General features: G+C 59.4%; 102 protein-coding genes and 1 tRNA gene (2 of these 103 only partly in view). 59 read left to right on the top strand and 44 right to left on the bottom strand.

The features are described 5' to 3' along the window. Positions 1–147, bottom strand: the beginning of a protein-coding gene (locus tag LAO20_01455) for a chorismate mutase (GenBank protein MBZ5530072.1). It extends 177 nt beyond the left edge of the window; the window shows 147 of its 324 coding nt (coding positions 1–147); its start codon is at positions 145–147; its stop codon lies beyond the left edge, outside the window. Between the two features lie 256 nt (positions 148–403). Between LAO20_01455 and LAO20_01450 the strand changes: the two genes are divergently transcribed. Together LAO20_01450 and LAO20_01445 are read left to right on the top strand one after the other, a co-directional pair. Then, positions 404–1,900 (top strand): aminotransferase class V-fold PLP-dependent enzyme, encoded by a 1,497-nt coding sequence (locus LAO20_01450; protein MBZ5530071.1) that lies wholly within the window; start codon positions 404–406, stop codon positions 1,898–1,900. Between the two features lie 122 nt (positions 1,901–2,022). Continuing rightward, a complete protein-coding gene (locus LAO20_01445) occupies positions 2,023–2,820 on the top strand; it encodes a hypothetical protein (protein ID MBZ5530070.1) in 798 nt (265 codons plus the stop codon). A 180-nt stretch (positions 2,821–3,000) separates the two neighbouring features. On the opposite strand, the gene LAO20_01440 is transcribed toward LAO20_01445, so the two are convergent. The 7 genes from LAO20_01440 to LAO20_01410 all read right to left on the bottom strand — a co-directional run bounded on the left by LAO20_01440 (position 3,001) and on the right by LAO20_01410 (position 11,913). Further along, a complete protein-coding gene (locus LAO20_01440; GenBank protein ID MBZ5530069.1) occupies positions 3,001–3,639 on the bottom strand; it encodes a hypothetical protein in 639 nt (212 codons plus the stop codon). Between the two features lie 177 nt (positions 3,640–3,816). Next, the gene (locus LAO20_01435) at positions 3,817–4,173 is read right to left on the bottom strand and encodes a hypothetical protein (GenBank protein MBZ5530068.1); all 357 of its coding nucleotides are present in this window, start codon (positions 4,171–4,173) and stop codon (positions 3,817–3,819) included. Between the two features lie 116 nt (positions 4,174–4,289). Further along, on the bottom strand, positions 4,290–6,500 hold the full coding sequence (locus LAO20_01430) for a transglycosylase domain-containing protein (protein ID MBZ5530067.1): 2,211 nt from the start codon (positions 6,498–6,500) through the stop codon (positions 4,290–4,292). Positions 6,501–7,282: 782 nt separating this feature from the next. Beyond that, complete coding sequence (locus LAO20_01425; protein ID MBZ5530066.1) at positions 7,283–8,326, bottom strand: hypothetical protein; 1,044 nt, start codon at positions 8,324–8,326, stop codon at positions 7,283–7,285. Between the two features lie 106 nt (positions 8,327–8,432). Then, positions 8,433–9,542 carry a lactonase family protein gene (locus tag LAO20_01420; protein MBZ5530065.1) on the bottom strand — a complete coding sequence of 370 codons (1,110 nt, stop codon included), beginning with the start codon at positions 9,540–9,542 and terminating at the stop codon, positions 8,433–8,435. Positions 9,543–9,853: 311 nt separating this feature from the next. Continuing rightward, on the bottom strand, positions 9,854–11,350 hold the full coding sequence (locus LAO20_01415) for a tetratricopeptide repeat protein (GenBank protein MBZ5530064.1): 1,497 nt from the start codon (positions 11,348–11,350) through the stop codon (positions 9,854–9,856). Positions 11,351–11,466: 116 nt separating this feature from the next. Then, complete coding sequence (locus LAO20_01410; GenBank protein MBZ5530063.1) at positions 11,467–11,913, bottom strand: hypothetical protein; 447 nt, start codon at positions 11,911–11,913, stop codon at positions 11,467–11,469. A gap of 165 nt (positions 11,914–12,078) precedes the next feature. On the opposite strand from LAO20_01410, the gene LAO20_01405 reads away from it, so the two are divergent. Then, complete coding sequence (locus LAO20_01405) at positions 12,079–12,693, top strand: hypothetical protein (protein ID MBZ5530062.1); 615 nt, start codon at positions 12,079–12,081, stop codon at positions 12,691–12,693. A 138-nt stretch (positions 12,694–12,831) separates the two neighbouring features. On the opposite strand, the gene LAO20_01400 is transcribed toward LAO20_01405, so the two are convergent. The 3 genes from LAO20_01400 to LAO20_01390 form a co-directional block, all read right to left on the bottom strand. Next, entirely contained in the window at positions 12,832–13,971 is a 1,140-nt protein-coding gene (locus LAO20_01400; GenBank protein MBZ5530061.1) for a c-type cytochrome, read from the bottom strand. Positions 13,972–14,098: 127 nt separating this feature from the next. Next, positions 14,099–14,716 (bottom strand): peptide deformylase, encoded by a 618-nt coding sequence (gene def, locus LAO20_01395; GenBank protein ID MBZ5530060.1) that lies wholly within the window; start codon positions 14,714–14,716, stop codon positions 14,099–14,101. A 317-nt stretch (positions 14,717–15,033) separates the two neighbouring features. Further along, positions 15,034–15,696: a trimeric intracellular cation channel family protein gene (locus LAO20_01390; protein MBZ5530059.1), complete on the bottom strand. Its 663-nt coding sequence runs from the start codon at positions 15,694–15,696 to the stop codon at positions 15,034–15,036. 131 nt (positions 15,697–15,827) lie between these two features. Between LAO20_01390 and LAO20_01385 the strand changes: the two genes are divergently transcribed. The 5 genes from LAO20_01385 (at position 15,828) to LAO20_01365 (ending at position 21,591) form a co-directional block, all read left to right on the top strand. Continuing rightward, a complete protein-coding gene (locus LAO20_01385; protein MBZ5530058.1) occupies positions 15,828–16,190 on the top strand; it encodes a hypothetical protein in 363 nt (120 codons plus the stop codon). Between the two features lie 218 nt (positions 16,191–16,408). Next, the gene (locus tag LAO20_01380; GenBank protein ID MBZ5530057.1) at positions 16,409–16,900 is read left to right on the top strand and encodes a hypothetical protein; all 492 of its coding nucleotides are present in this window, start codon (positions 16,409–16,411) and stop codon (positions 16,898–16,900) included. Positions 16,901–17,028: 128 nt separating this feature from the next. Then, complete coding sequence (locus tag LAO20_01375; GenBank protein MBZ5530056.1) at positions 17,029–17,949, top strand: MBL fold metallo-hydrolase; 921 nt, start codon at positions 17,029–17,031, stop codon at positions 17,947–17,949. A 260-nt stretch (positions 17,950–18,209) separates the two neighbouring features. Next, positions 18,210–19,892: a hypothetical protein gene (locus LAO20_01370; protein ID MBZ5530055.1), complete on the top strand. Its 1,683-nt coding sequence runs from the start codon at positions 18,210–18,212 to the stop codon at positions 19,890–19,892. Positions 19,893–20,061: 169 nt separating this feature from the next. Beyond that, on the top strand, positions 20,062–21,591 hold the full coding sequence (locus tag LAO20_01365) for a hypothetical protein (GenBank protein ID MBZ5530054.1): 1,530 nt from the start codon (positions 20,062–20,064) through the stop codon (positions 21,589–21,591). 105 nt (positions 21,592–21,696) lie between these two features. On the opposite strand, the gene LAO20_01360 is transcribed toward LAO20_01365, so the two are convergent. The 3 genes from LAO20_01360 to LAO20_01350 all read right to left on the bottom strand — a co-directional run bounded on the left by LAO20_01360 (position 21,697) and on the right by LAO20_01350 (position 24,113). After that, entirely contained in the window at positions 21,697–22,209 is a 513-nt protein-coding gene (locus tag LAO20_01360; protein MBZ5530053.1) for a hypothetical protein, read from the bottom strand. A gap of 105 nt (positions 22,210–22,314) precedes the next feature. Further along, the gene (locus LAO20_01355; GenBank protein ID MBZ5530052.1) at positions 22,315–22,545 is read right to left on the bottom strand and encodes an energy transducer TonB; all 231 of its coding nucleotides are present in this window, start codon (positions 22,543–22,545) and stop codon (positions 22,315–22,317) included. Between the two features lie 302 nt (positions 22,546–22,847). After that, a complete protein-coding gene (locus tag LAO20_01350; GenBank protein ID MBZ5530051.1) occupies positions 22,848–24,113 on the bottom strand; it encodes an MFS transporter in 1,266 nt (421 codons plus the stop codon). 499 nt (positions 24,114–24,612) lie between these two features. On the opposite strand from LAO20_01350, the gene LAO20_01345 reads away from it, so the two are divergent. Further along, positions 24,613–24,888, top strand: coding sequence for a hypothetical protein (locus LAO20_01345; protein MBZ5530050.1), 276 nt, complete (start codon positions 24,613–24,615; stop codon positions 24,886–24,888). A gap of 134 nt (positions 24,889–25,022) precedes the next feature. Here LAO20_01345 and LAO20_01340 read toward each other — a convergent pair whose 3' ends face one another. The 3 genes from LAO20_01340 to LAO20_01330 all read right to left on the bottom strand — a co-directional run bounded on the left by LAO20_01340 (position 25,023) and on the right by LAO20_01330 (position 27,588). After that, positions 25,023–26,717, bottom strand: a complete 1,695-nt coding sequence (locus tag LAO20_01340; GenBank protein ID MBZ5530049.1) for an OmpA family protein — start codon at positions 26,715–26,717, stop codon at positions 25,023–25,025. A 311-nt stretch (positions 26,718–27,028) separates the two neighbouring features. After that, positions 27,029–27,307 carry a hypothetical protein gene (locus LAO20_01335; GenBank protein MBZ5530048.1) on the bottom strand — a complete coding sequence of 93 codons (279 nt, stop codon included), beginning with the start codon at positions 27,305–27,307 and terminating at the stop codon, positions 27,029–27,031. Continuing rightward, positions 27,304–27,588 carry a hypothetical protein gene (locus tag LAO20_01330; GenBank protein ID MBZ5530047.1) on the bottom strand — a complete coding sequence of 95 codons (285 nt, stop codon included), beginning with the start codon at positions 27,586–27,588 and terminating at the stop codon, positions 27,304–27,306. The genes LAO20_01335 and LAO20_01330 overlap by 4 nt, the downstream gene beginning before the upstream one ends. A gap of 107 nt (positions 27,589–27,695) precedes the next feature. On the opposite strand from LAO20_01330, the gene LAO20_01325 reads away from it, so the two are divergent. The 7 genes from LAO20_01325 to LAO20_01295 all read left to right on the top strand — a co-directional run bounded on the left by LAO20_01325 (position 27,696) and on the right by LAO20_01295 (position 35,201). Next, positions 27,696–27,920: a helix-turn-helix transcriptional regulator gene (locus LAO20_01325; protein MBZ5530046.1), complete on the top strand. Its 225-nt coding sequence runs from the start codon at positions 27,696–27,698 to the stop codon at positions 27,918–27,920. Between the two features lie 422 nt (positions 27,921–28,342). Then, positions 28,343–29,815, top strand: coding sequence for an AAA family ATPase (locus tag LAO20_01320; GenBank protein MBZ5530045.1), 1,473 nt, complete (start codon positions 28,343–28,345; stop codon positions 29,813–29,815). 23 nt (positions 29,816–29,838) lie between these two features. Further along, complete coding sequence (locus LAO20_01315) at positions 29,839–31,290, top strand: hypothetical protein (GenBank protein ID MBZ5530044.1); 1,452 nt, start codon at positions 29,839–29,841, stop codon at positions 31,288–31,290. A 61-nt stretch (positions 31,291–31,351) separates the two neighbouring features. Beyond that, complete coding sequence (locus tag LAO20_01310) at positions 31,352–31,669, top strand: hypothetical protein (GenBank protein ID MBZ5530043.1); 318 nt, start codon at positions 31,352–31,354, stop codon at positions 31,667–31,669. Positions 31,670–32,937: 1,268 nt separating this feature from the next. Continuing rightward, a complete protein-coding gene (locus LAO20_01305; GenBank protein MBZ5530042.1) occupies positions 32,938–33,621 on the top strand; it encodes a hypothetical protein in 684 nt (227 codons plus the stop codon). A 120-nt stretch (positions 33,622–33,741) separates the two neighbouring features. Then, positions 33,742–34,473: a hypothetical protein gene (locus LAO20_01300; GenBank protein MBZ5530041.1), complete on the top strand. Its 732-nt coding sequence runs from the start codon at positions 33,742–33,744 to the stop codon at positions 34,471–34,473. A gap of 179 nt (positions 34,474–34,652) precedes the next feature. Then, positions 34,653–35,201 (top strand): DUF2911 domain-containing protein, encoded by a 549-nt coding sequence (locus LAO20_01295; protein ID MBZ5530040.1) that lies wholly within the window; start codon positions 34,653–34,655, stop codon positions 35,199–35,201. An 85-nt stretch (positions 35,202–35,286) separates the two neighbouring features. Here LAO20_01295 and LAO20_01290 read toward each other — a convergent pair whose 3' ends face one another. Beyond that, positions 35,287–35,820: a prepilin-type N-terminal cleavage/methylation domain-containing protein gene (locus LAO20_01290; GenBank protein MBZ5530039.1), complete on the bottom strand. Its 534-nt coding sequence runs from the start codon at positions 35,818–35,820 to the stop codon at positions 35,287–35,289. Positions 35,821–36,198: 378 nt separating this feature from the next. Here LAO20_01290 and LAO20_01285 point away from each other — a divergent pair, with 378 nt between their 5' ends. Next, positions 36,199–36,543 (top strand): PadR family transcriptional regulator, encoded by a 345-nt coding sequence (locus LAO20_01285; GenBank protein MBZ5530038.1) that lies wholly within the window; start codon positions 36,199–36,201, stop codon positions 36,541–36,543. A 63-nt stretch (positions 36,544–36,606) separates the two neighbouring features. Here the strand turns inward: LAO20_01285 and LAO20_01280 are convergent, their stop codons facing one another. Further along, positions 36,607–39,201, bottom strand: a complete 2,595-nt coding sequence (locus LAO20_01280; protein MBZ5530037.1) for a PAS domain-containing protein — start codon at positions 39,199–39,201, stop codon at positions 36,607–36,609. A 673-nt stretch (positions 39,202–39,874) separates the two neighbouring features. On the opposite strand from LAO20_01280, the gene ada reads away from it, so the two are divergent. From ada to LAO20_01250, 6 genes are all read left to right on the top strand, one after another. Next, a complete protein-coding gene (gene ada, locus LAO20_01275) occupies positions 39,875–40,951 on the top strand; it encodes a bifunctional DNA-binding transcriptional regulator/O6-methylguanine-DNA methyltransferase Ada (protein MBZ5530036.1) in 1,077 nt (358 codons plus the stop codon). 118 nt (positions 40,952–41,069) lie between these two features. Next, positions 41,070–42,170: a hypothetical protein gene (locus tag LAO20_01270; protein MBZ5530035.1), complete on the top strand. Its 1,101-nt coding sequence runs from the start codon at positions 41,070–41,072 to the stop codon at positions 42,168–42,170. A gap of 150 nt (positions 42,171–42,320) precedes the next feature. Further along, positions 42,321–43,580: an HD domain-containing protein gene (locus LAO20_01265; GenBank protein ID MBZ5530034.1), complete on the top strand. Its 1,260-nt coding sequence runs from the start codon at positions 42,321–42,323 to the stop codon at positions 43,578–43,580. Positions 43,581–43,653: 73 nt separating this feature from the next. Further along, complete coding sequence (locus tag LAO20_01260; protein ID MBZ5530033.1) at positions 43,654–45,870, top strand: DUF1800 domain-containing protein; 2,217 nt, start codon at positions 43,654–43,656, stop codon at positions 45,868–45,870. Between the two features lie 4 nt (positions 45,871–45,874). After that, positions 45,875–47,119 (top strand): DUF1501 domain-containing protein, encoded by a 1,245-nt coding sequence (locus tag LAO20_01255; protein ID MBZ5530032.1) that lies wholly within the window; start codon positions 45,875–45,877, stop codon positions 47,117–47,119. A gap of 117 nt (positions 47,120–47,236) precedes the next feature. Further along, positions 47,237–47,719 carry a DinB family protein gene (locus tag LAO20_01250; GenBank protein MBZ5530031.1) on the top strand — a complete coding sequence of 161 codons (483 nt, stop codon included), beginning with the start codon at positions 47,237–47,239 and terminating at the stop codon, positions 47,717–47,719. A gap of 110 nt (positions 47,720–47,829) precedes the next feature. Here LAO20_01250 and LAO20_01245 read toward each other — a convergent pair whose 3' ends face one another. Together LAO20_01245 and LAO20_01240 are read right to left on the bottom strand one after the other, a co-directional pair. Then, the gene (locus LAO20_01245; protein ID MBZ5530030.1) at positions 47,830–49,122 is read right to left on the bottom strand and encodes a DUF4147 domain-containing protein; all 1,293 of its coding nucleotides are present in this window, start codon (positions 49,120–49,122) and stop codon (positions 47,830–47,832) included. Positions 49,123–49,139: 17 nt separating this feature from the next. Then, entirely contained in the window at positions 49,140–49,778 is a 639-nt protein-coding gene (locus tag LAO20_01240; protein ID MBZ5530029.1) for an alpha/beta hydrolase, read from the bottom strand. 268 nt (positions 49,779–50,046) lie between these two features. Between LAO20_01240 and LAO20_01235 the strand changes: the two genes are divergently transcribed. From LAO20_01235 to LAO20_01225, 3 genes are all read left to right on the top strand, one after another. Then, positions 50,047–51,141, top strand: coding sequence for an MBL fold metallo-hydrolase (locus LAO20_01235; GenBank protein ID MBZ5530028.1), 1,095 nt, complete (start codon positions 50,047–50,049; stop codon positions 51,139–51,141). Between the two features lie 69 nt (positions 51,142–51,210). Continuing rightward, positions 51,211–52,206: a M20/M25/M40 family metallo-hydrolase gene (locus LAO20_01230; protein MBZ5530027.1), complete on the top strand. Its 996-nt coding sequence runs from the start codon at positions 51,211–51,213 to the stop codon at positions 52,204–52,206. Positions 52,207–52,290: 84 nt separating this feature from the next. After that, entirely contained in the window at positions 52,291–53,022 is a 732-nt protein-coding gene (locus LAO20_01225; protein MBZ5530026.1) for an iron-containing redox enzyme family protein, read from the top strand. A gap of 103 nt (positions 53,023–53,125) precedes the next feature. Here the strand turns inward: LAO20_01225 and LAO20_01220 are convergent, their stop codons facing one another. The 3 genes from LAO20_01220 to LAO20_01210 form a co-directional block, all read right to left on the bottom strand. Continuing rightward, entirely contained in the window at positions 53,126–53,638 is a 513-nt protein-coding gene (locus LAO20_01220) for a GNAT family N-acetyltransferase (protein ID MBZ5530025.1), read from the bottom strand. 128 nt (positions 53,639–53,766) lie between these two features. Further along, positions 53,767–54,102, bottom strand: coding sequence for a hypothetical protein (locus tag LAO20_01215; protein MBZ5530024.1), 336 nt, complete (start codon positions 54,100–54,102; stop codon positions 53,767–53,769). Positions 54,103–54,498: 396 nt separating this feature from the next. Continuing rightward, a complete protein-coding gene (locus LAO20_01210) occupies positions 54,499–55,536 on the bottom strand; it encodes an ROK family protein (GenBank protein MBZ5530023.1) in 1,038 nt (345 codons plus the stop codon). A gap of 78 nt (positions 55,537–55,614) precedes the next feature. Between LAO20_01210 and LAO20_01205 the strand changes: the two genes are divergently transcribed. After that, positions 55,615–56,397, top strand: coding sequence for an SDR family oxidoreductase (locus tag LAO20_01205; protein MBZ5530022.1), 783 nt, complete (start codon positions 55,615–55,617; stop codon positions 56,395–56,397). 36 nt (positions 56,398–56,433) lie between these two features. On the opposite strand, the gene mutM is transcribed toward LAO20_01205, so the two are convergent. Then, on the bottom strand, positions 56,434–57,297 hold the full coding sequence (gene mutM / locus LAO20_01200) for a bifunctional DNA-formamidopyrimidine glycosylase/DNA-(apurinic or apyrimidinic site) lyase (protein ID MBZ5530021.1): 864 nt from the start codon (positions 57,295–57,297) through the stop codon (positions 56,434–56,436). Positions 57,298–57,492: 195 nt separating this feature from the next. Between mutM and LAO20_01195 the strand changes: the two genes are divergently transcribed. After that, positions 57,493–58,539 (top strand): AI-2E family transporter, encoded by a 1,047-nt coding sequence (locus tag LAO20_01195; GenBank protein MBZ5530020.1) that lies wholly within the window; start codon positions 57,493–57,495, stop codon positions 58,537–58,539. A gap of 58 nt (positions 58,540–58,597) precedes the next feature. Here LAO20_01195 and LAO20_01190 read toward each other — a convergent pair whose 3' ends face one another. Further along, positions 58,598–59,518 (bottom strand): tetratricopeptide repeat protein, encoded by a 921-nt coding sequence (locus LAO20_01190; GenBank protein MBZ5530019.1) that lies wholly within the window; start codon positions 59,516–59,518, stop codon positions 58,598–58,600. A gap of 133 nt (positions 59,519–59,651) precedes the next feature. Between LAO20_01190 and LAO20_01185 the strand changes: the two genes are divergently transcribed. Then, a complete protein-coding gene (locus tag LAO20_01185) occupies positions 59,652–60,017 on the top strand; it encodes a hypothetical protein (GenBank protein ID MBZ5530018.1) in 366 nt (121 codons plus the stop codon). A 29-nt stretch (positions 60,018–60,046) separates the two neighbouring features. Here the strand turns inward: LAO20_01185 and LAO20_01180 are convergent. Together LAO20_01180 and LAO20_01175 are read right to left on the bottom strand one after the other, a co-directional pair. Then, positions 60,047–60,122, bottom strand: a tRNA-Thr gene (locus LAO20_01180). 146 nt (positions 60,123–60,268) lie between these two features. Then, positions 60,269–62,386: a prolyl oligopeptidase family serine peptidase gene (locus LAO20_01175; GenBank protein MBZ5530017.1), complete on the bottom strand. Its 2,118-nt coding sequence runs from the start codon at positions 62,384–62,386 to the stop codon at positions 60,269–60,271. A gap of 681 nt (positions 62,387–63,067) precedes the next feature. On the opposite strand from LAO20_01175, the gene LAO20_01170 reads away from it, so the two are divergent. The 12 genes from LAO20_01170 to LAO20_01115 all read left to right on the top strand — a co-directional run bounded on the left by LAO20_01170 (position 63,068) and on the right by LAO20_01115 (position 79,245). Continuing rightward, positions 63,068–63,433 carry a metalloregulator ArsR/SmtB family transcription factor gene (locus LAO20_01170; GenBank protein ID MBZ5530016.1) on the top strand — a complete coding sequence of 122 codons (366 nt, stop codon included), beginning with the start codon at positions 63,068–63,070 and terminating at the stop codon, positions 63,431–63,433. Between the two features lie 61 nt (positions 63,434–63,494). Further along, positions 63,495–63,953, top strand: coding sequence for an SRPBCC domain-containing protein (locus tag LAO20_01165; protein ID MBZ5530015.1), 459 nt, complete (start codon positions 63,495–63,497; stop codon positions 63,951–63,953). Between the two features lie 175 nt (positions 63,954–64,128). Continuing rightward, positions 64,129–64,617: a hypothetical protein gene (locus LAO20_01160; protein ID MBZ5530014.1), complete on the top strand. Its 489-nt coding sequence runs from the start codon at positions 64,129–64,131 to the stop codon at positions 64,615–64,617. A 141-nt stretch (positions 64,618–64,758) separates the two neighbouring features. After that, a complete protein-coding gene (locus LAO20_01155) occupies positions 64,759–65,082 on the top strand; it encodes a hypothetical protein (GenBank protein MBZ5530013.1) in 324 nt (107 codons plus the stop codon). Then, positions 65,079–65,591, top strand: a complete 513-nt coding sequence (locus LAO20_01150; protein ID MBZ5530012.1) for a GNAT family N-acetyltransferase — start codon at positions 65,079–65,081, stop codon at positions 65,589–65,591. Before LAO20_01155 ends, LAO20_01150 begins: the two co-directional genes overlap by 4 nt. Positions 65,592–65,641: 50 nt before the next feature. Next, positions 65,642–65,827: a hypothetical protein gene (locus LAO20_01145; GenBank protein MBZ5530011.1), complete on the top strand. Its 186-nt coding sequence runs from the start codon at positions 65,642–65,644 to the stop codon at positions 65,825–65,827. Positions 65,828–66,910: 1,083 nt separating this feature from the next. Beyond that, a complete protein-coding gene (locus LAO20_01140) occupies positions 66,911–74,407 on the top strand; it encodes a DUF11 domain-containing protein (GenBank protein ID MBZ5530010.1) in 7,497 nt (2,498 codons plus the stop codon). Between the two features lie 42 nt (positions 74,408–74,449). Beyond that, positions 74,450–74,956: a tail fiber protein gene (locus LAO20_01135; protein ID MBZ5530009.1), complete on the top strand. Its 507-nt coding sequence runs from the start codon at positions 74,450–74,452 to the stop codon at positions 74,954–74,956. Between the two features lie 39 nt (positions 74,957–74,995). Beyond that, on the top strand, positions 74,996–75,496 hold the full coding sequence (locus tag LAO20_01130) for a tail fiber protein (GenBank protein ID MBZ5530008.1): 501 nt from the start codon (positions 74,996–74,998) through the stop codon (positions 75,494–75,496). A 19-nt stretch (positions 75,497–75,515) separates the two neighbouring features. Beyond that, the gene (locus LAO20_01125; protein MBZ5530007.1) at positions 75,516–76,040 is read left to right on the top strand and encodes a tail fiber protein; all 525 of its coding nucleotides are present in this window, start codon (positions 75,516–75,518) and stop codon (positions 76,038–76,040) included. A 308-nt stretch (positions 76,041–76,348) separates the two neighbouring features. Further along, the gene (locus LAO20_01120; GenBank protein MBZ5530006.1) at positions 76,349–77,905 is read left to right on the top strand and encodes an SAM-dependent methyltransferase; all 1,557 of its coding nucleotides are present in this window, start codon (positions 76,349–76,351) and stop codon (positions 77,903–77,905) included. A gap of 44 nt (positions 77,906–77,949) precedes the next feature. Next, positions 77,950–79,245 carry an MFS transporter gene (locus LAO20_01115; GenBank protein ID MBZ5530005.1) on the top strand — a complete coding sequence of 432 codons (1,296 nt, stop codon included), beginning with the start codon at positions 77,950–77,952 and terminating at the stop codon, positions 79,243–79,245. Between the two features lie 340 nt (positions 79,246–79,585). Here LAO20_01115 and aspS read toward each other — a convergent pair whose 3' ends face one another. Next, complete coding sequence (gene aspS / locus LAO20_01110) at positions 79,586–81,331, bottom strand: aspartate--tRNA ligase (GenBank protein MBZ5530004.1); 1,746 nt, start codon at positions 81,329–81,331, stop codon at positions 79,586–79,588. A 278-nt stretch (positions 81,332–81,609) separates the two neighbouring features. Between aspS and LAO20_01105 the strand changes: the two genes are divergently transcribed. Together LAO20_01105 and LAO20_01100 are read left to right on the top strand one after the other, a co-directional pair. After that, positions 81,610–82,140: a MerR family DNA-binding transcriptional regulator gene (locus LAO20_01105; protein ID MBZ5530003.1), complete on the top strand. Its 531-nt coding sequence runs from the start codon at positions 81,610–81,612 to the stop codon at positions 82,138–82,140. A 128-nt stretch (positions 82,141–82,268) separates the two neighbouring features. Continuing rightward, complete coding sequence (locus tag LAO20_01100; protein MBZ5530002.1) at positions 82,269–82,727, top strand: hypothetical protein; 459 nt, start codon at positions 82,269–82,271, stop codon at positions 82,725–82,727. A gap of 196 nt (positions 82,728–82,923) precedes the next feature. Here LAO20_01100 and hisS read toward each other — a convergent pair whose 3' ends face one another. The 3 genes from hisS to LAO20_01085 all read right to left on the bottom strand — a co-directional run bounded on the left by hisS (position 82,924) and on the right by LAO20_01085 (position 85,458). Then, a complete protein-coding gene (hisS, locus tag LAO20_01095; GenBank protein ID MBZ5530001.1) occupies positions 82,924–84,219 on the bottom strand; it encodes a histidine--tRNA ligase in 1,296 nt (431 codons plus the stop codon). A gap of 42 nt (positions 84,220–84,261) precedes the next feature. Further along, complete coding sequence (locus LAO20_01090; protein MBZ5530000.1) at positions 84,262–84,792, bottom strand: gamma carbonic anhydrase family protein; 531 nt, start codon at positions 84,790–84,792, stop codon at positions 84,262–84,264. A gap of 372 nt (positions 84,793–85,164) precedes the next feature. After that, positions 85,165–85,458, bottom strand: coding sequence for a hypothetical protein (locus LAO20_01085; protein ID MBZ5529999.1), 294 nt, complete (start codon positions 85,456–85,458; stop codon positions 85,165–85,167). A gap of 298 nt (positions 85,459–85,756) precedes the next feature. Between LAO20_01085 and guaB the strand changes: the two genes are divergently transcribed. Both guaB and LAO20_01075 read left to right on the top strand, forming a co-directional pair. After that, positions 85,757–87,259, top strand: coding sequence for an IMP dehydrogenase (gene guaB, locus LAO20_01080; protein ID MBZ5529998.1), 1,503 nt, complete (start codon positions 85,757–85,759; stop codon positions 87,257–87,259). Continuing rightward, entirely contained in the window at positions 87,231–87,755 is a 525-nt protein-coding gene (locus LAO20_01075; protein ID MBZ5529997.1) for a VanZ family protein, read from the top strand. Before guaB ends, LAO20_01075 begins: the two co-directional genes overlap by 29 nt. A gap of 135 nt (positions 87,756–87,890) precedes the next feature. Here LAO20_01075 and LAO20_01070 read toward each other — a convergent pair whose 3' ends face one another. Next, positions 87,891–89,102, bottom strand: a complete 1,212-nt coding sequence (locus tag LAO20_01070) for an MFS transporter (protein MBZ5529996.1) — start codon at positions 89,100–89,102, stop codon at positions 87,891–87,893. Between the two features lie 319 nt (positions 89,103–89,421). On the opposite strand from LAO20_01070, the gene LAO20_01065 reads away from it, so the two are divergent. After that, on the top strand, positions 89,422–89,925 hold the full coding sequence (locus LAO20_01065; protein MBZ5529995.1) for a hypothetical protein: 504 nt from the start codon (positions 89,422–89,424) through the stop codon (positions 89,923–89,925). 22 nt (positions 89,926–89,947) lie between these two features. Here the strand turns inward: LAO20_01065 and LAO20_01060 are convergent, their stop codons facing one another. Continuing rightward, positions 89,948–91,777 carry a hypothetical protein gene (locus LAO20_01060; protein ID MBZ5529994.1) on the bottom strand — a complete coding sequence of 610 codons (1,830 nt, stop codon included), beginning with the start codon at positions 91,775–91,777 and terminating at the stop codon, positions 89,948–89,950. Positions 91,778–92,090: 313 nt separating this feature from the next. Between LAO20_01060 and dinB the strand changes: the two genes are divergently transcribed. Next, a complete protein-coding gene (gene dinB / locus LAO20_01055) occupies positions 92,091–93,323 on the top strand; it encodes a DNA polymerase IV (protein ID MBZ5529993.1) in 1,233 nt (410 codons plus the stop codon). A gap of 295 nt (positions 93,324–93,618) precedes the next feature. Further along, a complete protein-coding gene (locus tag LAO20_01050) occupies positions 93,619–96,234 on the top strand; it encodes a PAS domain S-box protein (GenBank protein MBZ5529992.1) in 2,616 nt (871 codons plus the stop codon). A 12-nt stretch (positions 96,235–96,246) separates the two neighbouring features. On the opposite strand, the gene LAO20_01045 is transcribed toward LAO20_01050, so the two are convergent. Together LAO20_01045 and LAO20_01040 are read right to left on the bottom strand one after the other, a co-directional pair. Further along, positions 96,247–99,408, bottom strand: a complete 3,162-nt coding sequence (locus LAO20_01045; GenBank protein ID MBZ5529991.1) for a multidrug efflux RND transporter permease subunit — start codon at positions 99,406–99,408, stop codon at positions 96,247–96,249. Between the two features lie 216 nt (positions 99,409–99,624). After that, positions 99,625–100,710, bottom strand: a complete 1,086-nt coding sequence (locus tag LAO20_01040; protein ID MBZ5529990.1) for an efflux RND transporter periplasmic adaptor subunit — start codon at positions 100,708–100,710, stop codon at positions 99,625–99,627. A gap of 302 nt (positions 100,711–101,012) precedes the next feature. Between LAO20_01040 and LAO20_01035 the strand changes: the two genes are divergently transcribed. Beyond that, positions 101,013–101,561 (top strand): hypothetical protein, encoded by a 549-nt coding sequence (locus tag LAO20_01035; protein MBZ5529989.1) that lies wholly within the window; start codon positions 101,013–101,015, stop codon positions 101,559–101,561. A 409-nt stretch (positions 101,562–101,970) separates the two neighbouring features. On the opposite strand, the gene LAO20_01030 is transcribed toward LAO20_01035, so the two are convergent. The 3 genes from LAO20_01030 to LAO20_01020 form a co-directional block, all read right to left on the bottom strand. Then, entirely contained in the window at positions 101,971–102,654 is a 684-nt protein-coding gene (locus LAO20_01030) for a TetR family transcriptional regulator (GenBank protein MBZ5529988.1), read from the bottom strand. Between the two features lie 8 nt (positions 102,655–102,662). Beyond that, complete coding sequence (locus LAO20_01025) at positions 102,663–103,109, bottom strand: DCC1-like thiol-disulfide oxidoreductase family protein (protein ID MBZ5529987.1); 447 nt, start codon at positions 103,107–103,109, stop codon at positions 102,663–102,665. A 91-nt stretch (positions 103,110–103,200) separates the two neighbouring features. Next, entirely contained in the window at positions 103,201–103,647 is a 447-nt protein-coding gene (locus tag LAO20_01020; protein MBZ5529986.1) for a hypothetical protein, read from the bottom strand. 164 nt (positions 103,648–103,811) lie between these two features. Between LAO20_01020 and LAO20_01015 the strand changes: the two genes are divergently transcribed. The 3 genes from LAO20_01015 (at position 103,812) to LAO20_01005 (ending at position 105,851) form a co-directional block, all read left to right on the top strand. After that, positions 103,812–104,054 carry a hypothetical protein gene (locus tag LAO20_01015; GenBank protein MBZ5529985.1) on the top strand — a complete coding sequence of 81 codons (243 nt, stop codon included), beginning with the start codon at positions 103,812–103,814 and terminating at the stop codon, positions 104,052–104,054. Then, complete coding sequence (locus tag LAO20_01010; GenBank protein ID MBZ5529984.1) at positions 104,051–104,479, top strand: type II toxin-antitoxin system VapC family toxin; 429 nt, start codon at positions 104,051–104,053, stop codon at positions 104,477–104,479. The genes LAO20_01015 and LAO20_01010 overlap by 4 nt, the downstream gene beginning before the upstream one ends. A gap of 142 nt (positions 104,480–104,621) precedes the next feature. Then, positions 104,622–105,851, top strand: coding sequence for a VWA domain-containing protein (locus LAO20_01005; protein MBZ5529983.1), 1,230 nt, complete (start codon positions 104,622–104,624; stop codon positions 105,849–105,851). A 57-nt stretch (positions 105,852–105,908) separates the two neighbouring features. Here LAO20_01005 and LAO20_01000 read toward each other — a convergent pair whose 3' ends face one another. After that, positions 105,909–106,208 (bottom strand): hypothetical protein, encoded by a 300-nt coding sequence (locus tag LAO20_01000; protein ID MBZ5529982.1) that lies wholly within the window; start codon positions 106,206–106,208, stop codon positions 105,909–105,911. A 154-nt stretch (positions 106,209–106,362) separates the two neighbouring features. Between LAO20_01000 and LAO20_00995 the strand changes: the two genes are divergently transcribed. Next, positions 106,363–107,430, top strand: coding sequence for an NADH:flavin oxidoreductase/NADH oxidase (locus LAO20_00995; GenBank protein ID MBZ5529981.1), 1,068 nt, complete (start codon positions 106,363–106,365; stop codon positions 107,428–107,430). Between the two features lie 40 nt (positions 107,431–107,470). Here LAO20_00995 and LAO20_00990 read toward each other — a convergent pair whose 3' ends face one another. Then, on the bottom strand, positions 107,471–108,391 hold the full coding sequence (locus LAO20_00990) for a hypothetical protein (protein MBZ5529980.1): 921 nt from the start codon (positions 108,389–108,391) through the stop codon (positions 107,471–107,473). 153 nt (positions 108,392–108,544) lie between these two features. Between LAO20_00990 and LAO20_00985 the strand changes: the two genes are divergently transcribed. From LAO20_00985 to LAO20_00960, 6 genes are all read left to right on the top strand, one after another. Further along, a complete protein-coding gene (locus LAO20_00985; GenBank protein MBZ5529979.1) occupies positions 108,545–108,991 on the top strand; it encodes a hypothetical protein in 447 nt (148 codons plus the stop codon). An 803-nt stretch (positions 108,992–109,794) separates the two neighbouring features. Further along, positions 109,795–110,772, top strand: a complete 978-nt coding sequence (locus tag LAO20_00980) for a metallophosphoesterase (protein ID MBZ5529978.1) — start codon at positions 109,795–109,797, stop codon at positions 110,770–110,772. Positions 110,773–110,889: 117 nt separating this feature from the next. Further along, positions 110,890–111,225 carry a cupredoxin family copper-binding protein gene (locus LAO20_00975; protein ID MBZ5529977.1) on the top strand — a complete coding sequence of 112 codons (336 nt, stop codon included), beginning with the start codon at positions 110,890–110,892 and terminating at the stop codon, positions 111,223–111,225. Between the two features lie 3 nt (positions 111,226–111,228). Further along, a complete protein-coding gene (locus tag LAO20_00970; GenBank protein MBZ5529976.1) occupies positions 111,229–111,678 on the top strand; it encodes a DUF2231 domain-containing protein in 450 nt (149 codons plus the stop codon). 100 nt (positions 111,679–111,778) lie between these two features. Beyond that, positions 111,779–112,357, top strand: a complete 579-nt coding sequence (locus tag LAO20_00965) for a sigma-70 family RNA polymerase sigma factor (protein ID MBZ5529975.1) — start codon at positions 111,779–111,781, stop codon at positions 112,355–112,357. Then, positions 112,354–113,088: a zf-HC2 domain-containing protein gene (locus LAO20_00960; GenBank protein ID MBZ5529974.1), complete on the top strand. Its 735-nt coding sequence runs from the start codon at positions 112,354–112,356 to the stop codon at positions 113,086–113,088. The genes LAO20_00965 and LAO20_00960 overlap by 4 nt, the downstream gene beginning before the upstream one ends. A gap of 35 nt (positions 113,089–113,123) precedes the next feature. Here LAO20_00960 and LAO20_00955 read toward each other — a convergent pair whose 3' ends face one another. The 3 genes from LAO20_00955 to LAO20_00945 form a co-directional block, all read right to left on the bottom strand. Further along, positions 113,124–113,651: a nuclear transport factor 2 family protein gene (locus LAO20_00955; protein ID MBZ5529973.1), complete on the bottom strand. Its 528-nt coding sequence runs from the start codon at positions 113,649–113,651 to the stop codon at positions 113,124–113,126. A gap of 117 nt (positions 113,652–113,768) precedes the next feature. Beyond that, entirely contained in the window at positions 113,769–114,761 is a 993-nt protein-coding gene (locus LAO20_00950; GenBank protein ID MBZ5529972.1) for an EXORDIUM family protein, read from the bottom strand. Between the two features lie 330 nt (positions 114,762–115,091). Beyond that, positions 115,092–115,343, bottom strand: partial view of an EXORDIUM family protein gene (locus LAO20_00945; protein MBZ5529971.1) — the end only. 702 nt of this gene lie beyond the right edge of the window; only the last 252 of its 954 coding nucleotides appear in the window; its start codon lies off the right edge, out of view — the gene reads right to left on this strand; it ends in the stop codon at positions 115,092–115,094.

The following is a 115,343-nucleotide window of genomic DNA, read 5'->3' as shown; positions in this document are numbered from 1 at the left end:
CAGGCCGGACGCCACTTTGACGACGGCGATTTCGCAGGCGATGGCCGCGCGCTGGTTGAGAAGACGCAACAGCTCGGTATCCAGCGCGTCAATCTGGCGTCGCCAGCCGGCAAGCGTGTTGTCCCCCGCGCTAATTTGTTGGCCCATGTCTGAAGCTCCCTAAAAGCAAAAACCGCGATCCTTTTTGGGGAGTCGCGGCTTGCGGTGATTATGATGACTGGACTTGCTTTACGTCTTGCTTGCCAGCACACCAACCGCGTCGCCGCCACTCGTAAAGGAGTAGCGGTAAGTAAACGCGAAAGTAAATCGGCTGGCGTGCATGTCAGGGTGGATAGTAGTCTAGGTCTTTCCGCAGAGTCAAGGAAGTTAAAGAAATTAATCCGAAAGTAACGTTGGTTCCCCAATGACCATGAACAAAAACACTGATTCCACGCGGGTTCCCGCAAGCGCCCCGGCCGGAGGCGAGCCGGCCAACTACATTGACGATTTTCGCCGTGCTGGCCACGAAACGGTGGACTGGATCGCCGCCTATCTAAGCAGCCTGGGCGAGCGGCCGGTGCTGGCCGTGACCAAGCCGGGCGAATTGTTTGACGCGCTGCCGGCGTCGGCGCCGCAGCAGGGCGAATCGTTTGACGCCATCCTCGCCGACTTCGACAAACTCATCATGCCCGCGGTGACGCAGTGGAACCACCCGCGCTTCTTCGCCTACTTTGCCTGCACCGGGACCACGCCGGCCGTCCTGGGTGAAATGCTGGCGGCCGCGCTCAACACCAACGGCCTGCACTGGAAGACCTCTCCCGCGGTGGCCGAACTGGAGCAGAAGACGCTGGACTGGTTGCGGCAATGGCTTGGGCTTGGCGGCGACGCTTCCACAGACTCCGCCAGTGCGACCGCCGGTGGCGGTTCGCCGAACCCCTGGTTCGGCATAATTTACGACACGGCCTCCACCAGCAGCATGCACGCCATTGTCTGCGCGCGGGAAATGGTGGCGCCGGAAGCGCGCTTCCACGGCAGCAAAGGCGACCTGGTGCTGTACACGTCAGACCAGGCGCATTCGTCCATTGAGAAGGGCGCGATTGCCGTGGGCATCGGGCAGAAAAACGTGCGCAAGGTCCCCAGCGACAAAGAATTCCGCATGAAGGCCGATGCCCTGGCGGCGATGGTCGCCGAAGACAAAGCGGCGGGCAAGCGGCCGTTCTGCGTGGTCGCCACCGTGGGCACAACGTCCACCACCAGCATTGATCCCGTGCCGCAGATCGTGGAGATCGCGGAAAAGTACGGCATGTGGGTGCACGTGGACGCGGCTTACGCCGGCGCCGTCGCGGTGCTGCCGGAACACCGGCACATTTTGGCCGGGGCGGCTCGCGCGCACTCGCTGGTGTTCAACGCCCATAAGTGGCTGCTCACGCCCATTGACCTGAGCGCGTTTTACACCCGCCGGCCGGATATTTTGCGGCAGGCGTTTTCGCTCACGCCCGAATACCTCAAAACGCAGGACGACCCGCGCGCCCACAACCTGATGGACTACGGCGTCCCGCTGGGACACCGCTTCCGCGCGCTCAAGCTGTGGTTTGTCCTGCGCTACTTTGGCCGCGATCGCATTGAAGCCATGCTGCGCCAGCACATCGCCTGGGCCCAGCAACTCGCCCTGCTGGTGGACGCCGACCCGCGTTTTGAACGCGTCGCGCCGGTGCCGTTTTCGGTGGTGTGCTTCCGCTATCGCGGCAGCGACGAACAAAATAAGCTGATCATGGAGAAGGTCAACGCTTCCGGACGCGTCTTCATCGCGGGCACAGTGCTGAACGGACAACAGGTGATCCGGCTGGCGATCGGGAATCTGCATACCAAGTGGCAGGACGTGGCGGAAGCGTGGGAGCTGGTGAAGAAGGCGGCGGAGTAAGCCCAAAAATCTCACCACGGAGGCGCGGAGACACGGAAACACGGAAACGCGGAGACTGAGGCATAGAGGAAACAATGAAAGGTAGCCACCCGCCGTCAACTTCGGGAGGTAATGGAACTAGTATGACTGATCAGAATAAAGACGGTAGTACACTAAAGAGAACTTTTGACCTGCTTGCTAGCGCAGCAGTCGTATTTACGTTGCTTTTTATTGCGCTTCAATGGCGTGAAATGAAAGAGGGTGGAAAGGACACTCATGAGCTAGCCGTTCAGGCTAAGGCTCAAGCTGATGCCGCTAAAGCTCAGGCTGATAAGATGGCGGATTCCGTCAGAAAAACAGACGACCTTATTAAAGAGAGTACCGAACAAACCAGGGCTACGAACAGGCTCGCAACAGAAGCAAAACGGTCTGCGGACATTGCCAGGCGATCCGCCGACATCTCTAGTCAGAGCTTGGAAACAGCCCGACTTGCAATGCGAGTGGAACAGCGAGCCTGGGTTGGGCCTATGCTCACCGAGATTGCTCCAGAACCCCTTGAACCAAATAAGTTCATTGAGATTGGGGTCACCATCTCTAATACCGGAAAAACCCCAGCGTACAAGGTTACCGGTTATGCTATGTATGATTTCGTTGCCAACGGTGCAAAGCCCAATCTTTCTACGATTCGCCAAAGCTCTGAGGAGATCAGCAAGGGCACACTGTTTCCTGGAGCCACGGCCCATTTTCTTAAAACTACTCATCCGGTGCAACCAAGTGATGATGTGCTTAACGGGCGGAGCACAATCTATGTCTTCGGCATCATCACGTACGTTGACATCTTCAACCGCAACCACTGGACCCACTTTTGCTTTTGGTACGCGCCCTGGGAAAAACGATTCCTGACTTGCGACACCTACAACGATACCGACGATAGTAAGTAGCCGGGAGAAAGAAGCACCTCGTGCCCAGAGGATTAATCCGCGCCTACAGGCGGGGAGACTGGCACAGAAAAGAACGAAGGTCTCACCAATGAGTCGTCATGACCGCACGAGAAGGATGGGGCACCCCCGCGTATGGTGAGGGACAAAAATCAGGGGGAAAGATGGGCCTCCCGCCGCAGGCTAAATCCTTTTACCAGACTTTCTGGTGAAGAGACTTTCGTCTCCCGGGTCATAAATGAAATCAAACTCACACTTCCATTGTTGGGCGCTAGATTCGTAAGTCACTACCATCGGGACCTTTATGAAGGAATCGCTCAGCCCTCGATTGTGGGTTTTTTTGTATACCCATCCATTCGCTAGCATCTGCTTCTCATTGTCGCCATTTCCAAAAAAATACACATATTCGGTTTGTATGCTTGAGCGCCCATTCCAGCGACCTAGGGCAAGATGCTGCTTCCCCGGTGCGATTTCATTGATGAGGTCGAACGAGAGTTGTTGATGAAGGTCAACGGGCTCTACCTGAACATTGTAGAGATAGGTGCCGCTACGATTCTCAACGAGGATGTCTTTTTCAGTACGACCAGTCAGCGAACTAGCCGCCGTTTGATCTGTGGGCCAACCCCAAACAAGAGCCACATCAGGCTGCTGAATTTGCGCTGCCTCATCAAGTCTCGCTTGGCGCTCGTCATTCCAGACCAAAAAAGCAGACCAGAAAAATAAACCCAGTCCTGCAATAATGCTGGCGGAGATTACCCATGAGTTACTCTTTTGGTATACAAGCGAATAGAGTCCAAGAAATGTAAATACGGCGCAACTCATAAGAGTCCACCATTTCTTGAACATGGCCCTCGAAAACAGTCGTAGGCTGTCCATCGGCTCAAGGATTTCATAATTAACCACCTTGCGTAAAGGTGATAATCGTCCACAATAGTATGGACACCCGACGAAGGATTTTGATTTTGTAGCAGAGAATGAGTAGTAGCCTGATTGTTTCGCCTACCTTGCTGACAAGTTGACCATCCATTCGATAAACTCATCAATGGACTTCTGAGTTCCGAGCCAGAAAGGTGCGACATGGCGAAATTTCAAGTGTTTGGAGTTGGGGGAAGTACGATGGGAGACCCGATCGAGGGCGACGAGCTGGTACATCAGCTTGGCCAGGAGGATGTCCAGATTTGGAAGAAGAATCGCGCTGGTGACTCTGAGTTGATTGCGGTGCTGCGTCTTGAAAAGAGTTTCATAATAAAAAAGATCAGCGATTGAGGGCGGGTGGCCCAGGCTTTCTGCCGGGCCTCCAATGGTTTGGCGCGGTCTTGAGAATGCGTGGATCGTGAGAACGCCCTGACGCTGCATGGTACAGGGTAGATTCCCGGGGTCCTTCGACTGCGCGACGCCTAGCTGCGCAGCGTCGCTCCGCTCAGGATGACACAGCTTTAAGGGTCGCAATGACAAGTCACGTTGTGTCCAACTCACCTTGGCGGCTTAGCGACGCTGCCCGCCGCGTGCCACCAGGTCTGGTCGGCAAGTTCGTGGGTGGCGGCCAGGGAAGCGCTTGGCAAATGAGTCGCTCCGGGCGCCTGCAACGCAACCGGCTCTTCCGTCGGAGGGCGCTGCAGATAGGCGCTGATCCTGTCTTCCATGTCGGGCGGGAACGCGGGCGGCGGTCCGATGAGTTTTTCCCGGTACACGCCGAGCATGATTTGCCGGAAGACCGGCAAGGCAACGCGGGTGCCGGTTTCGTTGAGACCGAGGGAGTGATTGTCATCAAAGCCGATGCGGACGGCGACGGTGATTCCGTCAGGACCAAAAGTGGACCCGACGAACGACGCATCTCTGAAGTTGTTGGTGGTCCCTGTCTTGCCCATCACGGCGATGGGAAAGCGGTTGGAGTCAAGAGAGTGGGCCGTACCCGTGGGCATGCGCACCACGCCGCGCAGACCTTCTTGAATCAGGGAGAGCGCTCCATCGTCCACAGACACGGGCCGTACGTCGGGGGCGTCGGCAATTTCACCGCCCGATTCGCGGACAACCTGCCGGATGATATGAGGGCTTGCCCGATTGCCCGACGCGATGGTGCGATATGCATTGGCCAGTTCAACCAGAGTTACCTCAGAGGCGCCTAAGGAAGTGGTCAAGTAGGCGCGCAGAGGCGTCTTGATCCCCAGGGTGCGTGCCGTCTCCTGAACACTCTCGATGCCAATCTGCTCGGTAATCCAAATGGCAACCGAATTCCTGGATTCGGCGAGCGCCTCGCGGACGGGGATCATGCCTTTGAAGCGGCCGTCGTAGTTGGAGATGGATTTTGTGGCCAGCTTATTGCCGTCGGCGATGATGATGGGTTCGTCGGGAACCATGGTTTCAAGGGTGAACGGGCCGTGCTGAAAAGCAGCGAGATAGACAATCGGCTTCATGGCCGACCCCGGCTGCCGCAGCGATTGCGTGGCGCGATTGAAATCAGTGTAAGAAGCAACGTGCTGGTTGTAAAACTTGCGCCCACCGGCTTCGGCGAGAATGCTGGCGTCACTGTTTTTCAGAACCACGACCGACCCTTGAATGATGCCTTTGGCTTTTGGGTGACGCTTCTCATAGGCCGCAAGGCCATCCTCCAGCGCCTGGCTGACAATGCGCTGGATGCGCGCGTCCGCCGTGGTGTAAACCTGGATTCTGCCCTGGAAGAGGTCTTCGACGGTTACTTTCCAATGGCGAGACTGGATTTCATCAAGCGCGCTATCCAGCACCGCCGCCGCGTGCAGCGCATTGTCTTCCCGCATTCCGTCAGGACGGGCCGTCACCCATTCGATGGGATGTTGCTCTTTCATGCGAGCGGCGTCTGGAGACAGGGACCCGTGCTTCACCATGAGCTCCAGGATCTGATTTCTGCGATGCCGGACGCGCGCTGCGTTTTCGGCGCTGGGCGCGTAAGCGCGAGGGGATTTGGGAATCCCCGCCAGCAGAGCTGCGTCGCCGGCATCGTCCACGGTGAAGCTGCTGAGGGGCCGTCCAAAATAGTACTCGGCCGCAGTCGCAAACCCGTACTGGCCGTTTCCCATGTAAATGAAGCTGGCATAGCGGGCGAGAATTTCTTCCTTTGCCCGGCGTTTCGAGCCAAAGCGCCTGGCCATCTCTTCTTCCACCCATACCGAAAGTCGCATCTCCTCGATTTTCCGGTCCAGCTTCTTGGCGCTGCGCGCGCCGATCAGGTAAGACAGCGCGCCCGGCCGCAACTGATTGCTGTTTTCTTTGTCGGTAAGATCACGCAGAAAATAGCCGCGCACGATCTGCTGCGTAATGGTCGAACCACCCTGCGGAAACATGGTCAGGTTGTCAGCTTTGTCCCGCCCTGCCCGTAGCATGCGCTTTAGAGCAGTGCCGAACCTGACCTTTCCCACGACCCGGGGCATGGCGGAGTAGTCCACCCCACTATGCGAGAAAAAGTTTTTGTCCTCAGCCGCGAGAATTGCGTCTCGAACAACGGTTGGGATTTCCTGATACCGCGTAATGCGCCGGCGCTCTCTAGACATCTCCGCCAGGGGCTGGCCGTTGAGGTCATAGATGTGGCCAATGGTTGAAAACTCAAATCCGGCGAATTGCTCAATCTGGGGCAGATTGGTTCGATCGAAATAGATGTAATGGACTGTGACCGCGAAGACAACCGCGGCCGTAACGGCTGTGCAAACCACCAAGACGGTAACTGTAATCAGGAGCGTGCGGGCCGCAAGAGGAAGGCCACAAAGATATTGGTGCAGCGAACGTAAGCGGGTCAGCCAAATTCGGGGAGGCACTGCAAGGGCTTTCAAGACCCGCAACACCGGTTGCAGAAAGAACCGTTCTAGGAACGCGCGTCCGTGAAGATTCATGACTGCGCCCAGAAGGCTCCTCGGCAAACACTGCGCGCCAGCAAATTGGAGATCCGGGTGGAGCTTAGAATCGCGGGAGTGTCTCCCGAGGAAACCTTCCCTTCTATTAATAAGATGCTTCTAAAGCCGCGGGCATCGCTGCTGCTGACTACTTTCTGTGAAAGCAGGGCCGGCGAACCAGGCTGTTCCGGGTCGGTCGCCAATCGTTTCTTGGCAAGTCGTTTCTTGGCACAGCAGTGCAACGGCTACTCTTTTCCCCTTGAATAACGCGATCTCGCGTCGGAGTTGTGATTTGCGGGCCCCGTTGCATTGATCGCGAGACTGATCGGACTTTTGGACTGCCTTGGCGTCCACCTTCAGCTTATCCATTGGGAACGCGGCGGTCTGGTCAAAAGGGATCATGCCGGAGGGAAGTCCAGAATCTCACCGTAGAGGACGCAGAGGTCGCAAAGGAAGAACACAGCCGGGGCGGCAGGAAGAAAATGCCAATATCGCCGAAATTGCCAAAATTTGGTAATTGAAAAGCAAAACCGGAATCTCACCGCAGAGAACGCAGAGGACGCAGAGGAAGAACACAGCCGAGGGCGGCTGTGCCACACGGGCAATCAGCCCCTTCTTCCCGCCAAATACAAGAAGTAGCACAGTGAGAGGAACGACGCTTCCAGGCAGACGAACATGGTCAGAAAGCCGGCGCTGATGCGCAGCAGGATGCGGTTGTCGAATCCCCACTCGTTCACCGGAGCGCGCATTTGCAGGGCTTTGTGCATGTCGCGCGAGACCATGACGAAGTAACGCAGAACAAGGAACGCGAAGCCGGCCCAGAACACGGTCCAAAAGACCGGGCCCAGGGATTCAAACGTGTCGCCCAGGCCGTAGGCGGCGCCGCTCAGGGCCAGATGCAGGAAGGCGAGAAACACCAGGTTGGGCCACAGGCCTTGTGCGGTGGCGAAGTAGAGAAAGTAGTCGCCGGCGCGGCGCGACTGGCGGTTCTTAGGGTAGTCCTTTTGCACGCCGCTCAGGACCAGGCCTGCGGCCATCATGATGGCCAGGGAGAAAACCAGCGGCGTGCCGGAATACGCGATGGTGCTGGCGGACTGCACGGCGAGCAAGTCGTTCTCCTGGGCGGCGGCGCGCTGCCGGTACTGGGCGACGGATGCGCGTCCTTGGTCCAATGAGTTGTTGAGTTCCTGCAGGGCCTGCTCGCGGGTGATGGGCGTCTCCGCCATGTGCAGCTTGAAGACGTTCTTGCCGGAGTTGGAAATCCGCTTGATCTCGGCCTGCGTGGCTTCCATGATTTCCGTCTGCCGCTTGACTTCTTTTTGTGTCTGCGCGCGCAAGGCCACGATCTGGTCTTCCAGCTTGCCGCTCTGCCGGGTGGAATACCAGTTGAAGCAGGAGACCACGAAGGCCACCAGCACCAGGCCTTGCAGGGCGAACATGCGGGGATTGGCCCATCCGCTGATCGGAACCACGCCGGCATAGGGCATCAGCTCAGCGTTCTGGTCAATGACGTTCTTCTGTTTCCAGAAAGGGATAGGGCCGGGCTGCTGGTTCCACTGCTGGCGGAACTGCTCGGCGGGAGAGATCTCCACTTCGGCGAAAACTTCTTCTGTCTGGAATTCAGCCAGCATAGCAGCAAGGTTTAGCATGTTATCAATTAGGCAACAAGCACCAGGAGTGCATAGGCGCGCAGTGCCCTGGCGGACTGGGAGACCGCGTCTTTTCGTGCCCAGGTGTTTCCTTGAGTGCGGCGGCTTACTCGCTGACCGACGTCATCCAGGTAGGCGATACCGCCACGTTGAACGGCGAGCCCGGGACGGCGGACAGCTTGCCGCCCGCGCCAATCAGAAACGCTGCCACGTCATTGGTGGTTTGGTCGGCGACGTAGAGGAAGCTGCCGGTGCTGGTCATGAATCCGGGGCCGCGGCCGCCGGTGGCAAAGGGCGATCCGGTGATCTGGCCCAGCGCGCCGGAGGCGGAGTCAATCACGAAGACAGAAACGTCATTCGATCCGAAGTTGGCCGCAAACAGGAATGCGCCTTGCGGGTCAGCAAGAACTGCGCCAGGTTGCAGTCCGGCAGGAAAGGGCGAACCGGTAATCGCCGTGAGCGTGCCGTTGCTCTGAATGGCGAATCCCAGCACGGCGTTGTGCGCCGGATCGGCGGCATAGAGGAAGCGGCCGCTGGGTTCAACGGTCAGAAATATCGGCGTGGCTCCGGCGCCCACGCTCACCGGCGATCCCACGGCGGACAACGATCCCTGGCTGCCCTGCGCGTTGCTGATGGAAAAAATGGAAACCGTTCCCGCCGCGGGGTTGGATACGTAAAGGAAATTTCCCTTGGGAGAAATAGCAATGGATTGCGGCGATGCCGGCACGGAAAACGGCGATCCGGTAGCCAGACCCAGATTGCCCGAGCCGGGATCAATGGTAAACCCGGAAATGGTCCCCGAAGTCTGGTTCACCACGTACAGAAAAGGGTCGGTGGGAGAAACTGCAGCCGCGATCGGGCCGTTGCCGGCATTGAAGATGTTGGGCGGCGTCGGCGGAGGGACCACGGTGGTTGTCGCGGGCACGGTCAGCTCGCCGTTGCCGGTGTTCACGTCCAGCAGGGTCACGTTGTTGCCGGCGAAATTAGTGATGTAGGCAAAATCGCCCGGCGGGTGGATCACGATGGAACTCGGCTGCGAACCGGTAGCAAAATTCGGCGTACCCATGGGGCTGATGGAGCCGTCGCCATGCTGAATGAACCCGAACACCTGGTTGGTGCCCTGTCCGGTGACGTAGATAAATTGCTTGCTGCCTTTGATGCACCCGGTGAGACTGGCCAGGGTAATGAATAAAGCCGCTAAGATCCTCGCCTTCATGCTTGCTCCTGAACCTGCTGGTATGAAAAGAGACGTGCCTGAAAGGATACATGAAACCGGCCTGCGTGTGATACGCAGTGGGCAACGAAGGCCGCAAGGTATCGCAACCAAGGCCACGATACGTTCGGACGTTTTTCTGGCATATCCCACATTGCCAGAACGCTGGCCCGGCGCAATATTGCGTTGCTGCCTGCCGATCTGGGCTGCCATTGCTGCGGTGAAACGCAGCATGGGTTGGTGACGCGAACAAACAACAAGGCCCGCTCTACGCGCAGCGGGCCTTGGGTTCCTTTAAGTTTTGGGTCTTGACGCTACTGTCTGCCTCCGATGCGGGCCGGCTTGTGCTCGGCGACGGTCTTGGCTTCTTGTTGCCGGCGAAATTCCGGCACCACCAGCGCCTGCTCAATCACCGGAATGTTGAACGATGCCAGCCTGGCTGCCAGGCGTCCGGAGTTCTCTTTTTGGCCGGTTTTTTCATACGCCGTGACCAACCCCCGCATGGAGATGGGATTCACAGCATCTTCTTCCAGGTGAGAAACCGCCTCAGCGAAGTTTTCTTGCGCCAGGGAAGCCGCGCCGGCCGCGCCGTGGTAGGCCACCTGGATCAGGTCATCGCCGCCGTTGGCTGCCGCCAGATCATCCAGTTGCTGCAGGGTGGCTTTGGCGACTTCAGCGTGGCCGTCATGCAACGCCCGTTCCACGCGCGTGCGCATCACGGACGCCAGTTCCTGGTTGAGCAGCGACTGCGGCACCTGGTGTTCGCCGCGCAGCGTCTTCTCGGCCTGCGTGAGAAACTCCATGGCATCGTCGCCGTCTTTCTGGTAAAGGGCCATGCTGCGGTAAGCTTCAGCCTCCAGGTTGGCGAAATCCTTTTCGTGCGCCTGGCGGGCCACTTCGCGGAAGGCTTTGTCGGCGCCTGTGCGGTCGTTGTCACGAACGTAAGTCGCCGCCCACTGCAGTCCCCACGTCACTTTTTGCACCGGCGAGCCGGCGGTGATGGCCAGCATGTACGCGGCGCGCGCTTTGGGCTGGTCGCCCATGAGCGCGTAGGTGTCGCCCAGCCCCAGTTCCGACTCGTGGAACGTGGGATCAATGGCCAGCGACATGCGATAGTGCTTCAGGGCCTCATCAAACCGGCCGGCCATGCGCGAGATCTCCGCGAAAGAATCCTGCGGGTTGGGCTCGTTGGGCACCAGTTCGGCGTAGTGCTTGATATCGGCGAAGGCTTTTTCGTAGTTGCCGGACTTGGCGTAGCAGTAGGCCACTTCATTCCAGGCATCGGCGAACTTGGGATCAATCTGGATCACGCGCTCGAACATCTGGATGGCGCGCGGCGACTGGTTCTGGTTGATCGCCAGCCACCATCCCGCCAGCCACGCCAGGTGCTTGTCGCGCGGGTACATCTGCAGAGCTTCATTCATGGCCTGGATCGCCGGCACCCAGTGCGCCTGGGTGGCATTGGCCAGCCAGTCCACGATGTATTGCTCTTCCATGTTCGCGGAAGGCCGCGTGTCCAGCGCCTTCTGGAGCTCGGCCATCTGCTCGGCGGGGTCCTGCGAAAAGAAGGTGAGCATGATGTGCCCCAGCGCGAAGTTGGGATCGGCCTTCACCGCTTTGCGCAGGTTGTCCAGGCCGTCCTGGACGTGCAGCATCTCCATTTTTTCCAGGCCTTTCTCAAAATAGGCGTGGGCTTGGGGCGACTTGGTGGAGATCTTCATGCCTGACACTTCGTCATGGGCCAGTGCCGCCAGCCCGCTCAACATGAAGAATATGGCTGTGATTGCCGCGCGAAACTTGCTCAACTTCATGACTGCTTACCTTTTTCTTCCGCCGGAAGCTTCCGGCAAAAATTGTTTTGGTCGTTCTCTAAATCTTTGGGCCCCGGAATCCCGACTTCGCGTGCTTGAAACTCAATCTCCCGACTTCAATTTCCTTTGAGGGAGTAACCCTGTTCCAGCGGCAGCTTGCCATCCACTTTTAAGACGTTCACGTGGCCGTTGATGGAGTACACGTCCACCAGCCCCACGGCGCCGGGAATGGTTTCCACCGTCCGCAACAGCTCTTCTTCAGTTTTGGCAATGATGACGCCGCTGTGGTGTGCCGCCAGCAGCGCGCGAAATTCATCGGGCTGCATGCGATAGATCTTTTCAATGGCGGTGCGCATTTCCGGAGTGGAAGGGTCGCGCAGGACCAGGATCACGTTCTTTCCGTCCGGCCATTTGATCTTGTCGAATTTGAAGACCTTGGCCAGGTCGGCCGCGGTGATCCCGCCCACGGTGTTGGACTTGTCCACTATCACCGCGATTTGCTTGGCTTCACACCATCCGCCCAGGCACAGGCTCAGCAGCATTAAGGTACACAAACGCCGCATAACGTACTCCTTACCCGGTGAACGTTACTTTTGTTAGGCTGGCCGGGCAAGTTACGGCGGTAATAGGTGCTTTGTTTATAATGGCTTAAGCCTTGGATCGGCCTCTTCCGAACGCGGCAGTTCCACTGGGCCGTGGCAATGCTGGCAGTCTCAGGACTTTGCTGCATGGACAAACAGCTGCTTCGCCGCCTGCATGACGTGAAATACCGGGAAATCTCCGAACTTGTAGACCGGAAGATCACTATCTCAAGCACAGCCGCGATTGCTCAGGACGTCGCTGCCGCAGCGCAGCCGTACTTACCATCATGCGGAAAGCTGGAATTGCGTTCAGAGAACATGCTGGCCGTCTTGGCGAAGTACAAGATGCTGGACCTTAGTTTTGCCACCACGATCCCTTTGCTTTCCCAGGCGGACAGGGTCAGCCGCCAGACGCTGGTCAACTTGGGGTTTGTGCCAAGCAGAGAAGAGCCAGCGGCGACTGAAGATGCAGACGATGAAGATCCGACATGCATGACGGATCTGGTTCAGGATACTCAAGCAGGCCATGAATGGCTGAAAGTGTTTCTCGACCTATGGCCCGCTAGAAAAGCGGTGACCGAGTTTATGGAAGCAGTTAAGAAAGCACAACGGAATCCCGTCCCCGGTCAAGATGCCTTCTCGGTTGCGTTTGAACAACTCCTACGCGAAGTTGAAGGCTTGTTCCCAGCGCAATTTAGAATTCGAGATGCTTGCATTACCAACTCAGACTTCGTGTGGTTTCACAAGCACTTCTATATGTAGGTCGGGTTCCTGGCTGCAATCACGACCTTATTCTTACCTTCGCGTTGATTCGCGGCGTGCGTTTTGCCCCGCTGCTCTGCGCTTCCGTGGTGAAAATCGGCGTCCATCTGCCGCAAAATCTGCGGTCCGCCACTACCGCTATTTAGCCGCGGGCTTCTCCTCCGCCGGCGCCGCAGGCTTGGCAAACTTGGCGTCGTCAATGGGCACGTTCTGCTGCACTTCGCTCATCTGAATCGTGAACCTGCCCGAAGGACGCGCAATCGTCCATTGAAAGGGAATCTTCAACCCGCCTTCCGTGCGATAGTCGGCATAGTCCACCTGCGTGGGATTGCGTCCCAGCGGAGTCTCGGCATAGCGGACGGTGCGCAGCAGCAGTCCCGATTCCTTGTCAAAGAAGAAGCGCAGCGGTGGCTTTCCCTCTTTGAATCCGACGACCTGATAGACGTTATGGCCGCCAACCTTTTCCGGGGTTGAAAGCAAGCGGAACTGGGTAAACATCTTTTTGATTTCCAGCGGCAGGTAAAAGGTGGCGTCAAAGCTGACCGCGTCATTCTCTTGCGCGGTCATGTCGCGCGGAGGCCGCCCTCCAGGATTTCCCAGCCAGCCGGCATGGCCGTCAAAGGCCGTGATGTTGTGGCCGTTCGGCGTTTGTACCGTGGAAATTCGTTTGTTCGGGGCCTTGGACAGCACCTCCACCGGAAACTGCTGCCCGCCAAAGCTGACCGTCCCCTTCTGCACGCGGCTGGTAATTTTCTGCAGCGCCTCAGCGCCGCCCACGGCTTCGATGTACTGATCAAGGATCTTGTCGGCCGCGCCCTCCCGCGGAGTCGCGATCAGCGAGTCGAGCGGCGATCGCTTAGGCTCCTGCTCCGCGATGACCGGCACTCCCACGGGTTTCTCTGCTCCGCGATGGCACGAGTAACACGTCACCTCGTGCTGGCCCTTGAAGTTGTCGCGATTGATGGCCATCTGCATCTCGATCATCTTGCGCGCCGTCAGCTTGGATTTCTTGTCGTCTTTCTCGAAGGCGTCGCGTACGTGGCAGAATTCGCATTCCACGCCCAGCGAGCTGGCGATGAACTGCATCGTGGGCTGCCACTGGTCGGCCGGAACGCCTTTCAACACCTGAATGTTCTTGAAGACCTGCTCCGCGGTCTTGGGCGTTTCTCCCGTGGCGGGCGCAGCCGGGTTTTGTGCGCTTGCTTGTGGAACGTGGAGCGTCAGGCCACCCATGATGACAAGCGTGGCGTACAACATGTTGACGAAGGCCCTGTGCATGGAGTGTTCCTTAAGGAGATTTTGACGTGGAAGTGTAAATGATTTTGTGCGCAGACCCCAACGGCGGCCTGGTTGCTGCGCCCCAAGGTCCCTGCGTGGCTCCGCGCCTGCCGAGGTGAAAGCCGAGCTATCCGCGCTCATCCGCGTGAATCCGCGGGAAAGCCTTCAACTCGGCTTTGATCTCTTCCATGGTCTTCGCCAGCCAAAGCTTTTTGTAGTTGTCCACGGTCATCAGCGTGCGCGGGTACATGCGGTCCACAAAGACCGTCCCCTGGAGATGGTCAATTTCATGCTGCAAAATGCGCGCGTGCCAGCCGCTGGCTTCAATCACCTGGGGCTGGCCTTTTTCGTCCAGGCACTCCACGCGGACCTTCCGCGCGCGCGGGACCATGGCCATCAGGTTGGTCAGGCTCAGGCAGCCTTCAAAGAATTCAATGCGTTCGTCGCCCAGCAGCGTGAGCTTGGGATTGATGATCACGTGGAAGGGAATCGCTTCGCGCTCGCGGGCGGCGCGCTGTTCCGGCGTCCAGTCTTTGGTGTAGTCGGGGAGGTCTTCAATCACCGCCAGTTGCAGGTTGCGGCCGATCTGCGGCGCCGCCAGCCCCACGCCCGGCGCGGCATGCATGGTCTCTTTCATGTGCGCGATCAGCTCGCGGACCTCTTTGCTGCGGATTTCATTGGGACGAAGCGCCCGCGCCTTTTGCCGCAACACCGGCTCGCCCACCTGCACGATAGGAACTAGCACGAATCACCCTGAGAGTGGAATTGATCTTGAAGAAAGACATTGTACAGGGAAGAATCGGGAAATCGGGACATCGGGAAATCGGGACATCGGAAAACCGAAACCTAAGAACAAGACCTTTGAAACACGGAGGAACGGAGGAAGCGGAGGTTTAGGAGGCTGTGTCAGGGGTGGTTTACGAGGGGAGCGTTTGTGCGGTGCACGGCTCAGTGGATTGAATCGCGTAAAAACCCGAGCGCCGGAGGCGCGAAATGAGTTAGCCCAGGCCGGAAGGCCTGGGTGAGATGATTTCGATTGACGAGCCCCGTAGGCGGCGACACTCATTCCTCGCCGCGCACCTGGCGCGTCTGCCAGTGAAAGCGCAGCGCCAGCAGCCGCAACCCAAAACCGCTCATCGCGCCAACAATAGTGGAAGTCTCGCGGCTGAAATGCAAAGAATCAAACACCAGGAACATAGCTGCGCCGAATCCGGCGGCAATGGCGTAGAGTTCGCCGCGTTCGAAGATTTTCGGCGTGCGTCCGCTGAGCACGTCGCGGATGCAGCCTCCGCCCACCGCGGTGACGCCGCCCAGCAGCAACGCTGACAGCCATCCCAGCCCGGCGTTCAAAGCGCGCGTGCTGCCGGCCACGGCGAACAAGCCCAACCCCGCCGCGTCAATAATAAGGATCACGCGCTCGGTGTTCTTGCCAATACGCGAAGCAAATACCATGCCCACCACCGCTCCGGCGAGCGCGGTCATCAGGTAGCGGGGATCGGCAAATGCCAGCGGCGGACCTTGCTGCAGAATCAAGTCGCGGGTGATGCCGCCGCCCAGCGCCGACGCCAGGGACAATCCGGTGACGCCCACCAGATCGTACTTGTAGCGCATGTCGCGGATGGCCATGAGCGCGCCGCCCAGCGCTCCGGCAAAGACGCCCAGAAAATCAATGAGCGAAAAAAGCCGGTCTATCGGCAGCTTGTCGATGGGCAGAGGCAGAGACATGGGAAGCTCAACCTATAATCCAATTCTGCCCGCGGAGCAAGGCGTCAGGGAGCCGCTGCGCGCGCCGGAAATCCGGGCCATACCCTTCGGTAATCTTCAAGCGTGCCACTGCGCGGTGGCATCATCTCTGCATGCCGCAATTTCCCCAATCGCACACCAAGACACGTTCTCCTCGGGTACGCATTCCCAACCAAGGCTCCATCCGCTTCAACCTGGGCGAGCATTCCGTTCAGGCCGTGCTGCACCGGCTGTCCCTGACCGGAGGCCTGGCCGAGTTTAACGGCAAGCTGGGCGACGTGACCATCGCGGAAGCCCGGCTGAATACTCCGGCCGGCGTGTTCAGCGGGCTGGTGGAATTCCTGCGTCCGCAGAAGAACATGGGACCGGCGGCGCGGGCGTTCCGCTTCATTGCCCTGGGTGACGCGGACTACAAACGCCTCAACGCGACCCTGCAGCTCATGCGCAGCAAAGGCTACGCCGTAGAGGCGCGCTAGGGACGACTTTTGGTTGCCCGTGAAAGAAACCTCTTAAGCAGATGAGGGCGCTTCTTTGTAGTGGAATATTCAAGTCGCAGGCCATCGGCCCGGCATCCCTTGAGCGGTTTTTGTTGTCTCATCATCAGCTATTCAACGCGATTTTCATGGTCTGGGGAAAGCGGCTCGCCAGCCGGCCTGGATTTTATCGGTTGAAAACTTGAAGAGGAGACTCCACCATGAAACCGATCCGCAAAATACTATTGCTTACAGCGTGCTTGACCGCGTTTGCGGCCTTCGCCCAGCAAAGCCCACCTCCGCAGAGCTCGCCGCAGCCGAGCCCGTCCCCGTCACCGCAGAGTTCGCCGCAGCCGAGCCCGTCGCCGCAGAGCGGAGCCGATGCCGTCGCGCCGCGGCCCGCGCTTCCTGAGGCAGATGTCCAAGCCCAGACCTTGCAAGAAAAGTTGGCGCTGGACGATGGCCAGAAAGCCAAGATCAAGGCCAATCTGGAAGACCAACATGCGCAAAGGCTGGCGGTGATGAAAGACGAATCTCTTTCCCCGGAAGACCGCACCATCAAGATGCGCAGCATCCACGCCGATGCGCTGGCAAAAATTCGTGACGCCCTCAATGACGATCAAAAGAAGAAATTTGACGCCATGCAACAGGAGATGAAGGACCGCGCGCGCCCTGTTCCGCCCAAGCCTGCCGGCGAAAGCGCTCCCAAATAGCGCTCGGGGCATTTCCGGCGTGGCCGCGAATGCCGTCTTCTTCCCCGGCGCCGGGCTCATAGGTGTTCTTCCGCAGCTTCTCCGCCGTGCTCTATAATCCGCGCAGCTTTATTTGATGGAGCGCCAGGATGAAATCCGCCATCGCCCTTCTTCTTTTTTCCATGCTCGGCGTTTATCTAGGAGCGCAGTTGCCCGAGTGGTGCCGCGACCTGCCTCGTCCGGCGTACAAAAAGCTGGAGCGCGTTACGGTCGGCGACGCGTGGTTTGAGGTATATCGCGTACAGCCGGGCGTGTTCGCCATCTACGAGCCGCATCAGTCGGAAGAAGTTATCTCGTATCTCATCCTGGGCGAAAAAAAGGCCGTGCTGTTTGACACCGGCATGGGCATCAGCGACATCAAGCGAGTCACTGCGGAACTTACGCCGCTGCCGGTGAGCGTGGTGAACTCGCACACCCACAATGACCACGTGGGCGGCAACTGGCTCTTTAGCGATGTGTACGGCATGGACACGGCGTTCACTCGCAACAGCGCCAAGGGTTCGCGGGACGACGCGCAGGCGGAAATCGCGCCCGGCGAAATCTGCGGTAATCTTCCTGCAGGTTTTGATGCGGCGGCCTACGCGACCAAGCCGTTTCACATTACCCACTGGCTGCACGACGGCGACAAGATTGACCTCGGAGGACGCGTGCTGCAGATCGTCGCTACGCCGGGCCACACCCCGGACGCCATTTCGTTGTTGGACGAAAAGCACGGCCTGCTGTTCACCGGCGATACGTATTATCCCGGGCCAATTTTTCTTTATCGTCCGGAGACGGACCTGGATGCCTATGAGGCTAGCATCAAGAAGATGATTGCGCTGGGTTCCGGGGTGAAGACGCCCAAATTGAAATTGCTTCTGCCCGCGCACAACGTTCCGGTGGCCTCGCCCGCCGACCTGAGCCGGGTATTGACGGCGTTTCGCGAAGTGCGCGCAGGGAAGGTGAAGGCTTCACCGCATGGCGACAAGAAAGAATTCAAGTTTGAGGGGTTTTCGTTTTTGATGAAGTAAATACCCTTACCGGGAGTTTGCTTTTGTTTGTGTCGCCCCTCCGGGGCTCTGGTTCTACACGACGCTTACCCAGGCCTTCCGGCCTGGGCTAACTCATTTCGCGCCTCCGGCGCTAGACGATTCGCCATGCACGGATTCTCGCGCTTTCGGCGGCACGATTTGGAAATGCTGATGTCGCGAACCCGCACCGTCCAAGTCCGCTAGTGCATCCTTGGAGAAAACTTCTGCTACCGTATACTCTGGATTGCCACCGGAGACCCATGATGAGAATCACGCCCAACTTCGCCAAGCGCTTTGCTGCTTCGCTGTTTGCACTCGCCCTCTTCTTTTCTCTTCTACCGCAGCACGCTGCGGCCGCGGACACGCGCTTCAAGATCACTCTGCCTGCGGCGCACAAGCCGGTCACGGGAAGAGTGTTTGTGATCGTCTCCCGGATTGACAATCCTGAGCCGCGTTTGCAAGTGGGTTCCTGGCGGTCGCGCGCGGAGCTTCTGGGTCGCGATGCCGACCTGGGCCCGGGACAGTTCGCCACCATGGACGCGCTCACCCTGGGCTTTCCTCTCAAGTCCGTGCGCGAGCTTCCCGCCGGCGACTACTACGTGCAGGCGCTGTTCAACGTATACACGCGCTTCACCCGGTCGGACGGCCACAACATCTTCGCCCACATGGACCAGTGGGAGGGCCAGCATTTCAACCAGTCTCCGGGGAACCTTTACAGTGACGTGCGCCGTTTCCATCTTGATCCGCTCAGCGGCTATGAGATCCAGTTGTCGCTGGACCACGCGATTGCCGCCGAGCCCATGCCCGCGGACACGCAGTACGTGAAGCACCTCAAGATCCAGAGCAAGCTGCTCACGCAGTTCTGGGGACAGCCGATTTACCTGGGCGCCACCGTCCTGTTGCCGGAAGGATATGACGCGCACCCCAGCGCGCACTATCCCGTGCTGTACGAGCAGGGGCATTTCAATCTGCGTCCGCCGCTGGGTTTCAGCACGGAGCCTCCGCCAGCCAACGCTCCGGTGCGGGAGAACCGACTGTCCGGCATGGAGCTTTACGAACGATGGAAGGGCGCGAACTTCCCGCGCATGATCGCCGTGACCTTCCAGCATCCCACGGTTTATTTTGACGATTCGTACGCGGTGAACTCGGCCAACAACGGCCCCTACGGCGACGCCATCATGACTGAGCTGATTCCGTACGTGGAAGAGCATTTCCGCATCATTCGCCAGCCGTACGCGCGAGTGCTCACCGGCGGCTCCACCGGCGGATGGGAGTCCCTGGCGCTGCAGGTCTATCATCCGGAATTTTTCGGCGGCACATGGACCGGCTATCCCGACCCGGTGGATTTCTCGCGCTACGGAATTGTTGACGTCTATAACGACGTGAGCGCCTTCCTGGCTCCGGGCTACGACGCGCCGGTGCCCGAGCGTCCCATGTCGCGCACGCCGGAAGGCCAGACTGACGTTACCATCCGCCAGATGAGCCAGCTTGAAGACGTGATGGGCAGCCACGGCCGCAGCGGCGAGCAGTTTGAAGCCTGGGAAGCCGTGTACGGCCCGGTTGGCGCGGATGGCTACCCCAAGCCGCTGTGGGACAAGCAAACGGGCAAGATTGACACGCAAGTCGCGCTCTACATGCGCGACCATGGCTACGATCTGCGCTATTACCTGGAGCAGAATTGGGCCACGATCGGGCCCAAGCTGGTGGGCAAGATCCACGTCTTCTGCGGTGACATGGACCATTTCTACCTGAACCTGGCGGTCTATCGCCTGGAAAGTTTTCTCAAGAGCGCCAACCCGCCGTACGGGGGATCATTCGAGTACGGACGTCCCATGAAAGGCCATGGCTGGACTCCGCTCAACCAGGCGGAAATGCTGCGGGTGATGGCCAATCACATTTCGAGCAACGCCCCGGCGGGCGCGGACAATTCGTGGAAGTACTAGAAGAGCAACTAGCAACTAGCAATTGGCAATTAGCAAACCCGGAACAAACCTGAGCCTTTATCAATTTTCAGCAGGCTGTGTACCAAAGAGTCGCTTCCGTGGTCCCGATGCGCGGGCGTTGCTTGTGTCACCTCACCGTGCTATGGTCGGAGGCTGTTGGAGGTGCGGGATGATCAGGACCGCCGCGACTGCGCTCATCGCTTTCTCTCTATGCGCTCTACCGGCCTGCGCCCAGGAACACCAGCATGCTGCGCCGGAAAAGCTGGGTAAGGTGTCGTTTACCACCACATGTGACGCGCGGGTGCAGGCCAGCTTCAATCGCGCGGTCGCCCTGTTGCACTCGTTTGCTTATGCGCCGGCGGCTGAGGCCTTTCAGAAGGTTGCCGATGAAGACCCCGGCTGCGCCATGGCCCACTGGGGCGCAGCCATGAGTTATTACCACCAACTCTGGGAGCCGGCATTGCCGGGCGATGCCCTGCAGAAGGGCCGGGCGGAGCTGGAACTGGCGAAGAAGACCGCCAAGCCCAGCGCGCGAGAGCAGGAGTACCTGGCCGCTGCCGGCTTGGTATTCAACGACGCTGAGGGACCGTATCCAGTGCGCGCCGGGAAATATCGTGATGCCATGGCGACGCTGGCGAAAAAATATCCCCAAGACACTGAGGCCCAGATTTTCTACGCTCTGGCGCTGCTGTCCACCGCTTCTCCGCAGGACAAGACGCACTCCAACCAGAAAGCCGCAGGCGCGATTCTTGAGCCTCTGTACAAACAATACCCGCAGCATCCGGGGCTGGCCCACTACATCATTCACGCGTATGACAACGCGGAACTCGCCGCCCGGGGAGAAAAGGCCGCACGGGAGTATGCGCTGATTGCTCCGTCGGCGCCTCACGCCTTGCATATGCCGTCGCACATCTTTACCCGGCTGGGCATGTGGAACGATTCCATCCGCATGAACCAGGCGGCGCGCACCGCGGCGCACCAGCAGGGAGACATCGGCGAAGAACTGCACGCCATGGACTACCTGGTGTACGCATGGCTCCAGGAAAACCGGGAGGCCGATGCGGCAGCACTCCTGCAGGAACTCAAAGCCATGGGGCCGTTCAAGGCCAGCGAAGCCAAAGTGTTCTACGCAGCCACCGCGATGCCCATCCGCTACGCCGTGGAACGCAAGCAATGGAAAGACGCCGTGCAGTGCACTGCCCCCGAGGGCGCACCGCCGCACGTGATTGCGCTGGCTGCATGGGCCCGCGCGCTGGGACACGCTCGTGCGGGAGAGGCTGACGCCGCCAAAGCAGAAGCGGAAATTGTGCGGAAGATGGCCGAGAAGCTTCGCGACGCCGGCAATCTGTATTGGGCAGGCCAGGTCCAGATCCAAGCGCATGAAGCCAGCGCGTGGATAGCCTGGGCTGAACATAAACCGGAAGACGCTCTGAAGTTCATGAGAAGCGCCGCCGACGAAGAAGACGCCGTGGAAAAGCTCCCGGTGACGCCGGGCCCGGTGGCGCCGGCCCGAGAACAGCTTGGAGACATGCTCTTGTTGGCCGGGCAGCCTGCTGCGGCTCTCACCGAATACGAGAAGTCGCTGAAGGGTTCACCCGGAAGACGCGGCGCGCTACAGGGCGCGATGAAAAGCTCACACGACGCGGGCTTGTCGTCCAAGACTGCGTACTATCAGGCGTTATTGCAAAAGCAGAATTGATTGCCGCCAGGAAGTCCCGTATGCCGTGTAGCCATTGTTGGGCGCAGGATTGAACGCTTGCGGGCTCGCCAGATCAGGACTGGAAAACCGCATCCCCCCCGTGCGCTAATCGTCATAGCACGGCCCTGGTTTTTTATCCTTGAGGTTTGCCGGGCAAGCCTTCCAGACAATGAAGCCTGACTCCTCCGCCGGATCGACAATCAGATAACGCAGCCAAATGGCGTCTTTCACCTGAATTGATCTCAGGTGTTCATTAAACGGAGGGTAGTCGGTTCCAACCCACCACCAACCATGGAGAAAGGCCCTCTCCCCCACCTCAGAAAATCGCCATCGGTGCCCGTGACACTCGAATTCGAGGTCGAGCGCGTCGCGTCTAGGAAGATTCTCGGCTTGCTTGGGAATGTCGAATCCTGATTTGAAAGAACCACTAAAAAGAACGCGACCGTCTTCTCTGGCAACCATGCGGAATTGCTTACACTTGACAGCCGTCTTTCCGATTGCGAAACGCACCTCCACGCGATGAGGCCCCGGGTCAGGAAGGGGTGGGCCGATCACGGGCGGGGGTTGTTGCGCCCAGGCATTCGACAGCAACGTGACCAGGAGAATCAGCATTGTCATTGAACGATATATCTGCATGCAGAATCATCTCACTGAGAGCTCTATTTCTCCGGAAAGGCCGACAGTGGCACCTGCGCGTAGACTCAGGTCCTGATCGCAACAGTCTCACGGATTGAAATCAAATTTGAGCACCACGGTTGAGGCCTGGGGTTCGGGTTCGAACACCCACTTCTGCGCGGCCTCCACGGCAGCCTGCGCCAGTACAGGACCGCCGCCCAGCACCTTTACCTCTTTGACCTTTCCATCGGGCGCAACCAGCACTTGGACGCGCACCGTCCCGCGGATGTTGAGCCGCTTTGCCAACTCTGGGTACTCCGGCTGCACTCTCTTTTTCACTTTGCGGGTGGCTTCCTGAGCGGACACAGATGGGCAACAAGTGGCAGTCAAAACTGCCAACAGCAGAGCGAACCAAAACGCGGACCTGACCCTGCGCACATCGCCTGCGCGACAAAGGGAAGAGACTTTCACCGTCAATCTCCTTGAGCCTGTTGTTCGGGGCGTGCGGTCGAACCGGAAGCCGAACGCAGGCGGCACAATGGCCACAGCTTATTCGGGAAGAATTAGAGATTCAAAGTACGAAGGTAATCAGAAGAGCGGAATTGTATCGCGAAGGTAAACGCGGCGGAGGCATCGCGACTTCAGTCTAAGGCCGCTGACGCGCGTTCCGTTGCAGTCTGCGCCAAGTGGGACCTTCCGCGCATCATGAAGTAGCCCGCGGCGGTGACCAGCGCCATGGCGCCGGCGGACGCCAAAAACAATGGGCGGATCCCCAGCTTCTGCGCCAGAAATCCGGAGATCAGCAAGCCCATCACCTGGCCGATCCACATCAGAGACATGAAGCTGCCGCTCACGCGGGCCACCATGGTGGGAGGCGTTTCCTGCTGCGACATGGTCTGCGCCGGAATCAGAACGAAGGCGATGGCAAAGCCCACCAGAAACATGCTGGCGGCCGCCATGGGAATATTGCTGAAGCCGCCCAGCAACGCCGCTCCGGCCCCCAGAACGAAAAGCCCGCTCAACACTACGTTGACGCGGGAAACAGTGCGGCTGACGCGCGGCAGGACCATCCCGCCCATGATCAGCCCGATGCCCACCATGGAACTGCATACGCCAAAGGTGAACGGCCCGGCATGCAGCATGTCGCGGATAAAGATGGAGATGAGCGGGCTGAACGAGCTGAGTACGAACGTGGCCACGGCCATCGCCAGAAAGACAAATGACAGCCCGGCGTGGGTGAAGATGAACTTGTTGCCGTCGAGAAAGTCGCGGGTAAGCGACGCCAGAGTTTTTTCGCCGTCCGCCCGCGCCGGCCGCACGATGGCCAGCGTGGAAATCATGATGGCGGAAAAAGCAAAGCTCGCCGTGTCCAGATAAAAGCAGGCTTTTTCGCCCAGCGTGGAGATCACGCTGCCTGCCACCAGCGGCGAGGCCAGGCGCACGACGAAAAACGCGTTGGTCATGAGCCCGTTGGCGGCGAGCAGGCCTTCCGCCGGCACCAGGACGCGCAGAGTGACCGATTGCGCCGGCGAGAAAAAGCTGGAGACCGCGCTGATGGCAAAAAAGATGGCGCAGATCTGCCGCACGTCAGTGACGAACAGCAGCATCAGGATCAGCACGGCGCGCACCACGTCACTGATGATCATCACCCGCTTGACGTTCCAGTGGTCCACAAACACGCCGGCCACCGGACTGAGCACCGCCAGCGGCAACACATACGCAATGGTCACCGACGTGACTTGCACCGCTGTGCCGTGCAGCTTAAAGGTGATCAAGCTGATCACGCCGAACAGCGCCAGGAAGTCGCCGAAGATGCTGACAAATTGGGCCATCCACAGGATGCGGAACGGCTTGTGCTGCAGAATCGTCTTTTGCGTGAACGCGGGAGTGGTGGCTGAAGCGGACATGGGGGAATCAGTCTCCGGGAGATAGACTAAATCAAAACAAAAGCTTGTGGCCGGCAGCGTGAACGCAGTTGCGCGCGATGCATCGTGGGACGACGGGAAGTTTTGTCCTCGCGATGCGGAGTTTGCTCAGTCCGAGAGCGGCCATCGTCGCAACAACCTGTACGCTTTCCAGCGCGCGCAGGAATCTGGTGATGTTTTAAGTCGGTCGAGTGGACCTTCCGCGTCTGCGGCCATTGGTCAGTGCGCAGCGGGTTTCACTATTGGAGTTCCTAATCAGTAATTCCTAAGACTCGCTGTAAGCTATTGAAAAATAAACGTCAAACATATTCCACTTTTGTACTTGCCGGGAAAAAGGAGTAGAGTATTATCAGTTCCCGGATTCTGAATTAACAAAGAACCCTTAATGCACACGATTCCAGCAGCCTCCCTCCTGTTGGTCATGGCAACGGACGCCGCACTTCGGCTTCGCTGCGATTGGCTTGAACAGGCTGGATACAAAGTGAGCCCCGCATGCAGCCTGAAGGAAGTTGAGCAGGCCTGCCATAGCCACGCGTTTGATATCGTGCTGGTCGCGGACGTGGTGGAACCCAGAATGAAAAAGGCCATCGGCCTCACCGTGCGGCATTTCTGTCCGGATGCCTCCATTCTGCAGATGGGACGCATTCGCCCGGACATTGACGGCGCCTGCTTCGTCACCGGCGACTCCCACGCCGACGTGCTGCAGTCGGTACAGAAGATCCTGCGCCGTGACGACATTCCTCCTGCTGCGCTGTAAGAAATTTCTTTCAGCGCTCCGGCAAATTCGATTTCTAAAGATAAAGAGGAGCCACGCGGCTCCTCTTTTGGTTGGTGCTCATATTCTCGGCCAAGAGCCAAAGGCTAACGGCTAATGGCTAAGGGCTGACTTGGCTACCTCTGCTGATTCGCCGCCGTGGCTTTCGTCCCGATGGCTTCTCCTGACAGCACCAGTTCCACGCGACGATTCTGCTGCCGGCCTTCCGGCGTGTCATTGCTCGCTACCGGACTGGTCTTGCCGAAGCCGCGCGAGGTAATCGTGTTGTCGGCGATGCCTTGCTGGACCAGATAATTGCGCACCGCTTCCGCGCGATGTTCCGAGAGCGTCTGGTTGTATTCGTCGCCGCCCACGCTGTCAGTGTGGCCTTCCACTTCCAGGTGCAGCCCCGGATGCGCCAGCACAATGCCGGAAACTTTTGCCAGACGCTCGCGCGCTCCGGGCAGCAGTTCAAAGCTGCCGGTCTTGAACAGGACGTCACTCATGTTGGCGATGAGACCGCGCGCGGTGTCGCGCGTGGCCAGCACGGCGTTCAACTGCTGCAAGAGCTGCGCGCGAAGATCGGCCTTCTCGCGTTCGGCTTGCGCGCGCAGACGATCAGCTTCTTCGGCGGCTTTGCGCGCCTTGTCGGCTTCAACCGCCAACTGCTGTTGCTGGGCGACGGCCTGTGCCTTGGCGGTCTCGGCCTGGGCCTTGGCGGCTTCCGCTTCCTGGCGGGCCTGGTCGGCTTCCTGCTTCATGCGGACAGCTTCCGCAGTGGCGGCTTCCGCCTGCTTCCGCGCCTGCTCGGCCTGGGCCTTGGCGTTCTCGGCGTCCACGCGGCGCTGGGCTTCCGCTTGCGCGTTCAAGCGGGCCTGGGCTTCGCGTTCTTCGGCGGCGCGCTTCTCGGCAGCGGCTTTGGCGTTGGCTTCTTCTTCGGCTTTCTGTTTTACGGCCATCACGCGGGCTTCTTCCGCGGTGCTCACGGTTTCGCGCGCCAGGGTTTCAATCGTCCCCTTGTCCCGCTTCTGGACGTAAGCTTCTTCGGCGGCGCGCAACTGGCCGTCGGCTTTGGCCAGGATGGACGCCGCGTACTTCTCGGCGGCGGCGATGCGCGCAATGCGCACGGCGTTGCGGGCCTCAAACAGCGCGCGCGGGGTCTTGCGATCAATGCCGAAAATCGCGTCCTGAATGTGGGTGTTTACTGACGAGTAGGTTCCGCGTCCCAGCAGCTCATAACGGGCCTCAATATTTTCCTGGCGTCCGCCGGCGGGGACAATGTTTTCCATCACCACCATGTTGCCCGGCTGGTTCACGGCAAAGTACGGTTCGGCGGTCACGATCAGGCCGAAGGTCGACATGTCGGTGATGGCTTTCAGCTTGCTGTTGTTGTGGTCAATGACCAGCTCGCCCAGGTTCACGGCGCGCCCCTGGGGCGAGACCGCCCACATCACCAGCGTCAGATACTCCAGGCCGAACTTGGTGGGGTCGTCCAGGTTCTCAAACTTGGCGTCAATTTCAATGCTGCTTTTTTTGCCGGTGACCCTGGCTTCGCCCGTGGCGTTGGCCATCAGGTCCGTGCCGTGGAATTCCACTTTGACGGTGTCCGTGCGCAGGCGATAGTTGACGGCCTTGGTGGTGCGGGAGACCACTTGCGGCTGCTGCGCCTGCGTCGCGCCCAGCGACTGTATCTGCGCGGCGGCGCCCGCCGGCATCAGCATGGCGACAGCGGCTGCCACGGCAGCGCAGATGTACGCGATTCGGGCGTACCCAGTTTGGGCTTTCCCGCTTTGGGCTTTCCCAGTTAGGACCAGGGGATTTCTCATCTTCATTCTAGGTGCCTCTCATTTATGTTGCTTCGCAAACCGCTTCGCGATTTTGCGTCGCCAACCTTTTTCAGCTTTTTGTCAGCGATTCCTGATTTTTACAGGGATTGGTGTCCTCTAACTCTACGGGCACTCGCAGGTTATTGAAAAGACGCACTTAGTACAAGGGGTAAATGGTACTTTGGTGCAAGGGGGAAGAGTTCCTTGCGCCGCAGGCCCGTCGCGCAGCGCGAAGCGCGTAGCGACCAAAGAGAAGACCAGCGAAGCGGAGCGCGTCAGAAGAATCTGAGCGCCAAGTGCGAATCCGCGGCCCAGGCTTACCTCCCCACGCTGCGGACAGCCGGCCAGCGTTTGATCACCCGCTGCTCCCCGTTCTTCCAGGCAAAGTACTCGGTCCGCACCGTCAGGCCGGGCGCCAGGTCAAAGTGCAGGCAGGTGCGGTCCTGAAACCAGACGGTCACCGACTGACTGTCCATGTCGGCCCACAGCTCCACCGAGTCCACCTTCTTGCCCTTCACTTGCGGGAAGAGGAAACATTCCCTCGGCGCAGGTCTCTTTCTCGCGGTCTTTTTCTTCTTTGCCGATTGACTTCTCATGGCCGCAACTGCCTTCCTTCCCCGCCGGTCTCTGTCTGGTAATACTTTGCCGCCGACGCGAGCGCCAATTGCAGGTCTACGTTGTTGCGGTCGCACCAGTGGGCGATGTCCGCCAAAAGGTCAGTGATGATCAGAGAAGGGTCCTCGTCATCCCCTACTTTGTCTCCGACTGTTCCCGTTCGCTGACCGTAGGCCAGCAAGGCCACCTCTGCCCAGGACGCCCGTTCAGCGTTGGTTGTGCCTTCGTCGGCGGTTGCGTCGTTGGGAATTGGGTCTGTCATGACGTTATCGGTTCCGATGTTGCAACCGTGTTGCCCAACGCAAATAAGGGCTCAGGCTATTTGTTCAATATATTGAACACCGTTTCTGCTAAATCTGCAACCTAGACATGGATGCCGCGAAAACGGTTCAACGAAAACTTCGGGAGGCGCAGGGGGTGCTGACCCACCGCGCTTTCGCGAAGAGGCTCGGCATTTCGGTCGGCTCGCTTGCTCGCCTCAGAAACTCTCCGCAAAACGTGACGCTGTACACGATTGAAAAAATCAGTCGTGCTCTGGGCGTTACGCCATCCCAGTTCTTGGACGACGGCGACGCTCATCATCGGAGAAAGTAACTGCCAATTCTTAACAGTTAGTTTAGGATGAAAACCACGAGCTAATTGAGAGGTGCCTGATGTTTTCTAGACGCTCAGCTTACCTGGTCGCCGAGCTCTGGGCCGGCGTTTTGCAAAATCAATTTCTCTTCTATGATCCGCGCCTAGCCGCCGAATATATTAGTAGGATCGGGGGTAGCTATGGGGATGAATTCCCGAAGTTCGTCGGCATGTCTCCCCATCAATACTTTGATCTTATCGTCAGGTGGGTCGTGGAACGAAGCGGCCCAGGCTACGGCTGCGATAGTTACGACGGGTTTGAGTTTATTGTTACGCGAGTTTCATTGAACGAGATAGGTCCAGTCGGGGCCGCTGCGGAACTCGATTGGCCTTTGCCAAAGGGAAAGAGACTGCCTCCACCCCAGCAACGGGGTATTTAGCGTATGAGCCTAGGACAGATTGTCGAAATCATCCACTCCAGTGAACTGCAGGAGTGGAAAAAGCGAAACGAAGACGCTCTGAAAGCTCAGTTCGGCGGCCCCCAAGGACGGTATCCAGCGGCTGCGGCGAAGGCAGTCCAGCTGAGAGCGCCGGACATGAAAGGTGATTCTGGGGTTCCATTCTCCGCTTATATCCACCCGAGCAACCCGACATCGGGGCCTTACGGAGGATTCTCTTTTGTTATTTTCCCGTCCTCGAACGAGCCCGCCCTTCTTGGTCTGGTAGTCGGAACCCAGGGGCTTGCCCCTGATGAGGCTATTCTAGGACGCCCAGGGCATGCAAGGAAAGCGCAAGCAATTGGTGCGTGGCTAAACCGAGAGTTCGGAAAAGGTGAGCAGATCGCTTGGACGAAACAAGATCCCACTCGTACGGATATCACGGTGCCCGATCATATTCAAAGGAATTGGCCGGGTTCGAAAGATGCCTTCAACACTTATGGCAACGTGATGTACGCGCTTTTTCGGCCAACCAGTGACCGAAGCGTGACGCTCAAGGCAGTGGCCGCTTTTCTTGATTTGATGTTCGAAGAACGAGGAATTCGGCCTAACGCGCCGCAGCGTGAAGACAGTGAGAAGATTCGTTCAAGGTGGTTTAACCACCTGATGCCGCAAGTCGATTCTAAAGAAGTTAAGGCATTGCTTGAGCAAAAGCGTTTTGTAGTCATCCAAGGTCCACCGGGCACGGGGAAGACGACAATGGCGCTAGATATGCTCGCGGATGAGTATAAGGGCGCGGGCCGCACAATCCAGCTGCATCCAAATACGACATATGAGACCTTCATTGGCGGATTGTCTCCCGATCACTCAGATCAAGTGCGGGGGCTGCAATTTCGGCCCAAACGCGGCTTTCTTATGCAAGCCGCTGCCGACGCGCTAAAAATCCAGCCTAAGCCCTACCTGCTCAATATTGACGAGATTAACCGCGCAGATTTGAGCAAGATACTCGGTGAGGCTATCTATTTGCTAGAAGCCAACGACATTCGAAAACGGGAAATAAGTCTGCCGTATAATTTCGAAAAGCCTTTTGATGAGAAGTTCAGCATTCCTGACAACCTGTACATTCTCGGCACAATGAATAGCGCCGATCGTAGCATTGCGATCGTGGACGTAGCCATTCGCCGAAGGTTTGCGTTCGTCTCGCTCTGGCCGCAGATGAGCGTGGTTGCAAAGAACGGTTGCGGACTGATGCAGCATGCATTCCGAGAATTGATTGCCATTTTCGTTGAGTACGCTCAGGACGATGCGTTCAATCTGGTTCCGGGACACTCGTATTTCCTCGAGAAAGATGAGTCAAAGGCGCCTGTAAGCCTAAAAGTGAGCCTTGCACCCTTATTGGAAGAGTATCTTGCACAAGGGTACGTGGGCGGGTTTAGTGAGCAGATCCGGAGCTACTTGCAATGGGTCCACAGCCTATAAGAAGAAAATCTAGAGATCTACGGGTGAGCCAGTCACTGATCGGCCTGCCGCTTCGCGGCCATCCGTTCATTCGTTTGGAAGACAATTCTAGTTTTTCCACTTCGGCCGTTGACCTATTTCAGTTGAAGCATCGCGATCCCCGCAATTCCTTGAGTGAAGCCGCACGACTCGCGGAACAACTAATCAAACAGAATCACTCCGTTCTCTCACTGGCTGAAATTCAGGTTGATCGAGAGTTCAATGGCCGAGATGTGATGATTAGGTTGCATTCAGGAAACACGATAGGCGCAATTCCACTTATCTCCCCCACAAGCGGAAAAGCTGATTACGGCGTCATCGTGAACCCTCGGTTTCCCTGGGACGGAATCGGGCCCATGCTTGCCCAGATGGGCTGGAGAATCGCGCCAACACCGCTCAAGCTTGAACCCTTCAAAGGTTCGGAAAGAAGTATTCCGCGCTGGGTCCTCTCTTCCATGATCCTCGCAAGGATCAAAGCCCTGCTCAAGTGCGTGAATCGACGATTTGAAATCGTCAGTGAAATTCAAAACGCTCCTCGCGGGCAAGTTCGTTGGACCGAATACGCGGTTCGTTCCTTGCCGACAGGTGCGTTCCTCGCAGTACCTTGTACATTCCCCGATTTGCGGCAGGAGCGCCAGCTCCTCGGGGCAATTCGATATTGCATTGAGCGCATCATCGATGACCTTCAGTCCCAAACTGAACACGGTGCTTTTGTGAATCTGCTAATTGATGTCGCTCAACAACTACTCTTCTTAGTACGGGATGTGCCGGTGTTTATTCCATCCCCAACTCAGATGGCAATCTGGGTGCGCAAACCGCTGAAGACAGAGTTTTATGTTGAAGGGCTGCAAGCGCTCCAGTGGACAATCGAGAAGCGCGGCCTTGCAGGCAGCAGTAAGCTTGAAGGCATTCCATGGGTCATGGCGATGGAAAGATTTTTTGAGGCTTGGATCGAGACCGTGTTTCACGCCGTCGCACGAAATACCGGCGCAGCTGTAAAGGTTGGGCGTTTAAGGCAGACAACTCGAGCGATTTCCTGGGATCCGCCATATCTGGGATCGCAAAAATCTTTGATTCCTGATTTGTGGCTGCAATGGGGCGATATGACGTTAGTGCTTGACGCAAAATACAAGCGCCATTTCGAAGAGATGCAGTTTCGTTCCTGGACTGCAATGGAAGGGGAGTGGAAAGAGCAACATCGCAATGACTTGCTGCAAGTATTGGCTTACGCCAACTTAGCCGAATCGCGGACGATCGTGTCTTGCTTGATCTATCCTTGTTCTGTGGGAACATGGACTCGCTTGAAAGGCTCCGGAAAGCTTTTTCATAAAGCCGAGATCACTGTAGGCGCAAGAATTCTCCGTCTCTGGATGACCGCCGCACCTATGACAGCGGATGTGGCTGGGGTCGCGGAACCCATCATCAAAGAACTTATGCCCATTCTGCGAGGCACATGATTGGCGGTTCCTGTGATTTACTTCACGTAGCCTGGCTGCTCATGCGGCCTCACTGACTTGCATGTTGGGCATCTGCTACGGCAATTTCAAAACCGCGGATAATGGGTCTTTTTTACATATTGGCGGTCAAAGCTTTTGGCATTTATTGTCCGGCGACCCCGAACTATATGTTGATGTGATCGAGCCGCTTGGACATGAGGCCGAGAAACAGTCCAATTTGTTTAATGAACAGAAAGGCAAGATATACAATCGGCTGACCCTCGAATTCACTCAGAAGTACTGTGACAAGTCAGGTGCTATTGACTGGGCCAAGCTTGTTCGCTTTGTAAGCAAGAACCTTCCCTCCGAAAGCAGCGGATCTAAACCGAAGAAAGCCTAGTCGTCGCGCTCCGCCTGCGGCTCCGCTCCGGCCTGCGGCAGCGAGGAACGGATTTCTTTCGTTGCTTACCCAGCACTTACCGCCTCAGCGCATAACGCGCCTCGGCGCCGTGCTGGGCTAACTTCGCGACGCGCCTACGGCGCTGACCGTGGGTGTTCGGCGGCCATTTGTGGCCCGCGGGGTTCTGGCCTGCGGCAGCGCGGAAGGAACCTTTAGTCGTTGCTTTCCCGCCGTTGAAACGGCTCGTTTCGCCTTCGGCTCAGGCAGGCTTGAAAGCCTGCCCTACACATCTACCAGCCGTCCCCTGCGGGGACTGGCTTGAGAGAGTGCCCAACCGCCGCGGCCGAGGGCGGCCACGCTCCACAATCTTTAGAAGGAAACCCAGCGGTCCGCGAAGGACCAGCGGCCCACAATCGCTGAAGAGACCACAAGATGTGGGGATGGTCTAAGGTGTGGCAACCCTACATCTTGTTATTCGCCTGGATTTCCCTTCTATGCGGCACTTTTTCCTTGCCTTGAAAGCCATCCTGTGGTAGCATAAGTCATTTTGGTGCAATGAGTTAGGAGTATATGGTGAGAGGTTGACGAGTTAGTGAATGGAGCGGATATCGCCGGGGATGATTGGAGCTAAGTCCTTATTTTCCGGGGATGAAGGTGCCCCCGGAGGGGGCACATCGCCGGAATCGCACGTGATCGCCGACATCGCCGTGATCGGAAAGGCAGAAACACTTGAACCACAAAGGACACGAAGGAGCACAAAGGCGCGTCACCAGGAATTCTGTCGTTGCGAGCGGGAATGCCATGGTCGCGAAGGAGTCCGTCGTGGTTAAGAGAGCAAGGGGAGATCGAGAGTGCAAAAGTTAACAATGGTCACGCGGAAGTCCAGCACCGGCGCCGCAGGTCACCGTTGTCCCAATACGCTTCTAAGTTGCCCGTCGGTAACGCGCACATTCCTGGCCGCCGGGCTATCCTTAGTTCAGCGATTGTGCCCTCGAACGTCCGCAGAAGCCCTCGTCGGACAGAATTCACCCTCAATGATTTTTGATGATTCGCGCTTTGATGATTCGTGTTTTGAGTCTCGCGTTTTGATGTCTTGCACTTTGGCGATGCGATTTCTGATAAGTCGCCGTTTTGATGAATCGTGTATCAACGGTTCGCGCATTGATGTTTGGTGTTTGATGATTCAGGTTTTAACGACTCGAGTTTGATGAGTCGCCGATTTGATAGCTCGTATTACTTGCACGCCCTTATCGCGTAAGGAGTTTGTGATGAAGATTCTGCGGGTTGTGTTACCGATGGTCGCCATGCTGGCGCTGAGTTTGCCTCCGGCTGGATGGGCGCAGAACAGAGGCTCAGCGGCAGCGCGGCCGGACCTGATGTCCACGCTGCTGGAGCTGGACCGCACGGCCGCCGCGACCAACAGCGACATCAGCCACTTGCAAATTGAGAAATGGAAAGGCGGCTGGAGGACGGGTTTCACCACCAGCACCGCGCACAAGAACCTGGCCGCGCAGGACGCCGCGTCATTGCAGCGCAATTTGAAGGGCGCGCTGCCGGACCTGATTCGTGACGCGATGAATTCCCGCGGCGGGATGTACGCGACTTTCAAAGTCTACGAGGACGTGAGCCTGGTCTGCGAGACGCTGGACACGCTGGCCAACAAGGCGCACGAATATGGCAAGCAGGATGAGTACGCGCCGCTGGCCACCGACTACAACAACCTGATCCGCTTGCGCCGCACGCTCTCGTCGTACATCCAGCAGAAAGCCGCCGCGGCCGACGGCGGAGTCACGTATTCCAGCTTCACCTCCGCGGTGTCCACCGATGGCCTGGGGATGCCGAAGAAAATCATCATTGATGACGGCGTGCCGGACAAGCAGCAGAAGAAGTCGGTGGCCGCCGCCAAGAAGAAAAAGTCGTCGTCGGGAATGCAGTTCAGCAATAGCCAGTAATGATCACCGCTGTGGCGTGCGCGACAGCGCGCTGCGGCGGGCAACCGGGGTCCGCGCCATGCAAGTCTGATGTTGAGTTTTGAAGTCCAAGTCCAAATACCACCACCAGGAGCGTAATCCGTGAAAAAAATCTTGGCTGCAGTCGTCGTCCTCATGTTCGGTCTCAGCATGGCCGCACCGTCCTTCGCACAGTCATCCAAAGACGCGCAGTTGCACGTTGTGAAGTCGGATTCCAAAGCGCCGGATTCCAAAACAAAAGACGCGTCGGCGGCGACTGCGTCTGCATCGTCGTCCTCGACGACGTCCAAGCATGTAGACCTTACGTCCATGCTGACCGACGCGGAGTCCGCGGTATCGGCCACCAACACGGATCTGGCCAACCTGCGTACGGACAAGTGGGCGTCCGGCTGGAAGACCGGCTTCATCAAGAAGAGTTCGCACAAACAGCAAGCCAACCAGACCGCGGACATGCTCAAGCAGCAGGCCGGCGCGTTGCCGGCGATGATCAGCGAAGTGCGCGCGCAGCACGGCAGCGTGGGCTCCACCTTTAAGCTCTACAACAACGTCACGCTGGTCTGCGAAAACCTGGACATCCTGGCGGAAGCCACGCAAAATTACGGCAAGAAGGAAGAGTACAACCGCCTGTCCGCCGACTACGCCAACCTGCTCCGCATTCGCAGCAGCTTGTCGTCTTACGTAGAACAGCGCGCCGCGGTGGTTGATCCGCGCGGCAACGCGCCCGTCGTGGCGAGCGCGCCCGCAAGGAAAGACGACTCGGCGCCGCCCAAGAAAATAGTCGCCAAGAGCAAGAAGAAGAAGCCCGTGCACGCGGCTCAGTACACCAACCAGTAATCGAACGCCAGATTCAGAAGATCAGGCTCCTGCGCTCAACGGCTTCTTTGCCGAAGAGCGTTGGGGCCTGAATGTTTGCGGAGGCTCTTCGTCACGATAGATTTGTCCGTTCACCGTTCTGCGCGCGATAATGATCTGCGCAGAAAAATCGGGAAAGGACATTCACAACTCACATGAACATGCGGAACAGGATCTTTACAGGTGGAACGGCGGTCGCGGTCGCCGCGCTGGTGGTCGGTTTGACGACTGCCGGCGTCGCACAGCAGGACAAGAGCAAGCGGCCCAGTCCTCCGGCAACGGCCGATGTCACGCTCAAGAGCAAGAAGATCACGGTGGATTACAGCCGTCCATCGCTGCGGGGAAGAAAGCTGGGAACCGACCTGGCGCCTTACGGCTACGTCTGGCGGGTTGGCGCCAATGAAGCCACCACGCTGACAACCGCGACGAACCTGGACATCGGCGGCGTGAAGGTCCCGGCCGGCACGTACACGCTCTACGCATTGCCCGCGGAAAGCGGATGGAAGCTGATCATCAATAAGCAGACCGGACAATGGGGCACCGAGTACCACCAGGAACAAGATCTGGCCCGCGTGGACATGAAGACGTCGGCGCTGCCGCAACTGGTGGAGCAGTTCACCATTTCCTTCAACAAGAAGGGCGACGACACCGCCAGCCTGCAACTCGATTGGGAAAACACCCGCGTATCGGTGACGGTGAAAGCTGAGTAGACTCTCGCTTACGTCTCAATTGCTAGGCGAGCAGGCACATTGATTCGCCAGCCGAAGAAGAAGGAATCGAACTTTTGCGGAGGTCTTAGTCGCAGGTGCCGCTGGTGCCCACGGTGAAGGTCCCAGAGCCGCTTCCAGAACCGGAGACGGTCTTGGAGATCAGTCCTGTCTGGTTGGAGGAGAAAGTGCACCGGCCCGACGCGCTGCTGCTCTCCGGCGAGGCGGTCAAGGTGTAGGCGCGGGTGGGTGTGTTGCCATCGCCCGTCAGCACAAAGATGTAGCCGCTCTTGAGCCCGCTGGCCAGGGCATCGTCCATGATGATGCAGGAATTGGTCGGCCCCGCGTTGGAGCAGTCAGTCCCGTTCGGCCCCAGCACGGCCAGGCTCGGCGCGAACCCTTCCTCGGGAAACTCGGTGGAATACAAGGTCTCCGCGGTCTGTATGGTCTTCATGGAGGCCACCGCCGCGGCTTCATTGGCTTTCATGCGGGACTGAATCAGGCTGGGAATCGCTATGGCAGCAATCACCAGAATCACCATGACCACCACCAGCGCCTCAACCAGGGAAAATCCTCGCTGGGCGCTTGCGCCTGGGGACAGCGACTTTTTTGTGTTTACCATGGGCCTAGTTACCAAAGTAACCTGCAAGGCACTAGCATACTCTAAAAGTGTTCCTGTGTTCCTACATTAATTTCTCTCATCTTTGGGTTGATCACCGCCGTAAAACTGTCGTCTAAGTCATTTAAATTCAATATTTTTATGGTTTCGCCGTAGGCCGGGAAGGGGTCTTGGTCATCGCGACCGGCCCCAGCCCCCAGACTGGGCCAATTTGCGCCTCGGAGGTACTCTGTCCATGATCTTCGGCGGAGCCATAGCACGGCTTAATCCAACAGGCACATGGTGATCCCGCGCCTTCCTGTTGACAATCAACAGATAGCAACTTAGTCTTCTATTTGGTTGATCGTAAGTGCTGTTTGATCCGGCACTTCAGGAGCGCCGATGAGCGACCCCAAAGCTGACGTCATGCAAGGCACGCTGGACCTGATGGTGCTCAAGACCCTGGACGGCCTTGGCACCATGCACGGCTACGGCATCGCGCGGCGCATTGAGCAGGTGTCAGAAGATATGCTGCACCTCAACCAGGGAACGCTCTATCCCGCGCTGCTGCGCCTGCAGCAAAAAGGCTGGATCACTTCCAAGTGGGGCGTTTCTGAGAACAATCGCAAGGCCCGCTTCTATGCCATCACCGCTGCGGGAAAGAAGCAGCTCGCGGTGGAAGCCCGCAACTGGGAGCGCATCTCCCGCGTCATGGGACGCCTGCTCCACGGTCTGCAGGAAGCCTGACCGCCTCCGCGGGGAACGCCTGCGCGAATCCGTGTGGCCGATAGCTGATGAGTTGGGCGGCTGTTACGCCGCTGAGGACTTGTTGCCTGACGCCACTTCGTTCTGCACCACCGCATCGCTTCCCGTGCTTTCCTGCGTCGCGGGCGGCTGTGCGGCGGGAGCTTCTTTCGCGGCGAAGGGTAGGAAGATCGCAAACGTGGTCCCGTGATGGCCCTCACTAATGCTGCTGCGGACGCGAATCTTGCCTCCGTGCTTGTGCACGATCCCCTGGCTCACCCACAGTCCCAGTCCGGTGCCTTTGCTTTCTTTGGTGGTGAAGAACGGTTCAAAGATCCTGGGCAGGTTCTCCGGCGCGATACCTGGACCGTTGTCGCTCACCGTGATCCTTACGCCACGCTTTTCTTCGCGGTCATGCGCCTCGCGCACGCGAACAAAGATTTTTCCGGCCTCGGGCAGCGCTTCCAGCGCGTTGAGCACCAGGTTGGAGAACACCTGCCGCAGTTCGCCGGGGAAGGCCGCCAGTTGTCCCACATCCTCATAAAGCGTCAAGACGTTTGTCCCATGCTTCTGGATCTTGGTGCCGTACGCGGAGAGCACTTCTTCCATGACTTGCGGAACGTAGATGGGCACGGGCGACGACGGTTCGCGATAAAAGCCCAGCGTCTGCCGCGTGATGTGGACCACGCGCGCCAGTTCGGCTTCCGCCGTGCGGACGTATTCCAGCGCGTTCTGCGGCATGCCCGCGCTGATGCGCAGGATGTACAGCGCGTTGGTCACCGCCGCCAGCGGATTGTTGATTTCGTGCGCGATGCTGGCCGCCAGACGTCCGGTGGCCGCCAGCTTTTCTGAACGGCGCAGCGCCTCTTCCGCCAGCTTGCGCGAGGTGATATCCATGGCCACACCCAGCATCCGCACTGGCGTATTGCCGATCATCATGGTGCGGCCGCGGGTCTCCAGCCAGTGGACGCTCTTGTCCGCGTACACCACGCGATATTGCACTTCATAGTCGCCGTTCCGCGCCGTGGCTTCGGTAATCGCATGATGTACCTGCTGCCGGTCCTCAGGATGAATGCACTCCATCCAACTGGCGTACTTGCCGTCAAAATTTCCCGGCTCCACGCCGTGCAGGCGGGAGATTTTGTCCGACCAAGCCAGCGCTTCGGTGTGGAGGTCCCACTCCCATATGCCGATGCCCACGTACTGCTGCGCCAGTTCCATGTTTTCTTTGCTGCGCTCCAGCGCTTCCTGCGTCCGTTTGATTTCCGCGATCTGCTCCTGCGCTTCGCGATACAGCCGCACGTTGTCAGTGGCCACGGACGCCATGTGCGCCAGCTGCACCAGGATTGCCTCATCGTCTTCCGTGAACTCGCCGTTCATCTTCTCAAACAGCTGGATCAATCCCAGGTTACGGCCATCACGGGTGAGCAGGGGAGCGGCCAGCCAGCCATGCCGTGTGGCTTCTTCATTCTTCATCATGGCGCGCCACGGGCGGGTCCCGCCGCCGCTGGAGTCCAGCCGCACCGGCTTGTTGAGACTGCACGCCAGGATGAAATTCTCTGAGCTTTCCTGCGGAAACTTGAAGGCCGGTTCGCCTTCCGCCACGGACACGCACGTGAGACTCTGGTTCCACGCGCCTTTGGCCAGCAGCGTGGTAAAAGCCTGGCGCGCGCCGATGATGGTCCGCGCCTGGTCGGTGATGGCTTGCAGCACGGAATCCATGGTGAGCGCGGAATTGATCTGCACAGATGCTTCCGCCAGCGACCGCAGCACGGCGGTGCGATGCTGCTCGGCCGCCAGCGTGTCCAGCGAATCGCGATACAAGCGCGCGTTGTCCAGCGCGTTGGCCGCCTGGCGGGCGTAGAGTTCCACTAGTCGTGACTGCCGGTCGCTGGGCGCGTAGGGATGTCGGAAGAACGTGACCACCATGCCCAGCGGTTCGCCCCGCGCGTTCATGATGGGCATGCTGAACACCGCACGGAACCCGACTTCCTTGGCGGCTTCCATGAACGGAAAATGTGTCCCGGGTTTTTCAATGTCTTCAATCAGCACGCGGCGCTCCGGCGAAAAGAACGACGCCGGCAGCTCGCCGAAGAGCTTGATCTGCTCAGCCGCGAAACCCGTGTAGGTTTCCACCCGCAGCACTTTGCTCTTGCGCTCCGGCAGCACCAGCAGCAGAGCCAGATCGGTCTTTTGCAGCGACGCCACCGATACCAGCACGTCATTCAGCAGGCGCTGCAATTCCAGGCTGCTGGAGAGCCGCACGCTGAGATCGTGAAAGCGCCGCAGGTCAGTGCGTTGCGATTCCAGCTCGTCGCGTAGGCGGGCCAGGTCGGTGCTGAGGCGTCCGGCGAGCATTTCCGCGGCCGACCATTTCTCTCGCGCGTAGCCCACCACCAGCGCCACGGTCACCATCAGCACGGACCAGAATCCGATGTTCGTATGCTGGGTGCTGGGCAGATACAGGCGCGCGAACAGGTTCATGGCAGCCACGTTCAGCGTGGCGGCCACGAAAGCCATGCGCATTCCGCCGATCGCCGCAGCCAGCACCGCGGCGGCAGTAAAGAACGCTCCCAACCCAGGATGGAAATAGGCTTGCGTGTAGCTGGTGAAGGTCCACGCGGCAGCAGGCAGAAGGAGGGCGATGATCCAAGAGACCACACGAAGGCGAGGCGTCGGGGAGGGAGGCAGTCGCGTTTCTCCTGTGCAAACTTACGTATGAAAGCGCTTGTCGGTTAAGTCTCCCGGCGAGAATACCACGCTGGCCACCCATGCCGGTCCTGCCAGTAGGTCTAGTTCGCATGGACAGTGCTGTGTACTGTCCGGATTTCACAAACGGCCCTTTTTCTTCATCCCGACCGTAGGGAGGGATCCCTATGACTACGATCCACCTCACGGATGACCCAAGTAGAAGATCTCGCCGTACCACGTCACGCCCACGGTCCTGACTCCCTCTCTGTTCTTGTCATGTTGAGCGAGTCCGCGTCCGCTGCAGGCGGGCAAGGGCGACTCGAAACATCCCGAGAATGCTTCGGACGTACATGCGGCCACAGGGCGTTTCCTCGATGCTCGTCACCCGCCAAGTTTCTTGGCCGATATCGACTCTACATTGGTCCGGTTTTCCGCGCGTCTCCCCGGTAAAGTTCTTTGTTTTCGCCCGACTGCAAAACTGCTCATCCTCCGCTTCCTCCTTTCCTCCGTGTTTCATGGTTTTGCGTGTCTCCGTGCCTCCGTGGTGAGATTTTCGCTAAAATCACATTGCGCACTTTGACAGCAATCCCCGGATAGCTCTCCTCCGCCGGCGTCCCTACACTCAGGTCTCACGGAGGAAGAAATGCAAATTGTGATCAGCGCAAACGATAAATGGACGCAAGTCCTGGCCCGCGACCTCAAGGCTGACGGCCAGTTCGTCTATGCCGTCAGGTCCACCGGCGTGTTCTGCCGGCCGTCGTGCCCCAGCCGCCGCCCGCGGCGCGAGATGGTGGAATTCTTTGAATCGCCCGCCGACGCCCAGCAGGCCGGCTATCGCGCCTGCCGCCGCTGCACGCCCACTGGCCGCAACGCGCAAATCGAAAAGATTGAAGCCGCTTGCCGCTATATAGATGAGGCCCTGGCCCAGAATGGCGACACCGCGCTGGGTCTCAGCGACCTGGCCCGCCGCGTGGGCCTAAGCCCGTTCCATTTCCAGCGGCTCTTCAAGCGGACCGTGGGCATCAGCCCGCGCCAGTATCAGCAGGCGCGCCGTGCGGGAAAATTCCGCAGCGCTCTGCACACGGAAGCCCGCATCACTGACGCCATCTATGAAGCCGGCTACAGTTCCAGCAGCCGCGCCTACGAGTCCGCGCCCGCGCAACTCGGCATGACTCCTTCGGCCTTCCGGCGCAAGGGCGAAGGCGTGAAGATATTCTTCTCCGTGGCGCCTACGAGCCTGGGCAAGCTACTCATCGCCACCACGGAGCGCGGTGTCTGCGCCGTGCGCTTCGGCCAGAGCGAAGCCGCACTGACGCGCGAGCTGAAAAGCGAATTTGCCGCCGCGGAAATTCACCGCGACGACCGCCGGCTCGCAGCCGTCGCCGGACAGGTGCAGCAACTGCTGCGCGGAACGTCTATTGCGCACAGCATCGTTGCGCAAAGCATCCCCCTGGACGTTCAGGGCACGGCGTTTCAGCAGATCGTGTGGCAAGCGCTGCGCCAGATTCCGCGCGGTGAGACCCGCAGTTACACGGAGGTTGCCAAGATCATCGGCAAGCCGCGCGCGGTGCGCGCCGTGGCCAGCGCCTGCGCGCAGAATCCGGTTGCGTTGGTAGTACCGTGCCATCGTGTTGTGCAGAAATCCGGCAGTCTTGCGGGCTATCGCTGGGGCATGAAGCGCAAGGCGGCGCTGCTGGAGATGGAGGGCCGCAAAGCTTAGTCTTCGGTAACCCAACCGTGCAATGTCCAACGGCACCATGGGCTCCTAATATTCCTTTGCTACCATCCTCCTAGATGGGTCCGCGCCGGGCGATTTCGGCTGTTGACGAGGTGTACTGTTGAAACTTAGCAGCATACTGGTAGTCCTTTTGGGATGTTGCCTGTCCCCGTGCGCATCTTCTGCCCAGGACGCGCCCTCTGATCTGGGCGCTGCCGCGCGCGCCGCGCGCGAGAATAACGACCGGCGCCCCAAAGCCAAAATCCATCTAGACGATGAGCGGTTCAATCGCTCCCCGGTCACGCCTGCCTCACAGGTTCCGGCCGGCAAGGGCCGGTTGATTGTGCCTGATCCTTGCCAGTTGTTTACCGCAAGGGATGTTGACGATCTGCTGGGAGGCAAAACGTCCAACGGAGTTGCCCGCGATGGGGATGATGATTCCAGATACTGTGTCTACGGGTTTGACCGGCGCAGCGCACTGGTAGTCATAAATCTGTTTCCTGCGAAGTCTGGGAAACGGGACCTCTGGGAAGAGCGTTGCAACGCCGCCCCAGATCGAAAACCCGCACCTGGCGTCGGTGACCAGGCATTTTGGCGCTCTAACGGCTTTTTGTGTGTCCACCGAGGCCCATGGTTGTTGGAAACTCAAATCCGCGACCTGCCTTTCGTCCCCGGTCAAGCCGTACGGCCGGACCCTTTGGAGTTGGAAAAGCGAGTGGCCTTGAAAATTATTTCTCAACTGCCCTCTGAAGTCGCCATGGCTCCGCCGCCACCAGAGCCCAAGGTGTTTCCGCCCGCATGTGAGTTGTTTACAGCTTACGACTACAGAATGGTTACTGGAGTCGAGCCCTCAGGTCCTTTGCAGCAATATGATTCCTACTGTTCGCATGGCCCCTTGCTCGCGCTCAAGTTCGTCACTGCGTCGCCCGCCCGGCTCAAAGATGCAGTGGAAAACTCAAAGACCGTGGGTCTCATTCAACTTGCCATGGTGGGGGAGAGCGGCCACGAAGTCTCCGGTGTTGGCGAGAGTGCTGTTCTGACAAAATGGCAGGGAGATGCCCCGGAGGCAAACTATACGCTGCAAGTGGTGTACAAGAATGTCGGGTTTAGCGTGTCAACGTCGAGCGATGCTACCGATGAGTCGCTGCCTCTCAACCTATTGAAAGGCGCGGCCTCCAGGGTCATCGGCCGCCTGCAGCAGATGGATCTCTCCGTCTATTAGCTGCCAGCTGCAAGCCAAGTCTTTTGCCTTAACCTGTTTACCACTCCGATACTCGGGCTTTGTGAGAGTCTCCTAAGCTGTTAGGCTGAGATTGCTCTGGAGTTCGCGCCACACAATTTGGCCGACCCCTTCGTTACAAGCAGACCTCCTTTGCTCGCCTCCCAGGTCTTGGCCGAACTGGGACCCGTCCTGACGGGCGAGCGAGACCTTGCCACGACCGCCGCCGCCGCCCTGGAAGTTGTCATGGCCGCTGTCCGCGCCAGTTCCGGCGCGCTCTTTCGTTTCCAGGAAAAGCCGGCCATGCTGAGTTCCATTGCGGCTTCCGGTTTTGCCGTGTTTCCCCAGACCGCGGTGTTCCCGCTCATGCCCAAGCACGTCCACGCGCTCATCAACACGCCCACACCGCAAAGGATCGGCCGCGAGCGCAGCGACGTTTTCCTGAGTTCCACCGGCAACATTTCCAGCGTGTGGTTCCGCTGCATTGCGCCGCTGCGGGTGCGCGGCAAACTGATCGGCGCGCTGCTCTTGGGTGAGCGCGAAGGCGGAGCGGAATACACCGCAGAGACCTTGAAGCAGGTTGGCGACCTGGCGCCGTTCATCGCGCTGGCCATTTACAACCACCAGCTCTTGATGTCGCTGGAAGAGCGCACTGCGGACAACCTGAAGCTGATCGCTTCCGTGCACTCGTTCTGGGACGACGCGCTGGCCGGCTTCGCCGCCACCATTGATATCAAGTCCAAGGAAATGCACGGCCACTCGCTCCGCGTGGGACGCTACTCGGCGGGCATCGCCGAAGGGATCGGCCTGAACGCGACTGAAGTCGGAGAGATGCGCGCTTCCGGCTACCTGCATGACATCGGCAAGGTCACCGTGGACAAACACATTTTCACCAAGCCCAGCGCGCTGGATTCCGGCGAGTTCCAGGAGATGGCTGACCATACGATAGTCGGGCATCGCATTGTGTCCACCGTGCAGTTCCCCTGGCCGCATGTGCCCGAGGTTGTGCGCTCGCACCACGAACGCGCTGACGGCTCCGGCTATCCCGACCGCCTGCGCAATGAAGACATGTCCATGCCGGTGAAGATCGTCGCCGTGGCGGACACCTTTGACGCCATGCTCAGTGAGCGCCCTTACCGCAAGCGGATGACGCTGGGCGAAGCCGCCGCGCAACTGAGCTGGCTGGCCCCATCCAAGCTTGATCCAGACGTGGTGCAAGGCCTGCTGGTGCAGCTGCGCCGCGACGCCGTGGCCTTGCTCTCGCCGCCGCGCCCCTGGGCCTCGCCGCAGGACCGCGCGCGCAAACCGTTTCTCGATCCCAGTATCGCCTGCAACATTTCTCCCACCGACATTGATCACCTGGTGTCCGAGCTGAACCATCGCACCAACCGCGGAAGGACGTTCCTTACGTAATCGCGGCGGGGCACAACTTTCCCGCGATTTCGGGTTACTATCCTCTGGGAAAACCTGTGCCTCTGGAGTTTCTATGCCCTTCATGCGTAAGGCATTGCCCCTGCTGAGTATGGTTATGGTGGTCTCCGCCGTTCTGCTGGTGGCGGCAGACAAGAAAGCCAAGGACCAGCCTGCCTCACCGCAGATGGACGATGAAAAGAAGATCGTCCATGCGCTGAATCGTCTCACCTTCGGCATACGTCCCGGCGACGTGGAGCGCGTCCGCGCCATGGGCCTGGATAAATGGCTCGACGAGCAACTTCATCCCGACAAGATCAGTGACGCCTCTCTGGATTCCCGCCTGGCTCCGCTGCGCACGCTCAAGATGAGCACGCGCGAGATGGTTGAAAACTTTCCTCCGCCGCAAGTGGTCAAGGCCGTGGAAAACGGACGTATGGGTTTGCCGCGCGATCCCGCCAAACGCGCCATCTACCAGGCGCAGGTCATGAGGCGCGAAGAACGGCAGGAAAGAAAGCAGTCCGCCGCCGGTGGTGCTGGTGAAAGTCCAGCGGCCAGCGCGCCCGGCAAGACCCCTGTGAGCGGCGCTAATAAAGATGTCGCAGCCGAAATGGAAATGCAAGAAGGCATGAAGCCCGCCGGCGACGATTCGTCGCTCACGCCCGAGCAGCGCAAAGCCCACCAGAAGCAGAAAGAAGACGCCATGTACGCCGATCTGGGCATGGCTCCCGCGCCCGCGAAATCGGATTCGGGAATGACGAAATCCAATGCTGATCCAAAGCCCAGCGTCGCACAGAAGCAAAAAGAAAACGCGATGTATGCGGACGTTGTCAATTCTGCGTCGAACGACCGTCTGATGCAGATGGCGCCTGACGACCGCTACCATGCCATCCTCCAGATGACGCCGGAAGCCCGCATGGACATGGCGGATTCGTATCGCGGTGGCAAGGTTTTCAAGCTGGTTGAAGGCATGAGCCCCCAGCAGCAGGAGACGATTGAAGCCATCGTGAATCCGCAACTGGTGGTGGGCGGCGAACTGTCCCAAGGCAAGCTGTTGCGCGCCATCTACAGCGAACGCCAGCTGGACGAAGTCATGACCGACTTCTGGTACAACCACTTCAACGTCTTCATCGGCAAAGGCCCGGACCGTTACATGATCACCGCCTACGAGCGCGATGTAATTCGTCCGCGTGCGCTGGGCAAGTTTAAGGACCTGCTGGTGGCCACCGCCCAGAGCCCGGCCATGCTCTTCTATCTGGACAACTGGCAGTCCGTGGGCCCCAACTCTGAGCTGGCCGTCTACGGCCCCGGTGGGATGCGCCGGGCTCGCCGTCGCGGGCCCTTTGCTCCATTCCCGCGTCCCCAACAGAACAAGAACCGGCCCAGCGGCTTGAATGAAAATTACGCGCGCGAAATCATGGAACTGCACACGCTCGGCGTGGACGGCGGCTACACCCAGCAAGACGTCACCGAGCTGGCCAAAGTCCTGACCGGCTGGAGCATTGAAAAGCCCCAGCAAGGCGGCGGGTTCAAGTTCAACGAACGCGCCCACGAACCCGGCAACAAGTTGGTGCTGGGCCGCAGGATCAGCGAAGGCGGCGAGAAAGAAGGCATGGAAATGCTGGACGTGCTGGCCCATCATCCCGCCACCGCCAAATTTATTTCCCGCAAGCTGGCCATGCGCTTTGTGTCTGACAATCCGCCGCAGAGCCTGGTGGACCGCATGGCGGACGCCTTCCTGAAGAAAGATGGCGACATCAAGGAAGTCCTGCGCACCATGTTCAAGTCGCCGGAATTCTGGGCTGCCGACGCCTACCGCGCCAAAGTGAAAACGCCGCTGGAGTTCGTGGCCTCCGCCGCGCGCGCTTCCGGCGCTGACGTGCAGAACGCGCTGCCCATGGTCCAGTTCCTCAACCGCATGGGGATGCAGCTTTACGGAATGCAACCGCCCACCGGCTATTCCATGAAGGGCGACGCCTGGGTGAACTCTTCCGCGCTGCTCAACCGCATGAACTTTGCCTTGGCGCTGGGCACCGGCAAGCTGCCGGGGACCGCGTTGGACCCGCAAACCTTATTGCGCGGACCAACGCCAACCGACGCTGACGCGGCGCTGGCCTTGCTGGAAAAAGGCATTTTGTCTGGCGACGTTTCGCCGCAAACGCACGCCGTGATACAGAAACAGTTGAACGATCCTCAGGTCACGCAGCGCAAATTGGACGATCCCAACCGCGCACCCAACACCGGCGCTATCGCCGGGCTGATCATGGGCTCGCCGGAATTCCAGAGAAGGTAACGATATGTCCATCACTCGCAGAGTTTTTCTGAAGAACGGCGCACTGGCCATCGTCGGCGCCAGCGTGGTCCCCAGCTTTCTTACGCGCGCTGTCTACGCCGCGGAAACCGCCGCTCCGGGCAAAAAACGTCTCGTCGTTCTTTTTCAGCGCGGCGCCGCCGACGGGCTGAACATCGTCGTCCCGCACGCCGAGCAGGCGTATTACGCCATGCGTCCGACCATCGCCATCCCGCGCCAGAGCGTGATTGACCTGGACGGCTCCTTCGGCCTGCATCCTTCCATGTCCGCGTTCAAACCGCTGTGGGACCAGAAACACCTGGCCATCGTCCACGCGGCCGGCTCGCCGGACAACACGCGCTCCCACTTTGACGCGCAGGACTACATGGAATCCGGCACGCCCGGCATCAAGTCCACCGAAGACGGCTGGCTGAATCGCGCGCTTGCCGGATTGAATGAACCGTCGGCGACTCCCTTCCGCGCCGTGGCCATGGGCGGCGCGCTGCCGCGCACGCTGGCCGGACCGGTGCCCGCCGTCGCCATGAGTGACATTCGCAGCTTCGCCGTGGGCGGACGCGGACGTGGCGCGGAAGTCGCCAGCAATACTTTTGAAGCCATGTATGAGCAGTCCGTGGATTCGGTTCTCCACGGCACCGGCAACGAGACGTTTGAAGCCGTCAAGATGCTCAAGTCCACGGACCCGGAGAAATACACGCCGGCCGCAGGCGCCGACTACCCGCGCGGGCGCTTTGGTGACAGCCTTCGCCAGGTGGCGCAATTGGTCAAAGCCAACCTAGGCGTGGAAGTTGCCTTTGCCGACATCGGCGGCTGGGACCATCACGTGAATGAAGGCAGCGTGCAAGGCCAGATCGCCAACCTCACGCGCGAATTCTCGCAAGCCATCGCCGCGTTCTGGATTGACCTGGGCAATCTCGCCGAAGACACCGTGATCGTGACCATGTCAGAGTTCGGGCGCACCGCGCGGGAAAACGGCAACCGCGGTACCGACCACGGCCACGCCAACGTCATCTTTGTGTTGGGCGGCCCGGTCAAAGGCGGAAAAGTTTACGGACGCTGGCCGGGCCTGCAGCCAGGGCAACTTTATGAAGGCCGCGACTTGGCCGTGACCACCGACTTCCGCCAGGTGCTGAGCGAAGCGTTGAGCCGGCATCTGGGCGCCGGCAACCTGGACAAAGTTTTTCCCGGCTTTGGGAAGTCCGGGCCGAAAGATTTTCTCGGTTACCTGGGATAGTCGCCTTTTTTCCCGAGCGGAGCGAGGGAACCCCATCGCATCCGAATCGCTGTTGAAGCACTGGCTTCAGCCTCTGTAGGCCGGGGTCCCCACCAAGCCCGGTGTTGGCTTGGTGCCGTGCGCTATGCTATCCCCATGAAGCTGGACCATTCCTCGCAAATTCTGCGCTGTGAAGCTCAACTGAAAGACTTTCTTGCCGTGGTCATCGCCGACGGCCATGGCAACTTGACCCAGCGATCCAATCCCGACAAGTGGTCAGCGCATGAGAACCTGGCCCACCTGGGCCGCTACCATGAAATCTTTCTCGAGCGGCTCCACCGCATCCTGGCGGAACCCAACCCGGCTTTCGCCCGCTACCGCGCCGAAGACGATTCCGCCTGGGACGCTTGGCGGCAATTACCCACCAGCGAAGTCTTGGAACAGATGCAGTCTTCGCGGGCAAAACTGATTGCCGAACTGAAGCAGCTTAGCGGTGATTCCTTCGCCCGCACCGGAGTGCATCCTAAGTTCGGCAAGCTGACGCTGGCGCAGTGGGTTGAGTTTTTCCTGGTGCATGAAGCGCATCATCTGTATGTGGTGTTTGCGCAAGTGCGGAGTTAGGGCAGCAAGGGTGAGTAATTGGGTAATTTGGTAAATGGGTAATTGGCAGTTGAATCTTAATCGGCACTTGCAATTACCAAATTACAAAACTACCCAATTACTAAATTCGGTCAGTAGGCCAGCAGTATCCGCAGGTCCCGCACATTGTTCCCCGTCGGCCCAGTCTGGATCGCATCGCCCAATTTCTCGAAAAGCGGAAATGAATTGAACTGGCTGAGGGTCTGTGCCACATCGAGCCCTGCAGCGCGAGCGCGCTCCAGGGTTGTGCCGTCGGCCACGGCGCCGGCCGCCAGGCTGTTGCCATCAATGCCGTCCGTGCCCGCGCTTAGCACACAGATATTTTCTCCCGCAATTTTTTGCGCGCAGTAGAGAGCGAAGTGCTGGTTCCGTCCGCCAACGCTGGCGTCTCCGGTAACTTTCACGGTCACCTCGCCGCCGGAAACGATACAGGCCTTGCCGCCGTCGCGTCGCAGCGTGCGCAAGCGGTCCAGCAGGTAATCCGCGGCCCGGGCAAAATCCCAGTCATCGCAGGAGTGATCAATTTGCACAGTAAATCCGTGCCTGGCCGCGGCTTCGGCGGCCGCCTTCTCCGCCGTCTCATTGGACAGCACCTTCCACCAGCGTGAGCGCGCAAAGGCCGCATCATCTTTCTTGGGCGTCTCCTCCAGCGCGCGGCGCTCAAACAGTTCGCGGACGGAAGCGGGGAACTCCGGCAGCATGTTGTACTCGCTCACGATGCGGTAGCAGTCGTCGCGGGTCGAACCGTCCGGCATGGTCGGCCCGGAGGCGAGCGAATCCAGCGCGTGCTCCGGAACGTCAGAAACCAGAATCGAAACCAGTTGCGCGCCCTGGGCGGCGCGGGCCATGCGTCCGCCTTTGGTGGCGGAAAGATGTTTGCGCACGGCGTTGATCTGGGCAATCGGCGCGCCGGAAAAAACAAGGGTTTTGTATGTCGCAATGAGATCGGCGAGCGAGATCTCGTCGTCCACCGGCTTCTCCACCGCAGATGAGCCGCCTCCGCTGATCAAGAAGATGGCCAGCGACTGCGCGTTCAACGAGCCCAGAGATTTCAAGATCGCCTCGGCGGCGCGCACCGATTCTGCATTGGGCTGCGGATGGCCGCCGGCAAAGTAGCGGTAGCCGGGGAGCTGGTGAGGATGCTGGTTGGGGTCAGCGATGATGCCTTGCACGCCCGGCACAACCTGCTGGGCAAGAAGCTCAGCCATGCAATGCGCCGCTTTGCCGAAAGAAATTGCCAGCACGCGCGAGTAAGACTTCAGGTCGTACAGATCTTCGCAGACGCGCAACACGCCGCGTTCGTAGTGGATGTGCCGGTCAAAGGCTTTGCTGATGCTGGCTTCGGCCAGCGCGTGCAGGAATATGTCCCGCGCCAAAGAACGCATGCTGTGCGCTGCGGACGTCACGCGGCGTCCACCGGCGCGAAGTAGCTCGTGGTCCAGGCGCGAATCGCCGTCTGCATCTCCGGCAGATGGCCTTCAAAGAAATGGTCGGCGCCTTCCACCAGGACGAGTTCTTTGGGCTCGGGTACTTGCTCGACTACCTGCCGAAGAATTTCCTGCGGGCTGTACTGGTCGAGCGCTCCGCTGACGAACAGCTTGGGCTTGGTGCAGTCCTGGAGAAACTCGTAGTTGTACGAGCGGCCTTCCACCGCGACCGGCGTGCCCAGAGAAATCAAGCCTACTATGTCATCGTCGCTGCGCGCACAGGCGGCACGCAGTCCCGCAGCCGCGCCAAAAGAGAATCCGCAGAAGATGATGGGCAAGCGAGTTTCCGCATGCAGCCAGTCGAGCGCCGCGGACGCGTCGTCCGCTTCGCCGCGGCCGTGGTCATGCCGGCCTTCACTCAGGCCGGCGCCGCGAAAGTTGAACCGCAGCACTGGAAAGCCGAATCCGTTCAGCACCTTCATGGCGTGGTACACCACTTTGTTATGCATGGTGCCCCCATATAAAGGATGTGGATGGCAAACCAGCGCGGCGTGGCCGGCTCCAGGGCGGCCTTCGTTGAACAGCGCTTCCAGCCGGCCCGCTGGACCGGGCATGAAGAATGATTTGACTCCGCTGGGCACAGTACTTTTTTACACTCTGCCAAGTGGAAACTCCAAGCCTCGAGTGCGCCTACATCTGAAATCCCGAACGCAGTGAGGGATCTTTTTGATCTTGTGGAATCGCCGAGAAGAACATTCAGCAAGACGATAGGGATTCCTCACTTCGTTCGGAACATCAGAGGAAGCAGCGCTGCTGCTTACATCTCACGTGCACGCTCGTCTATTACCTGCTCGCCCAAGTTTCCGCAAAGTTGGAGGACGTGTGCTTCGAAAGCTGGGTCTATGTGTGTTGTGGCTGACGGCGTGCTGCGCCGCGGCTGACTACGGCAAAGTCACCAGGCACAAAGTCGCTGACGGCGTGTACCTCTTCACCACCACGCCGTATGCCGACGTGGGCTTTTGTGGAAATTCTGTCGCCATCATCACCAGCGACGGCGTACTGGTCTTCGACACAGGGGCCACGCCGGAGACCGCGCAGACCATTCTTGCGGAGATCCGCAAGCTGACGGACAAGCCTGTCCGCTATCTGGTCAACTCGCACTGGCACTGGGACCACTGGGGCGGCAATCAGGTTTTTCTTGAGGCGAATCCGGCGCTGCAGATCATCAGCCACGAGAAGAACCTGGAAATGATGGCCACCGTGGAACCGCGCTGGAACGAGCACGGCCTGAAAGAAGATCTGCCGAATTTTCTCGACGGTTTTGAAAAGCAGATCGCCTCGATCAAGGCCAAAGGCGCCACGGAAGAACGCATCAAGGCCGCCGAACAACGCCTGGCGGTGGACCGCAATTTTCTTAAGCAGAAGCAATCACTGCGCAAGACCTTGCCCAACGCGACCTTCTCCGACGCGCTCACGCTGCACATGGGTGGACGCGAAATTCGCGTGCTGCACGCGCGGGCCATTACGCCCGGCGATACTTACATCTTCTTGCCCGACGCAAAAATCCTGATCACCGGCGACATCATGCTGGATCCGTACCCGTACGCCATCGGCGGGACCTATCCCGCGGAGTGGCTGGCCACGCTGAAGCAATTCGCCGCGCTCAAACCGGCGTGGACCGTCCCCGGCCACGGCCAGGCGCAGGAAGGCGACCAGTTCATTGCCCGCAACATCCGTTTGTTCGAAGATGTGATGGCCAAAGTGAAAGATGCCAAGATCAAAGGCATGACGGCGGACCAGACCGCCGAAGCGCTAGGTAAGCAAAGCGCCGACTTCGCCGCGATAGTCGGCGTAAAAGACGCCGCCGGCGTCGAGGCCTTCAATAGCTATTTCCTTGACGTCTTCGTCAAGCGTGCTTACCGCGAACTTGACGGTCCGTTGGGTGATCTGCCTGACGGTTTGCCGCCAGCAAACTGAGTTTTTCCGCCGTGAAAGACGCTGAAGTCCGCCGGAGACTGGCGAAGGATTTATCCTTGTAACCAGCCAATGGACCCCATCAAGCTGACCCGCAAGCTCGTTGACGTTGAATCCACCACCGGCCATGAAGGCGCGGTGGGCGCTGAACTCTACGACGAGCTTGGCCGGTTCGGCTACACCACGCACAAAATGCCGGTGGAGCACGAGCGCTTCAACGTGATCGCCACACTGGATGGCGTTGCGCCGCAAGTTGTCTTCTCCACCCACATGGATACGGTGCCGCCGTTCATTCCATCGTCAGAGGACCATGACAACATTTACGGGCGCGGCGCTTGCGACGCCAAGGGAATCATCGCCGCGCAGATCGCCGCGTGCCAGCGTTTGCGGCAGGAAGGCGCGCCGGTCGGAATGCTGTTTGTGGTGGGCGAAGAGCGGGACAGCCTGGGCGCCAAGGTCGCCAACCAGAATTCTCCCGGCAGCCGCTTCCTCATCAATGGCGAGCCCACGGAAAACAAGGTTGCCGTAGCGTCCAAGGGCGCGCTGCGCGTGGAGTTGACGGCCAAGGGCCGCATGGCGCATTCGGCGTACCCTGAGCTGGGCGAATCGGCGATTGAAAAGCTGCTCACCGCGCTGGATCGCTTGCGCGCGATGAAGCTGCCGGAGAACCCTGAAGTCGGGCCGTGCACGCTGAACATTGGTTTGCTGGAAGGCGGCCGCGCGCCCAATGTAATTTCCGATCACGCCCGCGCCCAGCTTCTTTACCGCCTGGTTGGGCCATCGGAAGGGCTGCGGAAGCAAATTACCGACGCCGTCGCCGGCCTGGCTGCGGCCGAGTTCGTACTGGAGATTCCTTTCGCCAAGCTGCGCACCGTCGCCGGCATTGAAAGTATGGTGGCGGCCTTCACCACGGACATCCCTTTCCTGAGCAACTGGGGCGCGCCGGTTTTGCTGGGGCCTGGTTCGATTCATGTCGCCCACACCGAGCGCGAATATATTTCCAAAAAACAACTGCATGAAGCGGTAGATCTCTACTGTTCGGTGGCCCGGCAACTCCTGCGCTCATAAGACGCGCCGGCGCGGACTGCCGTTGAAGTCTCAGCCGGTCTTCACGTATAGTGCTAGGTCGCCATCTTGAACGAGAGAGAAGAAATGAATCCCCCAAACGTTAATACGCACGCTTTCCAAAAAGAACTTGATTCCCGCATCGCCAAGCATGATCTGCTGTGCCATCCCTTTTACCAGGCTTGGACCCAAGGCCGGCTCACGCGTGATGACCTGCGTTCTTACGCCGTGCAATATTTCCATCAGGTAGCTGCGTTTCCCGAATATCTGGAGATGTTTGAAAGCCGTCTGGCGGCCGGCTCGCCGCTGGCGGAAGCCGTGGCCCGCAACCGCGCGGAAGAAGAAGGCGCGGATTCAGACGACGGCCGCGCGCACGCCGAGCTGTGGCTGGATTTTGTCGAAGGCATGGGCGCGGAGCGTTCCGCTCTGGCCAGCAGCGAACCGCTGCCGGAAATGCAGGAACTGATGGACACCTTCCAGAGCATTGCGCGCGAAGGCTCGCCGGCGGAAGCGCTGGCGGCGTTTTATGCTTACGAATCCCAGGTGCCGCGCATTGCCGCGGAAAAAGCGCGCGGGCTGAAAGAAATGTACGGCGCCGACCAGCGGACCTGCGGCTACTTCACCGTGCACCAGACCGCCGACGTATACCACGCGCAGGTGTGGAGCCAGCAGCTCGAAAAGCAACTGCAAGTCGCGGCCACAGAGCTTCAAGAAAAAGCTCAGCAAGAAAAAGCGCTGGATTCCGCCGAAAGGATTGCTCAAGCCTTGTGGCGCGCGCTGGACGGCATCGAACGCGAACGCATGGCTCGCGCCGCCTAGCCAACGCAACTCTTATCTGGAATTTGCCCGGATAATCAGGCAGGCTGCGGTCGTCCGCCGCAGAACTTTGTTCGCACGCGTCTGCTTGCTTTTCTATCTTCTATTATTTCTCCAAACGCAGCGGACGCTCTGACCACGCCACGTCCCAATAGCGACCAAACTTGCGCCCAACGTCGTGGAATACGCCCACCGGTTGGAACCTGAAACGTTTATGCAGCGCGGCGGACGCCGCGTTGGGCAGGGTGTATCCGGCGACGATGAGGCGAACGTCTTCTCCCGCCAAGGCCTCAAAGAGCGCCGCATACAAGCGGCTGCCCAGACCTTTGCTGATCGCGTCTGGACTGCAGTAGATGGTGGTTTCCACCGTGGGGTCGTAGGCGGCCTTGGCGCGAAAACGCGTGGTCCCGGCATAGCCCATCACTGCGCCGTCTTCCTCCGCCACCATCAACCGGTGGCGTCCGGTGGGTGCGAACTGCGCGAACCATGCGACGCGGCTTTCTACCGCGTGCGGCTCCAGATCAAACGTAACCGGTGTGTTCACTACGTAGTGGTTGTAAATCTCCGTGAGGCGGGGAAGGTCAGTCCTGGTAGCGGGACGGATGAGGACCTCAGCCATGGCAGGTTCGGCTCCTTTAAGTAGTAATGATGATACCGGAGGTGACCGACGGCACAGGCCAATGCAAAAAGCGCACCCCATGGCGAGGTGCGCTTGCTATCGTTACGGCGCGGCGCGCCGAGAGCTGGTCAATATTGGCCGTAGATCAGCACGTCCACAGCGCCTTGCGTGTTGGCTGGTCCAATGCCGTCCATGGCCACATTCAGTTTGGTTCCCGGGACGTCATACACGCGCGTGGTCTGCGCGTGCGGATGCAGCAGCACGGTGTCCAGGAAGGCCACCAGTTCATTGCCTTCCATGATGGTCAGGCGGACCAGGACGCTGCAGGTGGAGCCGATGCGCTCATCGCATACCAAACGGATCTTGTCAAAGCGGCTGACTTCCACCGTGCCCAGTTCCTTGGTTTCGCCGCCGCGTACTGATTCGGCGCCCGGTTTGGTCCGGAAGGTCAGAATATTTTCCAGTTCATGGATGGGAGTGATTTTTGGTGCAGTTGCCATGAGAGTACTCCATTTCTTGCGCGCCAGAGCGGCGCTGTTCGGAAGGTGGGGACCGCAACGGCTTCTTGGAGAAAAGCCGCTGGCTACTTCGTTGTATTGAATCGCGACTGCCGACGGTGGCTGGGGCTGGACCGCTTGCGGCAGCCGGTTACTGCTTGACTGCTTCTTCTGACGGCAAAAGTATACGCCCCTCCGGGATGGCGAAAGCAAGTCCGCGAAGCGGGTTTTGCGAAAATATTTCCGCCCGCTGGTCACCCAGCCTAAGTGACTAAGTATCCATTACGACAACTTGCGCCGGGGATGATTGGCCCACGAGCCCGGCTTGCGCGGCGAGTGGCTTGCATCAGGCGCAGAACAGGCTCATAAGGATTCGGTCTCGCCGGCGGTTTGGAGCGTAGCGACAGGTAAACGTCCCGCGCCGATGAGTCCGGCATCGCCGCCCAACAATGCGCGAGCGATCATTGTTTTCCCCGTAGATGGTTCCGCGTGAGGCCCAGCCTTTACCACCTGTTCCGCCGGCGACGGCGCGGTTGCCCGATAAATGTAAGAATATTTCCGCACCGCATCGAACATGGCCGGGGCAAACGCGTCCCATGACGCCGCCACGCCTCCGCCGATCACATAGATGGGCAAGTTGAAGATGTTGATCAAGTCCGCCACGGCGATGCCCAGCGCGGTCCCCATGCGGCGAAAGATTTGTTGTGACGCAGCGTCGCCGGCCATGGCAAGTTCATAAACGCTGACGGAACCGAAATTAGCGTCCTTGATGGCTTGTGCCAGGCGCGGGGCCTGCCCTCCGGCCGCGGCTTCGGCCGCCATGCGCTTGATCGCCTTCGACGACGCGTATTGCTCCAGGCATCCGCGGCCGCCGCATCCGCAGGGCGCGCCATCCGGTTCAATGTTGGTGTGGCCCAGTTCGGCGGCCATCCCCAGCATGCCGTGCCAGATTCTGCCGTTGAGCACCAGGCCTCCGCCCACGCCCGTGCCCAGGGTGATCATGCACGCGCTGTCGTGGCCCGCGGCGGCGCCCAGCCAATGTTCGCCCAGCGCGGCCACGTTGGCGTCATTTTCCAGAAAAACTTTCGTCCCCAAGCGGCGCTCAATCTCGTGTTGCACCGGATAGTCTTCCCATCCAGGAAGATTGGGCGATTGCCGCAGCATGCCGGTGTGCAGATCGATGATGCCCGGCACGCCAATCCCGATTCCCAACAGCCGGCTCGACTTGAACTTGGCGGTCACGGCCTGAATGGCCCGGCACATTTCGTCAATCACCTGGTCGCGGCCCAGAACGACGGCGGTTCCGGCGGTGACCCTGTCCAGGATTTTTCCGTCCTGGTCCACGGCGGCGATGCGCAGGTTCGTCCCGCCCAGATCAACGCCAATAGCATAGCTGCCCATGCGGAATAGTGGCCTCCGTTCGCAAAATGGTGCTTCCGGCATTTGAAGGATACCGCAGGAACGGATTATCTTCTTGTCATGCAAATTGCAGGCAAAGTGATTGTTGTAACCGGCGGGGCCAACGGAATTGGCCGCGCCCTGTGCCACCGGTTCGCGCAGGAAGGCGCCAAGGCGGTCATTGTCTCGGACATTGACGTGCAGGGCGCGCGCCAGGTGGCGGATGAGATCAAGTCGGTGGCGATTCCGGCGAACGTGGGCAAAGAAAGCGAAATGGCGCAGCTGGTGGAAACCGCCACGCGCCAATTCGGCCAGGTGGATATTTTCTGCTCCAACGCGGGCATTGGCGTGGCCGGCGGCGAAGAAGCGCCGGACGCTGACTGGCAGCGCAGCTGGGACGTGAACCTGATGTCCCACGTCTACGCGGCGCGTGCCGTTCTGCCGCAGATGCTGGCTCGCAAAGAAGGCTATTTGCTGCAGACGGTTTCCGCCGCCGGATTGCTGACGCAGATAGGCTCGGCGCCGTATGCCGTTACCAAACACGCCGCGCTCAGTTTTGCCGAGTGGCTCAGCATCACCTACGGCGACCAGGGCATCCGCGTGTCCGCGCTGTGTCCGCAGGGCGTCCGCACCAACATGCTGCGCCGCGCCGAATTTGCCGGCGGAGCGTTCCTGCTGGATACGGCGATTGAGCCGGAACAGGTGGCCGCCGACGTGGTGGCCGGCATCGCGGCAGAGAAGTTCCTCATCCTTCCGCATCCCGAAGTGGCGAAATATTTCCAGAACAAGGCCAACGACTACGACCGCTGGATCCGCGGCCTGCGCAAGCTGCAGGCCAGCACGCAGATTTTGGGGAAGAAGTAAAGGAGGTGCTAGCTGCTAGCGGCTAGTAGCTAGCCGCTACTTCTGGCACCGCGGACAATAGTGCGTCCCTCGGCCCGCCACCACAATCTTTTTGATGGGCGTCTTGCACACCAGGCAAGGCTGGCCTTCGCGGCCGTAGGCGCGATGCTGTAGTTGGAAGAATCCCTCTTCGCCGTCGGCGTCCACGTAGTCGGAAATAGACGACCCGCCCGCCGCGATGGCTTCTTTTAGTACTTCCTGAAGTCCGGCGTGCAACCTGCCCAGTTCCGCGCGCGCCAGCGTATTGGCGCGACGGCGAGGCCGGACTCCGGCGCGAAACAAACCTTCATCGGCGTAAATGTTACCGACCCCGTGCAGCAGCTTCTGGTTCAGCAACGCCGCTTTGATGAAAGCCGAGCTCTTGTGGAAGAGGCGCGCGAACTCTTCGTCGCTGATGGTGAGCGGCTCGGCGCCAGGCCCGCGGAATCCCTGACGGCCACCTTTGCCGTCGTGCTCCAACAGGCGGCGGACTTCCAGCCGTCCAAAGCGCCGCGGATCAACAAACCGCAACTCGCGTCCTGACCTGAGCCTGGCCACCAAATGCGTGTGTTTGACTGTTTCCGAGTCCGGCGTGGCCACCAGCATGCGTCCGGTCATCCCCAGGTGGACGATCCATTGGGCTTTGGACGAGTGCGCTTTGAGCAGGCTTTTCCCGTGGTCCGATAGCAGATGAAAGACAATGTGTTTGCCCACGCGATGCACTCGTTCGATCATCGCGCCTTCCAGCACGCGCACAATCTCCGCCGGCCGCGACTTCAGCGGTTCTTTCTTGCTGCCCACCCAGACGGACTCAAGGCGGTCGCCGGCCACCCGCTTGTGCAGGCCGTTGGCGATGGTTTCGACCTCAGGTAATTCCGGCATATGTCATTCATTATCGCAAGAGCGCCGGTTTGGGATTGTGGTGCGTCGTTCAAGGGCGTTCCCGTCACTGAGAAAAGAGTAGGCGATCAAACCGCGCCTCAAGTAAGCTGGAGGGGATTTCCCTGCGATGTAATTCAATTTCAGTCGCGAAGGTGGGGCCTTCTGAGACCTTTTGATAAACGCACGGCGCAAGCCTTGTTCACGGCGCTGGTGTTCGCCCTGGGGCTGCTGTTTCTTTATGTCGCATGGCGCGCGCTGCTGGCTTTTCTTTTTGCCATCTTTTTCGCGTACCTGCTGGAAGCGCCCGTGGCGCGGCTGCAGAGACTTCTGCGTGGTTCGCGTCCCGCGGCCGTGGCCGTTGTCTATCTGTTTTTTGTCGCGCTGGTGGTCTTTGTGGCTGCCATGGCCGGGCCGCCGGTGGCCAAAGAAGCGCAACAGCTGCGGCAGCAAGCCCCGCAAATGGCGCAGAACATCACATCCGGGCAAATCGTCCAGCAGGTTGGCGCGCAACACGGCTGGAGCCAGGAGACACAGGAGCGCGTCCGGGATTTCGTGATGGGCTTTTTCCGGGACCACCGGCAGGAAATTGTCTCCGCGGCGCAGAGCCTGGTGGTCAGCGCCGTCAGCACCATCCAGGACATGTGGTGGCTGCTGCTGGTGCCCATTCTAGCCATCTTCTTTCTCCTGGACGGCGATAAGTTTGCCCGGATGATCGTGGAGTCGGTGGAAGACGTGCGCAACCGCCAACTGGTATCTGCCACGGTGGACGCCATGAATTCCATGCTGGGCGCGTTCATCCGCGCACAAATCACGCTGGCTGTTTTGGCCATGGTGGTGATCAGCTTTGTGTTGTGGGCCATGCGCGTCCCTTACGCTCTTGCGCTGGGGCCGGCGGCCGGCGCGCTGGAGTTTATCCCCGTGGTGGGGCCGCTCATCGGCATTCTGGTGGTGATGTCCGTGGCCTTCATGGCGGGCTACGGCCATCTTTTCTGGCTGCTGGTGTTTCTAGTGGTGTGGCGCGGCATTCAGGACTACGTGACTTCGCCGCGCATCATGGGCACCACGCTGGAGTTGCATCCGCTGGCCGTGTTGTTCGGGATTTTTGCCGGCGGCGAAGTTGCCGGCGTGATCGGCGTGTTTCTTTCCATCCCGGTCATGGCCACGTTCCGGATTCTGTGGCACACCTGGCAGACGCATCGCGGCACGCTAAAATCGCCTGGAGGGGCGGAGTCGCCTTCCTGAAGCTCTTCCAATAAATTTGACAGGGGTCTCTCGATTCGCTTCGAGAAGGAACGCCAGGCTACTTCTTTTTCTCCACCATTTTCAGCGTGTCGGCGGCCAGGATTTTTTTGATCTGGTTGCGGGCATGCATGGCCCAGGGGCCCATGGCGTCGAGCTTGGCGTAGGCTTCCCAGTGCTGCAGGGCTTTGCGCGGCTGCCTGGCTTTTTCAAAGGCCAGCGCCAGGTTGTAGTGGGCGTCAGCGTACGTCGGCGCCAGAGTAATGGCCGACTGGTACGCGCGGACGGCGTCGGGCAGGCGCCCGGTTTCATCCAGCACATTGCCTAGGTCGAAGTACGCCAGCGCGTAGCGCGGATCTACTTCGATGGCTTTGCGATAATAGCGCTCCGCCAGCACGTAGTCATGGCGGTTGTAACAAAGCGTGCCCAGGTTGATGTACGCCGCGGCATGCGTGGGGTCTAGAGCCACGCACTTTTTGTAGGCGTCCATGGCTTCGTCCTGGGTCTTGGGGTCTTCTTCCAGGGCCACGCCGCGGGAAAAGAAATCGCTGGCGGATTCCGCCGTGCGGATGGCGTGGATCTTGGGCGACTCCAGCACAGCGCGGTCAGTAAAGTCCATCACAAACTGCCCGGCCAGCGGTTCCACCGCGGCCCCGCTGTGGCGATAGACAACGCGTGATCGCCGCGTAAACGTGCCGGCTTCCAGCAATGGATTCTCCATGCCCGCCACCTGTTGCTGCATGGCGCGCAGAGAATCGCGAATCATCGCCGGACGCACCTTCTTGGCGCGCAGGTCGCCCAGCTTCTTGATTTGCAGGAGATCAAAAAAGGAATAGAACTCTTTGACGGGGAATAACCCGCCTTTCTCCCAGCCGACAAGCTGGCGCGCCGTGATGCGAAGAATCCTGAGGACGTCCTCTCGACTGTATCGTTCCACTTTGCCCTTGGAAGTACTTCGTATCTTCAAAGAGATACAGACCATTATGCGAGAGCCAAAAGCAAAATAGCAAGGGCAAACAAGTATTAAGTTGTGGAAAACAAAGGTAGTAACCCGCTGGGGGTAAGAGCCCAACAGGGCTCGTGAAGGGCAGTTCTCACTCCCGTGCTACGCTCAAATGCCGTTTCGCGCCTCTTCGTTCACGAACATGACGATCGCCGCTTGCATCTTCGCCATCGCATTCCTGCTCGCGCTCTCTAGCGACCGGTTGATCGCCGTTGTTCAGCGCCGGCGCGACGCAGCATCCGTGCTGCGAACCCAAGAAATCATCACGTCTCTTTTGTGGGCGACCATGGGCGGCGCCGTTTTGGCGATGATTGTTATCCAGATGCTCGCAGGAGTATTCCAAGGGGTCCGCATTCCCATGATTGACCGCGCGCAGCATCCTTTTTGGTTTTGGACTATCGCCGGCGGATTGTTTGTTGCGTCCTTCGCAATGGTGATTTGGAACCTGCGCGACTTTGTCCGGGCGCTCAAGTCGTAAGCGGTTTGCCGCGAGGCGGCAGTAAATGATGGAGCCGACGATCGGACTTGAACCGATGACCTGTCGATTACGAATCGACTGCTCTACCAACTGAGCTACGTCGGCCTGCTCTTATTTTATGAGACATTGCGTGGGCCGTAAAGCGCGGCGTCTCTTCACGTCGCTGCCGGCAACCCGCTTGCGATCCACATCCGCTGATCAGCGTCATCAGCGTTGATCAGCGGTAAGCTTTTTGGCTTTCGCTCTCCCCATTACTTCCCCGCGGCCACGCCGAGCTGCCAGAAGAGAAAGTTCAGTTCGTCCGTGGTGTTTTCCACTTGTTTGCCCGCGGGAGTTCCGCCGGAGTGGCCGGCTGCGGTGTCATAGTGCAGCAGAATCGGTTTCTCTGAGCCGGCGGCCTGCATCAGCGCCGTCATTTTGCGGGCGTGCAGCGGGGCCACGCGCGTGTCCGAGTCGCCGGTCAGGAACAGGATCGCCGGATATTTTGTCCCCGGCTTCACATGGTGGTAAGGAGAGTAGGCATAGATCCACTTGAACTGCTGCGGATCGTCCGACGAGCCGTATTCCGGCACCCAGTACTTGGCCACCAGGAATTTCTGGTAGCGCACCATGTCCAGCAGCGGATAGCCGCAGATGACGGCGCCAAACAGTTCCGGACGCTGCGTGACCGCCGCGCCCATCAGCAGTCCGCCGTTGCTGTTGCCGCGAATCGCCAGCCGCGCCGGCGACGTGTACTTGTTCTGGATCAGCCATTCCGCCGCGGCGAAAAAGTCGTCAAAAACGTTTTGTTTTTTCTCCAGCATGCCGGCGTGGTGCCAGGCTTCGCCAAATTCTCCGCCGCCGCGCATGTTGGCCACCGCGTACACCCCGCCGCTGGAGATCCATGCGGCGGCAAAAGGGTTGAAGCTGGGCGTGGAACTCAGGTTGAACCCGCCGTAACCGGTGAGCAGCGTGGGATTGGAGCCATCCAGCTTCACGCCTTTGGCGTGCGCCAGGAACATGGGAATCTTGGTGCCGTCTTTGGACGTGTACCAGACCTGTTTGACTTCATATTTGTCGGCGTCAATCGGCACCTGCTGCTGCGACCACGTTGACTGCTTCCCGCTGGCAACGTCGTAGCGGTAGACCGTAGGCGGCACATAGTATGACGCGAAGGAGAAAAACGCTTCCTTGCTGTCCCACCGTCCGCCCAGGCCGGAGATGGAGCCCTGGGTAGGCAGCGTAATTTCCCGCACCAGCTTGCCTTTAACGTCAAACAGCTTCACCCGTCCCACCACGTCGTGCGCGGTGTGTACGGCCAGCATGCCGCCCACCAAGGAGAGGCCGTCCATCACGTCGCCGCTCTCCGGAATTACCTCGCGCCAATGTTCCGGCGCAGGGTTCTTCAAGTCCACTTCCATGATGCGCCACTTGGGAGCATTCCAGTTGGTGCGGACAAACATCCGTCCGTCCTCAATCTGGCCGAAGGACGCGGCTTTCAAATCTGTTGCCACCGGGACGACCGGTCCCTTCTTGGACACGTCGGCAAAGTAGATCTCCGTCTTCTCCGCGGCCGAGCCGTATAGGACAGTGATGGTCAAGTAGCGGCCATCGTCCGAGAGGCCGCTGCCAACGATTTTTTCCGGACCATAACCTTTGCCGAACACCTCCACGTCCGTTGCGCTGTCAGCGCCCATCTTGTGGAAGTAAACCCGCGGGCCTTCCGCGGTGAGACGCGTCAGATACACGCCGCTCTTGTCGGGCAGAATGCTGAAGCCGGAGTAGCGCGCTTTGGGAAAGTTGTCCGGCACTTCCTTGTGCGCGTCCACGTCGAAGAGATGGGGCTCAACTTCATCGGCGCCGCCGTGGCGTATCACGTAAGCCAGCATCTTGCCGTCCTGGGACACATCGAACAAGTTGACCGTGACGGTGTGGTCCGGGCTCATGGGCAGCGGGTCCACCAGCACCTGGTCTTTGCCGTCAAGCCCCTGGCGCATGTACAGCACGGCTTGGTCCTGGTCGGCCTGGCGCTTGGAGAAGAAGTAGCGGCCGTTGCGGACCGTGGGTGAGCTCATGAAATCAATCTTCACCAGCGCGCTCACCCGCTGCTTCAGCTGCTCGCGGCCGGGTAGCTTGGGGATGATGGAATCGGTGTAAGCGTTCTGCGCGTCAATCCAGGCCCGCGTCTCCGGACTGTTCTGGTCTTCCAGCCAGCGATAGGGATCGGTGATCTCCACGCCGTGCAGGGTTTCCTTTACGTCGTCCGTGGCGGTCTTGGGGGGCGCCGGCAGCGCGGGGTTGGCGACAGTGGGAGCCTGAAGCGCGACAACGCGGTCGGCGAATCCGATCAGGAGGATAAGGGCAAACAGGGCAAAGATTTTTTTACGCATCACTGATCCTTTCAGCAGTGCCAGGGAGAAGCTGGGCTTGTGGGGCGATTCTATTCTGGCATTCTTACCACGGTCAACGATTGGGCAGCGTGGCAAATTCGGACTTTTCTGTTCGCTTTCATAACTACCCAATTACCTACTTACCCATTTACCAAATCTCTGCCCCACCCATCCCCGTTCATCCCCGAAAAATATAGACTTAGACGATTCATCCCCGGCGATACTTTTGGGTTTTCCGATCCCGGCGATTCGTGCGATCCCGGCGATCTTGTACCCCACCCCCCATGGCCTTCGATTAGGATTCCAAAGGGGTTAGCTCTTGTCATCCCAGGGAGCCAGCCTTCAAATCGCCTCCAAACGGGGTCAAATTCGCGTCAAATCAGGCCCAATCCAGGGTCCGTTGGCTGTCTGCCAAATACCAAGAACCAAACACCAAAGACCGAATTCTATAATTTACCATATATTCGCCTCTTAATCAATGGCGAAATGGGACGATGACCTATTCTTTGGCCTGTTTCCTTTCCGAGAGGTGTGGAGCGCAGCCGCCCTCGGCTGCGTTGTCCCTCATCGGAACTTCAGATAGAACATTCTTCGCGCGTCTGAACCTTCGTCCAACTGCATCTATTAGTCCCCCAAATACCTCTTGACATACCCAATCCAGTAACCGTATGGTTACACATAATGAGAAACCAATCGGTTACATATTCCGGCCACCTGGAAGACGCGGACGCCTTCCGCGCCGTGGCCGACCCCACGCGCCGCGCGGTGCTTGACCTGCTTCGCCGGGGCAGCTTGCCGGCCGGCGATATTGCCCGCAACTTCCCGGTGTCGCGCCCGGCCATCTCCAAGCACCTGCGCGTGCTGCGCGCGGCCGAACTGGTGCGCGAAGAGCGCGTCGGACGGCAGCGCATGTACCGCCTGAACGCCGGCCCGCTGCGCAACATTGACGGATGGCTGGAACGCTATCGCCAGTTCTGGCAAGCCAATCTGGCCAACTTGAAAAAGTTTGCGGAAGCCCAGGAAAAGAAAAAGCCCAAGCTGCAATAGCTCCAAGCAGCGGTAATGAGAAATCAACGAAGCCCCGGGCGGGCTGAAAGAAGGAAGAAGAATGGTCAACATCAGCACCACCGACGACGCCATCATCGGCGATATTGAGATCGCAGCCAAACCGGAAACCGTATTTTCCGCGCTTGCCGATCCCGCGCAAGCCTCGCAATGGTGGGGTGACAGCAAATACTACAAGGCCGACCAGTGGGAGATTGATCTGAAAGTCGGCGGCAAGTGGCACAGCCGGGGCAAGTCAGCGAACGGGGAAGCTTTTGAAGTGCAAGGCACGTATCTCAAGATCGATCCTCCGCGGCTGCTCGAGTACACTTGGCTGTCCAGTTTTGGCGGGAACGCGACCAGCGTGGTCCGCTGGGAGTTGCGGCCTTCGTCCGTGGGGACCCGGCTCACCATGACGCACAGCGGTTTGAAGGAGCATCCGCAGATGAAGGCCATGTACAGTGGCGGATGGCCGGGCGTGATCGGCTGGCTCAAAGACTACGTCGAGAAGAAAGCGGCCTAGTCTGATGCGCCGGGCGTGCAGGTCACGAATTGAAGTTTAGCTTCACGATTCGCGCGGCCAGTGCCGCAAAATAATCTGCGCGGTGGCTTCGCGCAGCAAAAATCGTGCGGATGAGAGCCGCGCAATAATCTGCGCGGCAATTCCGCGCAACACTAATAAAAGAGGAGAGGACACTATGAAAGTTCGTTCGTTAATCGCCCTGGCAGTGCTCTTTGCGTTTTCCATTCCCATGTGGAGCGCGTCCAACGCCGCGTCAGGATTTGATTCGCTCAAGGGCCTGGCCGGGACCTGGGAAGGCAAAGGGCCTGACGGCAAGCCCATGCAGATTACCTTGCGGCTGATCTCGGAAGGTTCCGCCCTGATGGAGGAGATTCCGCATGACAGCATGGTCACCATCTATCACCTCGACAATGACCGCTTGCTGATGACCCACTACTGCGCCGCGCACAACCAGCCACGCATGCAAGCCGAGGTTTCAGCGGACGGCAAGACCATCACTTTCAATTTTCTGGACGCCACCAACCTGGCCAGCCCCAGCGACGGTCACATGCACAAGATGGTGCTCACCATCCAGGACAAAGACCATTTCTCCGAGCAATGGTCTTTCCGCAAAGATGGTAAAGACGTGATGCACGATGCATTTCAATACACCCGCAAGCAGTAAGGAAGCGACAGCCGGGCCGTCGTCGAGCGATGAGCGCGATGGCCCGGTGCTCTCCGAAACGTTGGCGGTGCGGCCTGCGTTGGTGTTTGGTCATCTCAGCCCTTGATGTTACGAATGTCCGTGTTATAAATATTCCCATCCATGGCCGACAATCTTGACCGCCTCAACGCCAAGGTTTTTCGCGAGCAGTTGAACACCTCTTTCAAAGTCCACATCGGCCATTCCGAGCCGCTGATGGTTGAGCTCATTGAAGTGAATGAGCGTTCCAGCGGGCCTCCGGTTGAATTGTTTTCGCTGATCTTCCAAGGGCCCAATTCGCCACGGCTGGCGCAGCACATCCACAGCCTGGAGCATGAGAAGCTGGGCGCGTTCCAAATTTTCCTGACGCCCGTGGGCGCGGACCAGAACGGCACGCAGTATGAATCGGTGTTCCACCGGCTGAACCGGAACAAAGCCCAGCCATGATCCAGGACGCAGGCGCTCTGTCTTCGCGCATCACGCTGCGGCCCGTCGCCGTCGCCGACGACGCGTTTCTTTACTCCGTCTATGCCAGCACGCGCGCGGAAGAGATGACGCGCGTTCCCTGGACGCCGGAGCAGAAAGAAGCCTTTCTGCGCATGCAGTTCACCGCGCAGAAACAGCACTACGCGGCGGAGTTCCCGCACGCGCAGCATGATCTTATTTTGTTGGATGACTCGCCGGTGGGCAGGCTCTATCTGGCGCGCAACGCGGACGCCCTTCACATTCTGGACATTACAGTTTCGCCGGAGCGTCGCAATACAGGGATTGGCTCAGCGATGCTCGGCCGCATCCAGAACGATGCTTCCAGCAAAGCCCTGCCAGTCACCATCTACGTCGAGAACTTCAATCCTTCTCTGCGGCTTTTCTTCCGCCTCGGGTTCCAACCTGCTGAAGAGAAGGGCTTCCACTATCTGATGAAGTGGACGCGGGGGCAGCCATCGCTGGCGCCATAGCCTGTCCTGAAGCCTGTCCTGAAGCCTGTCCTGGTGCCGAGCCGGGATTCGTGCCCATAGCCGGCGAATTCACCGACACGGAAGGACTCACCGCCGGACTCACCACCCGCACCGGTACAGCCACGGGCATCGGCGCGTTCAAGCGGTTGACCACCGCGCTGAACTCTCCCTTGCTCGAACCTTCTGGCACGATGAACATCACAAATTCGCCCAGCGTGGCATGGTTGAAGGTGTAAGTATCTTGCGGCAAGGGGTCAGGCGACGTCGTCGCGAACCGCAGCATGAAACCCGTGGTGCCGACGACGGGAACCAACTTGTTCCGCGTCACAAAAGTCTTGGGGTCGGGCGCGGGCGGGCCGGGCAAGTCGCTCACTGCAAGAAGTTGCAGCCAGACCGGCGATGCGCCGGGCAAAGCAACCTTGAAATTTGAGCCCACGGCGCTGGTGAACAGATCGCGGTCCAGACCAGCCAGGGCAGCATACGGATCACCCGTGACCGTACCACCCTGCTGTGCAGGAGTTTGCGCAGGGGCTTGTCCGGGGACGGTTTCCCCGGGAATTGTCCGGCGCTGTCCGATCCCTTCCAGCGGGATTGCGGCGCAAGCCGCGGCTGTTAATGCGCTTTTCCAAAGAAAGATCCGTCGAGAAACTGACAAGGCTTCACCTCTATGTCTTGATGAAACTGCTCTTGGGGGGGACCGAAAATTCCCAAATCGGGAAACCTGGACTTTCTTAAGTTATTTCTAACAGGACTTGTGACCAAAGGGAAGGTGACTTTTGTCACAAAATTTGCGTCCGCGAACGTCTTTTTAAGGGCTTCTCACCCTGAGACGGCCGCTTCCCACGGTCCCCACGTTTCTTGGTGAAATGTTTTGCCGTGCACGTGACTTCTTAGCGGCCCAAGATCGCACCACGCCGCAAGCCCTGGAGAGCGAATCAAGCTGGTCGTTAGTGATTCTGGAGGTACAAAAATACGGTAGTAACTTATTCCAGGCCTTTGACCTTGACAAAAAGAATGTACCGGACGCAAAGTACATAACTGACACATCAGTTGTCTCGGTCCCCCGCCCCCAATAACCGTGCAAGACACGATTCTTGGAAGATGACAGAAAGACTCCTTTGACCTCCGGGAAGGAACCTCAATGTCGTTTCCAATGCGTTTTGCATGACGTTCCCCGGCTCCCGGAGTGAATCAGATTTAGAGGAGTTACCTGCTTGACTAGACGGACTCTGCCTGCCTTCGTCCTTTCTTTTGCTGTTTGTTGCGTAATCTTGAGCCTGGTGTTTTTGGCGGCTGGTTTTCCCTTAACGGGAATGAGTGTGAGCGCCGCTCCTCTGCAGACCACTCCTGCGCCCGGCCCCAAGATCTGGCTGGGAGACAACCAGGCCGCTCCGGTGAAGCCGGTTGGGCCGAGCCTTGCCCAGAGCGTCGCTGCGGGACAGGCGCAACCCCTCTCCATGGCCACGGCGGACGTGGATGGAGACGGCGTGGCTGACATGATCGCCGGCTTCAGCGCGCCCGGCGGCGGAGCCATCGTCATTCATCGCGGCAACGTGGACGCTTTCGCTCCGCAGAGCAACGCTTCGTTCCTGGCCATCGGCCGCGGGCAGTTTCCCGCGCCGTTTTTGCCTGACACCCAGATCGTCAGCATTCCCGTCCGGCCTGATTTCATGGCGCTGGGCAGCTTCACGCCCGGCGGACAACAGGACCTGGTGGTAGCTTCCCTCGGCGGCAGCAACTTGTACGTTTTCCCCGGCGACGGACGCGGCAACTTCGGCGCCCCGCAAACCCTCGCGCTCACCGGCGGCGTCACCGCCATGGCGTCTGAAAACCTGGTACGTGGACAGCCTTACTCCAATCTGGTCGTCGGCGTCTCTACTCCGCAGAGTTCTTCTTTGCAGATCTTCTCCGGTTCTGAAAAAGGTTTGGGACCGCTGTCCGCCTTTGCCCTGGACGCCGCCGCCAGCAACATCGTATTTGGCGACTTTGGCGATTCCCATACCGACGCGGCTTTTCTCTCCGGCGGCAACGCCTTCATTCTTCATTCTTCGAATTTCCAGATCGAAGCTCTCTCTCTGCCCGTGAACGCCAGCGCCATGGCCCTGGGCTCGTTTATTTTTGACCGCACCGGCGGATTGCAGATCGCTCTGCTGACCTCGGACGGCAGCCTGCACATTGCCGCGCACACTGAATTTGATCCTCGCCCGCTCACCGCGCAAGAGCATCAGGCGCGCCTGCAGGCCGGGCGGCGCGGGTATGGCAATCCGCTGGACCCGCCGCGCACTCTTCCCATGAACGGTTTCAGGATCGTGGAGAGCATTGCCTCGGCCGCGCCCTTTACGCCCGGACAGCCTCCGGTCCTGTTCCGCACGCGCATCTCTGATCACGGCGCTGACGATGTGATGGTGCTCAACCCCTCCATGGGACAGATGGCCGTGATCTCGCATCCTGACGTGGCGGCCGGCGCCACCACTTTTCTTCCCGCACAGATTTCCACGCGGCCGTATGCCGGCTCGCCCGTAGCGGCGCTGCCCATGCGCACCAATATTGACGGACGCCCCGGCGTCGTCGCGTTGCACGCCGGCCAGCTCGCTCCGGCCGTGATGATGCCGCTGCCCGATCCAACGTTCTTCGTCAATCGCACCGACGATCCAATACCTGGAACCGTTGCCACCACCTGCAATAACGTCAGCAATGTAGATGTGTCTTCGTCTTGCAGCGTGCGTGAAGCCATCCTCAAGGCCAACGCCACCGCCGGCACGGACACCATTACCATCGCGGCGGGCACTTATACGCTCTCTCTCGCCAGACCCAGCCCCGTCACATACGACGGCAAATCGGGAACCTTGGAAGTTCTGGACTCGGTCAACATCGTCGGCGCAGGTCAGGGCACAACGATCATTCGTGCAGGCACAACCAATACCAACGGCGTTGACATGTTGCTGGCTGTCAACGAAGACATAGCTGTGCTTACAAATGCCAGCGCCAGCATCTCCAACCTCACTCTGCAATTTGGCAGGAACCGCGGAAGCGTTGCCGGCTTTGACGGCGATGGCGGCTGCATGGAGTTCGACACCGGTGGCGCCGGGACTGCCAACCTGACGCTGACAAACGTAACATTCAGCGACTGCAGTACCACCGATGGCAACGGTGCTGGAATTGCGATCTTCAATGCTTCTTCCGGCGCAACCGGCGGCCCCGGATTGGCAACCATTACCAACAGTATTTTCCAGAACGGCTCAGTAGCGGAAGTTAACACAAATGCAGCCGGCAGCGGCGGCGGTATCTGGGTGGCTGATCTTGCTCGGATGTCTCTGAGCAACAGCCAGATCATCAACAACAACGCCAACCAGATCAACGGCACAGGCCGCGGCGTTGGCGGCGGGCTCTTTATCTTTTCTGCTGGCGCCAATTCAAGACAAACTGTACTCCATAGCAACACCATCACCGGCAACAACGCGTCCGGTGACGGCGGCGGAATTTGGGACACTTCGAACCTCTTGATTGACAACGGCGGTTCCCCGGCCAGCCTTACCGTCATCTCCGGCAACACCGCCGGCGGAAACGGCGGCGGCATCCACTACCACGCGGTCAGCCCGGACGTGATGACGCTGACCAAGGTCACCATCACCGGCAACACCGCTACCGGCAATGGTGGCGGCATTGATTCTGGCGAGCCAACACTGGCGCACGCCTTTACCATGAGCTTCAGCCGCCTGGCTGGCAATACCGCGGCGACTGCCAAGAACCTGAACAATAACCACTCCACCGCCACCGTGACCAACAACTGGTGGGGCACCAATACTCCGGCCGCGACTATCAATACGATCAACAGCGGCGTCACCACGTTTGATCCGTTCATCGTACTGACGCACACCGCCTCGCCGAGTACCATTCGCATCAACCAGAGCACCACGCTCACCGGCGACATGAGCAAAGACAATCATGGCGTCGGTACAGCCCTGGCTGGAAATCTGGATGTTATCGTCGGTCTGCCGATCACTTTCAACAATCCAATTCTGGGAACCATTCCTCAAGCCCAGCCGGAAACTCTAGGCAACCCCGTGCCCACGGCCACGGCCACTTTCAATGCGGGCGGGACCAGCGGCAACGGGCACGCCGACGCCACCGTTGACCAGGCCACGGTTACCGCCAACATCATCATTCTTGAGCCGCTGCAGATCACCAAGAGCTTCAACCCCACCACGGTTGCGGTGGGTGTTTCCAGCACGCTCAGCTTCGCCGTCAACAATCCGAACGTGATCGCCGTGGACGCCAGCTTTACCGATACTTTCCCAGCCAACCTGGTGGTTGCGGCCACACCCGGCGCCACCAACACCTGCGGCGGCACGTTTACGGCCGTCGCCGGCGCGGGCAGCGTAAGCTTCTCCAACGCGGCGTTGCCTGTGGGCTCCTGCACCATCACGGTGAACGTATCCAGCGCGGTTGATAGCGTCTACAACAACAGCGTCACCATCAATTCCACGGCGGCCGGCACCGGCGCGCAATCTACATCTTCCGCCAGCCTCACGGTCATCAATCCGCCGACCATCACCAAAGCTTTCGGCGCCGCGACCATTCCGCTGAACGGCTCCACCAGCCTGACTTTCACGCTCAGCAGCACGAACGCGAATTTGACGTTGAACGGCGTCGCTTTTACTGACAACTTGCCTGCAGGCTTGGTCGTCGCCACGCCCAGCAATTTGACCAGCACTTGCAGCGGCACGGCCACGGCAGTGGACGGATCTTCTTCCGTCAGCTTGTCGGGCGCCAGCCTGGCTCCCGGCGCAAGCTGCACCGTCTCTTTGAACGTGACCGGCACCACCGCTGGAGTGAAGAACAACAGCGTTCAGGTCAGCTCCACCAACGCTGGAACCGGGAACACGTCCAACGCTTCCATCACGGTGGTGGCTCCGCCGGTGATCATCAAAGCTTTTGGCGCGGCCAGCATTCCGCTGAACGGCTCCACCAGCCTGACCTTCACCATCCAGAACAACAACACCACGGTTTCGCTCACCGGCGTCGGCTTCAGTGACACGTTGCCCGCGGGCCTGGTGGTCTCCACGCCCAACGGCCTGACCGGCTCTTGCGGTGGCGGGACGATCACCGCCACGCAGGGGACCAACGTCATCAGCTTGACCGGAGCAACTCTGGCAGCGAGCACTTCATGCACGTTCTCGGTCAACGTGACCGGCACGGCTGCCGGCACGCAGAACAACACCACCGGCAACGTCACTTCCACGGAAGGCGGCACCGGCGGAACGGCCTCGGCCAGCATCAACGTGGTAGCGCCTCCGTCCATCGCCAAGGCCTTTGGCGCGACGACGATTCCGCTGAACGGCACCACCTCGCTGACCTTCACCATCACTAACCCTGCGGCCAATGCGGTTGCCGAAACCGGAGTCGCGTTCACTGATACGCTGCCCACCGGCCTGGTCGTGGCCACGCCTAACGGCTTGAGCAACACTTGCGGCGGCACTGCCACCGCGGTCGCCAGTTCAACCAGCATCTCGCTCACCGGCGGCACCATCGCCGTCAACGCGAACTGCACCGTGGTGGTGAACATTACCGGCACGGCGTCAGGACAGTACACCAACACCAGCGGCGCGGTGACCTCCACCAATGGCGGCACCGGCAACACGGCTACCGCCAACCTGACAGTCGCTACGCCGCCGACCATCACCAAGGCCTTTGGCGCGGCCAGCATTCCGTTGAACGGTTCAACTTCGCTGACCTTCACCATCAATAATCCGAACACCGGCCTGGCGCTGACCGGGGTAGCGTTTACTGACAATCTGCCAGCTGGCCTGGTCGTGGCCACGCCCAACGCGCTCAACAACACTTGCGGCGGCACAGCCACTGCGGTAGCGGGCTCGGGCAGCATCAGCCTCTCCGGCGGGACTCTGGCCTCCAGCGCGTCGTGCACGGTCTCAGTGAACGTTACCGGCGTCACGGCGGGCATCAAGAACAACAGCGTCCAGGTGACATCCACGGAAGGCGGAACGGGAAATACGTCCAACGCTTCCATCACCGTGGCGGGACCGCCGGTGATCATCAAGGCATTCGGCGCGGCCAGCATTCCGCTGAACGGCTCCACCAGCCTGACCTTCACCATTCAGAACAACAACACCACGACTACACTCACTGGCGTCGGCTTTAGCGACACGCTGCCCGCAGGCCTGGTCGTCTCCACGCCCAACGGTCTGACCGGCTCTTGCGGCGGCGGGACCATTACCGCCACGCAGGCGACCAACGTCATCAGCTTGACCGGAGCAACGCTGGCGCAAAGCACGTCGTGCACCTTCTCCGTCAATGTGACCGGCACGGCGGCGGGCACGCAGAACAACACCACCGGCAACGTCACTTCCACGGAAGGCGGCACCGGCGGAACGGCCTCAGCCAGCATCAACGTGGTAGCGCCGCCGTCCATCGCCAAGGCCTTCGGCGCCACCGGAATTCCGCTGAACGGCACCACGTCATTGACCTTCACCATCACCAATCCTGCGGCCAACGCAGTTGCTGAGGCTGGAGTCGCGTTCACCGACACGCTGCCCACCGGCCTGGTAGTGGCCACGCCCAACGGCTTGACCAACACTTGCGGCGGCACAGCCACGGCGGTCGCCGGATCAACCAGCATCTCGCTCACCGGCGGCACCATCGCTGCCAGCAGCAATTGCACGGTCACCGTGAACATCACGGGTACCGCCGCTGGGACGTTCGTCAACACCTCCGGCGCTGTGAGCTCCACCAACGGTGGGACCGGTAACACGGCGACGGCAACTCTGACCGTAGCCACGCCGCCGACCATCACCAAGTCGTTTGGCGCAGCCAGCATTCCGCTGAACGGGACCACGTCGCTGAGCTTCACCATTAACAACCCCAACACCGGCACCACGCTGACCGGGGTCGCGTTTACTGACAATCTTCCTGCCGGCATGGTAGTGGCGACGCCCAACGCGTTGACCAGCACCTGCGGCGGCACAGCTACCGCAGTCGCGGGCTCGGGTTCTGTCAGCTTGTCCGGCGGCACTCTGGCGTCCAGCGCGTCTTGCACGCTCAGCGTCAACGTGACCGGCACCACGGGCGGCGTGAAGAACAACAGCGTCCAGGTCACAGCCACGGAAAGCGGCCCGGGTAACACGTCCAACGCCAGCATCACCGTGACTTCACCGCCGGTCATCATCAAGGCCTTCGGCGCGGCCAGCATTCCGCTGAACGGCTCCACCAGCCTGACCTTCACCATTCAGAACAACAACACCACCAGTTCATTGACCGGCGTAGGCTTCAGTGACACTCTGCCCGCGGGCCTGGTGGTCGCCACGCCCAACGGTCTGACCGGCTCTTGCGGTGGCGGGACCATCACCGCCACGCAGGCCACCAGCGTCATCAGCCTGACCGGAGCAACGCTGGCCGCCAGCACGTCATGCACTTTCAGCGTGAATGTGACCGGCACAACGGCAGGGACCAAGAACAACACCACCGGCAACGTGACCTCCGTTGAGGGCGGCACCGGCGGTACTGCTTCCGCCAGCATCGCTGTGGTAGCGCCTCCATCTATCGCCAAGGCATTCAACCCCACGGCTATTGCCGTCAACGGCGTTTCCACCTTGACCTTCACCATCACCAACCCAGCCGCCAACACCGTGGCTGAGGCGGGTGTAGCGTTTACCGATACTCTGCCGGCAGGCATGGTTGTGGCCACGCCGAATGGGCTGACCAACACCTGCGGCGGGACGGCAACGGCCACCGCGGGCTCGGGCAGCGTCTCGCTGACCGGAGGCACCGTGGCTGCGGCCAGCACTTGCGCGCTTGCAGTGAATGTGACCGCCAGTGCGACGGGAAGCTTCGTCAACACCAGCGGCGCCGTGAGTTCCACGAACGGCGGCACCGGCAACACGGCGACGGCAACCCTCACGGTACAGCCGGCTGATCTCACTATCACCAAGACCCACACCGGCACGTTTACCCGCGGACAAACCGGGGCCGTCTGGACCATCACGGTCACGAACTCCGGCGCTGGACCGACCGTAGGCACCGTGACGGTCGTGGACACGCTACCCGCCATCACTAACCCGCCTGTGCCGACGGCCATCAGCGGCACGGGATGGACTTGCACCCTGGGCACCCTGACCTGTACGCGCTCTGACGTTTTGGCGCCGGGCGCCAGCTACCCGGCCATCTCGCTGACCGTGAATATTCCCATCAACATCCGGAACAACTTCACCAACACCGCCACAGTCTCCGGCGGCGGCGAAACCAATACCGGCAACAACACAGCCACCGATTCCATCAGCCTGGGACCGCCGATCATCATCAACCCACATGCGGGCACCACCATGGCTCTTCCGGCTGGGGCATCGGGCACGATTGGCTTTGATGTAACTGACGACGATCCCACTTTGGGTACGGTGGGCTTCACCTGCGCCGGACTGCCCGTCGGCGCGGCGTGCATGTTCAATCCAGCGGGAACCATCGCGAGCACCACCCTGGTGACCATGACCATCACCACCTCGGGACGGTCGTCCGGCATCGTGGTCCAGAGCAGGAACACGCCCTGGCGACCCACGGCCCCGTTCTACTCCTTGCTGCTCCCGGCCATGGGATTTGCCTTTGTGACTCTGGGCGCAAAGAAGGACAGGCGGCGGGCGCTGCGCGGCTTGGCGATCTTTGCTGTAATGGCGTTCCTCATCGTGTTGGCGGGTTGTGGCGGCGGTCCGCATGGAATCGTCACTCCCGCAGGGACCTACCAGATAACCGTAACCGCGGTCACGCCGACCGTGCAGGCCAACACCAACATTACGCTGACCGTGCAGTAGTCGGCACGCGGCAGACTGAAGTACCGATAGGAGCAGAAAAACATGTCAAGTCCGTTTATCGGCGAAATCCGGATGTTTGGCGGAAACTTCGCCCCTGCAGGCTGGGCGTTCTGCGATGGGTCCCTCATTCCCATCTCAGAGAACGATGCCCTCTTCAACCTGATTGGCACCACGTATGGCGGCGATGGAGTCAACACCTTTGCCCTGCCTGACCTGCGCAGCCGCATCCCCGTCCACGTTGGACCGGGCTTTGCTCTGGGGCAGAGCGGCGGTGTGGAAACCGTCACCTTGACCACCAGCCAGATTCCCGCGCATTCCCACGTGCCCCAGGCCAATGCCGCGGCGGGAACACAGGTCGGCCCGCAAAACAACGTATGGGCCTCTACCAGTCCCAGCTTGAACCAGTACTCCAACGTTGCCCCCACCTTGACCATGGACCCGGGAGCCATGGGCCCGTCCGGCGGTTCGCAACCGCACGACAATATGGTGCCTTTCCTGGCCATCAACTTTATTCTCTCGTTGTTTGGGATCTTTCCGTCGCAGGTGTAAGCCGTTTACCACCAAGCTTAAGAGCTAGAGGAGAAGAACATGTCAGAGCCATATCTGGGCGAAGTGAAAGTCATCAGTTGGAATTTCCCTCCCAAGGGCTGGGCCTTCTGCAACGGGCAATTGCTGCCTATCAATCAGAACCAGGCTTTGTTTTCCATCCTGGGAACCACCTACGGCGGCGACGGCCGGGTCAACTTTGCCCTTCCCAACCTGCAGGGCCGCATGCCGGTCCACACGGGCGGGGGCATTACCCTGGGCGAACTCGGCGGTGAAACCGCGCATACCCTCAACATTTCCGAGCTGCCTGCTCATAGCCACGCGCCGGTGGGCAGCAACACCAATCCGCCTACCTCGCCCAGCGCTGCGGGAAACTTGTGGTCGGCGAACAATGCCAAACCGTTTGCCCCCACGCCCACGGTCGCGATGAATCCTGCGTGCATCCTGCCCACGGGAGGCAGCCAGCCGCATGAGAATATGTCGCCGTACCTGGTGCTGAATTTCATCATCGCGCTGCAGGGGATTTTCCCCAGCCAGAACTAGCAAGGGAGAAAGGATTGCCATGTCAAATCAATTTGTAGCTGAAATCAGGATTTTCGCAGGAAACTTTGCTCCCACCGGCTGGGCTTTGTGCAACGGCCAGCTCATGCCCATCAGCCAGAACACGGCCTTGTTCTCGCTTCTGGGCACCACCTATGGCGGCGACGGCAAGAGCAACTTTGCTCTGCCCAACCTCCAGGGCACGGCACCCATGCAGCAAGGCCAGGGGCCGGGCCTGAGCTTGCGCGACCTGGGTGAGGTCGGCGGCGAACAGAACGTCACTTTGCTGCAAACCGAAATGCCCGCGCACGCGCACGGTGTCCAGGCCGCTGCCGGGACCGGCTTGGCCGATCCCACCAACAACGTCTGGGCCTCGGGAGCAAAAGGCTTCGGCAGCGTCTATTCGCCTTCTTCGCCCAGCAACGTTTCCATGACCCCGGCTGCCACCTCCATCGCCGGCGGCAATCTGCCGCACAACAACATGATGCCGTATCTCTGCCTGACTTTCATCATCGCGCTCCAGGGCATTTTCCCGCCGCGCACTTGATGCCAGGCATTGCTTCAAGCAATACCAGCGGGGCTGGGCAGTGGGTCAGTTTATTTGAAAACTGACCCACTCGCCTGTATCAGCGTCTAGCGATTCGCTTGTGAATCGCGGGCCTTTAGGCAGACGTTCATCGCGCCAGCGATGAACCCTTATCAAACTGACCCACTACCACACTCTGAGGCCCTTGCTGTTGTTTGCGCTACTATTGACCCATTCACGAAATGCCTCGCCACGAGACACAAGCGTCTGTCCAGGTTGCGCCGGCCGCAGCGGCGCCGCCCCCACACGGGGTTGTCCTGGAAACCGGCGTGCCTCTGTCGCAGTCGGTGATTTGGCGGCTGCAGCGCGACTTCTACGCCCAGCGTGGTCTCAAAGCCTGGACGGAGGACATGGTCCCCAGCTACATCACCAACAATCCCTTCATCGCTGAAATTTATGCCGGGATTGTCGCAGGCTTTCTTGACGATTGCATGCAATCGGCTCAGGGCGAACCGCTTTCCGCGGAGCATCCGCTGCGGATTATGGAACTCGGCGCGGGGACAGGCAGGTTCTCCTATCTTTTCTTGCGCAAGGTCACCGCCCTGTTGCGCGCAAAGAACGTCGCGCCCGAACTCTTGCGTTACCGTATGAGCGACTGCTCGGAAAGCCTGATCGCGGAGTGGCGCGCCAACCGCTACCTGGGAGAATTCGTTGACTCTGGGATCCTGGAGTTTGAACTGCTCCCTGCCGGAGTAGAAAGCCAATCCCCAAGCGCCGGCGGAAATGCTTCCCCATCAGCCAAGGCAGCCAGCGGACCGCTAGTGGTGATCGCCAACTACGTTTTCGATAGTCTTCCCCAGGACGCTTTCATCATCGAAGAGGGAAAGATCTCTGAAGCGCTGGTGACCACGACCGGTGGGAGCGAGGCCGGTGGCGTCCAGCCGCTTGGCAACCTGCAATTCTCCTTTGCGAATGCCTCTGTATCGCCAGAACGCTACGCTGACAAATCATGGAATGAAATGCTGGAGCAGTATCGCCTCCGTCTGCCTGCCGCCACCGTGCTGTTTCCCTGCGCCGCGCTCGCGCTGTTGCAACAACTCGGCCAATCCAGTGACGGCAGAATGCTGCTGCTGGCGGCCGACAAGGGCATCACGCATGAAGAAGATCTCGCGCTCTGCCAGGGCCCGCCCGCGCTGGAGTTTCACGCCTCCAATCATTGCTTTTCCCAGATCGTCAATTTCGACGCGATCGCAAAATACTTTGCATGCATCGGAGGACTCGCTCTGGTCCCGACGAAGCATTTCACCGGCCTGAGTATCTGTGCCTTCCTCGGGCGACGGCCGGGCGACGAGTTGCCCTCCACCCGAAAAGCTTACGAGGCGAATCTTGCCGCGTTCGGCCCCGATGATCTGTTCGCGTTGATGACCTGGCTGAACGCGCACCTGGAAGAAGTCTCAGTCTCGCAGGCCCTGTCTCTTCTGCGCCTGACGCGCTGGGACACCACGGCCTTCCTTCGTTTGTTTCCGGTGATCGTGCGGCAGTTTCGCAACGTCACGGGCGAGCGCACCGACCTTCGCGACGCCGTCCTGAACACCTGGGCCAACCACTATCCCGTAACTCCCGCCGAAAACGTGCTGGCCTTCAACTGCGGCGTTATTTTGCTGGAACTGCGCTACTTCGAAGATGCGCTGGCCATGTTCAAAACTTCGGAACAGTTCTTTGGACGCTCGGCCGCCACCAGCTACAACCTGGGTCTGTGCGCCATGGGACTGGGCCGCGCGGACCAAGCCCTGGCATTCCTGACCGCCGCCTGCACACAAGACCCCGCGTTCGAGCCCGCCCGAAATTTGCGGCTCAAGTTGGAGCAGGAACAAGCCCAGCGCTGATTGACTGCGGCCCCTGCTGTTCCAGTCTGTTAGTATTTCCGCCCATGGCCACCAAAGCGGCGGAAGCGCCATCCAGCTCGGGCATCGCGATCAAATCTCTGATCGTGCTGATACTGGTCAACATCGTCAATTTCTATGACCGCCACGTTCCCGGCGCGCTCGCCGAGCCCATCCGCAAAGAGTTTGGCCTTACCGACACTCAGATTGGCTGGATTGGTACGGCGTTCACGCTTCTGTACGCCGTGGTGGGCCTGCCGCTGGGCCGCTTGGCCGATAAAGGCAGCCGCAAGAAGCTGCTGGCAGCCGGCATTGTAGTCTGGGGCGCGCTCACTGGCATGGCTGCCTGGGCCGCAAGTCTGGGCATGCTGGTAGTTTCGCGGCTCGGCGTGGCGGTGGGCGAGGCCACTTGCGCGCCCACGGCCACCAGTTGGATCGGCGACCTTTTTCCTCCTGAGCGCCGCGCCAAACCGCTGGCGCTGTTCATGCTCGGTGTTCCCGTCGGCGGCGCCTTGAGTTTTTTCTTCAGCGGACCAATCGCGCAGGCATTCGGATGGCGGCGGGCAATGGTGTTTGCCGCGCTTCCGGCGTTGCTGCTGGCGCCTCTGGTGCTTTTGCTGCACGAACCTCAGCGCGGAGCAGCCGAGCACGGCGGCCCTTCGCAGAGTTCCATTTTCCAGGTGCTGCAGATTCCCACGTTCTGGTGGATCGTCGCGTCCGGCGTGCTGGTCAACTTCAACCTCTACGCGCTGGGGACTTTTCTTCCCGCGTTCCTGCAGCGCATTCATCATCTGAATGTGGGACGCGCCGGCATCGCCACCGGAGTGCTGTACGCAGTCGGCGGCCTGCTGGGTGGGACCTTCGGCGGCTACTGGGGCGACCGCGTGGGGCGCCGCAGCCCCGGAGGCCGCATGCGCATTGCCGCCCTCGCCGCACTGGCGGCTGTCCCCCTGGCCCTGTTTGGCGTGCGCCAGTCCTTCGGCGATCTGTACATCGCAGTCGCGCTGCTCACCGGCGCTTACGGTTTGCTCAACATGTATTACGGACTTGTCTATGCTTCGCTGCAGGATGTTGTCGCGCCCGCGCTGCGCGGAATCGCCATGGCGATTTACTTTCTGGTGATGTATCTGGGCGGCGCTTCCTTCGGTCCGGTCATCACCGGCTGGCTGAGCGACTACATGGCGCATCGGGCCGCCGGCGTCGCCGCTGGAGTCAAAGTTGCGGAAGCCTTCCGCGCCACCGGTTTGCAACAAGCCATGCTCGTCATTCCTGTGCTGGCTTTGGGACTGGCCCTGGTGCTTTGGGGCGGATCGAGGAGCATGGCGCGACACAGCGAGAGTTAGCAAGCTTAGCTATTCTGAAATCCCGAGCCAAAGGCGAGGGATCCCTAGTATCACGTCAGAGCTTAAGGTCTAATTTCCATAGCTTTCACGAGCGTGGCGAGCGATGGAGACAAGTCTAACTTCACGGCAGGCCAACCTTGGATTGCCAATTACGAAGAATCTATTGCAGATACCGCCGGAAAAACGCGAAGACTTCGGTTCCGTAACATTCCAGCGCCGTAGGCGCGAAATGAGTTAGCCCAGGACGGAAGTCCTGGGTAAGCTTCGAAGATAGATGTAGAGCCCCGGAGGGGCGATACATGTCAGACGCGTGCTCCTCTGTGTCCTCTGTGGTGAGGGTTTATCGGATCTTGATCCCCAACTCCTTCAGCTGGGCTTCGCTCACCGGCGTGGGCGCGTCCACCATCAGGTCCACGGCTTTTGCGGTCTTGGGGAAGGGGATGACCTCGCGCAGGCTCTCCGCGCCGGCCAGGATCATCACGATGCGGTCCAGACCCAGCGCTATGCCGCCGTGCGGAGGTGTGCCGTACTCCAGCGCTTCCAGGAAAAATCCAAAGCGGGATTTGGCTTCTTCGTCGCTCATGCCCAGTGCGTGGAAGATCTGTTTCTGAATGTCCTGGCGATGGATACGAATCGAGCCGGAGCCCAGCTCGGTGCCATTCAGCACAATGTCATAAGCCAGCGCGCGCACCGAGCCGGGGTCGGACTCCAGCTTGTCCATGTCGCGCTCATGCGGCGACGTAAACGGATGGTGCGCCGGGTTCCAGCGCTTTTCCGCTTCGTCATACTCGAACATGGGGAAGTCCGTGACCCAGGTGAAGTGGAATCCGCCCTGGCGGAAAGCCATGTGACGGTCAGCGTATTTGCGCGCCAGTTCCACGCGAAACGCTCCGGCGGCGGTGAACACGCCGTAATCCGGACGCAAACCTGTTTTCTCCGACGTCAGCGGCCCGCCGACGAGCACTAACAAGTCTTCGGCTTGCGCGCCGCACATCTCGCGCAGCTTGGCAACGGCTTCCGGGAAAGATTTTTCCAGACGCTTGATGTCATCCAGCAAGCGCGCTTCTTTGCGCTCGCCGAACAGCGGACGATTATCGTCACGCTCCTTGCGCGAGAGCTCGCCAATCTTGGGAATGCGAATCGCCACCACCGGCAGCTCAGGATTGAGTTGCAGCGTCTGCAGCTGCTCCGGCGCGAACGCTGTCCGCACGTCCGTCAGTTTGGGCAAGCGCAGATCAGGCTTATCAATGCCGTAGTTGCGGATGGCTTCGTCATAGGTCGTGCGCGGGAACGGCGGCTTGATCTCAAATCCGGCCACCTTGAACGCCGCCTGCAGAAAACCTTCCACCACCTCAAACACGCGGTCCATCTGCGGGAAAGACATTTCCAGGTCAATTTGCGTGAACTCCGGCTGGCGGTCAGCGCGCAGGTCTTCATCGCGGAAGCAGCGCACGATCTGGAAATATTTATCGAACCCGGAGATCATCAGGATCTGCTTGAACAGCTGCGGAGACTGCGGCAGCGCGTAAAACTCGCCGGGATACACGCGGCTGGGCACCAGATAGTCGCGCGCGCCTTCCGGCGTGGAGCGCGTCATGAACGGCGTTTCAATTTCAAAGAATCCCTTGCTGGAAAGGTATTCGCGAATCGCCAGCGCGACCTTGTGGCGCAGCTCAATGTTGTGTTGCATGGGCTCGCGCCGCAAATCAATGTAGCGGTACTTAAGCCGCATCTCTTCGTTGGCCAGCGCCGGATCGCCGGGCAGGAACGGCGGCAGCTTGGATTCATTCAGCAGCTTCAGCTCGGTCACCACCACTTCAATTTCGCCCGTAGGGATGTGGCGGTTGATGGTCCGCTCCTCGCGCTTGCGCACCGTGCCGATGGCGGCAATCACGTACTCTGACCGCAGTTCGCTCGCCTTCTGGTGCAGCGCCGAGTTGTCGCTCTTGTCAAAGACCAACTGGGTGAGCCCGGTGCGGTCGCGCACATCAATAAAGATGACGTTGCCCAGGTCGCGACGGCGGTTGACCCAGCCCATCAACACCACTTGCTGCCCGGCGTTTTCCGCGCGCAGCTCTCCGCACATGTGCGTGCGACGAAGTTCACCAACGAAGTCGAGCGCCAAAAGAAATTACCTGCCTTTTGCTGAAATAGCCGGCTGTCGGCTAAGAGTTTGATTATAAAGGTAATCAGCGGCTTGCGGACGGAGGCCCGTGAGCCATGCGAAACTAAGCTTATTCCGTCCGGGCCGCACGCTCACGTTCGGGCGACGCAACCAGTCTGCAAGAAAGCTCTTGGGCGCAGGGCAAAAACTCTTGACCGTGGAACATGTTCCATATTTGAGAATAAGAGGAGAATGATCTTATGGCGGAGAAAGCTCCGGAACGGACCTTCCGCTCCGGAGAATTGGCGGCCATGACCGGCATCAGTCGCGACGCCCTGCGTTATTACGAGCGCCACGGCCTGTTGCCCGCGGCACAGCGTGCGCAGAACGGTTACCGGCGTTATCCGGCGCAAGCGGCCGCGCGGGTGCGGATGATTCGCGCTGCCTTGGGAATCGGCTTCACCGTGGACGAACTGGCGGAAATCTTCTCCCAGCGCGATCGCGGAGTGGCTCCCTGCAAGCGCGTCCACGCACTGGCGAAAGAAAAGGCGCGCGCGTTGGACGCTCGAATCGCCGAGCTGACAACGTTGCATCGTGCGCTGCAAGCGGCCATTCGAAGCTGGAGCCGGAGATTGAAGTCCACGGCGCCAGGCCGGCAGGCCGGGTTGCTGGAGATGTTTGTCGCTCACCATCCGGAGAGCGCGCTGGCGATTTCGCCGTTGATTTCTCCGGGATTGAAAAGCAGATTGCAAACCCGTAGTTTGGAAAAACGAAAAGGCGGAAAACTATGAAACGTTATTTTCAGTTAGCACTTATGATCGCGGCGTTGGCCTTGGCCGGCTTCGCGCAGGAACAGGAAAAAGACAAATCCAAACCGGCCGGCGACAGTATGCCCGCAAGCGACAGCATGCGCGGTCACATGAACGACTGTCCCATGCACGCCCAGCACATGGCCGCCGGCCAGCACGACCATGACATGATGAAGCGCGGCGAGAGCCACCAGGGCATGGGCTTTTCTCAGGAAAAGACCACGCACCACTTCCTCCTGAGCAAAGACGGCGGCGCCATCCAGGTGACCGCCAATTCAGCCGACGACAAAACCAGCCGCGACCAGATTCGCATGCACCTGAAACATCTCAGCCAGGCGTTTCAGGCCGGCGACTTCAGCATCCCTATGTTCGTCCATGACCAGACGCCGCCGGGCGTGCCGGTGATGCAAAAGCTGAAAGACGCCATCACCTACAAATATGAAGAGGTAGAAAACGGCGGGCGCGTGGTGATCAGCTCTGGAAACGCTGAGGCGCTTGGAGCGATTCATCAGTTCCTGAAGTTTCAGATCACCGAGCATAAGACGGGGGATGCGCTGGAAGTGAAGTAGCTGGGCTTTTTTCTAAAATCCCGAGCGAAGCTTCTTCTGAAATCTCGAGCGCTTTTGCTTGAGGGCCACCGGCCCGAAACCCTGAGCGAAGCCGAAGGGGAGAGATCGCTATGGCTCTCGATAATCTTCAGGTTCACCGCGGCGAGCTTTCGTAACAATAGGGATCCCTCGCTTCGCTCGGGACTTCGGAAAAGGCTTACGCTCGGGACAAAAAAGCAGCAATCTCCCCCCTGGCCACGCTATCCTGCTCGCCCGTCGCCAGGTTCTTGAGCGCGAACTGGCCGGAAGCAGCTTCATTTTCGCCGACGAACAGAATATATTTCGCTCCAGCGCGCTCGGCTGCTTCGAAGGATTTCTTGGCACGAAAAGTCTCGTCGCCCAACTCGGCGGCGATTCTGTGTTTGCGCAGGTCGCGCGCGATCACCGCGGCTTCAGCGTTCATGCCCTCTCCCAACGGCGCCACGTAAACCACGGGGCGTTGGTCGGGGATGCCTACGGTTTCTTCCGCCTGCAGCGCCAGCACAAAGCGGTCAAGCCCCAGAGCAAAACCGATGCCCGGCGCCTTCGGTCCGCCCAGCGCTTCGGACAGGCCGTCATAGCGTCCGCCGCCCAGCAGCGCGCTCTGCGCGCCCAGCCCGCCGTGGGTAAATTCAAACGTGGTGCGCGTGTAGTAGTCCAGGCCGCGCACCATGCGCTCATTCACGTGGTACTTGATGCCCACGTGGTTGAGGATTTTCTTTACTTCGTTGAAGTGCTCGCGGCTGGCGTCACCCAGGTAGGCGGAAATTTTCGGCAGCGCGTCAATGATGGGCTGGTCTTCCGGGACTTTGCAATCGAGCACGCGCAGCGGATTGGTCTCCGCGCGGCGCTGGCAGTCAGCGCACATCTTGTCTTTCACGCCGGCCAGGGCCTCGCGCAGCGCCACGTTGTAAGTGGCGCGGTCTTCGGAGGTACCCACGGAGTTGAGCAGCAGAGTCCACTCTTTGATTCCCACTTCGCGGAGCAAGTGCGCCAGCATGGCGATGATCTCGGCGTCGCGCGCCGGCGATTCGCTTCCTGAAGGAACGGGTCCAAGCACTTCCGCTCCAATCTGGTAAAACTGGCGGTAGCGGCCTTTCTGCGGACGCTCGCGCCTAAACTGCGGGCCCATGTAATAAAGCTTCTGCAGCTTCCCGGTGTCGCCCATTTTGTGTTCGATGTAAGCCCGCACCACGCCGGCGGTGTTCTCCGGACGCAGCGTCAGCGACTGCGCTTTCTCGCTTTGCGCGCGCGGTTTGTCTTCCCAGGTGAACATTTCTTTGGAAACGATGTCCGTCTCTTCGCCCACGCCGCGTGCAAACAACTGCGTGTCTTCAAATACCGGCGTGCGAATCTCATGGAAGTCGTAGAGATGGAATATGTGGCGGCAGGCCTGTTCCACGTGCTGCCACAGGGCCGTATCCGGCGGCAAAATGTCGCGCGTGCCGCGCACCGCTTTGATGAGAGAAGCCATTTAGCTCTTAGCCATTAGCCTTTAGCCAAAAAAGTTTCCATGTCAGCGTTTGGCGCCGGGAAATTCTTTCTTGTAGATTTGTGTGTAATCCATGTAATTGTTCGCGTACATCATGATCATCTGCTGGGTCTTTTCGTCGTCAATTTTTTTCTTGAACGCGCCCGGCACGCCCATCCACAGCGAGTACGGTTCCACCACGGTATTTTCCGGAATCACCGTTCCCGCGGCGATGATGGAGCCTTCGCCGATCTTGGCGTTGTTCAGCACCACGCAGCCCATGCCGATGAGGCACCGGTCGCCGATGGTGCAGCCGTGCAAAGTCACGGAGTGGCCCACGGTCACGTAGTCGCCCATGACCACGCCGTATTTGTAGCGCATGCCGTGCAGCACGCTGCAATCCTGTACGCTGCAGTTCTTTCCGATGCGGATGGCAAACACGTCTCCGCGGATGACGGCGTTCATCCACACGCTGGAGTTTTCGCCGATCTCCACGTCGCCGATGATCTGTGCTGACTCGTCAATGTAACAAGTCTCATGGATGCGCGGCGAGATTCCCTGGTATGGACGAAGCATGGCGTTCGAAGTTAGAAGGTACCATGCAGGCGCGAACGGGAGCAATTTTGACATCGCCGTGATCGCGCGTCATCGCACGACGTCGCCGCCATCGGAAAGGCAAACCTTACCGCTGATGCCACTGATTACACTGATCGACGGTGATTCCAAATGAGAGCGATGGGCCATGCCGGACGAAGCCGGTCCGCGCGCTGAGTCCGGCGGTATCCAGTGCTGAGAATTCGCTGCGCGGGCAAAACTCGCTAGCGGTTTGCGGCGAAGCCGCCTAAGGAGAAGGGCGAGGCCGGCTTGCGCGCCGAGCCCGCTGCAACAGGAGCAGAATGGTCCTGGCGCTGAGAAAACTCGTAAGCGGTGTGTCGCGAAGCGACAGTATTAACGCGTCCACGACACCCGTGACTTGATTTCGTTTTCCCAGATCATGTTGGCGGGCTCAAGGCACTCCACGCCAATCTGGCCGGCTTGCGAGGTCTCCGGTTCGCCGATCCAGGCAACTTTGTACTTCGCGCGCCGGTTCTGGCGCTGCAAGAAGATAATCTGGCCGACTTCCTTGATGCTCGGCAAGGCCGAGAGCCGCGCGCCCAGAGTGGAAATCTCATAGGTGCACGACGCGAACGATTCCATACTCTTGATGTCCGGAAAGACTTTGACTGGAACGACAACCTGCAAGCGTCTTTCTTCTCGCCTGGTCGTTCCCAATCCTGTTGGTGCTCCTACCGAAAATGGCAGACCCTGGTTTGTTTGCATAGTACCTACGAGTATTGACGTACTCGCCCTGATGGTCAACATTACTTTCGTTTGACAAAATCCAAGTTTCGCGACCGAGATCAGGCCTGCAAGTGCTTTACGCTGTATATCTTGCAGGCGTTTTCTGCTGGGCTCGCTGCGGCTTGCACGGGCTCCGGCTGACGCATTTTGTCAAAGCGTTTACAATAGAAAACTAGACCTTCCTTAAGAGATAAAACTTATGATTCATTTTCCCGTGCCTGAGGCCTTGACCTTTGATGACGTATTGCTTTTGCCTGCGCATTCTGATGTGGTTCCGGCGGACGTCAACATGCAGACGCAGCTTTCGCGCAACATTCGCCTGAACATTCCCATCATCAGCGCGGCCATGGACACGGTGACCGAATCGCGCCTGGCCATTGCCATTGCACAGCAAGGCGGGCTGGGAATTGTCCACCGCAATCTCTCCATTGAAGTGCAGGCGGACGAAGTGGACAAGGTCAAACGCTCCGAAAGCGGCATGATCATGGACCCCATTACGCTTTCTCCAGAGCACCGGATCGGTGACGCCCTGGACCTGATGCGCCGCTACAAGATTTCCGGTGTCCCCGTCACCAAGAACAAAAAGCTTGTCGGCATCCTCACCAATCGCGACCTCCGCTTTGAAACCCGCACCGATGTTCCCATCAGCCAGGTCATGACCAAGGAAAACCTGATCACCGTGCCGGTGGGTACTACGCTGGAAGACGCGGAAAAAATCCTGCATGAACATCGCGTGGAAAAACTTCTGGTGGTGGATGACAAGTACAACCTGAAAGGCCTGATTACGGTCAAGGACATCCAGAAGAAACTCAAATATCCCAACGCCGCCAAAGACGAGCATGGACGCCTGCGCGTGGGCGCGGCCATCGGCGCGACGGGCGACTACCTGGAACGCGCGCAGGAAATGGTGAAAGCCAAGGTTGACGTGCTGGCCATTGACAGCGCGCACGGCCACACCACGCGCGTGCTGGACGCCATCAAGACCATCAAGTCCAAGATCCCTGAAGTTGATCTGCTGGCCGGCAACGTGGGCACGCATGAAGGCGCGTGCGCCGTGATCAAAGCCGGGGCCGACGCGGTGAAGGTGGGCATTGGGCCGGGATCGATCTGTACCACGCGCATTGTGACCGGGGCCGGCGTGCCGCAAATCACGGCCATTGCTGAAGCCGCCCGCGCTTGCCGTGATGCCCAAGTGCCGGTGATTGCCGATGGCGGCATCAAGTATTCCGGCGACATCACCAAGGCCATCGCTGCCGGCGCCAGCGTGGTGATGATCGGCTCGCTCTTTGCCGGAACCGATGAAAGTCCGGGTGAAACCATCCTTTATCAGGGACGCTCCTTCAAGTCCTACCGCGGCATGGGCTGCGTGGCGGCGATGGCCGAGGGTTCCAGCGAGCGCTATTCGCAGACGCTGGATGATTCCTCCGCCAGCGGCATGGAAGACAGCGACGGCGGCAATCGCCTGAACAAACTGGTGCCTGAAGGCATTGAAGGCCGCGTGCCGTATCGCGGAACGCTGGCCGCCATGGTGTACCAACTGGTGGGCGGTGTGCGCTCCGGCATGGGCTATTGCGGCACGCACTCTATTCCTGAACTGCAGCAGAAAGCCAAGTTTATCCGCATCAGCGGCGCTGGACTGCGAGAGAGCCACGTGCATGATGTCATGATCACGCGTGAATCTCCCAACTACCGGATTGAGTAATCCGGCGGAATTGCCGTTGCCTTCCATTTCCAGGCCGCAGGCAGCCCCGCGGCGGTCACCTCTGGTGGCGTGGCTGCCGACTCTGCTGTGGTTGTGCGTGCTGGCCAGTTTCTCCACCGACAGTTTTTCCGCGGAGCACACGGGAAGCATCCTGCTGAAGATCATCCACGCGGTGTACGGACCCATCTCCCACCACCGCTTTGCGCAAATCCATTTTCTGGTGCGCAAGGCGGCGCATTTCGTCAGCTATGGGATGTTAAGCGCGCTTGCCTTCTATGCATGGCGCGCCACGCTTCCCGCCGTCGCCCGCTGGACGCGGCGCTGGTGCGCCTTGGCGCTCACGCTGACCTTGCTCGCGGCCAGCCTTGACGAATTCCACCAGGGCTTTGTCCGCTCGCGCACCGGCAGCTGGCATGACGTGGTCCTGGACATGGCGGGGGCCGTGTTCTTTCAGATCGTCATTGTGCTGTTCGCAAAACGCCGTGAAAAGGCCTAGAGTGGTTCCCCCTCTTGCTTTATCCCGAACTGGGTGGAGCAGGCATTTATGCCTGCGTATCAGGCCTGCGAAAGGGCGGCTTTCAGCCGCTGAGGTAAGAGGTCCCGGAACACAACAATTCGGGAACAGCCCTGATCAGCTCTGAACAACTGGACCAAGAAATGCATCTTGCCGTCGTTCGGGGGCCTTCCTGACGGCCAGCAACATCACCGCAGCCATCACCGCAAGCGATGCAGAGAGCAAAAATGGCAGAGCTGCTCCGTAGTGTTTCCACAATTCACCGGTGATCAGGCTGGAGAGAAGCGTGCTCACGCTGGTGGTGAAATAGAACAGTCCAAAGGCACGGCCACGCGCTTCCGGAGCCACCGTTTCCACCACCATCGCGCGCAGCACCGGACTGGTCAGCGCATAGTACATTCCATAGAGCGCCATCATGCCCCAGACCGCGGCCTTGCCCGGGGCGGCTGCAAACGTGAAATACGTCGCCGCGAAGACCAGGTACCCCAGACCGGCAATCACCGGTTTGGAACGGCGGTCGCTGAGCCAGCCCGCCGGCCAGGACCCAAGGGTGTAGGTTACGTTGAAAGTCAGGCCCAGCAACGGCGCCAGCCCGGGTCTTATGCCGATTTGCTGTGCGCGCAGGACCAGAAACATGTCGCTGGAGTTTCCCAGCGAAAAGATCAGGACCGCTGCCAGCATGTAATAGAAGCGAAAAGGCAGATGGGCCGCCCGCCAAAACGGAGGAGAAGGCCCTTGCTCAACCGCGGCGCGCTTGGGCTCACGCACAAAGAGCACCACGAGCATGGCGACGAGCCCCGGAATCGCGGCGATCCAGAAGACCGTGCGCATTCCGCCCAGGCGCGAGAGAACCAGCCAGGCGATGAGCGGCCCGGCTATGGCTCCGGCTGAGTCCATGGATTGCAACAAGCCATAGGCGCTGCCGACTTGCTTGCGGTCCACCGACTCGGCCGCCAGCACGTCGCGTGGTGTGCCGCGGATGCCTTTGGCCGTGCGGTCAGTAAAGCGGATCAGCAGAACATGCCACCATTGGGTGCTTACGGCCAACAATGGTTTAACGGCATTCGCCAGCACGTAACCAAAAACCACCAGCGGCTTGCGGCGCGGAACAACGTCCGTCAGATAGCCGGAGAACAGCTTGCCCAGCGCCGCCACGCTTTCCGCGATGCCTTCAATCAGCCCCAGAGCGGCCGGACCAGCGCCCAGCGAAGTGAGAAACGCCGGCAGAATCCAGTACGCCATTTCACTGGCGGTATCGGTAAAGAACGACACCGAGCCGAAGATGACAATGTTGCGGCGCGTGTCCAGCGATATTGGCGGGTTGGGCATAAAAAAATCGGGACGGGCCCGATATATTTGCCTAAAAAGAGCAAACCCCGCAAAGATCTGCGGGGTTCGCCGGTTGACTGTTGGGATTGGCTGAAGGCGCGGAGGCCTTACGCGATCCACAACTCGCCAGGACTTAAAGACTCACGCCTTAAGCCTCAGCCACCTCACGTAAACCACTACTATCAGAATTTTTCATATTTTTTGGATCGCCCTCCTTTCCCGTGTAACCGCATTATGCCGACTCTTATTTACGAAGTCAACTGCCGCTGATTACTTCCGCGAATTGACGAGAATGGTTACCCGGCTAAAATACTGCCATATGAAATCAATTTTCCTATTTTTGGTGCTGATGGGGGCGCTGTCTGGCTCGCCCGACCAAAATAGCGCCAACGCCAAGGCCAAGAAGCCGGCTGAAAAACCTGGGCAGGCGTCCAAGCAGGCGAAAGCTCCGCTTCCCGAGCGTCTTCTTTCCGCCAAGTCCATGTGCATCAAAGTCCGGAGCGCGCCAGACGCCGACGTGGCCGAAGCCCGTAAGGAACTTCAGGCCTGGGGCCGGTTCCAGGTCATGGAAGACTGCGCGCAGGCCGAAATAACTCTCTGGATCCAGGCCCGCTTGGTGCCTGAAGCCGAGATTTGCGGCGCCGTGGTCCAAATCACCGCCAATTCTGACGGCGCCATTCTCTGGACCGCCAACACCAAATGCAAAAAGTCCACCAAGGGGTTGGCCGGCCTCTTGGTGCGGAAACTGCGCAACGACATGACGCCTGCGCCGGCTGCTACAAAATCAAAAAAATCGCCGGGGAGTCCTTCATCAGCCCACTAAGTTCGCAACCTCCTTCCGCGACCTAGTTCTTCCCGCCTTTTGGCTTGTAACTCCGGTTCGGCGCCGGGCGCGGTTTCTCCGCCGTAATCTCGTTGGCGGTCACAAAGATCGGTTCAATGTCTGTGGGTACGTTCTTCAGCCGCTCCAGCGCTTTCTTCACCACCGGGCGGACATTCATCAAGTCGGCCATCATCTTTTTTGCGCCGGCGTAATCGCCTCTGGCTTCCAGCGTCAGGAACTCGTGGTCCAGCGAACTCACCGCCTCTTTGATCTTCGCCAAGTCCACGCTGAACGTTCCGTCGGCGTTGGCGACGAACGCTCCCTTGTCCAGAAAATAGTTGAACTGGATGGCCATGCCTTTGGCGTGCGCGTCCTGCAACCCAAAACGCAGCGTGCGGAATGACGACGCCAGATAGGTGGTGTACAACTGCCGCTCCGCGTCCGGTCCGTGCGCGATGGGCATCTGCAGCGCGCCCTTGTCGGCTTGCGACATCAAGTACTGCAGCGCAAACAACCCGGTCACGTCGGCTTTGGCTTCTTCAATCGCGCTGTAAAGTTCTTTCAGCTCCATGCGCGGGTTGGTGTCGCGTCCATCTACCTTGATCTGGTGCGGCCCCAGCCCGTGCGTGAGTTCGTGGGCCACAATGTGTATGAAGAACAGATCAAAGCTCAGGTCTTTCTGCGCCGCCAGCCGGAGCACCACTTTGGAGATCGGCAGCAGAATGGACTTGAACTTTGCTTCCTGGACGTTCTTCAGCATCACGCGCTTGGCGCCCTTCTGCTGGACAACTTTGTCATCGTTGGGCAGGTTGTAAGCGGCGGTCTGGATGCCGTGCCCGCCGTCGCCCGCGGCGAACACTTCATTCACCACGCGGATCGGCGCCGACGCCCCCAGCTTGGCCACGCGATACTGCGGATCTTCCGGCAAATTGTCTTCAATTTCCTGCAGGTGCTGGCCCAGAAACGCCAGGCGCCCGGATTCCTTGTCGTCGCGCAGGTTGATGTAGGCTTCAAACGCCGCTTTGTAGCCGAAGATCTCGTCGTTGTAGGTTTCGTAGGGGCCAAAGGTAATGTCCAGCGGTGCGTCCAGGTCCATCCAGGCCATGTCGCTGTCAAAATAGTTGTTGGAGCGGAAGGCGTCGGCGCGGGTGGTGAGAAATTTCTTGAGTGACGCGTTGTCGGTGAGCGCCGCTGCGTCCTTGAGCAGCTTGGCCGCCAGCACGATTTCAGATCCGTATTCCTTGCTGTACGGGACCAGCTTCAGCTTTTCGCCGGCGTCCCGCCGCACCACCGTGAAGAACCCTTCTGCCTGTTCTTTCTGCTCTGGCGACAGCGTCTTCACCCAGCTCTCGAACTCCTCTTTGGTCATGTCCTCGGGATAGAAGTTGGCCCCCGCCGGCTTGTGCTCCGGCACGTCCGGCATGAACGCCTTGTGCCCGTCAATTTCTGACCACGGGCCTTTGTTCAGCCAGAAATAATGCAGCCGAGCCTTGCCCAGAGGGGTCTTGTCGGACAGCATCTTGTCGTACAGGGCCACGTTGCCGCTCCAAAGTTGGCGCATAAAGAGCTGGTTCACCAGTTGCGATGCCTGGATCAGCCTGGCCAGCGCCTGCTTGTCGCCGGCGGAGAGCGCGGAGATGTCCACCTTCATCTCCGTAGGCGCAAAGCGCGCGGCCATCTTGTTCAATTCGGCTTCATTGGGAAAAGCCGCTGCTGCGGGCTTGGCCTTCTGGGCGGCAGGCTTGGACTTTTGAGCGGAGGCCGCGGGCTTGGGAGCGGCGGGTTTTTGGGCTGCGGCCATCACACTCAGCGTCAAACATACAATCAGACATACCAGTAAGATTCTGCGCATTCGGTTGAAGTTCCTCATAAGGAGGATAAACCGTGATCGCCTTTTCTGTAATCCCGAGCGGCAGCGAGGGGTCCCTATAGGTGACCATGCACTTCGGAACAAGACTGTGGCTTCCGATATCACCCAGACGAGGTCGGCGACAACGGTGACAATCGGCGATCCTGATACCCAGGAGGTTCATGCGGTTATGCACCGTTGAGTTCTTGCTAGAGATAGGGACCCCTCGCTGCCGCTCGGGGCTTCGGAGAAAGCAAACGTCTCCGCCCTTTCTTCTCCCCACCACTTTGCTGTACCCTTATCCTCAGGGTGCCTCTTGCAGCGGACCATCTTCCACCTCGACATGGACGCCTTCTACGTCTCCGTCGAAGAGCTGTCTGATCCGTCGCTGAAGGGCAAGGCCGTGGTCGTGGGCGGGCAGCGCGACGAGCGTGGCGTGGTCTCCGCTGCGTCCTATGAGGCCCGCAAATTCGGCGTGCATTCAGCCATGCCGCTGCGCACCGCCGCCAAGCTTTGTCCGCACGCCATTTTTCTTGACGGCCACATGGACCTCTACGTCGAGTACTCAAGAAAAGCCCGCGCCGTGCTGGAGGATTTTTCTCCCGCGGTGGAGATGGCGTCCATTGACGAAGCTTACGTGGACATGACCGGCACGGAAAAGCTCCACGGGCCGCCGCTCCAGGCCGCACACAAGCTCCATGCCGAGATGAAGCAGCGCACCGGGCTGAATTGTTCCATCGGCATCGGCTCATCGCGCCTGATGGCCAAGATCTTGTCCGACCAGGCCAAGCCCAACGGCATCCTTTATGTGTTGCCCGGACAGGAGCAGACTTTTCTTGCGCCGCTGGACGTAGGAAAAATCCCCGGCGTCGGCAAAGTAACCAAAGCGCGCCTCAATGACATGGGCATTCGGCTCATTGGCGACTTGCTGCGGGCAGAGCAACAAACGCTCGAGGAAAACTTTGGCAAGTGGGGCCTGGCGCTGGCCGGCAAAGCTCGCGGAGAAGATGCCGGTGGATGGTTTGAAGGAGAAGTGGGCGAAGACTGGAAGGCCAAGTCCATCAGCCACGAGCATACCTTCAACCAGGACACTGCCGACCTGGAGAAGCTGGAGTCTACCCTCTCCAAGCTATCGGAGATGGTAGGCCGCCGCCTTCGCGAACAAGGATTCATGGCCCGCACCATCCAGCTCAAGCTACGTTACTCGGACTTCACCACCATCACGCGCGCCCAGTCGCTGGCCAATTCCACTGCAGTGGACATGGAGATCTACGAAACCATTCGCAAGCTTTTCCTCGCCAACTGGACCATGGGCCGCGCCGTGCGACTGCTGGGCGTGCACGCGGGAAATTTTGACGACCGGCCGGAGCAGATTGACTTGCTCGACAGCGACAAGCACCGCAAGCGCACACAGGCGCTCTCCGCGTCTGATCGCCTGCGCGACAAGTACGGCGATTCCACCATCTTCCTGGCCAAAGGGATGGGCGGCACGTTCCGCGAACGCGTCCATGAAAACCCCGCGGAAAAAAAGAAGAAAGACCCCTCTTGAAGACGCAAGAACTTCGCCCACCAGCGTTCGTCACATAGCCAAGATTAGAGATGACATTAGAAAAAGCATTGGAAATCGGCGGCTTTTGGCGCTTATTGAAAACAGAAAAGTATTTATTTCTCGTTGGAAAAGGGCTTAAAAGGGCTTAAAGTTTCAGCCGATAAGCTTTTCAGGAGCGCTTCCAAAGCGCTTGCTGGTTGGCACGCTTTGCGCACGGTGTTTGCCCAGGAGGCTGTGCAGTTATCTGCAAGTTACGGATATGTCCCTCCGCTTTGAGGAAATCCTTGTCCTTGTCGTGATCAGTATCCAGGTGACGCTGTTCACCTGGACGTACCTGCGCGACCGCCAGGAGAAGTCCTTTCTCTGGCTGCTGGGCTGGATCGCCATCTTCATTCACTTTGCTATCCCGGTCATGAATGAGTGGATGCACTGGCCGCGCCCAGTGACCGATTGGATCAGAGTCACTACGCTGATCGCCGCCGCCACATGTTTCCTGCTCTCAGTTTCTGACGTTTTTCGCAACAAACGCCAGCGGGCGCTCTTTCTCCTACTCGTTGGTAGTAACTCCATTCTGTATCTCACGGGACTGGTACTGAACTTCGGGCCCAGGTGGCTTTACCTTGCGCTGTTGATTTCCAGCGTCGCTACAGGTCTGTTTCAAACTATCCGCCATTACGGATTCAAGAGCCTTTACTTCTACGCGATGTCCATCCTGTTGTTGCCTTACGCAGGTTGGGCCATGGTGCGAGTCAGCCGTGGCGATCTGGATCAGGGGCTGAACTACTATCTTTTTGGATTGTTCATGGCAGCCGGAATGACCTACCTTCGGCATTTCCGGCGCTTCACTCCAGGCGTGATCTTCACTTCCATCTCTTTCGTGATGTGGGGGCTGGTCTTTCCGGTTTCAAGTCTTCTGCTGGCGCGCGGGGCCGGTCCGGCGGAGGCCAGTTTCTTCTGGGACATACCCAAGGTCTTTGTGGCTTTCGGAATGATCCTCACGCTGTATGAGAACCAGGGGGCGGTCTCCAACTCCGTGGCCGGCAAGTATCGCGTGCTGTTTGAAGGCAACCTGGCTGCGGTCTATGTCTCGACTTTCAGCGGCCAGTTGCTGGACTGCAACAGCGCGTTCCTGAAGATGTACGGATTCAGGTCCAAGGAGGAAGCGCTGGCCGACTCCTGGGTTTCGATCTGCCCGGATGCCGGGGAGCGGCGCGCGTTTCTCGACGAACTCAGCCTGCACGGGCGCGTGGTCAACCACGAATGCCGCCATAGTCGAAAAGACGGCACGCATGTGTGGATCCTGGAGCGGGCCACCACGGTGGTGGACCCTTCCGGGCAGCGGGTGATTGAAGGCACGGCCATTGACATTACCGAACGCAAGCAGGCTGAGATCGCGCTCAAGGAGTCCGAGCAGCGGTTTGCCACGGTTTTTCGCGAGAGCCCGGTCGCTTGCGGGATTGTTTCGCTGGATGGCGTATTCCTCAGCGTCAATGAGGCGTTCTTGCGGGTCATGGCCATGAGCGCCGACCAGGTGATCGGCAAGACCGGCGTGCAACTGGGCTTCTGGAAGTCCCAGGAAGAGCGCGATGCTTTTTTCAACAGGCATCTCCAGAGCGGCGGCGCGGTGCAAAACCTGCCACTGGAATTCAAAGACGCCTTGGGCAACGAGCATGTGGTCTTGTATTGCGCCTCGGTGGTCAGCATCGGGGAACGAAACTGCATCTTTGGCATGATGCTGGACCAGACCGAAAAGAGCCAGCTGGAAGCCAAGTTCCTCCAGGCGCAGAAAATGGAAGCGCTCGGACGTCTGGCCGGCGGCGTGGCCCACGATTTCAACAACCTGCTGGGGATCATCGGCGGCTATGCTGAGCTGCTGGAAGGCAAGCTGGGCCACGACGAGACTTACCGCCGTTATTGTTCCAAAATCATTGATACCACGCAGCGGGCCAGCGGCCTGACCCGCCAGTTGCTTACCTTCAGCCGCAAAGAGATTGTCCGGCCTACGCCGCTGCGTGCGGACCACGCCGTCCGTGAGCTGGCCGTCATCCTTCCCCGGCTTATCGGGGAGGACGTTGAACTGGTGCTGGACCTGCGTTCGGAAGGCACAGTGATCATGGACCGGACCCACTTCGAGCAAATCATCCTGAATGTGGTCATCAACGCACGCGACGCCATGCCCGGCGGCGGCAGGTTGATCATTGAGACCGAGGACGCCCTACGTCAAGTTCCGCTGCTTTCCACGGACATCGCCGTGCGCAGCTTCGTCGTACTGCGCATTCGCGATAACGGCGTCGGCATGGATGAAAGGACACGCTCCCACGCCTTTGAGCCGTTCTTCACCACCAAAGAGGTTGGGCGCGGCACCGGTCTGGGCCTGGCCACCGTGTATGGAATCGTTCAGCAGTGCCGCGGAGAAATCAGCCTTGATTCCCAGCCCGGACAAGGCACGCAGGTCAGCATCTTTCTGCCTTCCGTCGCCGGGACGGAGGCGCAGGTGCTGGAGACCACGCGCCGCGAACTCAGCCACGGCGCCGGCAGCATCCTGCTGGTGGAAGATGAACCTGATTTGCGAAACGCCAATGCTGAGTTTCTTGCTTCCATTGGTTATTCCGTCATCTCCGCCGGCAACGGCCCGGAAGCCCTGGACATGGCCCGCAACCTGGGCAACATTGATCTGGTCATCAGTGACGTGGTCATGCCCAAGATGAGCGGGCGCGAATTCGCTGATCGCCTGCTCCAGGTGCATCCCAACACCAAGCTGCTCTTTGTTTCCGGCTACGCCGACGATGTCGTCCTGCAAACCGGACTGGCCATCCAGGAGACGCCGTTCCTGCAGAAGCCTTATTCCCTGCGCCAGCTCGGCAATAAAGTGCAGGAACTGCTGTCCATACCGAGCCGGGCAGACGACTAGAACCTCCCTTGCTTAGGACGCTTCCTGAGCCAGACTCGGCGTTTCGTCCAGTGCCTTGACCTTCATCGGCAGCCAGCCGCGCACCACGATGTACAGCACGGGAATGATGACCACGTTCAGGAACGTGGAGACGATCATCCCGCCGAACACCGTGACTCCCACGGAGTTCCTGCCGGCCGCGCCGGAGCCGGTGGCAAACACCAGCGGCAGCACTCCCAGGATGAACGCGACGGAGGTCATCAGGATGGGCCGCAAGCGCAGGCGCGCGGCTTCAATCGCCGACTCCACCAGTCCCATCCCGCGATGCTGAAGTTGCTCGGCGAATTCCACAATCAGAATGGCGTTCTTGCTGGCCAGGCCGATCAGCATGACCAGCCCAATCTGGCAGTAAACGTCATTTTGCAGGCCGTGGCCAAACCAGGCTGCGTACAACGGCGACCCCAGCATCACCGCGCCCAGCGCGCCCAGCATGGCCATGGGCACGGCCAGCAGAATAATGAATGGCAGCACAAAGCTCTCATACTGCGCGGACAAGGTCAGATACACCACCAGCAGGCCCAAGCCAAAGAGCATCAGTGACTGCCCGCGGGAATTGATCTCTTCCAGGGAAATTCCCGTCCACTCGTACTGGTAGCCGCCTGGCAAGGCTTCTTTGGCCACTTCTTCCATGGCCTTGATGGCCTGACCGGAGCTGTAGCCGGGCGCCGCGCTGCCGTCAATTTCCACGCTGCGAAACATGTTGTAGTGGTTGATCAGGCTGGCGTTGGTGCCTTCTTTCACCGTGACCAGGTTGTCCAGTGAGATCATGCGGCCATCGTCGGAGCGCACGTAGTACTGGCGCAGGTCGCGAGGCTTGGAGCGGAACGCCTGGTCGGCCTGCACCATCACGCGGTAGCTGCGGTTGTTGAAGTCAAAATCGTTGACGTATTCTGACCCCACGTAAATCTGCAGCGCTGAGGTGATCTGCGAAAAAGGCACATTCAGGCTCTTGGCTTTTTCCCGGTCAATCTCCACCACGAACTGCGGATCGCGCGCGGTGAACGGGCTGTACATTCCGGTGAGTTCCTTGCGCTGGCGGGCCTTGGCCAGAAAGGCTCCCACCGTGCTTTCCAGTTCATCCAGGCTGCCGCCGCCGGTCTGCTGGAGTTCGAAGGCAAACCCGCCGAACGTTCCCAGTCCAAAGATGGCAGGCGGCGCAAACGGAGTGACCATGGCTTCTGAAATGCCCATCAACGGCCCGCGCAAGCCTTCCACCACCGCGGACACCGTGTGCTCCTTGCCGCTGCGCTCTTTGATGTCTTTGAGGCTCACAAACATCAATCCCTGGTTGGAAGCCGAGCCGCTAAAGCCAAATCCTGGGACGGCAAACATGCCGGCCACGTCCTTGTTGTTGTTGATGATGTCGGTGGCCTTGTCCAGCACCCTGGTGGTGTACTGCAAGGACGCTCCTGGCGGCGCTTGCACCACCACGAAGAAGTATCCCGAATCTTCCGCCGGGATAAAGCTGGTTGGGACTTTGTTGTAGACGTAACCTGTCGCGACGAGCGTCAGCACGAAAACCACAACCACCGCCGGTTTCCACCCGGCCAGCCAGTGCAGAAAAGTTCCATACACCGCAGTGCCGCTGCGAATGAGACGGTTGATGGCCGCAAACATTCCCTTGGGCGTTTCGCGATGTTTGAGCAGCACCGCGGCCAGCGCTGGCGACAGCGTCAGCGCGTTGAAGGCCGAAATGGCGATGGAGAAGGCAATCGTCAGCGCGAACTGCTGGTAGAGCCGCCCCGTTGATCCGGGGAACAGTGATACCGGAACGAAAACGGCAATCAGCACCAGGGACGTGGCCACCACCGCGCCGGTCACCTCGCGCATGCCCGTCCTGGTGGCTTCACGCGGATCGTGCATGCCTTCTTCAATGTGGCGCTCCACGTTTTCAATGACCACGATGGCGTCGTCCACCACCAGTCCCGTGGCCAGCGTGATCCCGAACAGCGTCAGCGTGTTGATGGAAAATCCAAAAAGCTTGGCGAAGATGAACGTCCCGACCAGCGAAACCGGGATGGTAATGGCCGGAATCAGAGTGCTGCGCCAGCCCTGCAAGAACAGAAAGATGACGATGATGACGATGATGATGGCCGCCGCCAGCGTCTTGAGCACTTCCCGGATGGAGTCGGCCACGGCGCGCGTGGTGTCAAAGGCCACGGCGTATTTCAGTCCCGGAGGAAAGCGTTTGGCGAGGCGCGCCATCTCGGCTTGCACGTCGCGGTCCACGTCCAGCGCGTTGGCGTTGGAAAGCTGGATCACGCCCAGTCCCATGGCGTTCTTGCCGTTGTAGCGCAGCTGGCCGCCGTAGCTTTCCGCGCCTAGTTCAGCGCGGCCCACGTCGCGCAGCTCGACCAGCGTGCCGTCACCGGCCCGCTTCAGCACGATGTGGTCAAACTGTTTGGGATCGCTCAGCCGGCCCACGGCGCGCACGCTGATCTGGTAATCCTGGTTGTTGGGCGCCGGTTGCTGCCCCACTTGGCCGGCCGCCACTTGCACGTTCTGCTCGCGCAAGGCGTTGACCACGTCGGCCGCCGTCAGGTTGCGTGCCGCCAGCCTTACCGGGTCCAGCCACAGCCGCATCGAGTACTTGCGCTCCCCGAAAATGAGGATGTTGCCCACGCCTTTCACCCGCTTCAGGGCGTCGCGCACGTACACGTCAAGATAATTGCTGATGAACAGGTTGTCGTACTGGTCATTGTCAGAATAGAAGCCGAACGCGCAGACAAACGAGCCGGAACTCTTGTTGATGCCCACGCCCGTGGTCTGCACTTCGATGGGCAAGCGGCCCAGCGCCGTGGAAGCGCGGTTCTGCACGTCCACGGCGGCGATGTCCAGGTTGCGTTCCAGGTCAAATACCACGTTCACTGCAGCTGAGCCGTCATTGCCGCTGGTGGAAGTCATGTAGCGCATGCCTTCCGCGCCGTTCAGCGCCTGCTCGAGCAATCCGGTCACGCTGGTTTCCACCGCCTGGGAGTTCGCGCCGGTATAAAAGGCGCTGACGGTCACCGTGGGCGGCGTCAGGTTGGGATACTGCGCGATGGGCAGCGTGGGAATAGACACGGCCCCAGCCAGAACAATCAGCATGGAGCAAACAGTGGCGAATACCGGCCTGCGAATGAAAAAATTGACCATGGGGGATAATTCCTACCGCGGATGAACGCGGACTAGCGCGGATCAGACAAAGCTTAGCCAGCGCTCATGCGCGATGCAATCCTCACAAATGCCTTCTCTGCCGCGAAGGCCCGGCTAGAGTACGAATTCAAGCCCGCCTTTGTGTTCTTTCGTGCCCTTTGTGGTTAAGGTCTTTGCGTTCTCTGTGTTCCTCTGTGACCTCTGTGGTAAAGAGGTTTACGATCCCGGAATCACCGGCATGCCGTCCGCCAGCATTTGCACGCCGCTGACAATCACTTTTTCGCCGGGCTGGATTCCCTCCAGCACAACGTAATCATTGCCAATCAGGTCGCCCACCTGGATCAATCTCTGCTTGGCGACGGCCTGCTGTCCCGTGCCTTCAGCCACAAAAGCAAAAAGCTTTCCGCTCAGCCGCGAGACGGCCGTGACCGGGATCATCGGAAGCTTGCGCTCTGACCACACCACACGAGCGTGCACTTGCTGGGCGTTGCGGAGTTTCATTCCGGCGTTGGCCACCAGGGCCTTCACCAGCAGCGTTTGCGAATCGGGGTCCACGCGCGGCGAGACAAAGGACACCCGCGTGCGCGTCACCGGCTGGCCGATTTCATCCAGTAGATCCACCGGCATGCCCACGCGTATGTCGCGCGACTTCTCCGCCGGAACGTAAAGGTAGGCTTCCAGTTGGCCGCCCATATCCAGCGTGGTGAGCTGCGTCGCGTTGGTGACGTGGTCGCCCACGCGTACCGGGATGTCGCCAACCACGCCCGCCGTGGGCGCGTTCACCGTGTAGTAGCGCAGTTGGACCCGCTGCTCGCGGATGCTGGCTTCCAGCGCTTCGGCGTCGGCCTTGGAAGAGTCATACACCGACTGCGCCTGGTCCAGATCAGCCTTGGCGATCACTCCCGCTGCAAATAGCTTCTTCTTGCGCTCCAGGTCAATGCGGTTCTGTTCCATGGTGGCCAGCTTGGACTTGTGCGCTGCCTCCTGGTTGTTGACCGTGGCCTGCTGTTTGCGTGGATCAATTTCCAGCAGCGGCGCGCCAGCCGCCACGTGGTCGCCGGAATGGACAAAGATGCGGGTCACGTCGCCTTCCACCTGCGGTTGCAGTACTGCGGAGTTGCGCGACTTCAACGTGGCCAGATAATCAGTGGACTGCGGGACCAGTTGCGCCTGCACCGTGATGACTTTTACCGGAAACGCCGGCATCCCCGCCGGCTTGTCCGCGGAAGCCTTGTTGCCGCAGCCGGTGGCCGCGAATGCAATCAGAAGCGGGGCGACGGTGCTGAAGATAAGTCTAGGCATGGGGGTCAGATCTTTTATGTTAACTAACACTTATGTTAACTAAGATTGGAGTTGTCCGGCAACGCAACGGATGCAATGTTGTTTCGGCCGGCTGTCACCTCTTAAGGCGTTCTCGCTTGGCCTAATTGTTGGACGTGATGGCGCCAAATCCGTATTCAAGCAATCCTTCCAAATCAATGTGGCTCAGACCTAAGGTTTCCGCTTTTTGACTTCCGATGACGGCGATGGCGGCGATGGCGGCGATCACGGCGATCACGGCGATCTTGCCCGTCCTGCGCAGGTATCATTTACCAATCAGGCCCATGCAGATTCCCGAAATCCACTGGCAACCGCTCCCGCGCCGCTATTTTGTCGCCTGGGAGGTCTTCTACGCTTTCCTTCTGATCTTTCTGGCTTTCAACTTTGGCCAGCTCACGCTGCTCGACAACGTGCACCTGGTTACGCATGAAGCCGGGCATCTGCTGTTTGGCTGGTTCGGCGAAACACTGGGCCTGTGGGGCGGAACAATTTTTCAATTGTTGGTACCGGCGCTGCTGGCCGCGGGGTTCGTCGCGCGAAAAGAACTTCCAGGAACCGTCTTCTGCGTGTTTGCCTTCTTCCACAGCCTGACCGGCGTGGCCACTTACATGGCGGACGCGCTTCGGCTGGAGCTTCCTCTGGTGACCGTCGGCGCCATCGCCGACGAGTCCCAGCATGACTGGCTGCGCATCTTCACCCAACTCGGCGTGCTGCCGCATGCCATTCAAATCGGCAACGCCACGCGGCTCGTCGCCTGGTGCGGCATGCTGGGAACATTAGCCTGGTTCAGCTGGAGATGGTACCAGCAGGGCAGGGAAGAAGAGATTTCCTAGCCTGCGGTGGAGCCTTCTGTCGGCCGTTGCGATCGGCGCCCTTGCTTAAGTCGTACCGTAACCCACGCGACTCCATCGTAGATCGCCGCGTTGACAAGCGGTACCAAGGACCAGTGCAATTCGAGACGCAGAAGAAAGATCGGCGGGCAAGTTATGAACATGACGCCATACCAGAATGGCGAGAGCTTCACACCGTAGTGCATTACCCCAATCGCTCTGATCCAAAAGAAGGCGACTCCAACTCCAGCGATTGCGGCAACTGTTGAGACGATTCTGTGCATTTTACTCCGCAGACCCAGCGCCGGAGGCGCGAAATGAGTTAGCCCAGGCTGGAAGGCCTGGGTAGGCTGCGTCCCAGACAGTGAGCCCCGTAGGGGCGACACAAAAACTTGCTCGTCGCATTTCGAATCTACACCGCCATCGTTTCCACCAGCTCCAGCATCATCTTCCGCAGCGGCTTCATCAGCGGCAAGGACGATATCCGCAGCAAATTCACTACCAGGTTCAAACTCTTGTCCATTAGTTTCTCCGTGCGCTGCTGGCGGGGCGAGCGATCATACAGCCAGAACAAAATCAGTCCCATCTGGTACAGCCACAGCAGGAAGGGAAGCTGCGGCTTGAGGTCCGCGGGGACCTTGATTTCACTGCCGTCCACGGCTTCGCGCAGATGTTCGATGGCGCGCTCGCGGATGGGACGCGTCTCCGCGCTGAAGGGCGAAAGCGGGTCGCTCGAGTCCGGCGCGTGGCGGAACAGCGCGTCACAGAACTTGCGATTGGGCATCAGCGAGTCAAAGCGTTTTTCAAACACGCAGCGCAGCCGTTCCTTGAGCTTCTTATGCGCACCCATGGCTTGCAAAATGGATTCGTGGCTGGACTCCTGCAAATCCTGGTAAAAAGCCAGGACAATGCCTTCCTTCGCGGAGAAGTAATAGTAGGCGGCGCCCAGCGCGACTTCCGCTTTGGCGGCGATGTCCCGCATGGTGGTCTGTTCAAAGCCTTTTTCGCGGAACATCTCCAGTGCGGCCTCGTAAATGCGGCGACGCGTATCTTCCGCGCGCGGCGTAGGACGGATTTTCATCGGTGTCGTGGTCATAGAGGTACTCATTGTAAGAAGTCGGAAACGGTCCCTTCGCGAATCTCGCAGGGCGGCAAGGTCACCTTCCGCAACTGCAAAGCCGTTTCTTCCGGAGTGTATTTCAGCCAGCGCGAAATCGCGTGCCGGTTCCGGGAGATGGCCTCAAAGGCCTGCCGGACAAACGGCAGCAGCAGCGGGTGCGCCAGCCGGCAGGCCCAATCACGATACTCTTCCAGCGCGTACAGCGCCATGATCCAGGCCGAGTTGTTCATGTACACCTGGCCTTCATCGCTGATCACTACCAGGTCGTTGCAGGTGGCAATCTGGTCCAGGTCTGGGAACAGCTTTTTGGCTTTCTCCGAACCGGCGGGGACCATGCTCAGCCCCAGCCACTGCTTTTGTATCAGCAGCCAGTCTTTCAGCCGTTCGCACAACTCGCATTTGGGATCATAAAGCACGTAGAGCATTTCCATATTCATCTCCTTCTTGGGTGGCGATGGTGGCTTTTCCCCTGGGGGAGGGCAGTCCGCGATGGGTCCGCACTTCGCCGGACCGGCCACTCGGTTATCGCGTCGCGGGAAGCGGCGGCGGCGGGACGCTGATTCTAAGAGTTGCGTCCGGGGCCACCGGCGGGCGACGCGGCGCGTGGTCGCGGGCCTTGCCGCGAATCACCGAGAAGATCACCAGGTTGAAGAAGTGCATCGCGCCCAGCACCAGCAGCACAACGCCCAGCTTGTCGCCTAGCATCTCAAAGGCCGCGCGCGAATTGGTGATCACGCCTTCGGTCTTCATCGCCAGGGACACAAAGCCGATGTTGATCAGGTAAAAGCCGACCACCAGCAGGTGGTTGACCGAGCCGGCAAGTTCCGCGTTGCCGTGGAAGGCGTCCACCAGGAAGATGGCGCCGCGCTTGTGCAGCGTCCGCGCCACCCAGATGGTCGGCACGACGCTGATCAGGATGTAGACGAGGTAAGCAATCACGATGGTGGGCAATTGGTTCAGGTAATACATAGTTCCTCCTTTATGATTTGGCGCCGTTTTGCTTAACTGAACATGTTCAAAATAACGCGACAATGCAACGGATGTCAAGAATTATTTTGAACGCGTTCAATACTTTAAAAATCAACGAGTTCAACATGGAAGAATTATGTATGTGATGCTATAATGTGTCACAAATGAAGAAAGCGTCCATCCGCGACCTCCGCTACGGCTTCGCCAAGATTGAACGCCTGCTGAAACAGGGAGAAGAAGTTCAAATCACCAGGCGCCGGCGAGTCATCGCCCGGCTGGTGCCGGAGGGCGAAGGGGGGCCGGTGAGAACCCCTGACTTTCTGGCGCGTTTGCGGACGATCTATGGCGATCAAGTGCTGGCTGTCAGCGGGGCAGAACTGGTGGCCAAGGACCGGAACCGCTATTGAAGATCTACGTGGACACCAGTTTCCTCGTATCCTTGTACAGCCCGGACGCCAATTCCGCGGCTGCTGCGGGCGTCATGCAAGCTTCCAAAGGTCAACATCTGGTCTCCACATTGGGCGAACTGGAAGTGGTTAACGCTTTGCAGCTTCGTGTCTTTCGCAAAGAGCTCTCTCCCGCGCAGGCCCGCGCGGCGTTAGTTGCGTTCGAAAGCGACCTCCAGAGCCACGTTTTCCAGCTCGTCGCACTGCCGGAGCATGCTTTCGACCGCGCGCGCCAGTTGTCCCTCCGGACCACTGCTAAGCTCGGCACTCGGACGGCGGATTTGTTGCACATAGCGCCTGCGATGGAGTTGGGGGCAGAGGTGCTTTACAGTTTCGATCTGCAACAGAGAAAGCTGGCCCAGACACTCCAACTGAAGCTCAACTAAACCTTGCGGTTCTGCGCGGCCCCAAAGCCTGCCACCTTTTACAACTTCTTTACCTCAAAGCCTTTCGCGCATGTGTTTTCATGCTTCTTACATGCCTAGGAGCTGGCCCAAGCCGGGCAGCCTGCAGAGAGCAGCTACCAAAATGCGGACCCATAAGAATCTTCTCTCCCATCCTGCGCGGGAAGCCGTTGCGCTTGTGTTCATGTTCGCGGCGCTGTGTGCCGTGCCCTTGCTTTGCCAACAATCAACGCCTGCGCAGCAGCCAAAGCCGGGGCAGCAGACATCGCCCAACCAGCAGCCCACGCCCGTCCCGCAAACGACGCCCGCTCCGGCGCCAGCTTCGGCTCCGCAGACGGATGATAAGCCCTCGTTTTCCGTGCAGGTGAAAGTGGTGAACGTTCCAGCCACGGTTCGCGACAAGCACGGCAAGATCGTGAGCGACTTGACTAAAGATGATTTCGTGCTGGAAGAAGACGGGCGTCCGCAGGTCATCCACTACTTCTCCCGGGAAAGCGATCTTCCTCTCACCCTTGGCCTGCTGGTGGACACCAGCTTCAGCCAGCGGCGGGTACTGGAGAAGGAACGCAGCGCCAGCTACACCTTCCTCGACCGGATGGTACATCAGGAGAAGGACGCGGCGTTCATCATCCACTTTGATCACGAAGTGGAGTTGCTGCAGGACCTCACCAACTCGCATCAGAAGCTGCAGGTTGCGCTCAATTCATTGCAAGTCGGGCGGCCCAGTGACAGCAGTAGCAGCAGTGGCGGCAGCGGAGGCGGACCGCCTTCCGGCTATCCCGGTGGCCGCGGCGGCGGGACAAGAAGAGTCAGCTTTGGCCATGGCACGCTACTTTACGATGCCGTCTATCTCGCTTCCGACGAACTGATGAAGAAGCAGCAAGGCCGCAAGGCGGTCATCATTCTTTCCGATGGCGTGGACCGTGGCAGCAAAGTGTCGCTGGGATCGGCGATTGAAGCGGCCCAGCGCTCTGACACCATTGTGTATTCCATCTTGTACAAAGATGATGAAGACTACGGCAATCGCGACCGCGGTTTCGGCGGCGGCATGGGACGCCGCGGTCCTTACGGTGGCGGCGGTGGTCGCCGCAGATATCCTCAAGAGGAGCGTCCGGACGGCAAAAAGATATTGGAGCGTATCTCCAAGGAGACCGGCGGACGTTTGTTTGAAGTTTCCGGCAGGCATCCGGTGGACAAGATCTTCAGCCAGATCGAAGAAGAACTGCGCGGCCAGTACAGCCTGGGGTACACCTCAGACCGTGCGGAACTCGCGGGATATCACAAGATCCACCTGCAGGTGAAACAGAAGGATATGACCGTACAGAGCCGGGACGGATACTACGCGGACCACTGATCTTTTTTAGGGGAAAATCTTTTCAGGAAGAATCTTCTTAGAAACGCCAAGCCCCACTCAGAAGCGCAGGTATTTGCCCAGCACGGCCACGACTACGCCCAGGCCAATGAGGACGACTGGACCGCGATTGGTCTCCAGGATGTTGACCACGTCCCCGCCCTGGGTCACCAACCACGTGCCCCAGAACATTCCGCCGGCTATGCAGGCTATGCCCAGATAGCGCAGAATGGGGCTTCCGGGATCTCTCTTCGGCGGGCGTGGCGGGCGGAAAGCGCCGCGGTCCTCATATCCTTCGCGCGAGCCGGTACCCCAGTCGTCCTTAAACTCCTTGTACTTCGGTGGTACGGGATACCGCATAGCGCAAATTTGCCTCATTTGCCGGCCTGAATTCAACCGACAAAAAACCTTAGAAGGTGTTTCGGCGGGTTCCGGTTGCATCCCGCGCGGAAATTCGGGTTAGAAGCCGGAACCGTTACAATGGACATTCTGTATTTCCACTCATTTTTCAACTATGGCCCACCTATTTGAACCGCTCCGTATGCGCGGCGTGGAATTGCCGCACCGCATCCTGGTTTCGCCCATGTGCCAGTATTCCTGCACCGATGGCCTGGCCAACGAGTGGCACCTTGTACATTTGGGAACACGCGCCGTAGGACGCGCCGCCGCGGTGCTGACGGAAGCCAACGCTGTGACTCCCGACGGCCGAATCAGCCCTGACGATCTGGGTATCTGGAGTGACGCCCACGTGGAACCGCTGCGCCGCGTGTTTTCCTTCGTCGAAAAGCAAGGCTCCGTGCCCGGCACGCAACTGGCGCACGCCGGCAGGAAAGGCAGCACCAGCGCGCCCTTCAAGGGCGGCAAACCGATTTCACCCCAGGAAGGCGGATGGTCGCCCATTTTGGCCCCGAGTCCTCTGCCCTTTGCCGATGGCTATCAAACGCCGCAGGAGATGAGCCGGGAGCAGATCGCCGCCGTCGTCCAGGCTTTTGCCGATGCAGCGCGCCGGGCGGAAGCTGCCGGAGCCAGGATCGTAGAACTGCATGCCGCCCACGGGTACTTGCTGCACTCGTTCCTTTCGCCGCTCAGCAACCGCCGCAAAGACGAGTACGGCGGTCCTTTGCAAAACCGCATGCGGGTGGTGGTTGAGGTTGTGGATGCCGTCCGGCGCGTGTGGCCGGAAAAGTATCCGCTGTTCCTGCGCATCTCCGTCTCGGATTGGACGGAAGGCGGCTGGACGCCGGAGGATTCCATCACCCTGGCGCAAACCCTGAAGGGCCGCGGCGTGGACTTGTTTGATTGTTCCTCAGGAGGCAATGTGGCCGGCGCCAGAATTCCGGTTGGTCCCGGCTACCAGGTGGCCTTCGCTCAACGCGTGCGGCAGGAAGCCGGAGTGCTCACCGGGGCCGTGGGCATGATCACTGATCCTGCTCAGGCCGACCAGATTATCCGCACCGGCCAGGCTGACGTGGTGTTTCTGGCGCGCCAGTTTCTGCGCGACCCTTACTGGCCGCTGACCGCGGCGCGCGCTCTGGGCCAGGACATCCAGTGGCCGCCGCAGTACGATCGCGCGAAGAAGTGAATGCTTAGCAGGCCCAAAAAACTGCCCAGAACGCACCGGATCAATGCCCCGCGCCCGCGGCCGGCTGATCGAGCTTGGCCATCTCCTGGACGAACAGCGGATTGTTGGGAAACTGGTTGTGGAGCGCGCTGAGACGCTTGCGCGCGGACGTTGTATTTTTGTGGCGCAGGTCGTCAAAAGATAGCAATATCTGGGCGAACGAGGCCAGATAGTGGCCGTGGTCGGCCACCAGGCCCAGTTCGCGCACTCCTTCCGCCTGGTCGCCTTTGAGCCCGCCCAGGCGCAGCATCCAGCGCACCGGAGCCGCTTTGCCGCCGATGATGTACTTGCCCATGCCGGTGGCGATGTGGGCGTCATAATACTCGGGGGCGCGCGCCAGCAGTCGCTCGGCGAAACCTTCGGCGGCCTTGGTGTAGGAAAGCGCCGCCAGGTTCTTCTTGCTGATGAGCGCGGCGTCGTCGGCGCGCAGGCCGTTCACCATGGTCAGGACGAACAGCGCTTTCTCGTCATTTTTGTCGCGGTCCAGGCGCTTCTGCGCAATCTTCTCCGCGGCGCTGGCAGCCTCGTCAAACTGTTTCTTTGACGCTGCGTCCCAAGTCTGGACGGGACGCGCGTCAAATTTCTCGTCGGAAGCGAACATCTCGCTGGTCAGGATGTGCAAGCGGTTGAATTCCCGGAACAGCACGGCGCAGGCCTGGGCCATCCACGGCGTGGGATCTTGCGCGTCCAATGCCTTGGCTTCTTCTGTCTTCCGCAGAGCGGCATCAAATTCCAGGTTGTACATGTCGCGGAAGGCCAGTTCCAGGGCCGGCTCCACGCTGGGCCGGGCCAGGACGCTCGCCACCTGGTGAGTTGGCGTCTCCTTCTGCGCGACGGCGCTCACCGCTACGCAGCACGGCAACGCTGCCAGCAGAAGGCACGCCAGAATCAATGTTCGACTGTGCGGCTTGGCGGAGCTCAAATCCAGTTCACCCCAATCCTATTGTGAGAATGCAGCATGATAGCCATAAAAAGGTTGGATGCAACTACATACCCAGACTGCTGCCAAAAGTATAAGGTTCCCAAATTATAGGCTTCGGTCTGGGGCTTTTGTTTGCTCCTCGGAAGCGATAAGATGGCACCTTCCCGTTTAGGTGAAAGTATGCCTCCACAACTCATCGCAGCCCTGATCTCTCTTCAGATCGTCGCCTTCGGATGGCGACTCAATCGCGAAATCACCCAGGCTGATAATCGTCGCATTACATGGCTACCGCTACCTGATTATTTAAACTTGGCGTCGCTTCTTGCGGTTGTAACTGTTTGCGTAATTATGCCGGCAACTGGAGCATTGGCGCCAAGGGCTGCAAACACGGCCTTAAGTGTTGCGTATGTTCTAATCGCGTTCCACCCCATCAATGAAGCTGCACATTACCGCCTTCTTTTCTCAAAGGAAGGACGAACGATCTATCGCAAGATGGGGAGAGACATTCCTTGGGTGACGGACCAAGAGATTTTCACCGTAATTATTTCCGCTGTTCTCGCTGCCATAGCCGGATGTGAGACATGGCATTCGATACGGTGAGATAATTGTGGACATGACTTTTGCGATTGGAACGTTGATACATAACAAGCTCAGCAATGAAGACGGGCGCATTACGGGAACACAAATAGAGAATGGCGCTCTTGTTTACATGGTATCTGTCTCGTTGGATGCTACGAGTTGGATGATGGGCGCGAGGGAAAGTCATTGGCCTGAGTCTGAGGCGGAGCTTTCTACGAATAAATTTCTCATGCAAAACCAATAAAATTGGAAAGCTCCGATGCCAGTCGGCGGCCTTCAAAACGCTCTATTGTTATGGTGCTTTCTAGCATACGGCTCTTACAGTCAGATAATGTCACAGAGTTGTCGCCGCAAGTGCCCAATTTTTCGTCCTTTTTACCGTCATCTTGAACTTTGATCGGGAATAAACGCTGGTTGCCTTGGTTATACAGATGAAGGCGCCGACGACTGGCCACAGGGCCGGGGGCCGGCGCGTTCTCTCACAAACGCAGTAACCCTGCTCGCTCGGGGCAAGCCCGTGGCTGCAACGGTCTTGCCCCCTAATAATCCTGTCGCTTCGCTCCAAACCGCCGACGATTGCCGTTTTCACAAGGATTCACAAGCGTCCGTGGCGACGGGCTCGGCACGCAAGTCGGCCTCGCCCTTTATATTGTTGGCTCTGTTCTTGTCGCTTTACTCCAAACCGCTCAAGGCCATCGAACCTGCCAATTTTCGTCGAAACCTGGCCGCCAAGGAATATTTCTCATGTTCTTCAGTTATCCCCAGTGACAGAGCAGCGCAGCCGTCGGTACGGAGCTGCCAATTTCCTTCAAGGAGAGAACATCATGTCCAACCGGCCCCAGAAGAAAGAAGATGAAATCGTCCACGACCACAACCACGACGGCGTTGATCGCCGGGGCTTCCTCAAGTGCATGGCCTGGGCCGGCACCGGAGCGTTCTGCGTGATCAAGGGCGGCGTGCTGCAGTCCTACAGCTTGAGCCGCCTGTCGGAGATTGGCGCGGAGGCGGCCGCCGGCGAGCTGAGCTTCGTCCAGATCAGTGACAGCCACATGGGTTTCGACAAAGCCGCCAACCCGGATGTGGTGGGCACATTGAAAGCGGCGGTAGGCAAAATCAATGCGCTGCCGGTTGCGCCGTCGTTCATCCTGCACACCGGCGACATCAGCCACCTCTCCAAGCCGGCGGAGTTTGACACCGTGGACCAGGTGCTCAAGGACGCCAAACCCAAAGACATCTTCTACGTCCCCGGCGAACACGACGTGCTGGGCGACAACGGCGAGCAATATCGCGAGCGCTACGGCAAAGGTTCGCATGGCGCCGGCTGGTACAGCTTTGACAAGAACGGCGTGCACTTCATCGGGTTGGTGAACGTGCAGGACTTGAAAGCCGGCGGCCTCGGCAGCCTGGGCCATGAGCAACTGGAGTGGATGGAGAAAGACGTGAAGCACTTGTCCAAGAGCACGCCGATCGTCGTGTTCGCGCACATTCCGCTGTGGAGCGTCTATCCGGAGTGGGGATGGGGCACGGACGACAGCGCGCAGGCGCTCGCGTACTTGAAGAAGTTCGGCTCGGTCACCGTGCTCAACGGGCACATCCACCAAACCATGCAGAAAGTAGAAGGCAACATCACCTTTCACACCGCGTGTTCCACGGCGTTCCCTCAACCCAAACCGGGAGCAGCGCCGTCGCCCGGACCGATGAAAGTTCCGGCGGAACAACTGCGCAGCCTGCTTGGCGTGAAAGAAGTCAACTATGTTCGCGGCAATAACACGCTGGCGGTGATTGATAAGAGCTTGGAATAGAACGAATCATCGCGACGCAAGCCGCAAGCTAACTGAGAAAAATAAAGGAAAAGGAAGATGCAAATGAAAAGAACGTTCTGGAAGACGGGTCTGGCGACGATGATCGCCTGCCTGGCAATGATCGCGCTGGGTGCTGGGCCGCAAACGTGGGCAGTTGCGGCCGCGCCCTCGGCACCTTCGACGGCGGGTCCAGGAGAGGACCAGCCCGCAGCCGCGGTGAAGATTGACAACTTCACCTTCTCGCCCAACCCGCTGACCATTGAAAAGGGAACCACCGTGCGCTGGACCAATCACGACGACGTTCCGCACACCGTGGTCGCCGACGACAAGAGTTTCAAGTCCAAGGCCCTGGACACGGACGACGCTTTCACTTACACCTTTACCAAGCCAGGGACCTACAGCTACTTCTGCTCGCTCCATCCCAAGATGGTTGCGAAAGTTGTGGTGAAATAAGCCATGGTGAACCCGTTTGACCTCAAGTCGGCGTTGCTGGCCAAACACGCGCAACACGTGGTGCTGGTGCATTTTCCCATCGCGCTGTTTCTCTCCAGTGTGGGATTTGATTTTGCCGCGCACTGGACGCGCCGGAGCATTCTGGCCACCGTGGCGTACTTCAACTTGCTTGTGGCAGCGGCGACCTCGTTGCCTGTGGTGGCGACCGGAATTCTCGCGTGGCGCTGGCAACTGGAAGGCCAACGGCTCAAAGGCGTCCTGCTGCTTCATCTGGCGCTGGGCGTGAGTTCCACTGTCTTGATCTGGCTGATTTGGTGGATCCAGTTTCGCGTCCGGCGAAAACCGGAACAGTCATCGCCAGTTTACGTGCTGGGTTTGGAAGCGCTGGCTGCGCTGGCCGTGGCTTTCACTGGACATCTGGGCGGGTTCTTGAGCGGAGTGAACGCCGGTTAGCATGAGTTTTGCCGATGCATTCGCGGGCGCGCGCAATTTCACTCGTCGCGAGACGAGCGCAGCTCGCCGCACGGCGCAATTTCAAGGTAACGGGAATAGAATGGTGGCGACCCTGGTTGGGTTTCGAGGACACGTGAGCGGCCTTCAGAATTCAGACTTTGAAAAGCTGGCGCTTCCCCTGCTGGACCCGCTGTACAACTTTGCCCGCTGGCTCAGTGGCGATCCGGACGAGGCCCGCGACCTGGTGCAGGAGACGATTGCCAAAGCGCTGAAGGCCCTGGGATCGTTCCGCGAAGGCACAAATTTTCGTGCGTGGATGTTCCGCATCCTGCGCAACACCTTCCTGACCAGCCGCACTGGGCTCGAACGCCGCAGCACCGAGCAGGAAGACGAAGATGGCCTGGACGATGCCGTCGTCAGTTATCACACCCCGGAGCTGGAGTTGATCCGGCGCGCGGACACTGAACTGGTGCGGCAAGGCATTGCGCGGCTGGCGCAAGGTTTCCAGGAAGTGCTGCTGCTGGCCGACGTGGAAGAAATGAAATACCAGGAAGTTGCGGAAGCGCTGGACATTCCCGTGGGAACGGTGATGTCCCGGCTGGCGCGCGCCAGAAAGCAATTACGCGGGCACATTCTGGAAATATTGGAGACCAAGAAAGCTCAAGGTGTAAAGGCATGAGCTGCGAATTGTTGAACAAAATCGCTTTGTACGCGGACGACGAGCTTGATCCGCGGGCGCACGATGCCGTGGCCGCTCATCTCTCCGGTTGCGCGGAGTGCAGCGCCGCGCTGGCGGCACATTTGGACATGAAGAAGGCCGTGCGCGTGGCCGGCAAGCAGTTCGCCGCTCCCGCGGAACTGCACGCCGCCGTGTTCAAGCAGCTTCGCCGGCGGGAAGGCGTAAGCCCGTGGTGGAAGTGGGGCCTGGCGCCGGTGACTGCGGTTTTGATCGCAGCTCTGGGGTTCATGTTGTGGCCGCGCACCAAAACAGACCCGGTCATCGCCGGCTTGGTGGACCAGCACGTGTCCATGTCGGCGACCAACCACTTGGACGTAGTCTCCGACGACCGGCATACGGTCAAGCCGTGGTATCAGGGCAAGCTGCCCTTCACTTTTAATCCGCCCGAACTGGCCAAGGACTCGCCCTTCAAACTAGTCGGCGGCAATCTGGTCTACGCGCAACAGAAGGCCGGCGCGGAGCTGGTTTACCAGGCAGGTCTGCACAAGGTTTCCATCTTCATCTTCCAGGCCGGCGACCGCTCCACGCGCGAACCCGCGTGGAACCACGATCTTTCGTTTACCGTCAGCTCCTGGAGCGCGGGCGGCCGCCAATGCTATCTGGTCACCGACGCCAGCCAGGACGAAGCCGGCCAGTTGGTCGCGTTGTTCCGCGACGCCAACCGCTCGTAAGGCCGGGTTTTGCGGCAGGTCGGCAGCAGAAAAAGCTACTGCTTGCCGGTGGGCTTTACCGGGGACTTGGCTGCATACGGAGTCGTCGCGCTCTTGGACACAAAGCGGTTGGCCAGCTTCCATGTGTCCCCGTCTTTTTTCCATACGTCCACCACAAAATACTCGCCGCCTTCAGCCTTGCCCTTGTTGATGGTGTTTTGGCGCCTCTCAAACTTCACCACCGCGGCATTGCCCAGGTCCACCACCGAAACCTCCCGCATGGCGAACGATTTCAGAGTGAAATCTTTGGCCATCACGGAATCCACCCAGTCTTCGCCGGGCAGCGGGTCGGCATTCGGCATCTCGACCATGAAGTCCTCCGTCAACATCGCCTGCACGGCGGCTTGGTCTTTCTTTTGCACGGCCTTGAGCAGTTGTATCTCGAGTCCGGAGAACAGCGTGGCTTGCTTGGTCGCAGTCACGATCCGCGGATTGAGCTTGGGCTTCACCGGCTCTTGCGCCGTGGCGAAGACGGTGCAAGCAATCAGGACGGGCAGCAGACGTTGAAAAAAGGAAACCGGCATTTTGGAGCACTCTCCTGTGACAACTCTGATTTTAATCAAAACAAGACCCCCTCCGCGCAACATGGATGGGACAAAAGAAGGCCATCTGTCCGGCAGACGGCCTCTTGTGGTCAGGGATTAGAGATGCAGGACGCACTTGCCGCCCGCAGCGTTTTCCCATTGCTGCTGAAGCATCCAGTCGTTGCCGCCGAAGGTCACGTTGTACTTTGCACCCGCGGCAATGCCGGCAGGGGTACACAGACTGCCTGGCCCGCAGGTTGAGGTCGTGCCGAAGTTGAAGTTGCACTTGTCGGAGTCTTCCTGGCCGCTGGCATCAAACCAGGCATTCAGGTCGGGGTCCGTGATGGCTTCAAACTGTTCGTGCGCGAATACGTTGATCATGCCATCGGCGCCGCCCACATTCGTAGCTGGGCTGTTAGGGCCGGTGGTTTGGATTTCGCAGCCGCTGGGACAGCGGTCCGGGTTGCCGACGAAGGCGTATTTAATGTCCGATCCACTGAGCGTGGCATGGGTGTGGAATCCGCAGTATTGCGTGCAGAAGCCCGACGTCTCGTTGATGTTCGAGGAGCTAAGCACAAAATATACGCCCTGGGGATCGTTGGGCAGCGCGCCGCTACTGATGGCGTTGCCGACCGTGGTCCGCAGGCGGGTATCGGTCAGGTTGGTTGTGGTGTTCACAAAAGTGTGGCCGCCAAGCGTTACGTTGCCGCTTACATTGCCGGTGCTGTCGCCGTAGGTAGTGGCAATCTTTTCGTAGGGTGTATTGCCCAGGGTGTTGATGAAATGCTCAACCAGGCTGACGGTGGCGGCGGTGTTGGACCCGCTGCCGGACCAGTTGCCATACCAGATCACGTAGAACTTTACGGGATCGCCTTTCAGCACCGGACCGCCATGATAGTTGATGCCGTTGCCGGTGACCACAGCCTGCCCGATGGGGCCGGAAACGGCCCGCTCCATGGTCTGCGGGAGCACGCCGGGAACGTGGCCGCTGGGTACCTGGTCTTTCATCGGGGTCTGCCCCGGGTTGTCAACATGCTGCTTGAGCAGCTCCTGCGCCATCAAAAAGTTGGCGGCCAGAATTACGAAGAGTAAGGCTAAGGCGCGTCTCATTTTTCCGACGGGAATCTTCATTGGTGACCTCACGGATTGGTGTTTTTGCTGTATCCATGTTTCTAAGAACGAACAGAAGAAGCCAAGGTTTTGTGAATGCCCCGTGAACCCAACTGACCAGGCGGGGCCGTGCAGCGTGCTCGCTGAATTTCAGAACTGTACTACAACCTATTTTGTGAGAACAGCTCTAAGCTGCAAGTTGCACCGGAAACACAAACTCAACAGAAGCAGCGTCCCATTTTGGGAAGGAGTCCAACGTCGGGTTGCCAGCGGGACAACGAAAAAGGCCGCCCGCGATGACGGACGGCCTGATATTGCTGCTTCGGTAATTTAGAGGTGCTGCGCGCAGGCGCCGCCACCCGAGTTGCGCCAGTTCTGCTGGAGCATCCAGTTGTTGCTGCCAAAATTCTGGTTGAAGCGGGCTCCGGCGCTGATGGCCGCTGCTGTACAAGGGGCAGTTGTACACACGGTGGTGGCGCCGAAATTGAAGTTGCACTTGTCGGCGTTTTCCTGGCCGCTGGAATCAAACCAGGCGTTCAGGTCAGGATCAGAGATGGCTTCTTCCAGTTCGTGGGAGAGCAC

This window comes from Terriglobia bacterium, from assembly GCA_020072815.1.
GTDB lineage: Bacteria > Acidobacteriota > Terriglobia > Terriglobales > Acidobacteriaceae > Angelobacter.
Note: the sequence above shows the minus strand (reverse complement) of the source record. Positions and strands in the feature narration are given on the sequence as shown.

Excerpts from the sequence above, each read along its gene's own strand:
- LAO20_01220 (MBZ5530025.1), bottom strand. The coding sequence starts at position 53,638 with ATGGCTGAGGTCCTCATCCGTCCCGCTACCAGGACTGACCTTCCCCGC.
- LAO20_01030 (MBZ5529988.1), bottom strand. The coding sequence starts at position 102,654 with ATGACCACGACACCGATGAAAATCCGTCCTACGCCGCGCGCGGAAGAT.
- LAO20_01365 (MBZ5530054.1), top strand. The coding sequence starts at position 20,062 with ATGATCAGGACCGCCGCGACTGCGCTCATCGCTTTCTCTCTATGCGCT.
- ada (MBZ5530036.1), top strand. The coding sequence starts at position 39,875 with ATGCAAATTGTGATCAGCGCAAACGATAAATGGACGCAAGTCCTGGCC.
- LAO20_00980 (MBZ5529978.1), top strand. The coding sequence starts at position 109,795 with ATGTCCAACCGGCCCCAGAAGAAAGAAGATGAAATCGTCCACGACCAC.
- LAO20_01380 (MBZ5530057.1), top strand. The coding sequence starts at position 16,409 with ATGAAACCGATCCGCAAAATACTATTGCTTACAGCGTGCTTGACCGCG.
- LAO20_01385 (MBZ5530058.1), top strand. The coding sequence starts at position 15,828 with ATGCCGCAATTTCCCCAATCGCACACCAAGACACGTTCTCCTCGGGTA.
- LAO20_00955 (MBZ5529973.1), bottom strand. The coding sequence starts at position 113,651 with ATGCCGGTTTCCTTTTTTCAACGTCTGCTGCCCGTCCTGATTGCTTGC.
- guaB (MBZ5529998.1), top strand. The coding sequence starts at position 85,757 with ATGATTCATTTTCCCGTGCCTGAGGCCTTGACCTTTGATGACGTATTG.
- LAO20_01025 (MBZ5529987.1), bottom strand. The coding sequence starts at position 103,109 with ATGGAAATGCTCTACGTGCTTTATGATCCCAAATGCGAGTTGTGCGAA.
- LAO20_00995 (MBZ5529981.1), top strand. The coding sequence starts at position 106,363 with ATGGCCCACCTATTTGAACCGCTCCGTATGCGCGGCGTGGAATTGCCG.
- LAO20_01165 (MBZ5530015.1), top strand. The coding sequence starts at position 63,495 with ATGGTCAACATCAGCACCACCGACGACGCCATCATCGGCGATATTGAG.
- LAO20_01090 (MBZ5530000.1), bottom strand. The coding sequence starts at position 84,792 with ATGCTTCGTCCATACCAGGGAATCTCGCCGCGCATCCATGAGACTTGT.
- LAO20_01170 (MBZ5530016.1), top strand. The coding sequence starts at position 63,068 with ATGAGAAACCAATCGGTTACATATTCCGGCCACCTGGAAGACGCGGAC.
- LAO20_01230 (MBZ5530027.1), top strand. The coding sequence starts at position 51,211 with ATGGACCCCATCAAGCTGACCCGCAAGCTCGTTGACGTTGAATCCACC.
- LAO20_01070 (MBZ5529996.1), bottom strand. The coding sequence starts at position 89,102 with ATGCCCAACCCGCCAATATCGCTGGACACGCGCCGCAACATTGTCATC.
- LAO20_01400 (MBZ5530061.1), bottom strand. The coding sequence starts at position 13,971 with ATGCACAGGGCCTTCGTCAACATGTTGTACGCCACGCTTGTCATCATG.
- LAO20_01325 (MBZ5530046.1), top strand. The coding sequence starts at position 27,696 with ATGGATGCCGCGAAAACGGTTCAACGAAAACTTCGGGAGGCGCAGGGG.
- LAO20_01390 (MBZ5530059.1), bottom strand. The coding sequence starts at position 15,696 with ATGTCTCTGCCTCTGCCCATCGACAAGCTGCCGATAGACCGGCTTTTT.
- LAO20_01005 (MBZ5529983.1), top strand. The coding sequence starts at position 104,622 with ATGCGGACCCATAAGAATCTTCTCTCCCATCCTGCGCGGGAAGCCGTT.
- LAO20_01295 (MBZ5530040.1), top strand. The coding sequence starts at position 34,653 with ATGCGGAACAGGATCTTTACAGGTGGAACGGCGGTCGCGGTCGCCGCG.
- LAO20_01435 (MBZ5530068.1), bottom strand. The coding sequence starts at position 4,173 with ATGCAGCGTCAGGGCGTTCTCACGATCCACGCATTCTCAAGACCGCGC.
- LAO20_01415 (MBZ5530064.1), bottom strand. The coding sequence starts at position 11,350 with ATGAAGTTGAGCAAGTTTCGCGCGGCAATCACAGCCATATTCTTCATG.
- LAO20_01285 (MBZ5530038.1), top strand. The coding sequence starts at position 36,199 with ATGAGCGACCCCAAAGCTGACGTCATGCAAGGCACGCTGGACCTGATG.
- LAO20_01015 (MBZ5529985.1), top strand. The coding sequence starts at position 103,812 with ATGAAGAAAGCGTCCATCCGCGACCTCCGCTACGGCTTCGCCAAGATT.
- LAO20_01425 (MBZ5530066.1), bottom strand. The coding sequence starts at position 8,326 with ATGCTAAACCTTGCTGCTATGCTGGCTGAATTCCAGACAGAAGAAGTT.
- LAO20_01035 (MBZ5529989.1), top strand. The coding sequence starts at position 101,013 with ATGCAGATTCCCGAAATCCACTGGCAACCGCTCCCGCGCCGCTATTTT.
- LAO20_01160 (MBZ5530014.1), top strand. The coding sequence starts at position 64,129 with ATGAAAGTTCGTTCGTTAATCGCCCTGGCAGTGCTCTTTGCGTTTTCC.
- LAO20_01305 (MBZ5530042.1), top strand. The coding sequence starts at position 32,938 with ATGAAGATTCTGCGGGTTGTGTTACCGATGGTCGCCATGCTGGCGCTG.
- LAO20_01150 (MBZ5530012.1), top strand. The coding sequence starts at position 65,079 with ATGATCCAGGACGCAGGCGCTCTGTCTTCGCGCATCACGCTGCGGCCC.
- LAO20_01065 (MBZ5529995.1), top strand. The coding sequence starts at position 89,422 with ATGAAATCAATTTTCCTATTTTTGGTGCTGATGGGGGCGCTGTCTGGC.
- LAO20_01100 (MBZ5530002.1), top strand. The coding sequence starts at position 82,269 with ATGAACGACTGTCCCATGCACGCCCAGCACATGGCCGCCGGCCAGCAC.
- hisS (MBZ5530001.1), bottom strand. The coding sequence starts at position 84,219 with ATGGCTTCTCTCATCAAAGCGGTGCGCGGCACGCGCGACATTTTGCCG.
- LAO20_01155 (MBZ5530013.1), top strand. The coding sequence starts at position 64,759 with ATGGCCGACAATCTTGACCGCCTCAACGCCAAGGTTTTTCGCGAGCAG.
- LAO20_01360 (MBZ5530053.1), bottom strand. The coding sequence starts at position 22,209 with ATGACAATGCTGATTCTCCTGGTCACGTTGCTGTCGAATGCCTGGGCG.
- LAO20_01450 (MBZ5530071.1), top strand. The coding sequence starts at position 404 with ATGACCATGAACAAAAACACTGATTCCACGCGGGTTCCCGCAAGCGCC.
- LAO20_01000 (MBZ5529982.1), bottom strand. The coding sequence starts at position 106,208 with ATGCGGTATCCCGTACCACCGAAGTACAAGGAGTTTAAGGACGACTGG.
- aspS (MBZ5530004.1), bottom strand. The coding sequence starts at position 81,331 with ATGTGCGGAGAGCTGCGCGCGGAAAACGCCGGGCAGCAAGTGGTGTTG.
- LAO20_01290 (MBZ5530039.1), bottom strand. The coding sequence starts at position 35,820 with ATGGTAAACACAAAAAAGTCGCTGTCCCCAGGCGCAAGCGCCCAGCGA.
- LAO20_01370 (MBZ5530055.1), top strand. The coding sequence starts at position 18,210 with ATGATGAGAATCACGCCCAACTTCGCCAAGCGCTTTGCTGCTTCGCTG.
- LAO20_01060 (MBZ5529994.1), bottom strand. The coding sequence starts at position 91,777 with ATGCGCAGAATCTTACTGGTATGTCTGATTGTATGTTTGACGCTGAGT.
- LAO20_01375 (MBZ5530056.1), top strand. The coding sequence starts at position 17,029 with ATGAAATCCGCCATCGCCCTTCTTCTTTTTTCCATGCTCGGCGTTTAT.
- LAO20_01020 (MBZ5529986.1), bottom strand. The coding sequence starts at position 103,647 with ATGTATTACCTGAACCAATTGCCCACCATCGTGATTGCTTACCTCGTC.
- LAO20_01045 (MBZ5529991.1), bottom strand. The coding sequence starts at position 99,408 with ATGGTCAATTTTTTCATTCGCAGGCCGGTATTCGCCACTGTTTGCTCC.
- LAO20_01440 (MBZ5530069.1), bottom strand. The coding sequence starts at position 3,639 with ATGAGTTGCGCCGTATTTACATTTCTTGGACTCTATTCGCTTGTATAC.
- LAO20_01420 (MBZ5530065.1), bottom strand. The coding sequence starts at position 9,542 with ATGAAGGCGAGGATCTTAGCGGCTTTATTCATTACCCTGGCCAGTCTC.
- LAO20_01130 (MBZ5530008.1), top strand. The coding sequence starts at position 74,996 with ATGTCAGAGCCATATCTGGGCGAAGTGAAAGTCATCAGTTGGAATTTC.
- LAO20_01210 (MBZ5530023.1), bottom strand. The coding sequence starts at position 55,536 with ATGGGCAGCTATGCTATTGGCGTTGATCTGGGCGGGACGAACCTGCGC.
- mutM (MBZ5530021.1), bottom strand. The coding sequence starts at position 57,297 with ATGCCGGAATTACCTGAGGTCGAAACCATCGCCAACGGCCTGCACAAG.
- LAO20_01310 (MBZ5530043.1), top strand. The coding sequence starts at position 31,352 with ATGTTGGGCATCTGCTACGGCAATTTCAAAACCGCGGATAATGGGTCT.
- LAO20_01190 (MBZ5530019.1), bottom strand. The coding sequence starts at position 59,518 with ATGGTCTGTATCTCTTTGAAGATACGAAGTACTTCCAAGGGCAAAGTG.
- LAO20_00970 (MBZ5529976.1), top strand. The coding sequence starts at position 111,229 with ATGGTGAACCCGTTTGACCTCAAGTCGGCGTTGCTGGCCAAACACGCG.
- LAO20_01135 (MBZ5530009.1), top strand. The coding sequence starts at position 74,450 with ATGTCAAGTCCGTTTATCGGCGAAATCCGGATGTTTGGCGGAAACTTC.
- LAO20_00975 (MBZ5529977.1), top strand. The coding sequence starts at position 110,890 with ATGATCGCGCTGGGTGCTGGGCCGCAAACGTGGGCAGTTGCGGCCGCG.
- LAO20_01125 (MBZ5530007.1), top strand. The coding sequence starts at position 75,516 with ATGTCAAATCAATTTGTAGCTGAAATCAGGATTTTCGCAGGAAACTTT.
- LAO20_01260 (MBZ5530033.1), top strand. The coding sequence starts at position 43,654 with ATGCCCTTCATGCGTAAGGCATTGCCCCTGCTGAGTATGGTTATGGTG.
- LAO20_01335 (MBZ5530048.1), bottom strand. The coding sequence starts at position 27,307 with ATGAGAAGTCAATCGGCAAAGAAGAAAAAGACCGCGAGAAAGAGACCT.
- LAO20_01205 (MBZ5530022.1), top strand. The coding sequence starts at position 55,615 with ATGCAAATTGCAGGCAAAGTGATTGTTGTAACCGGCGGGGCCAACGGA.
- LAO20_01340 (MBZ5530049.1), bottom strand. The coding sequence starts at position 26,717 with ATGAAGATGAGAAATCCCCTGGTCCTAACTGGGAAAGCCCAAAGCGGG.
- LAO20_01255 (MBZ5530032.1), top strand. The coding sequence starts at position 45,875 with ATGTCCATCACTCGCAGAGTTTTTCTGAAGAACGGCGCACTGGCCATC.
- LAO20_01115 (MBZ5530005.1), top strand. The coding sequence starts at position 77,950 with ATGGCCACCAAAGCGGCGGAAGCGCCATCCAGCTCGGGCATCGCGATC.
- LAO20_01245 (MBZ5530030.1), bottom strand. The coding sequence starts at position 49,122 with ATGCGTTCTTTGGCGCGGGACATATTCCTGCACGCGCTGGCCGAAGCC.
- LAO20_01445 (MBZ5530070.1), top strand. The coding sequence starts at position 2,023 with ATGACTGATCAGAATAAAGACGGTAGTACACTAAAGAGAACTTTTGAC.
- LAO20_00950 (MBZ5529972.1), bottom strand. The coding sequence starts at position 114,761 with ATGAGACGCGCCTTAGCCTTACTCTTCGTAATTCTGGCCGCCAACTTT.
- LAO20_01225 (MBZ5530026.1), top strand. The coding sequence starts at position 52,291 with ATGAATCCCCCAAACGTTAATACGCACGCTTTCCAAAAAGAACTTGAT.
- LAO20_00960 (MBZ5529974.1), top strand. The coding sequence starts at position 112,354 with ATGAGCTGCGAATTGTTGAACAAAATCGCTTTGTACGCGGACGACGAG.
- LAO20_01240 (MBZ5530029.1), bottom strand. The coding sequence starts at position 49,778 with ATGCCCGGTCCAGCGGGCCGGCTGGAAGCGCTGTTCAACGAAGGCCGC.
- LAO20_01175 (MBZ5530017.1), bottom strand. The coding sequence starts at position 62,386 with ATGCGTAAAAAAATCTTTGCCCTGTTTGCCCTTATCCTCCTGATCGGA.
- LAO20_01320 (MBZ5530045.1), top strand. The coding sequence starts at position 28,343 with ATGAGCCTAGGACAGATTGTCGAAATCATCCACTCCAGTGAACTGCAG.
- LAO20_01410 (MBZ5530063.1), bottom strand. The coding sequence starts at position 11,913 with ATGCGGCGTTTGTGTACCTTAATGCTGCTGAGCCTGTGCCTGGGCGGA.
- LAO20_01405 (MBZ5530062.1), top strand. The coding sequence starts at position 12,079 with ATGGACAAACAGCTGCTTCGCCGCCTGCATGACGTGAAATACCGGGAA.
- LAO20_01330 (MBZ5530047.1), bottom strand. The coding sequence starts at position 27,588 with ATGACAGACCCAATTCCCAACGACGCAACCGCCGACGAAGGCACAACC.
- LAO20_01185 (MBZ5530018.1), top strand. The coding sequence starts at position 59,652 with ATGCCGTTTCGCGCCTCTTCGTTCACGAACATGACGATCGCCGCTTGC.
- LAO20_00985 (MBZ5529979.1), top strand. The coding sequence starts at position 108,545 with ATGGCACCTTCCCGTTTAGGTGAAAGTATGCCTCCACAACTCATCGCA.
- LAO20_00965 (MBZ5529975.1), top strand. The coding sequence starts at position 111,779 with ATGGTGGCGACCCTGGTTGGGTTTCGAGGACACGTGAGCGGCCTTCAG.
- LAO20_01350 (MBZ5530051.1), bottom strand. The coding sequence starts at position 24,113 with ATGTCCGCTTCAGCCACCACTCCCGCGTTCACGCAAAAGACGATTCTG.
- LAO20_01105 (MBZ5530003.1), top strand. The coding sequence starts at position 81,610 with ATGGCGGAGAAAGCTCCGGAACGGACCTTCCGCTCCGGAGAATTGGCG.
- LAO20_01040 (MBZ5529990.1), bottom strand. The coding sequence starts at position 100,710 with ATGCCTAGACTTATCTTCAGCACCGTCGCCCCGCTTCTGATTGCATTC.